Annotated in this window: 102 protein-coding genes, 1 tRNA gene and 1 pseudogene (1 of these 104 only partly in view); 58 read left to right on the top strand and 46 right to left on the bottom strand. The window is 49.5% G+C overall.

Annotation, left to right across the window (positions count from 1 at the left end):
- Positions 1 to 255: the final stretch of a hypothetical protein gene (locus HZA49_00720; protein ID MBI5777964.1), read on the top strand. The gene continues 408 nt to the left of window position 1, outside the view; 255 of the gene's 663 nt are visible here — the last part of the coding sequence; the start codon falls outside the window, past its left edge; the stop codon is at positions 253 to 255.
- Here HZA49_00720 and bioB read toward each other — a convergent pair.
- From bioB to HZA49_00665, 11 genes are all read right to left on the bottom strand, one after another.
- The gene (gene bioB, locus HZA49_00715; protein MBI5777963.1) at positions 212 to 1225 is read right to left on the bottom strand and encodes a biotin synthase BioB; all 1014 of its coding nucleotides are present in this window, start codon (positions 1223 to 1225) and stop codon (positions 212 to 214) included. The genes HZA49_00720 and bioB overlap by 44 nt on opposite strands.
- Positions 1226 to 1338: 113 nt before the next feature.
- Entirely contained in the window at positions 1339 to 2118 is a 780-nt protein-coding gene (locus HZA49_00710; protein ID MBI5777962.1) for a FliA/WhiG family RNA polymerase sigma factor, read from the bottom strand.
- Positions 2111 to 3097 carry a sigma-54-dependent Fis family transcriptional regulator gene (locus HZA49_00705; protein ID MBI5777961.1) on the bottom strand — a complete coding sequence of 329 codons (987 nt, stop codon included), beginning with the start codon at positions 3095 to 3097 and terminating at the stop codon, positions 2111 to 2113. Before HZA49_00705 ends, HZA49_00710 begins: the two co-directional genes overlap by 8 nt.
- A complete protein-coding gene (locus HZA49_00700) occupies positions 3094 to 3357 on the bottom strand; it encodes a MerR family transcriptional regulator (protein ID MBI5777960.1) in 264 nt (87 codons plus the stop codon). Before HZA49_00700 ends, HZA49_00705 begins: the two co-directional genes overlap by 4 nt.
- A gap of 246 nt (positions 3358 to 3603) precedes the next feature.
- A complete protein-coding gene (locus tag HZA49_00695; protein MBI5777959.1) occupies positions 3604 to 4242 on the bottom strand; it encodes a tetratricopeptide repeat protein in 639 nt (212 codons plus the stop codon).
- A gap of 1 nt (position 4243) precedes the next feature.
- Entirely contained in the window at positions 4244 to 4843 is a 600-nt protein-coding gene (gene ruvA / locus HZA49_00690) for a Holliday junction branch migration protein RuvA (GenBank protein MBI5777958.1), read from the bottom strand.
- On the bottom strand, positions 4840 to 5754 hold the full coding sequence (locus HZA49_00685) for a diguanylate cyclase (GenBank protein ID MBI5777957.1): 915 nt from the start codon (positions 5752 to 5754) through the stop codon (positions 4840 to 4842). The genes ruvA and HZA49_00685 overlap by 4 nt, the downstream gene beginning before the upstream one ends.
- 7 nt (positions 5755 to 5761) lie before the next feature.
- On the bottom strand, positions 5762 to 6235 hold the full coding sequence (locus tag HZA49_00680) for an ATP-binding protein (protein MBI5777956.1): 474 nt from the start codon (positions 6233 to 6235) through the stop codon (positions 5762 to 5764).
- Between the two features lie 50 nt (positions 6236 to 6285).
- Positions 6286 to 6504, bottom strand: coding sequence for a hypothetical protein (locus tag HZA49_00675; protein MBI5777955.1), 219 nt, complete (start codon positions 6502 to 6504; stop codon positions 6286 to 6288).
- Between the two features lie 12 nt (positions 6505 to 6516).
- The gene (locus HZA49_00670; protein ID MBI5777954.1) at positions 6517 to 7833 is read right to left on the bottom strand and encodes a pyridoxal phosphate-dependent aminotransferase; all 1317 of its coding nucleotides are present in this window, start codon (positions 7831 to 7833) and stop codon (positions 6517 to 6519) included.
- A 71-nt stretch (positions 7834 to 7904) separates the two neighbouring features.
- Positions 7905 to 8015 carry an NAD-dependent epimerase/dehydratase family protein gene (locus HZA49_00665; protein ID MBI5777953.1) on the bottom strand — a complete coding sequence of 37 codons (111 nt, stop codon included), beginning with the start codon at positions 8013 to 8015 and terminating at the stop codon, positions 7905 to 7907.
- Between the two features lie 95 nt (positions 8016 to 8110).
- Between HZA49_00665 and HZA49_00660 the strand changes: the two genes are divergently transcribed.
- The 10 genes from HZA49_00660 to HZA49_00615 all read left to right on the top strand — a co-directional run bounded on the left by HZA49_00660 (position 8111) and on the right by HZA49_00615 (position 19935).
- Positions 8111 to 8389 carry a hypothetical protein gene (locus tag HZA49_00660; GenBank protein MBI5777952.1) on the top strand — a complete coding sequence of 93 codons (279 nt, stop codon included), beginning with the start codon at positions 8111 to 8113 and terminating at the stop codon, positions 8387 to 8389.
- An 8-nt stretch (positions 8390 to 8397) separates the two neighbouring features.
- Complete coding sequence (locus tag HZA49_00655) at positions 8398 to 9468, top strand: glycosyltransferase (protein ID MBI5777951.1); 1071 nt, start codon at positions 8398 to 8400, stop codon at positions 9466 to 9468.
- 117 nt (positions 9469 to 9585) lie between these two features.
- Positions 9586 to 10680: a hypothetical protein gene (locus tag HZA49_00650; GenBank protein MBI5777950.1), complete on the top strand. Its 1095-nt coding sequence runs from the start codon at positions 9586 to 9588 to the stop codon at positions 10678 to 10680.
- On the top strand, positions 10670 to 12289 hold the full coding sequence (locus HZA49_00645; GenBank protein ID MBI5777949.1) for a tetratricopeptide repeat protein: 1620 nt from the start codon (positions 10670 to 10672) through the stop codon (positions 12287 to 12289). The genes HZA49_00650 and HZA49_00645 overlap by 11 nt, the downstream gene beginning before the upstream one ends.
- Complete coding sequence (locus tag HZA49_00640; protein ID MBI5777948.1) at positions 12279 to 13916, top strand: tetratricopeptide repeat protein; 1638 nt, start codon at positions 12279 to 12281, stop codon at positions 13914 to 13916. The genes HZA49_00645 and HZA49_00640 overlap by 11 nt, the downstream gene beginning before the upstream one ends.
- A gap of 4 nt (positions 13917 to 13920) precedes the next feature.
- Positions 13921 to 14946, top strand: a complete 1026-nt coding sequence (locus HZA49_00635) for a hypothetical protein (protein MBI5777947.1) — start codon at positions 13921 to 13923, stop codon at positions 14944 to 14946.
- A complete protein-coding gene (locus HZA49_00630) occupies positions 14943 to 16016 on the top strand; it encodes a hypothetical protein (GenBank protein MBI5777946.1) in 1074 nt (357 codons plus the stop codon). Before HZA49_00635 ends, HZA49_00630 begins: the two co-directional genes overlap by 4 nt.
- Before the next feature lie 48 nt (positions 16017 to 16064).
- On the top strand, positions 16065 to 17324 hold the full coding sequence (locus tag HZA49_00625) for a ChaN family lipoprotein (protein ID MBI5777945.1): 1260 nt from the start codon (positions 16065 to 16067) through the stop codon (positions 17322 to 17324).
- Between the two features lie 250 nt (positions 17325 to 17574).
- On the top strand, positions 17575 to 19407 hold the full coding sequence (locus tag HZA49_00620; protein MBI5777944.1) for a HEAT repeat domain-containing protein: 1833 nt from the start codon (positions 17575 to 17577) through the stop codon (positions 19405 to 19407).
- 3 nt (positions 19408 to 19410) lie between these two features.
- The gene (locus HZA49_00615; protein MBI5777943.1) at positions 19411 to 19935 is read left to right on the top strand and encodes a PDZ domain-containing protein; all 525 of its coding nucleotides are present in this window, start codon (positions 19411 to 19413) and stop codon (positions 19933 to 19935) included.
- Between the two features lie 215 nt (positions 19936 to 20150).
- Here the strand turns inward: HZA49_00615 and HZA49_00610 are convergent, their stop codons facing one another.
- The 4 genes from HZA49_00610 to HZA49_00595 all read right to left on the bottom strand — a co-directional run bounded on the left by HZA49_00610 (position 20151) and on the right by HZA49_00595 (position 22814).
- Positions 20151 to 20600 carry a nucleotidyltransferase gene (locus HZA49_00610; protein ID MBI5777942.1) on the bottom strand — a complete coding sequence of 150 codons (450 nt, stop codon included), beginning with the start codon at positions 20598 to 20600 and terminating at the stop codon, positions 20151 to 20153.
- A complete protein-coding gene (locus HZA49_00605) occupies positions 20548 to 20751 on the bottom strand; it encodes a hypothetical protein (GenBank protein MBI5777941.1) in 204 nt (67 codons plus the stop codon). Before HZA49_00605 ends, HZA49_00610 begins: the two co-directional genes overlap by 53 nt.
- A 92-nt stretch (positions 20752 to 20843) precedes the next feature.
- Positions 20844 to 21116, bottom strand: a complete 273-nt coding sequence (locus HZA49_00600; GenBank protein MBI5777940.1) for a helix-turn-helix domain-containing protein — start codon at positions 21114 to 21116, stop codon at positions 20844 to 20846.
- A gap of 792 nt (positions 21117 to 21908) precedes the next feature.
- Complete coding sequence (locus HZA49_00595; protein MBI5777939.1) at positions 21909 to 22814, bottom strand: EamA family transporter; 906 nt, start codon at positions 22812 to 22814, stop codon at positions 21909 to 21911.
- A 326-nt stretch (positions 22815 to 23140) separates the two neighbouring features.
- Between HZA49_00595 and HZA49_00590 the strand changes: the two genes are divergently transcribed.
- The 5 genes and pseudogenes from HZA49_00590 to HZA49_00570 all read left to right on the top strand — a co-directional run bounded on the left by HZA49_00590 (position 23141) and on the right by HZA49_00570 (position 28629).
- Positions 23141 to 23866, top strand: coding sequence for an HAD family hydrolase (locus tag HZA49_00590; protein ID MBI5777938.1), 726 nt, complete (start codon positions 23141 to 23143; stop codon positions 23864 to 23866).
- Between the two features lie 503 nt (positions 23867 to 24369).
- Positions 24370 to 24450: pseudogene (locus HZA49_00585) on the top strand (prepilin-type N-terminal cleavage/methylation domain-containing protein).
- A 704-nt stretch (positions 24451 to 25154) separates the two neighbouring features.
- Positions 25155 to 25880 (top strand): DUF2950 family protein, encoded by a 726-nt coding sequence (locus HZA49_00580; GenBank protein MBI5777937.1) that lies wholly within the window; start codon positions 25155 to 25157, stop codon positions 25878 to 25880.
- Between the two features lie 164 nt (positions 25881 to 26044).
- The gene (locus HZA49_00575; GenBank protein MBI5777936.1) at positions 26045 to 28195 is read left to right on the top strand and encodes a DUF1926 domain-containing protein; all 2151 of its coding nucleotides are present in this window, start codon (positions 26045 to 26047) and stop codon (positions 28193 to 28195) included.
- A gap of 2 nt (positions 28196 to 28197) precedes the next feature.
- The gene (locus HZA49_00570; GenBank protein MBI5777935.1) at positions 28198 to 28629 is read left to right on the top strand and encodes a DUF4912 domain-containing protein; all 432 of its coding nucleotides are present in this window, start codon (positions 28198 to 28200) and stop codon (positions 28627 to 28629) included.
- 134 nt (positions 28630 to 28763) lie between these two features.
- Here HZA49_00570 and HZA49_00565 read toward each other — a convergent pair whose 3' ends face one another.
- A complete protein-coding gene (locus HZA49_00565; GenBank protein ID MBI5777934.1) occupies positions 28764 to 29636 on the bottom strand; it encodes a hypothetical protein in 873 nt (290 codons plus the stop codon).
- Positions 29637 to 29716: 80 nt separating this feature from the next.
- Between HZA49_00565 and HZA49_00560 the strand changes: the two genes are divergently transcribed.
- On the top strand, positions 29717 to 31312 hold the full coding sequence (locus HZA49_00560; GenBank protein ID MBI5777933.1) for a hypothetical protein: 1596 nt from the start codon (positions 29717 to 29719) through the stop codon (positions 31310 to 31312).
- A gap of 6 nt (positions 31313 to 31318) precedes the next feature.
- Here the strand turns inward: HZA49_00560 and HZA49_00555 are convergent, their stop codons facing one another.
- Positions 31319 to 34030 (bottom strand): tetratricopeptide repeat protein, encoded by a 2712-nt coding sequence (locus HZA49_00555; GenBank protein ID MBI5777932.1) that lies wholly within the window; start codon positions 34028 to 34030, stop codon positions 31319 to 31321.
- Positions 34031 to 34228: 198 nt separating this feature from the next.
- Here HZA49_00555 and HZA49_00550 point away from each other — a divergent pair, with 198 nt between their 5' ends.
- The 9 genes from HZA49_00550 to HZA49_00510 all read left to right on the top strand — a co-directional run bounded on the left by HZA49_00550 (position 34229) and on the right by HZA49_00510 (position 42157).
- Complete coding sequence (locus tag HZA49_00550; protein MBI5777931.1) at positions 34229 to 35155, top strand: SDR family oxidoreductase; 927 nt, start codon at positions 34229 to 34231, stop codon at positions 35153 to 35155.
- A gap of 8 nt (positions 35156 to 35163) precedes the next feature.
- The gene (locus tag HZA49_00545) at positions 35164 to 35652 is read left to right on the top strand and encodes a hypothetical protein (protein MBI5777930.1); all 489 of its coding nucleotides are present in this window, start codon (positions 35164 to 35166) and stop codon (positions 35650 to 35652) included.
- Positions 35649 to 36206 carry a hypothetical protein gene (locus tag HZA49_00540; protein MBI5777929.1) on the top strand — a complete coding sequence of 186 codons (558 nt, stop codon included), beginning with the start codon at positions 35649 to 35651 and terminating at the stop codon, positions 36204 to 36206. The genes HZA49_00545 and HZA49_00540 overlap by 4 nt, the downstream gene beginning before the upstream one ends.
- A gap of 19 nt (positions 36207 to 36225) precedes the next feature.
- Positions 36226 to 37677 (top strand): HEAT repeat domain-containing protein, encoded by a 1452-nt coding sequence (locus HZA49_00535; GenBank protein ID MBI5777928.1) that lies wholly within the window; start codon positions 36226 to 36228, stop codon positions 37675 to 37677.
- A 113-nt stretch (positions 37678 to 37790) separates the two neighbouring features.
- Positions 37791 to 38177, top strand: a complete 387-nt coding sequence (locus HZA49_00530; GenBank protein ID MBI5777927.1) for a YraN family protein — start codon at positions 37791 to 37793, stop codon at positions 38175 to 38177.
- A gap of 112 nt (positions 38178 to 38289) precedes the next feature.
- The gene (locus HZA49_00525) at positions 38290 to 39084 is read left to right on the top strand and encodes a hypothetical protein (protein ID MBI5777926.1); all 795 of its coding nucleotides are present in this window, start codon (positions 38290 to 38292) and stop codon (positions 39082 to 39084) included.
- 15 nt (positions 39085 to 39099) lie between these two features.
- Positions 39100 to 40446: a sigma-54-dependent Fis family transcriptional regulator gene (locus HZA49_00520; GenBank protein MBI5777925.1), complete on the top strand. Its 1347-nt coding sequence runs from the start codon at positions 39100 to 39102 to the stop codon at positions 40444 to 40446.
- A 576-nt stretch (positions 40447 to 41022) separates the two neighbouring features.
- Positions 41023 to 41190 (top strand): hypothetical protein, encoded by a 168-nt coding sequence (locus HZA49_00515; protein ID MBI5777924.1) that lies wholly within the window; start codon positions 41023 to 41025, stop codon positions 41188 to 41190.
- Between the two features lie 55 nt (positions 41191 to 41245).
- A complete protein-coding gene (locus HZA49_00510) occupies positions 41246 to 42157 on the top strand; it encodes a sensor domain-containing diguanylate cyclase (GenBank protein ID MBI5777923.1) in 912 nt (303 codons plus the stop codon).
- Positions 42158 to 43515: 1358 nt separating this feature from the next.
- Here HZA49_00510 and HZA49_00505 read toward each other — a convergent pair.
- The 14 genes from HZA49_00505 to HZA49_00440 all read right to left on the bottom strand — a co-directional run bounded on the left by HZA49_00505 (position 43516) and on the right by HZA49_00440 (position 56302).
- Positions 43516 to 44595: a tetratricopeptide repeat protein gene (locus HZA49_00505; protein MBI5777922.1), complete on the bottom strand. Its 1080-nt coding sequence runs from the start codon at positions 44593 to 44595 to the stop codon at positions 43516 to 43518.
- A gap of 84 nt (positions 44596 to 44679) precedes the next feature.
- Positions 44680 to 46188, bottom strand: coding sequence for an ABC transporter permease subunit (locus HZA49_00500; GenBank protein MBI5777921.1), 1509 nt, complete (start codon positions 46186 to 46188; stop codon positions 44680 to 44682).
- 1 nt (position 46189) lies between these two features.
- Positions 46190 to 47110 carry an ABC transporter ATP-binding protein gene (locus tag HZA49_00495; GenBank protein ID MBI5777920.1) on the bottom strand — a complete coding sequence of 307 codons (921 nt, stop codon included), beginning with the start codon at positions 47108 to 47110 and terminating at the stop codon, positions 46190 to 46192.
- Between the two features lie 137 nt (positions 47111 to 47247).
- Positions 47248 to 48651 (bottom strand): B12-binding domain-containing radical SAM protein, encoded by a 1404-nt coding sequence (locus tag HZA49_00490; GenBank protein ID MBI5777919.1) that lies wholly within the window; start codon positions 48649 to 48651, stop codon positions 47248 to 47250.
- A complete protein-coding gene (locus HZA49_00485) occupies positions 48641 to 49150 on the bottom strand; it encodes a hypothetical protein (protein MBI5777918.1) in 510 nt (169 codons plus the stop codon). The genes HZA49_00490 and HZA49_00485 overlap by 11 nt, the downstream gene beginning before the upstream one ends.
- A 151-nt stretch (positions 49151 to 49301) precedes the next feature.
- Positions 49302 to 50393, bottom strand: coding sequence for a hypothetical protein (locus HZA49_00480; GenBank protein ID MBI5777917.1), 1092 nt, complete (start codon positions 50391 to 50393; stop codon positions 49302 to 49304).
- 141 nt (positions 50394 to 50534) lie between these two features.
- Positions 50535 to 50951, bottom strand: a complete 417-nt coding sequence (locus tag HZA49_00475) for a hypothetical protein (protein MBI5777916.1) — start codon at positions 50949 to 50951, stop codon at positions 50535 to 50537.
- A gap of 9 nt (positions 50952 to 50960) precedes the next feature.
- The gene (locus HZA49_00470; protein ID MBI5777915.1) at positions 50961 to 51917 is read right to left on the bottom strand and encodes a dienelactone hydrolase family protein; all 957 of its coding nucleotides are present in this window, start codon (positions 51915 to 51917) and stop codon (positions 50961 to 50963) included.
- Positions 51918 to 51927: 10 nt separating this feature from the next.
- Positions 51928 to 52992 (bottom strand): DUF1080 domain-containing protein, encoded by a 1065-nt coding sequence (locus tag HZA49_00465; GenBank protein ID MBI5777914.1) that lies wholly within the window; start codon positions 52990 to 52992, stop codon positions 51928 to 51930.
- A complete protein-coding gene (locus tag HZA49_00460; GenBank protein MBI5777913.1) occupies positions 52989 to 54050 on the bottom strand; it encodes a tetratricopeptide repeat protein in 1062 nt (353 codons plus the stop codon). Before HZA49_00460 ends, HZA49_00465 begins: the two co-directional genes overlap by 4 nt.
- A gap of 32 nt (positions 54051 to 54082) precedes the next feature.
- The gene (locus HZA49_00455; protein MBI5777912.1) at positions 54083 to 54865 is read right to left on the bottom strand and encodes a N(G),N(G)-dimethylarginine dimethylaminohydrolase; all 783 of its coding nucleotides are present in this window, start codon (positions 54863 to 54865) and stop codon (positions 54083 to 54085) included.
- A 23-nt stretch (positions 54866 to 54888) separates the two neighbouring features.
- Positions 54889 to 55461 (bottom strand): cob(I)yrinic acid a,c-diamide adenosyltransferase, encoded by a 573-nt coding sequence (locus tag HZA49_00450; protein ID MBI5777911.1) that lies wholly within the window; start codon positions 55459 to 55461, stop codon positions 54889 to 54891.
- Between the two features lie 120 nt (positions 55462 to 55581).
- A tRNA-Leu gene (locus tag HZA49_00445) sits at positions 55582 to 55664 on the bottom strand.
- Between the two features lie 83 nt (positions 55665 to 55747).
- Positions 55748 to 56302 carry a hypothetical protein gene (locus tag HZA49_00440; protein ID MBI5777910.1) on the bottom strand — a complete coding sequence of 185 codons (555 nt, stop codon included), beginning with the start codon at positions 56300 to 56302 and terminating at the stop codon, positions 55748 to 55750.
- A 169-nt stretch (positions 56303 to 56471) separates the two neighbouring features.
- Between HZA49_00440 and HZA49_00435 the strand changes: the two genes are divergently transcribed.
- From HZA49_00435 to HZA49_00370, 14 genes are all read left to right on the top strand, one after another.
- Positions 56472 to 57806, top strand: a complete 1335-nt coding sequence (locus HZA49_00435) for an acetyl ornithine aminotransferase family protein (protein MBI5777909.1) — start codon at positions 56472 to 56474, stop codon at positions 57804 to 57806.
- Positions 57806 to 58048 (top strand): 4Fe-4S binding protein, encoded by a 243-nt coding sequence (locus tag HZA49_00430; protein MBI5777908.1) that lies wholly within the window; start codon positions 57806 to 57808, stop codon positions 58046 to 58048. Before HZA49_00435 ends, HZA49_00430 begins: the two co-directional genes overlap by 1 nt.
- Positions 58023 to 59129: a 2-oxoacid:acceptor oxidoreductase subunit alpha gene (locus tag HZA49_00425; GenBank protein MBI5777907.1), complete on the top strand. Its 1107-nt coding sequence runs from the start codon at positions 58023 to 58025 to the stop codon at positions 59127 to 59129. The genes HZA49_00430 and HZA49_00425 overlap by 26 nt, the downstream gene beginning before the upstream one ends.
- On the top strand, positions 59116 to 59874 hold the full coding sequence (locus tag HZA49_00420) for a hypothetical protein (protein MBI5777906.1): 759 nt from the start codon (positions 59116 to 59118) through the stop codon (positions 59872 to 59874). The genes HZA49_00425 and HZA49_00420 overlap by 14 nt, the downstream gene beginning before the upstream one ends.
- A gap of 50 nt (positions 59875 to 59924) precedes the next feature.
- Positions 59925 to 60785 (top strand): hypothetical protein, encoded by an 861-nt coding sequence (locus HZA49_00415; protein MBI5777905.1) that lies wholly within the window; start codon positions 59925 to 59927, stop codon positions 60783 to 60785.
- A gap of 3 nt (positions 60786 to 60788) precedes the next feature.
- Entirely contained in the window at positions 60789 to 61421 is a 633-nt protein-coding gene (locus HZA49_00410; GenBank protein MBI5777904.1) for a hypothetical protein, read from the top strand.
- Positions 61422 to 61427: 6 nt separating this feature from the next.
- Entirely contained in the window at positions 61428 to 62240 is an 813-nt protein-coding gene (locus tag HZA49_00405; protein ID MBI5777903.1) for a hypothetical protein, read from the top strand.
- 6 nt (positions 62241 to 62246) lie between these two features.
- Complete coding sequence (locus HZA49_00400; GenBank protein ID MBI5777902.1) at positions 62247 to 62849, top strand: hypothetical protein; 603 nt, start codon at positions 62247 to 62249, stop codon at positions 62847 to 62849.
- A gap of 51 nt (positions 62850 to 62900) precedes the next feature.
- Complete coding sequence (locus HZA49_00395) at positions 62901 to 64097, top strand: hypothetical protein (protein MBI5777901.1); 1197 nt, start codon at positions 62901 to 62903, stop codon at positions 64095 to 64097.
- 227 nt (positions 64098 to 64324) lie between these two features.
- The gene (locus HZA49_00390) at positions 64325 to 64795 is read left to right on the top strand and encodes a hypothetical protein (protein MBI5777900.1); all 471 of its coding nucleotides are present in this window, start codon (positions 64325 to 64327) and stop codon (positions 64793 to 64795) included.
- Positions 64796 to 64797: 2 nt separating this feature from the next.
- Positions 64798 to 65628, top strand: coding sequence for a hypothetical protein (locus HZA49_00385; GenBank protein ID MBI5777899.1), 831 nt, complete (start codon positions 64798 to 64800; stop codon positions 65626 to 65628).
- Entirely contained in the window at positions 65625 to 66416 is a 792-nt protein-coding gene (locus tag HZA49_00380; protein MBI5777898.1) for a hypothetical protein, read from the top strand. Before HZA49_00385 ends, HZA49_00380 begins: the two co-directional genes overlap by 4 nt.
- A gap of 218 nt (positions 66417 to 66634) precedes the next feature.
- Positions 66635 to 67762 (top strand): hypothetical protein, encoded by a 1128-nt coding sequence (locus HZA49_00375; GenBank protein ID MBI5777897.1) that lies wholly within the window; start codon positions 66635 to 66637, stop codon positions 67760 to 67762.
- A 2-nt stretch (positions 67763 to 67764) separates the two neighbouring features.
- On the top strand, positions 67765 to 68409 hold the full coding sequence (locus HZA49_00370; protein MBI5777896.1) for an HAD family hydrolase: 645 nt from the start codon (positions 67765 to 67767) through the stop codon (positions 68407 to 68409).
- Between the two features lie 2 nt (positions 68410 to 68411).
- Here the strand turns inward: HZA49_00370 and HZA49_00365 are convergent, their stop codons facing one another.
- Positions 68412 to 71189, bottom strand: a complete 2778-nt coding sequence (locus tag HZA49_00365) for a tetratricopeptide repeat protein (protein ID MBI5777895.1) — start codon at positions 71187 to 71189, stop codon at positions 68412 to 68414.
- Positions 71190 to 71308: 119 nt separating this feature from the next.
- Here HZA49_00365 and HZA49_00360 point away from each other — a divergent pair, with 119 nt between their 5' ends.
- The gene (locus HZA49_00360) at positions 71309 to 72331 is read left to right on the top strand and encodes a hypothetical protein (GenBank protein MBI5777894.1); all 1023 of its coding nucleotides are present in this window, start codon (positions 71309 to 71311) and stop codon (positions 72329 to 72331) included.
- Between the two features lie 73 nt (positions 72332 to 72404).
- Positions 72405 to 73580, top strand: coding sequence for a terpene cyclase/mutase family protein (locus HZA49_00355; protein ID MBI5777893.1), 1176 nt, complete (start codon positions 72405 to 72407; stop codon positions 73578 to 73580).
- A gap of 49 nt (positions 73581 to 73629) precedes the next feature.
- Here the strand turns inward: HZA49_00355 and HZA49_00350 are convergent, their stop codons facing one another.
- Positions 73630 to 74148, bottom strand: coding sequence for a hypothetical protein (locus HZA49_00350; protein MBI5777892.1), 519 nt, complete (start codon positions 74146 to 74148; stop codon positions 73630 to 73632).
- 256 nt (positions 74149 to 74404) lie between these two features.
- Between HZA49_00350 and HZA49_00345 the strand changes: the two genes are divergently transcribed.
- Positions 74405 to 78571: an Ig-like domain repeat protein gene (locus HZA49_00345; protein ID MBI5777891.1), complete on the top strand. Its 4167-nt coding sequence runs from the start codon at positions 74405 to 74407 to the stop codon at positions 78569 to 78571.
- 57 nt (positions 78572 to 78628) lie between these two features.
- On the top strand, positions 78629 to 79675 hold the full coding sequence (locus tag HZA49_00340; GenBank protein MBI5777890.1) for a hypothetical protein: 1047 nt from the start codon (positions 78629 to 78631) through the stop codon (positions 79673 to 79675).
- A gap of 1494 nt (positions 79676 to 81169) precedes the next feature.
- On the opposite strand, the gene HZA49_00335 is transcribed toward HZA49_00340, so the two are convergent.
- The 7 genes from HZA49_00335 to HZA49_00305 form a co-directional block, all read right to left on the bottom strand.
- Entirely contained in the window at positions 81170 to 86368 is a 5199-nt protein-coding gene (locus HZA49_00335) for a putative Ig domain-containing protein (GenBank protein MBI5777889.1), read from the bottom strand.
- A 173-nt stretch (positions 86369 to 86541) separates the two neighbouring features.
- Positions 86542 to 87903 carry a hypothetical protein gene (locus tag HZA49_00330; protein ID MBI5777888.1) on the bottom strand — a complete coding sequence of 454 codons (1362 nt, stop codon included), beginning with the start codon at positions 87901 to 87903 and terminating at the stop codon, positions 86542 to 86544.
- 57 nt (positions 87904 to 87960) lie between these two features.
- Positions 87961 to 89763, bottom strand: coding sequence for a carboxypeptidase regulatory-like domain-containing protein (locus HZA49_00325; GenBank protein MBI5777887.1), 1803 nt, complete (start codon positions 89761 to 89763; stop codon positions 87961 to 87963).
- A gap of 172 nt (positions 89764 to 89935) precedes the next feature.
- Positions 89936 to 90709 carry a 2-hydroxyglutaryl-CoA dehydratase gene (locus HZA49_00320; protein MBI5777886.1) on the bottom strand — a complete coding sequence of 258 codons (774 nt, stop codon included), beginning with the start codon at positions 90707 to 90709 and terminating at the stop codon, positions 89936 to 89938.
- The gene (locus HZA49_00315) at positions 90706 to 92082 is read right to left on the bottom strand and encodes a 2-hydroxyacyl-CoA dehydratase (GenBank protein MBI5777885.1); all 1377 of its coding nucleotides are present in this window, start codon (positions 92080 to 92082) and stop codon (positions 90706 to 90708) included. The genes HZA49_00320 and HZA49_00315 overlap by 4 nt, the downstream gene beginning before the upstream one ends.
- A gap of 253 nt (positions 92083 to 92335) precedes the next feature.
- Positions 92336 to 93427 carry a 2-hydroxyacyl-CoA dehydratase gene (locus HZA49_00310; protein MBI5777884.1) on the bottom strand — a complete coding sequence of 364 codons (1092 nt, stop codon included), beginning with the start codon at positions 93425 to 93427 and terminating at the stop codon, positions 92336 to 92338.
- 117 nt (positions 93428 to 93544) lie between these two features.
- Positions 93545 to 94345 carry a methyltransferase domain-containing protein gene (locus HZA49_00305; protein ID MBI5777883.1) on the bottom strand — a complete coding sequence of 267 codons (801 nt, stop codon included), beginning with the start codon at positions 94343 to 94345 and terminating at the stop codon, positions 93545 to 93547.
- 257 nt (positions 94346 to 94602) lie between these two features.
- On the opposite strand from HZA49_00305, the gene HZA49_00300 reads away from it, so the two are divergent.
- Entirely contained in the window at positions 94603 to 94986 is a 384-nt protein-coding gene (locus HZA49_00300; protein MBI5777882.1) for a hypothetical protein, read from the top strand.
- 41 nt (positions 94987 to 95027) lie between these two features.
- On the opposite strand, the gene HZA49_00295 is transcribed toward HZA49_00300, so the two are convergent.
- The 5 genes from HZA49_00295 to HZA49_00275 are packed head-to-tail and all read right to left on the bottom strand — an operon-like array spanning position 95028 to position 101423.
- On the bottom strand, positions 95028 to 98006 hold the full coding sequence (locus HZA49_00295) for a protein kinase (protein MBI5777881.1): 2979 nt from the start codon (positions 98004 to 98006) through the stop codon (positions 95028 to 95030).
- 40 nt (positions 98007 to 98046) lie between these two features.
- Complete coding sequence (gene bioD / locus HZA49_00290) at positions 98047 to 98733, bottom strand: dethiobiotin synthase (GenBank protein ID MBI5777880.1); 687 nt, start codon at positions 98731 to 98733, stop codon at positions 98047 to 98049.
- A gap of 17 nt (positions 98734 to 98750) precedes the next feature.
- Positions 98751 to 99998 (bottom strand): hypothetical protein, encoded by a 1248-nt coding sequence (locus HZA49_00285; GenBank protein MBI5777879.1) that lies wholly within the window; start codon positions 99996 to 99998, stop codon positions 98751 to 98753.
- Between the two features lie 25 nt (positions 99999 to 100023).
- On the bottom strand, positions 100024 to 100869 hold the full coding sequence (locus tag HZA49_00280) for a DUF481 domain-containing protein (protein MBI5777878.1): 846 nt from the start codon (positions 100867 to 100869) through the stop codon (positions 100024 to 100026).
- Entirely contained in the window at positions 100869 to 101423 is a 555-nt protein-coding gene (locus tag HZA49_00275) for a 2-oxoacid:acceptor oxidoreductase family protein (protein ID MBI5777877.1), read from the bottom strand. The genes HZA49_00280 and HZA49_00275 overlap by 1 nt, the downstream gene beginning before the upstream one ends.
- A gap of 192 nt (positions 101424 to 101615) precedes the next feature.
- On the opposite strand from HZA49_00275, the gene HZA49_00270 reads away from it, so the two are divergent.
- The 5 genes from HZA49_00270 to HZA49_00250 all read left to right on the top strand — a co-directional run bounded on the left by HZA49_00270 (position 101616) and on the right by HZA49_00250 (position 107477).
- Positions 101616 to 102896, top strand: a complete 1281-nt coding sequence (locus HZA49_00270) for a 3-deoxy-D-manno-octulosonic acid transferase (protein MBI5777876.1) — start codon at positions 101616 to 101618, stop codon at positions 102894 to 102896.
- Between the two features lie 82 nt (positions 102897 to 102978).
- Complete coding sequence (locus tag HZA49_00265) at positions 102979 to 104151, top strand: methionine adenosyltransferase (protein MBI5777875.1); 1173 nt, start codon at positions 102979 to 102981, stop codon at positions 104149 to 104151.
- Positions 104148 to 105407 carry an adenosylhomocysteinase gene (locus tag HZA49_00260; GenBank protein ID MBI5777874.1) on the top strand — a complete coding sequence of 420 codons (1260 nt, stop codon included), beginning with the start codon at positions 104148 to 104150 and terminating at the stop codon, positions 105405 to 105407. The genes HZA49_00265 and HZA49_00260 overlap by 4 nt, the downstream gene beginning before the upstream one ends.
- A 237-nt stretch (positions 105408 to 105644) precedes the next feature.
- On the top strand, positions 105645 to 106205 hold the full coding sequence (locus HZA49_00255; GenBank protein ID MBI5777873.1) for a type II secretion system protein: 561 nt from the start codon (positions 105645 to 105647) through the stop codon (positions 106203 to 106205).
- A gap of 237 nt (positions 106206 to 106442) precedes the next feature.
- Positions 106443 to 107477 carry a hypothetical protein gene (locus HZA49_00250; GenBank protein ID MBI5777872.1) on the top strand — a complete coding sequence of 345 codons (1035 nt, stop codon included), beginning with the start codon at positions 106443 to 106445 and terminating at the stop codon, positions 107475 to 107477.
- Between the two features lie 9 nt (positions 107478 to 107486).
- Here the strand turns inward: HZA49_00250 and HZA49_00245 are convergent, their stop codons facing one another.
- Entirely contained in the window at positions 107487 to 108392 is a 906-nt protein-coding gene (locus tag HZA49_00245) for an isoaspartyl peptidase/L-asparaginase (protein MBI5777871.1), read from the bottom strand.
- A 148-nt stretch (positions 108393 to 108540) separates the two neighbouring features.
- Between HZA49_00245 and HZA49_00240 the strand changes: the two genes are divergently transcribed.
- The 8 genes from HZA49_00240 to atpD all read left to right on the top strand — a co-directional run bounded on the left by HZA49_00240 (position 108541) and on the right by atpD (position 115338).
- The gene (locus tag HZA49_00240; GenBank protein MBI5777870.1) at positions 108541 to 108915 is read left to right on the top strand and encodes a hypothetical protein; all 375 of its coding nucleotides are present in this window, start codon (positions 108541 to 108543) and stop codon (positions 108913 to 108915) included.
- Entirely contained in the window at positions 108905 to 109651 is a 747-nt protein-coding gene (gene atpB, locus HZA49_00235; GenBank protein ID MBI5777869.1) for a F0F1 ATP synthase subunit A, read from the top strand. The genes HZA49_00240 and atpB overlap by 11 nt, the downstream gene beginning before the upstream one ends.
- A gap of 71 nt (positions 109652 to 109722) precedes the next feature.
- Positions 109723 to 110013 (top strand): ATP synthase F0 subunit C, encoded by a 291-nt coding sequence (locus tag HZA49_00230; protein MBI5777868.1) that lies wholly within the window; start codon positions 109723 to 109725, stop codon positions 110011 to 110013.
- A gap of 68 nt (positions 110014 to 110081) precedes the next feature.
- On the top strand, positions 110082 to 110597 hold the full coding sequence (atpF, locus tag HZA49_00225; protein ID MBI5777867.1) for a F0F1 ATP synthase subunit B: 516 nt from the start codon (positions 110082 to 110084) through the stop codon (positions 110595 to 110597).
- Entirely contained in the window at positions 110594 to 111133 is a 540-nt protein-coding gene (gene atpH / locus HZA49_00220) for an ATP synthase F1 subunit delta (protein ID MBI5777866.1), read from the top strand. Before atpF ends, atpH begins: the two co-directional genes overlap by 4 nt.
- Before the next feature lie 103 nt (positions 111134 to 111236).
- Positions 111237 to 112781, top strand: a complete 1545-nt coding sequence (locus HZA49_00215) for a F0F1 ATP synthase subunit alpha (GenBank protein ID MBI5777865.1) — start codon at positions 111237 to 111239, stop codon at positions 112779 to 112781.
- Positions 112782 to 112801: 20 nt separating this feature from the next.
- Entirely contained in the window at positions 112802 to 113737 is a 936-nt protein-coding gene (gene atpG, locus HZA49_00210) for an ATP synthase F1 subunit gamma (protein ID MBI5777864.1), read from the top strand.
- A 203-nt stretch (positions 113738 to 113940) separates the two neighbouring features.
- Positions 113941 to 115338 (top strand): F0F1 ATP synthase subunit beta, encoded by a 1398-nt coding sequence (atpD, locus tag HZA49_00205; protein MBI5777863.1) that lies wholly within the window; start codon positions 113941 to 113943, stop codon positions 115336 to 115338.
- Positions 115339 to 115343 lie beyond the last annotated feature (5 nt).

Below are 115343 nucleotides of genomic sequence, written 5' to 3'. Positions count from 1 at the left end.
TTTTTCGAGAATTTCAAGTCCGCGCAGAGGCAATACCGCAAATACGAGGCGGAAAACACCTATGGCTATCATTTTCTGTTAGGCGGGAAATGGATATCGGAATCGGGAATTCTGATAAGGGGTGAAATGATTTACGAGACTATCAAGCCATTCAGGTTCTTCAACAGCGATTACGGGGTCAACGGCACGCGTAATGTCCGCCGGGTTGATTTCAGCAACATTGGCCTGACGGTAAACGCGGCGCTTTATTTTTAATCCCCAGGTCTGACAGCATCTGCAGGTCATCCGAAACTTCCCGTCCCGGCTGGGTTAAATATCCGCCAATCATCATGCCGGTGGCACCGGCATAGAATATCAGGGCTTGCAGGTCGCGCAGGGTTTTCTCCCGCCCGGCGCAGATTCTGATGTCCGTGTCCGGCAGAATGTAACGGAACAAGGCAATGGTCGTCAGTGCCTCTTTCGGCGAGAGCCGGCGCGCTTTTTCCAATGAGGTGCCTGGGACCGGTAGCAGGAAATTGAGCGGGATGGAATCGACTTTGAGCACTTTCAGGGTCCGGGCCAGGTCAATCCGATCCGTCCAGGTCTCCCCCAACCCGAAGATGCCGCCGCTGCAGACCTTTATCCCGGCTTTCTGGAGCGCCCGGATGGTGGCGATTCGCTCGTCATAGGAATGGGTGGAGCATATTTTCGGGAAAAAACGGCGCGAGGTTTCCAGGTTGTGATGGAATTTCGAGACGCCGGCCTTTTTCAGCCGGGCAATGTCCGGTCCGGCCAGGCGCCCGATGGAAAGGCAGAGATACGGCGCGTTGCGCTTCCTGGGCAGGCGGCCGACCGCCCCGGAAAGGTATTCGACCTCGGCGCCGGATAATTCGTTGCCGCTGGTGACGATGCTGAATCCGTCCGCGCCGGTGCCGGCCGCACTGGAGTAGGCCTTTTTTATCGCCGCCAGACCGACCAGCGGATAGGTTTTTACCCCGGTATGGTGATGGGCCGACTGAGCGCAGAATTTGCAGTCCTCGGAACAGCGGCCGCTCTTGGCGTTGATAATCGAGCAGAGATGGAATTTGCCTTTCAGGAATCGATTCGTGATATTATGCGCCCCGTGCAGCAAATCCCAGAAGGCGACTTGAGACGATGTCAGGTATAATGCCTCCGGGCCGGTCAGCGCCTGGTTGGCCAGGGCCTTGGCGGTAATCAGTTTTAATCTGCGGTTTTCAGGCAACATATGGCTATTGACTATATGTTTTCCGGCTGGCTATCAAGAATTTATGCTATCTTTCCCGGGTGCCCTGGGCCCGGCTTATCCGTTCCAAGCCGGGCGGAAACCAACGCCGCTGATTAGGCGGACATCCATTCGTATTTATGCTGGCGCAATAAAGACTTTAACCGCTTGATCAGATTGGCGAGTATCTGGCTGACCCGCGATTCGGTGATGCCCAGAACCCGGCCGATTTCAGCCATGGTTAGTTCTTCATAATAGTACATTTCCAGCACCAACCGTTCTTTTTTGACGAGGCCGCTTTTGATGTATTCAATGAGCTGCTTGTTGAGCATTGTTTTGTAATCGTCTTCGCTTTTTGCGTCCTCGAACATGTTGGCGGTCGAAACATTCGCATCGTCGTTGTTGTCTTTATAGGCAAAAGACATCATTGAAGTCGGCATGGATTCGCGGACCAGTTTGTTATATTCGTCAATCGGCACCTTAAGGTCCCGGGCGATTTCCATGTCGCTCGGCTTCCGGCAGAGTTTTTTCTGCAGCTGGCGGTGGCTTTTTTCCAGGCGATGCGATTTCATTCTGACCAGGCGGGGAACCCAATCCGCATCCCTGAGCCCGTCTATCATGGAACCGCGGATTCTGGTTACGCAATAGGTTTCAAAGCGCACCCCCCGACTCAGGTTAAACAATTTTATCGCATTGAATAATCCTGAAATCCCCAGGCTGATCAGGTCATCCGTGCCGACAAAGCCTGGCAGATGCAATGACAACCTTTCGGCAATCGTCTTGACGATCGGCATGTAATGCTCCACTAATTTATTGCGCAGGTCTTTCCGGGGGGCCTTTTTGTACCTCTTCCAAAGCGCGGATATCATTTCCGCTTCCACAGGGTTTTTATTCATAAATAACGTCCTTTCCTAATCTCCTCTCGTTATTTATCGCATATAGCTTTATTTTATTCCTTAATGTCCGGTCGGTTATCCCCAAGACGTGGGACGCCTTCTGGACGTTGCCGTCAAAATAAGAAAGCGTGCCTTTTATTGTTTCTTTTTCAATGTCCGAAAGCGGCAGCCCGATAAGGGTATCCATATTGCCCGGCCCGGCGCCGGAACACCGCTCCAGCAACCCGGTGATGTGTTCGGGCATGATGCAGTCATCGGTTAGAAACAGATACGCCCGTTCCATGACGTTAAACAGTTCGCGGACGTTACCGGGCCAGTCATAATTTAACAACAGGTCAACGGCCTTATCGTGGATTCTCTTTGCTGGGCCGGGGTATTTGCCCATATAATCCTGGACCAGTGGAATAATGTCTTCCTTCCGCTCGCGCAGCGGAGGGATGTGAATCGATATGATGTTCAGGCGGTAGTATAAGTCCATCCTGAATTTTTCGTCCTTTAAGATATTGGCGATGTCCTTATTGCAGGTGGAAACGAAACGGACATCTATCTTCTGTGGGAAACTGCTGCCGACCCGCTCAAAGCACTTGTCTTCAACGACCTGGAGCAGTTTTGCCTGGAGCTGGATGTCCAGCTCGTTGATTTCGTCCAGCAGGAATGTGCCGCTGTTGGCGATCTCGAAGCGCCCCAGATGGGTGATTTCCGCGCCGGTAAACGCCCCCTTTTCATGGCCGAACAGCTCGCTTTCGATCAAATGCGGTGAGAGCGCGGCGCAATTGACCTTGACAAAAGGATTGTTTTTGCGGTGGCTCAGGAAATGAATCAGGCGGGCGGTAATCTCTTTGCCGACGCCGGTCTCCCCGGTTACCATTACGGGCAGGTCGGTGCGTGATGCCTTCAGGATGGTTTGATATACCTTTTGCATCACGGCCGAAACGCCGATAACAAAGTGCACGCCGTCTAACTGGAATAACGATTTCATTTTTCTTTATTCAGTATCTTTTTGACTTCCGACAGGGTCCGGTGCCTTTTCAGCAGCTCGATTTTTCTCAGGCGGCTGAAAACATTCTCATCATACAAGCGGTGCCCGCCGGATAAGCGGCTGCTTTCCGAAATCAATCCCATCATGGTATAATTATGAATAGTCTGCCGCGACAATTCCGTTCCCCCCTGTTTCAAATAATGCAGTATCTCCGAAATCCGGTATAGCTTCTTTGGATAATATTTAAATACTTCTTTCATAGCATATATTCCAGAGTATTTTTACAGTATGTAATTTACCGTTTGTAAAGATAATGTCAAGGAAAAAATAAATATTTATTGAAAAAATATCGCCCGGCGCCGGGCCGGGGCCGTCCGCCTGGCAAAACCAGCCAATCGATGGTATGGCGGCGTAAAACAGATGCTATATATAGTAGGCGGGATTTATCGGCGGTTTTGGGTGGTTTTCGTCGGAATTTACGGATTTTCCTGCCCGCCAGGCGGATTTTATTTTTCCGGGGCGATTTCCAGCTGGCTCTCTATTTCCTTGATCAGGCTGCTGACGTTGTCACGCTCTGGTCCGTCCGGAACTAATTGCAGGTAATTCTTGTATTCTTTTACGGCGTTTTGATATTTGCCTTGCGACAGGTAACAGTTGCCCAGTTCATAACAAATGATTGCGTCTATCGAGATGTTTTCCGGCGTGGCCAATTCCCGGGCTTTAAGCAAATTAGCTACTGCGCCATCAATTTGCCTTCCGATCATTTGCAATCGGGCAAAACCCGTATAGGCGGACGGGTTTTTAGGGCTGTATTTTAAGCCTTTCTGGAGGCAGTTATATGACTGGTTATAGTATTTGGATATCGCATCACGATCAGAGTTGAGACTGACCTCCCTTTCATAGAGCACGTAATAAATCAGTCCCAACTGAATATAGGCATCACCAAACTTATCGTCTAACTGAAGGGCTTTCTGGAACGAGACCTCGGCGTTTTCCAGCTTATTCGCTCCTAACCAGTCTAATCCCAAGTTATAGTGCTGAAGCGCTGAAAACCCGATCCGGTCGACGCGGGAATCAGAAGCACAAGAAACGGTGAATAGCAGAAATAAAGAAGCCGTTGTAATAGACCATCGGTGATATTTCATATTAACCCCCCTTGAGCACCTGCTTTACCAATATTTCCGTTGATATTTCGGCCATTGGCTTCTGCAGCGCCTCCCTGACAGACTTCTCCGCGAGATTCCGCTGGTATCCTAATGCCACTAAAGCCAATACCGCTTCGGTGGCGACGGAGCCATTATCATCGGCCTTGGTGACCCCGGTGACATTCCAATCCTTGAAGGAGTCTTTCAATTCGATGATAATCCGTTGGGCGGTTTTAAGTCCCACCCCTTTTATCTTGGATAAGAAATCGGCGTTTTCGGAAACAATTGCGTTTTTTATCTCGCCCACCGAGGAGCCGGAAAGTATTCTTAAGGCCAGCAAGGGGCCGACCCGGGTGACCGAGCACAATAACTGGAAGACCTGCCGCTCCTCGCGGGAAACGAATCCGTACAATTTAAGTTCGCCGGTTGACTGCATGCCGCCCTGCACGATGAGGCTGGTAAAAAGAGTTACTGCCCCTTTCGCCGGCAGCTTTTCATACGTGGAATATGGGATAAATAATTTATAGGCGATGCCGTTGATGTCGATGACGGCCGCAGCCGGGTTCTTTTCCTTAAGCTCGCCGGAAATATATTCTATCATGCCACACAAACCCTGTTACCGCCATATGATTTCGCGCGATACATCGCGTTATCAGCCGTTTTGATCAGTTGTGTCGCCGGCTGAGGCTGGCGAAAATAGGCAACGCCGACACTGGCGGTTATTTCCTTCTTGAATTCGCCCTCTATTTCTTTTCTGATTTTCTCCGCAATCGCGGTCATCGCCGCCTGTTTTTTGCCCAATATCAGGACGATAAATTCATCCCCTCCGTAACGGTAAGCCATGCTTGTTTTGTTAGGCAGCACGGCCAGAATGATTTCCCCCACTTTCTTTAGGACATAATCACCGCCTAGATGCCCTTCTTTATCGTTGAACTCTTTGAATCCGTCCAAATCCATCATGATGCAGCACAGCAATTCATGGATTTTCTGTGATTTTTCAATCATCTTCGGCAGGGAGGTGTTAAAATATCCCCGGTCGTAAAGATTGGTTAATCCGTCCGTAATCGCCAGCTTCTCGAGTTTCTTTTCCATTTCCTTACGCCGTCTGATATCTTTAGCAATCCCGATCGTTCCGGCTACCTTGCCTCGTTCGTCATAAATATATGCCACGCTGGTGGAGATATAAATTACCCGGCCCGATTTATTCTTGAGTCTGGTTTCATAATCAGTAACCTGTCCCTTGCGCTGAAGCAGGTTAATCAGCTTGTAACGGTCGCGCGGGTTGTAATATAAATCGGCCACCGGTTTGCCGGTAACTTCAGTGCGCGCATATCCCAGCAATTTCTCTGCTCCCTTGTTGAACTCTACAATTCGGCCCCGGCTGTCGCCGCAGACAATCACGTCAGGCGAGAAATTAAGGATGTTTTCCAAATAGCGCAAGCGCTCGGCTGGTTTTGTGGTCGTGCTCCAAGCGTTAGGCGTAAAGGAAGTATTGATATTGGCCTCTGGCATATATTTGTTATTTACCGGGCTTCCCAATCGGCGGTTTTATAAACTTGATGAGGTGCAATTCATTCTCAAAACCTTTTTTGTAAACATAATTAACCTCGTCCATCAGCGTGGTTATCAGATAGAGGGCGATTTGGTAGTGTTTTTCTTTTAACAGCACGGCTCGCCGTTCCGTTTCAGACAAATGGTCAACCTCAAAGTAATGAATATTGTCCTGGATGACCACCTTAAACCGCACGTCATTCAAGTCGAGGTTGATATTGATATTGCCGGATTGCTTAATCGCCGCGGCATGCTGGGTAATGGCGCTTATGGCCTCGTCAACTGCCAGGGTTACCAGCCTCATATCACTCAGGGGCAATCCGTTCTGTCGCCACATCTTGCTGACAATCTTGCGTATCGCAACCAGATATTTCGGGTGGCAGGGAAACGTCAGTGTCTGTTGTTTCAGGTTTCGCCCTTTAGTGGGCTTATTTTTTCTCATATGAAATCCTTTTACTAATCTTCGTCTTGATGCCCTCTTTACGCCAGCGTCTAATTAAGGATGCCGCTGCCGTTTATTTCCTTAAGAATCATAATCAGCCCGGTAGTGTCAAGGATATCCATATCCAGCATAATCAGGCCGATCAGGCGGTGCCGGAGCCGTTTTTCCTTTAGCTCCTTCTGTTTCTTCAGGGCGGATTTAACCTGCAGTTTTGTGGCCAGCCCCAGCCGCACCGCGACTTCACCAAACAATTCTTTTTTCTGCACCATAATCATAAGGAGCTACTTTTCTTCTCCTATTCTTTTATTCATAAACTCAGTGATGACTCTCGGTATATTCAGCGGCTTAATCGGATCCCTAACCATGGAAACGCGAAAACAATTATTGTCGCCAAATGGGTCGCCCGGCGCCACTAAAATTCCGGTGGTCTTCACCAGGTCGTCGGCAAACTCCGTGGCATTTGCCCAGACACCCTTGGGGATTATCTCCAGCCATATATACAAGGGTAGCTCAGGATGTCCGTATTTAAACCGGAGAAACTTCCTTTCCGCTCCTTTTAACCCCCTGATAAATTTATTGCACCAGAGTTGGAATTTAGCAATATTTCTTTTAATGTCAACCAAAACCCTATCATAGTCATTAAAATAAGGCAGCATTGCATGTTGGGTTAATGTATTCGCCCCCAGGTACTTGGCAAATAAAATTCTTATGACCTCCAGGGTTTCGCGATGTAGTTTTTCATTCTCTTTTGGGACATGCGCAACCATCCAGCCGCCGTGGAATCCGGTCCCCAGCGTTTTATCAATACCGCCTAATAAAAGCAGCGGTATCTTATACTTCTCGGCAACCTTAACATAATCTATCCGATGAGCCGGACTGATGAATTCACTGTATATATTATCCACAATCAAAAAGATGTCGTGTTTTTTATCCTGCCGGCGGGCGATTAGTTTCGCAATGCCTTCCACGGTTTGCTGGGTAAGCACCACACCGGTGGGATTATCAGCCGGGATTAAAGCAATGGCCCTGGTTTCCTTGTTTATTTTCCTGCTAATCCCATCTATATCCGGTTGGCCTTTCATTTTACCGTAGGTGTAGCGCTCGGTTAGTTCGACCTTCAATCCTTGTTCCAACATAATACCGCTCCAGGGCGGATAAACAGGCCGGACTAAAATAACATTGGGCCAATCAGCCCGTCGGGCCATACGCTGACATCCAGCCGGCGAGTTCACCGTCTGGGACAACATCCGCCCAATAAATAATATCGCTTCCGTCACTCCGTTGACGACAAAAACCTCGGTTTCCGGTACGCCGTAATAAGCCGCGATTCTCTTTATTAAATTCGGGTCCCCTTCTGAAAAAGTATAGCACATCCGCTGTGATTCTATCGCCCGATGAATTGCCTCTTGCACCAGGGCCGGCACAATAATCTCCTTTTCCAGGTGGGTATCGCCGATATTCAGGAATACCACTCCGTGTTTAATCCCGTTGTGGCTAAATTCCGCGTTTTCCCGTTTTAACTTACGGCCCGATAATATTGCCGGATTACCGCGCAGGGTCCAGAATTTGGACGCCTCTATCATCGGATTAAATTCCATAATTCAACTCTCTCTAATTGTTTCCCGCCAAGACTTTAAAATATTCAAGCGTCTTCTTTAGTTTCTTAACCTTATCCTGCTCTTACTACTCGTACATATCTTTCTTTATAAAAGTATTCACAGAGGCGCGAGCCGATAAATCCCGCACCACCGGTGATTAAGACGGCATCTTTAATAGTCATCTTTAGTATAATATAATTATCGCACTATAGTCAACAAATTACCTTGACAAATATAGGCATTCTGGCATCATATGCTAAAGACGGAGGCATAACTTATGAGCCGACTCTATAAATTTATAGACAAGGCCGTGTTAATGGCCGTGGCGAATCTTTATCTTAAACATAACAAGATTATCCTGTCCGGTTCAAAGATAAACGGCACCCCGGTGTCCCACCACGTATTTAACGCTATTTATGCGCGTATCAAATATAACGCCAATCTGCAGAATAAGAAATCCGGCCAGAGCCGGATTATCCTCAACGTAGCCGGTAAACTTAAGGTCTTTAAGGTTAATCTTACCGGCAATGGAGTTCTTAAACTGATAACTGGTTAACTTATAGTATGCCCAAAATCCTCATATTTACCGCCTCCTATGGCGGTGGACATAACAGTGTGGCCAAAGCGCTGTCAGAATACTTCCACTCGCATTATCCCAAGACAACCGTAGAGGTGGTGGACTTTATGGAACGCTTTGTGGCCGGCGATAAGATTATGCGCATGCTCTATAAACAGAGCACCAAGCGTCTGCCTGCGGCCTACGGATTGTTCTTTAATGTCACCGACAAACTCTTTACCAAACCGCTGGGTAAGAAAATTCTCACTCCCCCGCTTGATAAGGTCAGAAGGTTCCTTAAAGAATCCAGGCCTGATATAGTTGTGTCGGTTTATCCCACTGCCGGCATTGTTTCCTCTATGCTGAGCCGGGAATTGGGCTTCCGAACCGCCACCATCATCACCGACTTCGGCGCCCACAGCCAGTGGATTAGCCCGAAAACAGATCTGTATTTCGTGCCGACCGATAATCTTAAGAAATTCCTGGCCTCCAAAGGCATCAAACCAGGCAGAATCAAGGTCACCGGCATTCCCATACGCCAGGCATTCTCAGGCATCGGCGCGCCGGCCAAAAGACATCCCTTTACTGTCCTGCTGATGAGCGGCGAATACGGCATCGGCAAAATCAGGAAACTCTGCCAACAACTCGCCAAACTTCCGATACGCTTAATCATGGTGTGCGGCAATAATAAACGCCTCTTCCGCAAGGTCTCGGAACTCAAGAAGAAAAACCGCGCCCGGAATCTAACCATCTATGGTTTCACCGACCAGGTCCATAAACTGATGGTTTCCAGCGACCTTTTGATCGGCAAGGCCGGAGGCATCACGGTTTCAGAAGCCATGGCTCTGGGCCTGCCCATTATTATCTACCGCCCTATTCCGGGCCAGGAAATCTTCAATCTGGACTATTTGGTCAATCAGGGCGCGGCCTTATATGCCCGCAACCGGGCTGATGCCGTGGCCAAGGTCAGATTCCTTTCTGAAAACTCGGCCCGGCTCAGAGAGATGAAAACCAGGTCGCGTAAAATAGGCCGGCCCGACGCCACAGCCAGGATATGCAAGCATTTGATTAATCTGTAAATCAGTGGCGGAAATTACTTGACTTTCCTCAAACCTTTTGCTTAAGAATAATCTTATAAGAATCAAGATTTGCATCATAGAGTTCTTCCAAAACAAAACTTGCATAAGGAGGCATATATGAACACCACCGTGACCGCGCTAGCGAAAGCCAGACTTATTGTCCCGCTTCTCGGAATTATTTTTCTTTTTGTTATCATTAATTACGCCTTATCCGAGGTGGTGATTCTCAAGGACGGCAACAAGTATATCGGTAAGATAACCGACGAAGGTGACACGCTGAGAATTGCCACGCCGGACGGCGAGATGACCGTCAAGAAAGACCGGATCAAAGCCATCTACAAGGATGCCGCGGCGATTCTCAAGGAAACGACCGACACCCTGGTCGAAGCCAAGAGTCTCATCGACGGCGCCAATAAGATTGACGACCCCAAGGAACGTAATGCCTCGCTTGACAAGTCGCTCGAAATGCTTAATAAAGCGCAGAATATCTGCATGGATGTGGTGGATGTCTTTGCGGGCGAGGACGGCAAGGCCATTGGCAACCAGCTCAAGGACATCAACAGCACCATGAAACAGGCGCGGTCGCTCAAGGTTATGGATAAAGAGCTTCCGCCGCCTAAAGAGGATAAGAAATCCGTCTCCCGAACGCCTGAACCGTCGCAACCTGATAGTTCCGAGGTCGATAAGTCCGAATCTGAGCCCAGGAGCGCCGACCCGGAGAAGATTGAAGCCGCCAAGGAGGTTTATAACCTGGGTGTGGAGGCGTTAAAGGACAAGAAATATGAAAACGCCAGGGATTTGTTTCTTAAGTCAATTTCTTATTACGAGGACTATGCCGAGGCATACGCCAAATTAGGCGATGCCTATACCGCGCTTAAGGAAGAGGAACTTGGTTACGAAAACTACAGGAAATTCCTGGAAATAACTGACCGTAGCGTATCACTATCTGATGAGCTGGCAAAACTCCGCGAAGAGGTTGTCAAGAAAACCGAGAAATTTAAACCCATCGAAGACAAGATTAACAATCTTGCCAGGGAAACGGTTGCCAAGCTGATGGATTTGGGCAAAAAATGCCTTGATGAGGAGGATTATATTTTGGCTGAAGATATTTTCTCGCTTGTTCTCAAGATAGAAAAGGATAACAAGGAGGCGCAGGAAAACCTGGAGAAGGCCAGAGAAAAGCTGGAAAAAGAACAAGATAATGAAAAATAAGATACTATTATTCGGTAGCCTGCTGGCTATTCTCACTTACGCCGCCGTTGTCTTTGCGGAAGACAACAATGAATTAGCCGACGTTTATTATCAATCCGGGCTGGCGCTTTTTAAGCAGAATAAGCACGATGAAGCGATCGAGAAGTTCAACAAAGCGCTGTCATATAAGCAGGATTTTCCCCAGGCATTATTCAAGCTGGGCGAATGCTGCGAGAAGGTAAGCGAAACCAAGAAAGCGGTTGATAACTACCGGCTCTCCCTGAAGTATCTCAAACAACAAAAAACCCTTTCCAAAGAGGAAAACGAATTACTCGTCCAGGTATGCCGTTGCATCGATAAGTTAGATATCAATAGTAATGAATTCGGGAAAATGAAAAACGATTACATTTCAGGATTATTAACGGTCGCCAACGATTGCTTCAATAAGAGATGTCAGCGTTTTAGTTTACGCCTGGTGCAGAGTGTGCTGGAAATTGACGAGTCCAATAAAACCGCCCAGGCATTACTGGCCAAAATAGATAAAAAGATAATTACTTCTCTGTCAGCGGGCCGGCTAAACGTTGGACCTCCACGAGAATTATTTAATGGTAAAGACCTGAAAAATTGGAAAAAAGGATCTGAGAAAAGAGTAGACTCAAGTTTTTGTGAGGTAGAAAATAGCAGGATTATAGTTGACCCTGTCGATTCAAATAATGGTATTTGGTTGGTGGTTGATGCGGAGCCGCCTGATGAATATACTCTTACCATAAAATTTAAGGTGCTAAAATACTATCTTGAACCATCCCAGTCATTCATTGCCGCCATTTATGGCCATACTATCAGAAACACGTATGTGGGTGGATCCTATAATTTAACTCAGGCGCTTACCGGGGAAAATGAGGTGAAATTTATCAAATATAAAGATAAATACGAATTACTGTTAAATGGCAAGTCTATAATAGCCAATAAGGAAGAAATGAAAATAGAATTCAGTTCAATAGATGCATTAAAAATCGGTATGATTGTTAGAGGGGCTAAGATTTCTATCAGCAAAGTTACCGTCCAGGAATTCAAGAAACCAACTCCGGATACGCCAGAAGGCATCCAGAGCAAAAAATTGTCTTCCCCGGACAAAAAAGAGCCGGCGAAGGAATTATTTAACGGGAAGGATTTTTCCAACTGGACGATAGGTAATAGCGATTCTTCCGTGCGCGACTGCTGGACCATCAGGCAGGGTAAAATAAACGTTAATACCAAATACCCTAAGGTGCGAACCGTTTTGTTTTGGAACGGCAAGCCACCAGCGAATTATAAACTGACTATTGATGTTTCCATAGAGGGGCCTGTTGCAAAAGATAAAGACAGTCGAATGGGGATTATTTACGGTTCGCTTAACAAGTCGGGTCAGGACGACCTGGCCTTTGATGTGAGCAGTATTTATCTGGGCGAAATGCCCAAATCACATAAACTGGAGATTATCCGAACGGACAATCTCTACAAAATTATCCGCGACGGCAGCACTTTCCGGGAATTTGAGCAGGAAAAAAAACCGCCGGTCATCGGCATCTTGGCCCAGAATATCAGAATGTCCATCTCGAGCATTAAGCTGGAGGAACTCGATGAAAAATAAGATATTATTATTCGGTATCCTGCTGGTTATTCTCACTTACGCCGCCGTTATCTTTGTTGAAGACAACAATGAATTAGCCGATGTCTATTATCAATCCGGGCTGGCGCTTTTTAAGCAGAATAAGCACGATGAAGCGGTCGAGAAGTTTAACAAAGCGCTGTCATATAAGCGGGATTTTTCCCAGGCATTATTTAAACTGGGCGAATGCCACGAAAAACTTGCGGACAGCAGAAGCGCTCTCAATAACTACCGCTTATGCTTGAGATGTCTCAAACAGCAGAAAACGCTTTCCCGGGAGGAAAACGAGTTGTTGGCTCAGGTAAATCGCTGTATAGATAAGCTTGATACCAATGGCGCTGACTTCAAAAAGATAAAAAATGATTATATTACTGGCCTATTGGCGTTGGCCAGTGATTGCTTTAACAAGAAACAGCAGCGGCTTACCTTCCGTCTGGCTCAGAATGTGTTGGAAGTGGACGAAGCCAACAAGTCCGCCAAGGAATTAACGGCAAAAATAGACAAGAAGATTATAGCTTCGCTGTTGCCGGAGCAGATTGATGCCGGGCCGCCTAAGGAGCTTTTCAACGGTAAGGATATAAAAAATTGGGGGCAAGGCACGAGTGACTATATAGAGGATGTATTATGGAGAGTAGCAGGCGGCAGGATTATCGGCGACCCCAAAGACCCTACCATGAGAATTGCCTTGCTGGGCACGGATAGAATTCCCAATGAATACCTCCTGACTATAAAATTTAGTATCCAGAAATACTATGTTGACAAGCCGAGGGCTTTGGTTACTATCATTAACGGCAGGACTAGCAATGAAAAGTATTCGTCAACCCCAATCAGGTCTTCGTGGTTAGTCAGCGGTGAAAACGAAATAAAGCTTATCAGATACGCCGAAGGGCTAAAGCTGATAGTAAACGGGAAAACCGCTCCGCTTAATGAGGAAAACTATCGATTAGAACTGCTTCAAATTCAGACGCCACTGGTGGGCATAACCGTCAGCGGAGCGGTGATTTCCATCAAGAATATCACTGTTCAGGAAGTAAAAAAGCCGGCCCAATCAAAAACCCCGGACCCATCAGAAGGCGTTCAGGGTAAAAAACCCGCTACCCCGCCCTCCGCGAAAAAAAGTTCAATAAAAGAAATATTTAACGGCAAAAGCCTGGTTAACTGGGTGTCGACCAGCAACGACCCTTCTGAAACCGAATGCTGGATTGTCAAGGCCGGTAAAATCGTCCTCAATACCAAGAAGCCGGAGACCAAGGCGAGCTTGCTCTGGAACGACCCGCCGACCAAAAATTACAAACTCACCGTGGCGTTTACCATAGGCGGCGCGCCTCTAAAGGACAAGTTCAGCGCGATCGGATTTCTTTACGGCAAGGCAGGCGGCTCCTGCGACGGGATCACCTTCTACTCAGGGCAGGTCATACCGGCGTCATCGAAAATAGAGGTTATTAAAAACGGCAATTCCTATAAATTATTGATAAACGATGAACCGTTTAACGAGTTCAGCGGGACCATAAAGCCTCCGGCAATCGGTTTTTTCGCCCAGAATATTATACTGTCTATTTCCAGCATCAAAATTGAGGAATTGAAAAAAGACACTAAAGATGACGAATAATAAAATGTTAGTGTTCGGTATTCTGCTGGCGCTTTTTGCGCACGCCGCCGGCGCCTTCGCTGATGATAACAGCGATTTAGCCAATGTCTATTACCAGTCAGGCCTGGCGCTTCTCAAGCAAAGTAAATACGATGAGGCGGCTGAAAAATTCAACAAAGCCCTTTCCTACTGGCGAGACTTTGCTCCGGCGCTCTGCAAACTGGGCGAATGCTGCGAGAAAACCGGCGATACCAGGTCAGCCATAAAGAACTACCGGCTGGGCATTAGAGGCCTGGAGGATAATCTCGAACCTACTAACGCGGAAAAGGAAATTCTGCAGGCCGCCCGCCGCAATCTGGCCAAAATTGACGAGGCCGGCAACGAGGCGGGAAAAATCAAGGATAAATACATCTCCGGGCTTTCAGGCATTGCCAATGATTGCATCGCCCGGAAGTATCTGTTTTTGGGCTCAATGATTTACAAGCAAATACTTAAGGTTGACCCGAATAATAAGGCCGCCTTAGATGGACTGGAGAAGGTTAACAGCGGCGCCCAGAAAAGAACGACGTCCGGAAAGGCTTATACCTTATTTAACGGCAGCGACTTAAAAGGCCTGGTTATACCCAGTGTCTGGTTGAAGCTCTGGACCGTTGACAAATCCTGCCTGGTTTTTAATGCCAAGTCATCCGGCGAGCCGAGTCTGATCCAGTGGACAAAGCCGCCGCCTAAAAATTATGCATTCTCCGTGGAAATGTTCCTGGAAAAAAGGATTACCGCCAATAATTACGAAATCAGTTTTGCCTACGGTGAGAGCAGGACTTCCGGGGCGGTCAGCGTCGTAACCAATCAAAGGGCTCAATGCACCTTTAACCGGCTCGGCACCTGGGCAAAAGTGAGATTTATCGTCAAGGACGCGCAATTTAAGGTTGAAGAAGGCGGCAAAATCACCCGCTCCGGCAAGATGGACCCTTATAACACCCCGGTCATCGGCATCTATGCCCAGGGTTATATCGCCAGATTCCGCAACCTGACTATTGAAACGCCTGAATGATGGACCGCAAAATATTACCGGCTGTCCTGGCACTTTTATTCGCAATCTGTAACACCGTTATTCCGGCCGACAACAATGAATTATCCGAGGTCTATTACCAATCATGGTTATCGCTGTCTAAACAGGGTAAGAACGACGAGGCCGCGGAGAAGTTCACTAAGGCGCTTTCCTACCGCAAGGACTTTCCGGCCGCCCGCTTTCGCCTGGGCGATTGTTATGAGAAACTTAAAAACGATAAGCGAGCCGTGCGCAATTACCGGCTGGCTATGAAATCGCTCTCGGAAAACCCGGCCCGGACCAGGGATGAGGATGAATTACTCGGCTCTGTTTCCCGCTCGCTGGAAAGAGTTGACCTGAATGGAACCCGGTTTGCCAGGATAAAAAACAACCATATTTCGGGATTATTGGCATTAGGCGGCGAATGCCTCAATAAGAAATACCAGCGATTCACCTATACGATTACCGAAAGCATTTTCAAGATTGACCCGGCGAACAAACCGGCCCGGGAGCTCTCCGCAAAGATAGACCAGTCCGTGGTCGATAGCCGGAAGGAAAAAGAGCGCAAGAAAAACGCCCTGGTCCGCCCGCAGTACCTCTTTAACGGCAAAGACCTCAGCAACTGGGAGGTCGGCCCGCCGGACTGCTGGAAAATAACCCAAGGGCAGCTCGTGGCCCAGCCCGAAACATCCAAAGCCGCTTCCATAAAATGGAAAGGCACGCCGCCCGAGGAGTTTTCGCTTACCCTTAAATTCTTTATAGATGCCAAAAACTCCAAGACCATCAACCTGGAACTTAGTTTTACCAAGGGCATGACCGACCTCGGCAAATACCAGTTTGCCGGCGTCTACACCATCCCTAAGGCAATGTTGCGTCCGGGCGCGAACCAGATAAAAATGAGCCGGGATGAGAAGTTCTGCACTTTTAACATCAACGGAAAGTCGGTGAGCGAAGGACTTACCTGGATGAATGGCATTAAAGAAGCTCCGGCCATCGGGTTTTCGGTTAAAGGCGGTCGGATTCAGTTTGAGAGCATCGTGCTTGGCCCACTGGAAAGACCTGAGGCAAAGTAGCAAATATTAAATAAATATCATGTTCACTGCTATAAAGGAGATGAATGAATGAAAAAGAAGATGTGGTTATTTGGATTAGCCGCCGTTAGCGCACTGGTAATTCAGAATATTTGGGCCGCGCCGCCGGTCATACCCCCGCCGCCATCGTCACCCATAGAGTTAAGGGACCTCAAAGAAATGCCGACTGAGAAACTGATTGGCAATATCTACAGCGTGGCGAAAAAGAAGTTCGTCTCCTTTGACGAGATGATCGCCGAGGCCATCAAGAGCAACATTATTTATGTAGGCGAGACGCACGACAACGTCCTGCACCACCAGATGCAGGAAAAGGTGTTGCGCGCGGTCGTTGACAAAAACGGCCAGACCCGCAAAATCGCCCTCGCCATGGAGATGTTCCAGCGCCCCTACCAGTCATTCCTGGATGACTACACGGCCGGAAAGATAAGCGAGCCGGAACTGCTCCGCAAGACCGAGTATTACACCCGCTGGAGCTTTGACTGGTCCATGTATCAGCCCATGGTCAACCTGGCCCGGACTAATGGTTTCAAGGTGGTGGCCATGAACGCGCCGGCTGAAATAAGCCGTAAGGTGGCACGCAACGGTCTGAAGTCGCTCACCGCCGAGGAGCGTAAACTCCTGCCGGAAAAGATTGATACCGCGGACAAGAATCACCGCGATTACATCACCGAACGATTCAAGGCGCACAGCGGCATGGGCATGAACTTTGAGAACTTCTACGAATCCCAGTGCATCTGGGAGGACACCATGGCCGATTCCGTAGCCGGTTTCTTCCGCGCGCTGGGTCCAGACGCGGCCAACGGGCATGAAGTGGTCGTGGTGGGTGGCGGTCATATCATCTACCGATTCGGCATACCGGCCCGGGCCAAATGGCGCACCGGGCTGAATTACTCCTCCATCCTGTGTGTTGAGACCAGCCCAGGCGGCGTAATGGATGTGCTGGAGGGCTATGGCAACAATCCGGCTGATTACCTGTGTTTTACCAAAATCCTGAAGATAGACGAAGTGCGGCCGCTGATGGGCGTGCAATTAGCGGAGCCCAAGGCGGACACCAAAGGCCTGACCGTGGTGGAAGCGGTAGCCGGCGGCCCGGCGGCCAAGGCCGGACTGCAGAAGGACGACGTGATTATCATGGTGGACAATCAGCTGATAGCTGATATGGTTGACCTGAAATGCGCATTGGGTAATAAGAAGGCCGGCGACAAGGTGGAAATCACGGTCCAACGGGGCAAGGACACCAAAAAGCTCACCCTGGTCTTGGAACTCCGCAGAGAAACGGAGCACCGATAGGAGCGCACGGAAAACTCCGCAGAGACCGCGATAGCGCCAGCGACAGCGAAATTCCTAAGGCCAGGGAGGGGAAATAGACCACAGATTACGCAGATTTTAATACGCTAATCAGTGTAATCGGTGAAATCTGTGGTTATATTGTATTTTATGAATCGCACTATATTAATCGTAATCGGGCTTAGGGGCTATAGGAACGCAGTGACGTATAGCCTCTTATCCCGTAGTCCCACAGGGACGGAGGGGTTACCTTATGAATAGAACCATTTTGGTTCTCATCGGAATATTCTGTGCCCTCGTTTCCGCCGCCGGGATTATGCAACACAACCAAATCCAGAGCATCAAACTGCCAATTATGATTCTGAGCCGGACTGAAGGCCGGGGCTTTCCGGGCCTGGAACAACAGAAGACCGTCTATTTGCCTAATGACTACGGATTCCTGTTAAATTATCTCGGACAAACCGAGCCCGAATTCTATCTCTACAACCGCCCGTCCTGGACCATCACCGTCACCGGCGACTTCAGGCAATTCATCGCCGGCCTGAAACAATTCCCGGACGGCGCCAAGGTCGACCAGATTCACAAATGCCAGGTTTCATTTGAATATGGCATGCCGGGTTACGAAGGAGAATGGCTGGATGAAATAATAAAAGAAAAGAAATTCCGGATGACGGATTATGAAGACAATAACTTCATGATTGAATGTTGCGAATTCCAGGAAACGCTCTTCATGACCACCGGCCGGCCGGCCGAAGGAATCCCGGAGCCCGCAACAGAAAAGGTAACGTCGGAACAGGTAATCGAACTGGCGGACAAGCTATACAATGGCAGTCCCGATGAAGTTTATGTTACCGTTAAGGCGCTTAGGGAATTGAAAAGCCGGGAAGCCATAAAACAGGTCATCGGGTTCCTGTCCCATCCGGCCAGCGAAACGCGCGGCGCCGCGGCTGATATCCTCGGCTTCTGGCAGGCTGAAAAGGCAATCCCGCCGCTCATCCGGCTGCTTTCAGACCCGGATGCCGAGGTGCGCAATTCTTCGGTTTACGCGCTTAAGTTGTTAAGAGCCAGGGAAGCCATACCCGCAATAACCGGATTGTTATCAGATTCAGACGCCCAGGTGCGTTGCACGGCAGTTGACACGCTGGATGAATTATATGCTACCCGTGAAAACGCGCCGGCCATAATCAAATTGTTAGCCGACCCTGACGAAGAGGTGCGCTTCTCAGCTATTTGGGCGCTTAATAAGTCCGAAGAGGCGATTCCGGACATAAAAAGACTGTTATCGGACCCTAAAGACAAGGTGCGTAAAGCGGCTGAAGAAGTCCTGCGCGACTTCGGCGTGATAGAAGCGGAAATTGAAGAGAACCTGCAAACAAAGGTCTTTCAGCTTAATTACATTCTGCTGGCTGACGTAGACGACAAGCAGGATAACCCTGATTTCCAATCCCTCAGGCCGAAAATGGTCCGGGATTTTATTGACCGGCTCAATGCCATAAAATCAAAGGAAGGAACCATCACGCTTGAGTCTGACCGGTACAAAAACAGAATAATCATCTGCGATACTCCTCAGGTTTTGGAAGAAGTGCAGAAAATAATATATGCCGAGGACAAACCGCCCATCCAATACCAGATAAAAACGGCCGCGATAATCCTGGGCGCCCCGGAAACCCCGATAAAGATACAGGCCGAATGCGACAATAAAAAACTGGATGAGGCGCTGGCTACCCTCGAAAGCAAATACAAAGCCCGGGTGGCCCTGCTGCCCAGCTTACTCCTGGTTGACGGCCAACCGGGAACATGTTCTCTCGGCGAGGTCGAAAAGGATGGCACGGAAAAAAGACGCCGGGCGTCATTCCTGGTCCAGCCGGCTGAAAAATCGACCATATTCCTGTCTGTTAAAATCTCAGATACCTGGGACTCCGCCCGAAAGACCAGTATGCAGGTCAAGACACGACTGATGAACAATACAATACTCGTCCTGCAGCCCGACAATACCAAAACCACTGTCAACCAAGAGGGAATATTTTTGACTGACACCTTTTGGCTGGTAGAAGTCACCAACTTCAAAAATAAAGAAGGTAAATAGAATATGACCCGCGCCCTATTAATCGTAATCGGCATCCTGGCCGCCCTGCTTACCGCCGCCGGGATTATGCACTGGTATAGTAACCTAAACTGGCATCCAGAATTCTTCCAAGATTCAGAGTCTAATTCGTCTATCGAGGAAAAAATAATCCGTCAAATCTTATCCGATGGCATTTCCTCTTATCAACAAGAAAAAGAATGCTGCGAAGAAATAGAAAATGCAATCGGTATCCAACTATCTCTCGTTAAATCATACGCTTTGCGTTCTATAGTGAGCGGTAAAAATGCTCATGGTTTTTTTATCAGCCGAGTGAAAGAGGGTAGCCCGGCTGAACGGGCTGGACTGCAAAAAGGAGATGTTGTTAATGATTGGAATAAAGAACCAATAAAATCCGCACAACAATTAGCCGGATTAATTAGAGCCGCAAAAAAGGGTGACAAAATAATAATCAAATATCATAGGCCTAAGAAAGATTCCAGCCGGAATCCGTGGAATAAGTTAGAAACTACTCTTATCATTAATAATTAAGACGAATCTTCACCACAAAGACACAAAGAGGAAACAACCCCCTTTATCCCCCTTTCGTAAGGGGGAATTTATTGGCCACTTCCCCTTAGAAAAGGGGGCCGGGGGTTGTGCCTTCGTATTCACTTCACGGTCACTGCGGTGGTCACGCTGCGCTTAGTGCAGTGGTTAATCTGATGGGGACTCTATGATTTGCGCCGCGGAAAGGTTTTCGGCAGTTAGCGGTCTTTGGACAGGTTGTCTAAATCCATTTTATCCTGCGGGCGGTTCAGGGCCTTCTTGTTCTTGAGCAATTCCTTCAGTCCGATGAAATAAATCTTCTGCTTGCCGTATCGGCCGGTCGCCCGGTTCTTCCAGACCTGGCCGAATTCGCACCCTTCGATGGAAGTGATGATATCCACCCGGACCGGTTCGTAGCCCAGCTGGACAATCTGGCCCGGCTTAGCCAACTCTGTTTCATCCATCGGCAGGCGCTTAAATCCGAAATCCTTCAGAGCCCGGATAACCTTACGGGCGTTGGCGCTGGACGGCTCGACCAGGATATCCATATCCTTGGTGTAGCGCGGGCGGCTGTAAAAAGCCACGGCAAAAGCTCCGACCACGCAGTAGCGGACCTTATGCCGGTTTAACAACTTTAATAACTCTTCGTAATCCTTTTCGATATGCATGTTGGCCTTTCTGGCTGAACTGAGCCAGGCTCTCGCGCAGGAACTGGACCGTTGAAAGCCGCTCTTCCGGCGACATGGACTGGTAATATTGGCGGTCAAACTTCTCAGCCTGGCGGAAAGAATGGGCTACCCTTATCCACATCTTTTTCATTGACATATTATACCATTTAGCTCCGGCCCTGTCAAGAAATAACCCCGGCGTGCCGTGGGAGGAGATAGAAAAGGCCCAGGAGAATAAATAAACTAATTATGCCGGCCCTTTAATCCTTCAATTCCCTGCTGCTTATATATCTGGCGCCATTTCCAGACGGTTTGTTGGCTGACCTTGAATTCATGGGCAATCCAGGAAACGGTCCGGCCCAATAATGAAAAATACACTATCTGTGCCCGATGGCGACGGCGATGCCCCTTAAGTTTCCTTGCTTTACGGTCGCAGTATAAGGAAGCATTTAAGAAACGCCGGACCTGCTCAATCTCCTCGGGGTTAACACTGATAAAAGACGGTTTTCGTGCCATAGATGAATACTAAACTTTTCAGTGTAAAAATCAATATTTCGGCATAATCAAAATGTGAAAAGTTTAGGTTTCAACAGGTATTTTCATGATACCCTAATTTTAACATATTGATAATATTAGGGTTACACTATGGTCAATCCTTAGCCGGTGGGGGGTAGGGTATCCCCCCTACTGGAATAACCCAGGATAGTGTCGCTTCTTAGGGTTAATAGCGCCTCCGTAGGAATTAGATGGTAACCATTTAAATATTTGATAGCAACCCTGTAAATATTGGACAGTAACCAGCTAATGATTTGATGGCCACCCCGTAAATATTGGATGGTGACCATGTAGAGGTTTGATGGTAACGACGTAAAAATTAAATGGTAGCGATATAAATGTTAGATGGTGAAGATGTAGAAGTTTGATGGCCACTCCGTAAGAATTGGATGGTGACAATGTAGAAGTTTGATGGTAACGATGTAAAAATTAGGTGGTAACGATATAAATGTTAGATGCTGACGATATAAAGATTGGATAGTAACGATGTAAGGAATGGAATGTATGCACTCTGGGGCCAAGATTGAAAAAGCGTAATCTGGGGACACATACGAATTTCTAACAACCCCGAAATAATCGGGACTCCGTTGTGACTCCGCAGGATTTAACTGATTTAGCGGAAAATCAGTTTAATCCCGTTGTTAAAGTCCTAATCTGGTTCCCCCCTATCGCAGATTCCGGCCTACAAGGCAACCACTAATGCACACGAATAAACACGAATCCATTTGTGTCAATTCGTGTCTATTTGTGGTTTCAATTCCTCCGCTCCCGCCGGCCCAGTATCGCGCCGGACACGACCAATCCCAGGGCGATGAGCAGACCAAAACTCAGCGGCAGTCCGGTGCCTAATGACAGCCAGATGGTGCTGAGGATCGGAGCTAAGTAGGAGAGCGTCCCGATTTTGCGCGGGTCAGCCCTTTTCATCGCATAGTTCCAGAGATAGAATGATAATCCCAGCGGCCCAAGCCCGATAATAACCAGATACAGGATATCCACCCGGCCCAATCTGATGACCTCACCGGAAATCATTGAGCCGCTGAGCGAGAATATGCCGCTGATGATGCAGACCGGTCCCATGGTCCAGGCCGAGGTGTTGGCAAACCGTTTCATGTAGAGCGAATAGGAAGACCAGGTCAGGGCGGCGCCCAGGGCCATCAGATAGCCCCAATACAAGGCGGTTGAAATGCCATTGGCTTGGTTGTAGATGGCGATGACTGCCCCGCTAAAGCCCAGCAGCCCGCCCAGGATATGAACCGGCCTTAAATGCACCTGGCGGTCGAATATCGGAGCCAGCAGGATTATCAGGAGCGGCCAGAGGTAGTTAATCAGGTTGCACTCAATGGCCGGCGAGGAGCGCAGGGCGATGAATAACAGGAATTGGTAGAGGAAGACCGCTGCGGCACCGACCAGTATAAATTTGGTATTCCAGTGCCAGGCGCGAATCTTGGGCAGTGATATCAGCCCGCCCAAGAGGAGGGTTGAGCCGGCCAGGAAGAATGGCGGCACGGCCGGGAGTTTGACGGTCAGCAATGCCATGACGCTCCACATCAGTATGGCGGCCAGCGCGGCTAACCCCGTTAGAAGCGTTCCTGAAGGTTGGTGAACCCCGTTAGAAAGATATGTGTCTGGATAATAAAACCTTTTAATGAATATAAACATAATTGATAGAACTTTCTAACGGGGTAAACATAACAACGGTTTAGGATTATTACTTTTGTTCGCTGACGCGGTCACTACTGTGTTCGCTTCTAACGGGGCCAGGAATGGTTTCAACTCGGAATTAGTCATACGAATTACTTCCTGTCATTCCGTGCTTGCCGCCTCTGGCGGGCCTCGCCTCTGGGCGGGACACGGAACTCAGCAGAGACCGCGAAGCGAATCCAGACCGCTTGGGGATTACTGGATTCCCGCTTTCGCGGGAATGACATTTTTGGAACATCATGATTAACATTGTATATTATTTGTTGATATGTTATAAAATAAATATGCCACTTATTTTAGCTGATATAAAGGCGATTGTTTTTGATTTGGGCAATACGCTGGTGGAATTCGGCCCGCGGCAGATTAAATCATTCAACGACGCCCGGGAGCAGGCGCTAATCCGGATGTTCGGGTCTTGCGACCTGGAGCGCATGGCCGCTATCCGGGACCGGCAGTTTGCCGCCCCTTATCAAAACGGCTTCAAAGAGAACGATTTACGAAGCATCGCGATTGAGTTAATCCGGGAACTCTACAACACCACGGCTTCAGAGGAACAGATAACCACCCTGACCGATGCCAGATATAATACATTTTTGCAGGTGGTGGAACTGCCCGGTAATGTCCGGCCATTGCTCGATGACCTGTTCCAATATTACCGCCTGGGCCTGGTTTCCAACTATCCCTGCGGCAGATGTATTAGGGATTCTCTGACCAAGATTGGACTGACGGATAGATTCGAGACGATAGTGGTTTCCGGCGAGGTCGGTTATGTCAAGCCGCATCCGCTTCCCTTTGCCACGATGCTTAAGCGCCTGAACCTGGCCGCCAAGCAATGCATCTATGTGGGCGATACCTGGCTGGATGATATCCAGGGGGCAAAGCGCATCGGCATGCAGGCGATTCAGACCAGGCAATATGAGCCGTATAGAATTGTCCCGCCGTCTGAAGGCGATTATCAGCCCGATGCCGTAATCGGCCATATTGACGAGTTACGACGCTTATTGATATAAATATCTTGACAGATTGCTAAATTATAGGTGGTGTCCAAATTTGTCCTATTAGTGACAAAAATTGTCACTTTGTACCATATTTTAGTCATAGAGACTGCTTAACCTTATACTGTCCGCCATAAGCTGTAAAATAATATTGCTATATCAATATGATAATAAAAACCTTATAAAAATATCACTATTAATTGACAAATCGGCTGGTTTTGGCATAATAATTGCACATAAATGATAAACAAAACAGATGCACTATGTATCTGTGGCTTCTATAATTAGGAGAGGAGGTGAGAGAACCTAACTTATTAGAGATTGTCAGCCCGTATGGGCGTTACAATCTCTTATCCCGACGAAAGGTGTCGGGACATAGAAGGCATAGAGAGTAGTGATATCTATGTTGTTGCTGGACCCGACCCGTACGGGCGGGACCACTAACATTATAAACAATGGTCCCGAATACTTCGGGGCCAGAAGAGTCAGTAATTACTGACTCTAAAGGAGTAAAAACTATGCGTAAACAAGGTTTTACCTTGATTGAACTGATGATAGTTATTGCTATCATCGCGATTATCGCGGCTATCGCGATTCCGAACCTGCTCAGCGGCCGTATGTCGGCCAATGAGAATTCTGCGGTAGCAGCCCTAAAATTGATAACCTCATCGGAAGCGGTCTGGCTGCAACAGGACGCTGACGGTAATGGCATAAAGGATTACTGGACCCGCGATGTCTCCTGTATGCATCGTATGTATCGCGCGGATGGCTCAACCAAAGTGGCCTTTATCCCCATAGATTTGGCCAAGGCCGACAATGCTGAAGTGGTTGATGATGTGTTTGGTGCCACCGGCCCGCTTATGGAGGACTGGTCATCGGCAACTCCGACAGCCATTGTTAGCACCGTGAAATCCGGCTTCTGGTTCCAGGCGTTGACAAATGGTTCAGTTGCCGTAGATCTTTATAACGTGAATAATGTCGGAGTAGGAGGAGCAGCATTAGTATCTTGTAACAACAGCCGATTTGGTTTTATGGCGGCTCCGGATGCCTATGGCACAAGCGGAATTAACTCGTTTATCGTGAACCAGGAAGGCACCATCTATGCCAATGATACCGGTGGACAAGCCAATAGATGGCTAACCACAGCAGCTGGCGGCTTAAACTGGCCCAGCGTAAATCCAACTGGTACAGCTGGACCCGGCGGCAGGAACTGGCGCGTGGCTGACTAAAACTACCCGGTACGTATTTGAAAAAGGGCGTCCCGACGGCAAATCGGGGCGCCCTTTACACCAAATGGAGATTTATGTATAACAAATCTCAAACCGGTTTGGTTCAGGATAAGCACGGATTTACCCTCATAGAACTGATGATTGTTATCGCCATTATCGCCGTGATTGCGGCGATTGCAATTCCCAATCTCCTGACCGGCCGTATTTCTGCCAATGAGAATTCTGCTGTCGCATCATTGCGGCTGCTGACCAATGCCGAATCAATGTGGTCGCAGCAGGACGCCGACGGAAATGCCATTAAGGATTTTTGGACATATGACGTCTCCTGCATACACCGGATGTTCCGCGCAGATAACGTCAATAAAGTCGCCTTTATTCCGATTGATGTAGCCAAGGCTGATGCGGTTCCGGCCGATTTAACCGGAGGGATTCTGCCGTTTGGAGGCATTCAGGTGGAAGTCTGGACCTCTGTTTTGACCGGAACAAAATCCGGCTATTGGTTCCGGGCTATGACCCTTGATGCGCCGGGCGGTACCGCCTATAGAGTCAATACCGTTGGAACCAATACTATTCCGGCCTGCAATAATAACCGGTACGGTTTCATGGCTGCGCCCGATGTTTATGGGACCAGCGGAGTCAACTCGCTTATTGTCAATGAGGCGGGCACGGTTTTTGCCACTGATACCGGGTTGACTACCGGTCCGTGGAAAACCACGGCAACCGGCGGACTGGACTGGCCGGGAGTAAATCCCGCCGGAGTAGACGGCCCGGCCGGCCGAAGATGGCGCGTGGCTGATTAGATGCTCTTATCCACTCATTTCTTGTAGTATAGGAAAGTGTAAAACTTGCCACGAAGACACCAAGGCACGAAGAAAACAATCTATCAATATATTTTAGTGTCTTTGTGCCTTTGTGGCAGATTTTTCTTGCTCCCACGCTTCTCTTATGTTATTATAATTATTCTATGCCTGTGAACTTTATCTTCTGCGTCCACAACCACCAGCCGGTGGGTAATTTTGACGAGGTGATGGAATCCGCCTACAAACAGGCCTACGCGCCGTTTATTGACGTGATGGACCGGTTCCCCCAAATCAGGTTTTGCATCCACTATACCGGTCCCCTGCTGCAATACCTTGAGCGAACCCATCCCAGGTTCATCAGCCGCCTACAGAAAATGGTTTCGGAGGATCGAGTGGAGATTATCGGGGGCGGTTTCTATGAGCCAATCCTGACCATGCTGACGGACCGCGACAAAATCGGCCAGATTACCGCCTTTAGCGATTATCTGGCCAAACTCTTTGGCAAACGCCCGCGCGGTATCTGGCTGGCTGAACGGGCCTGGGAACAGTCGTTGACTAAGCCTCTGGCTCAGGCCGGCGTGGAATTCACCATCCTGGACGATTTCCATTTCAGGACTGCCGGATTCTTATCCAAAGAACTCACCGGCTACTTTATTACCGAAGACCAGGGACATACGCTGGGAATCTTCCCGATCCCGGAAAAACTGCGCTACTCCATTCCGTTTAAAGAACCGCAGGAGAGCATAAACTACCTGGCGCAGTTTAACCATAATAATAAATCCGCAAACGCGGTTATCTGCTATGCGGACGACGGCGAAAAATTCGGGCTCTGGCCCAAGACCTACGAGCACTGCTACGGTAATAATTGGTTGGAACGCTTTCTGCAGTCATTAAACGCCAATCCCTGGATTAATATCACCACCTTTTCAGAGGTGATTGACAAGGCAAGGCCGGTCGGCAAGGCCTACATCCCGGCCGGCTCATACCGCGAGATGACCGAATGGGTTCTGTCAAACGAGGCCTCAATGGTCTATGAAGATTATAAACAACATCTGCCGCCTTCGGAATTCGCCCTGAATCCGGGCGGATTCTGGCGCAACTTCTTCGTCAAGTATCCGGAAATCAACCTGATGTATTCAAAAATGATGCAGGTGAGCCAGGTGCTGGCATCGCTATCGGATAAGAAACCGGATAAAAAGTCGCAGGCCGCGCTGCCACCGGCGCAACTGGAACTCTACCGGGGCCAGGGCAATGACGCCTTTTGGCACGGCGTATTCGGCGGGTTCTATCTCCCCCACCTCAGGCACGCGATGTATAACCACCTGATTGCGGCTGAAGAGCTACTGCGTCAGATTGCGCCTGCCAAACCGAACGGCAAAGCACAGAACCACGATAACGTCTTACTTGAGATCGCCGACCTAGACTATGACGGCTATCCGGAAATCCGCTATTCCAACGAGTTCCTTAACTGCTATTTCAAGCCGGCCCAGGGCGGCGCGCTCTACGAACTTGATGTCATCCCCAAGAGATTTAATCCGCTCGCCACCATCAGGCGCCGGCAGGAATCATACCATAAGAAAATCCTTGAAGCCCAGGCACAGAACTCGGTTACCAATGTCGCTACCATCCACGACCTGGTTATCAGTAAGACCAAGGGGCTGGAAAACCTGCTCTATTACGACAACTACCCGAGGCAGAGCTGCCTGGACCATTTTATCGCTAAAGACACTTCGCTGGATGGTTTTGCCCGCTGCCACTATGCGGAACAAGGCGATTTCCTGTCAGGTGAGTATAAAACCTCAATCCCATTAAAGAAAGCCGCAATAAAGTTCGCGCGTGACGGATTCGTCCGACAAGCCGGCAAATCATATCCAGTACAGGTAAGTAAAAATATCTCCTTTGCTTTCGACGACCCTAAATCCCTGCAGATGGACTATGAAATAACCAATACCGGCCCGGAACCGATTGAGGCCGTGTTTGCCGTGGAGTTTAATCTTTCGATGTTAGCCGGCAATGCCCATGACCGGTTCTACTATAGCAGCCGTAATAAAAACCTCGGGCCGCTCATCAGCCAGGGCGAGGCCGCTAATGAGAAAATATTCGGCATCCAGGATTTATTCCAGAAAATAGACATCTCATTTGACTTGACTAAACCGTCCCGGATATGGTATTTCCCGATCCAGACCGTTTCTCAGTCCGAAGGCGGCTTTGAACTGGTTTACCAGTCATCCGTAATATTGCCTGGCTGGGAAATCCATCTTAAACCTCAGGAGAAGTGGCAGGTCCGGATTGCCAAGAGAGTCAAATTCATCTAAGTATGGAAAAACATATTGAGCCGGACCAGGCGTCAATCTATCTGGACTACGGCCCGCCGCTGCCGGACACCTATAATCAGGCGGTGCTGGTCGCCTTAATTCGCGACCCGGAATGCATCTTTGCCTACTGGGAACTCTCTACCCAGATGGTGCCGGAAATATTCAGGCTGCGCGACCTAAAGCCCGCCGCGGTCAAATGGCTTCTCAGGACGCATAACCTGTTCCGGAAAGAATTCTCTGATATCGAGTTACCGAGGCCGGAGCACCTTGGCAATGTTCAGGGTAATTATTATCTGATCGTGCTGCCTGATATGGAATATCAACTGGAATTAGGCCTGATAAGCGGCCAGAATTTTATCTCGCTGGTTAAATCTAATATCATCAGGACGCCCAGAAAAGGTCGGTCCTCCGAAGTGTCGTCCTCCCCTGCTTAGTAAATCGCCTATTCCCTGAGCCAGTTGGTATCTTTAATCGTTATCTCAAACGGCCCCTTTTTAAGCGCTGGGCGAACAGTCACCTCGCCCTTGACATTGTCTGGTATTCTCCCGGAATACGCGCAGGTGCCGCCTCAGCCGAACTGGAACTTGCCCTGCCAGAGCGTATCGCCTGATTGGGAGATGACCTGGAAGGACGGCTCGCTATTATAAATCGTAAATGAATTGCCGGCATTATCCTTCAGATTAAAGGTCATTGATACCTGGTTGCCTGGTCCGCTTTTGACATCAACTGAAGCCATAAATGGCGGCCCGATTGCCAAGTGGGCGGGAGTCCCGTCCTTAACTACTACACGGCTACTGCGCGGGTAGCTACTGGCGGTCCATTTGGTATTTTTCTCATCCTGGCCGCTGGCCTCGTATGACGAAACCGTATAGTCACCCACCGGCGTTTTAATTGTCCCGTCGGCAGTGGTTAACCTGATACTCTCCCCTTTTCCATACAGTGTCAATACTGATTCGCCTTTATACGGCAGGACAATCGAGCCGGTGGCGCCTTTGTATTGGGACGGGTCAAACGGTTTGGCCGAATACGAACGGCTGGCTGATGCAGCCATGACAAAACCATAAATGATAAGCCCGCCAATCAAAAGTAACGGAATCAGTCCCATCAGTAATCCGCTGATGGCCCAGCCCTTGCCTCGCAACATACCCTTGCTTTTCCTAATCATGATTAGTGAGATTATTCCCATGATTATGCTGACCAGCGCCAGTAAAAGCCCCAAGAGCGCAGTAATTCCGACGATTGCCATAAGTATAAAATAATTGTCCATTGATCTCCGGGCTGGTATGATTAAAGCCGGTGCGACAAACGATAGAGCCAGAAGCACAATCCCGATTAACCCCAATATAAAAGTAACCTTGGCCAGGCGTGAATTCTTGGGGTTTGACTTGTTATTAGGCGGATTGATTGGCGCCTGCAGGCCGGTATTTTCATCTAACACCATATAGTTGACTTATTACCATCCTGATTTGTTGCCGTCAATAATTAATTGCAATATTGCTCTAAGTATACTATAATAATGATATGGCTACTGATACCAAACCAGAATCATCCAAGCAGCCCGAATCGCATTCCGGGGCAGTCAAAGAGCCGGCGGTCCAGGCCAAGCCGCCTCAGTATGAGCAGGCCATAAAACATACGGACAACAAGACCCTTAATTACCTGGGCGTCCGCCTGCTCTACCGCACCAAATGGTTCCGGTTTATCCTGGCCGGTATTTCCGGACTGCTCCTGATAATTTCCTTCCCGCCCCTGAGTTTTGGCCTGTTGGGCTGGGTGGCGCTGGTGCCTCTGCTGATTGCCATCTATACCTCGCCCAACCAGCGCACGGCCGGCATCTGCGGCCTGATTACCGGCGTGGTGTTTTATACCGTCTCGCTTTCGTTCTTAGTCGCCATATTTGATTTCGGCATATTAGTCGCCAATATCCTTTCTCTCTACCTGGCGGTCTTCAGCGTCTCGGTTTGGCTGGCCGCCTCGAAAATCGGACTGCGCCGTTCTTTCCCATTAATCCCGTTCTTCTGGACCGGCATAGAATTTTTCCGCTCCGAGAGTTATTCGCTCAAGTTCTCCTGGCTGAGCCTGGGCTATTCCCAGTCGCCCTACCTGACCCTGATTCAGGTCTGCGACCTCATCGGCGTCTACGGCCTGACCTTCCTGATTGTCACGGTCAACGCCCTGCTGGCCTGGTTCTTCCTGAAATACATCCGCAAACTCAAATGGAGTTTCCTGCATCCGGCTCTTGCGGTCCTGATACTGGCCGTCATTCTGGTCTACGGGATAACCCGGGAGTCGTATTTGCCCAAGCAATATCGGCCTGCGGCGCAAAAGGAGATTCCGGTAGTAGTCGTCCAGGAAGGAATCAGCCGCGACTCGCTTGACACCTATATCACCAGCACCGCTCAGGCGCTGGACGGCAAGCAAGAAGCTTTAGTGGCCTGGCCCGAAGCGTTGGTAAATGACATCCTTGATGACCCAATCAAACGGGGCAAATTAGAGTCATTTATCAGGGAAAAGAAAATCTATCTGGTCTTCGGCACCATTGAACGGGCCGAGGAGCAGGTCCGGGTGCACAATTACGCGGCCTTGATGGGACCGGACGGCCAGGTCATCGGCAAGTATGCCAAGCGCGTGCCGGTGCCGCTGCTGGAAACCGTGGTCATTCCGGGCGACAAATGGGGCGCCTTTGACACACCGCTCGGTAAAATCGGCATCTTCATCTGCTATGAATCCGGATTTACCCGGATCTCCCGCTGGCTGGTCGTGGCGCACGATGTCGAGGTATTCGTGGCGCCGACCCTGGAGGTCAGCGGCTGGGCCGGACTGTCCCACAAGATTCACGCCACCATCGCGCCGTTCCGGGCCATAGAGACCCGGCGCGCCATTGTCCGGCCGACCGCCCTGGGCATCTCGCAGATTATCCACCCATCCGGTAAGATTGAAGCGGAAATCGGATATCTCGCCTCCGGCATCATCCGCAGTGAGGTCCCCCGGGAAACAAAGCTGACCTGGTATGTCCAATACGGATACTTCTTCCCCAAGTTCTGCCTCTGGATTTATAGCGGGTTTATCCTGGTCTGGATTGCCTTATCGCTGATCAATTACTTTAGAGAAGAGTAACCACTTCTATTTCAGGCGTGATTCCCATTCCTTGATTGACTGTTTTATCTGATCTGCTTCGGGATGATTAGGCGCCAGTTTTAGAATGATTTGCCCGTCTGCTATCGCTTCCTTAAACATGCCTTTTCCAGCATAAGCAATACTGCGGTTATGATATGCATTGGCATATTTAGGGTTGAGGCGGATTACCTCAGTCCAATCAGCAATTGCCTCGTTAAAATTCCCTTTTTCATAATAGATATTGCCGCGGTAAAGGTAAGCATCAGCAAATTTCGGGTCACGCCGGATTGTCTCAGTATAATTTGTTATCGCCTTATCTTTTTCACCATTTTTATAATATGCGGAAGCGACATTGAAATATATCCATGAATATCTATAGCCGAGTCGGATGGCCTCAGTCCAATCCGCAATTGTCTTGCCTAATTCTCCCATATCTTTATAAGCATCACCCCGTTTATAGTAGGCCTCCGCATATCGGGGGTCAAGCTGGATGGCTTCGGTCCAATCCGTAATTGCCTTGTCTATTTCTCCTTTTCTTCTATAAGCAAAACCGCGTTTATAGTAACCAAGCACATATTTAGGGCTAAGCCGGATTGCCTCGGTCCAGTCAGCAATGGCTTTGTCTGATTCCCCCTTATCATCATAAACATTACCGCGGTTGTCGTACACCTCGAAGCACTTCGGGTCAAGCCGGATGGCTTCTGTATAATCGGATATTGCCTTGTCCAATTCTCCTTTCTCCTTATAGGTATTACCGCGATTGGTGTATGCCTCAGCGCATTTCGGGTCAATCCGGATTACCTCGGTCCAATCGGCGATGGCCTTGGTTGTCTCTTTCTTTTGATAATAAACCAAACCGCGGTTGTTGTATGCCTCTGAATCTTTTGGGTCAAGCCGGATAGCCTTGGTAAAATCAGCGATGGCCAGGTCCAATTCATTTTTAATGGCATAGGCAGAACCGCGCTTACTGTATGCCAAACTATAATTTGGATGCAGCTTTATTACCTTAGTGTAACTCTCTATGGCTTCGTCATATTTCCCTTGTGCGCCCTCAATACAGCCTCGGGCAAAGTGTCCCATGTAACTTTCCGGGTCATATTTGAGAACCATCTCAAGGTCAGAAAGGGCTTTCTTGGGCATATCCCAGAAGGTCATGATCATGGCTCGTTCATAATAGGCATAGGCCAATTCAGGCGAGAATTCTATGGCCTTGCTAAAGCACTCAACGGCCTTAGAATAGTCAAATTTATCCTTATAGACTAGGCCCAGTAATTGATACGCCTCAGCAAAGGTTGGGTCTATCTTAAGCGCCTCCCCGGCTATCTCTATTTTCTTGTCTGCGGTTGGGGCCCGTTCGGCCCGGTCCAGCACCATCTTTGCCTCAGCCCGGCGTCTAACCCGCTCATCCTTTTCTATAAATAACGCCTTTTGACTTTCCACCTCGGCCAGACACTTCTGCCTCAATTCATTAATCTTCTCGTCCTCGGTAGTTATTTCCCTTATCTTCTCGCAGGCAATCAAGGCCTGGTCATATTTCTTTTCTCCAAATAATCTGTATGCCTCAGCCCGGTAAACCTCCACCCGCTCCTTGGCTTGTCCTGACGATATGGCCAGCTCGATGATTACCGCCAGCAGTAATACAGCCGCACCGGCCACGCTGATAGTTATGGTCTTGTTCTTCTGCACCCGGCGCCAGAGTTTGGTCGCGGCGGATATCCGCCGGGCCTGTATCGGCTCGCCTTCAATATAACGCCTTAGGTCCTCGGCCAGTTCGGCCATGCCCTGGTACCGGCGTGACTTGTCCTTGTCCAGGCATTTTATGCATATCGTCTCCAGGTCTTTGTGAACTACGATAATGGAGCTGGGTGTGGGTGGGTCGTGGTTGACCACTTTATTTAACACCTCGTATAATTCCATACCCTGGAACGGCACTTGGCCGGTCAGGGTATGATACAACGTGGCGCCCAGTGAAAATACATCGCTCCGCTGGTCTACCAAGTCCTTCTTGCCCATGGCCTGCTCCGGCGCCATGTAGTCCGGCGTGCCTAAGGCCGTACCGCTCATGGTCAATGACCGGTCCAGCCCGTTTAATTCCTTGGCCAGCCCGAAATCGGTCAGATAGACGTGCCCGGCATTGTCTATCAGGATATTGCCCGGCTTGATATCCCGATGGATAATATCGTTCTTATGCGCGTATTCCAATGCCAAAGCCACATCGTGGATAATCTGGGCGATGCGCTTGGGCGTTAAGGTCTTATCCCGTGATTTTATCATATCGGCCAGCGATATGCCCTCGATGTAATCCATGGTCAGGTAATAGGTCTTGCCCACCACCCCGGCCTCGTAGACATTGACGATGTTGGCATGCTTGAGCTTGGCCGTGGCCCGGGCCTCGCGCATAAATCTGGCGGTTGATTCCGTATCCTCCAGCATCAGGGTCTTGAGCGCAATCTGGCGCTTGAGCATAGCGTCATAGGCCAGATAGACCGTGCCCATCCCTCCCTGGCCCAGCTTGCTTATCAACCGGTATTTGCCGAATTGCTCTTCTTTTATTTCCGGAGAAACAGCGCCCTGCTCCAGCCAGGGACTGACCAGCGGATGCGCCTCCAGCAGACCCGGATTGGTCTGTCTTATCCGGGCCGTCTCCGGATTCTCCCACCAGACCCGGAATTCCTCGGGTGAATTGAACTTGCTGATTTGTATGGTCTTGTCCAACATATGATAAAACCAAATTACATAAATAAGGCAACCCTGTCAATATCGCATAAGAAATATATTTAACTGAGTAACAACCCCCTTGGTCCCCCTTAACAAAAGGAGAATTTTGTGAAATACTCCCCCTTAGAAAAGGGGGGATAAAAGGGGGTTGTTTAATATTCCTTGACTTGTTTCATTCTGCTGGTATATTCTGTAGCTATGAAGATATTAGTCACCGGCGGGGCCGGATTTATCGGCTCGCATATTGTGGACAAACTGGTCAAGGACGGCGCTCAGGTCCGGGTGCTGGATAATTTTACTGCCGGCAAGATGGACAATATCCGCCATAATCTCAAACAGATAGACCTGTTCCGCGGTGATATCCGCCATATCCCGACTGTCAAAAGAGCGGTTAAGGGTGTGAAATACATCATCCACGAGGCGGCCAAGAAATCGGTCCCGGAGTCGCTCAAATACCCTGAAGAGTTTAATGAGGTAAATGTGGCCGGCACCCTGAATATATTAAATCAGGCGCATAAGGCCAATGTCAAGCGCCTGGTCTTTGCCTCATCCAGTTCCATCTACGGCGAGGTCAAGGTGCTACCGCAAAAGGAGACGCTTATTCCGGCCCCGATATCGCCCTATGGCGCTACCAAGGCCATTGGCGAAACCTATCTCAAGACCTTCAGCCGGATGCGCTATCTGGAAACGGTCTGCCTGAGGTATTTCAATGTCTTCGGCCCGAGACAGGAACCAGATTCGCCCTATGCCGGCGTGATTATTAAGTTCATCAATTCCATGCTCAAGGACAAACGCCCGACCATCTTTGGCGATGGCAGGCAATCCCGCGACTTCACCTATATTGATAACGTAGCTAAGGCCACCATCGGAGCGCTTACCGCAAAAGGCGTGAATGGCTTGTCGCTCAATATCGCATCCAGCCATCCGATAACGGTCCTGCAACTGGTCAAATCCCTGAATCAGATACTGGGCAAGAATCTAAAGCCGATATTCAATCCCATCCGGACCGGCGACATCAAGCACTCGTATGCTGATATCACCCTGGCCCGCAGGTATCTGGGCTACAAAACCATCGTGCCATTTGAGACGGGACTCAGGAAAACCATCGAACACCTCTGGGAATAAAGGATGTCATGACTAAGCGAGATTTTATATCGGTCTTCATCAAGATAGTCGGAACGATTCTTGTCACCTCATCAATAGTATGGATCCCCTTAGTAATTGCTAAGATAAAGATATTGATAATATCTCTAATAATCTTTAGTGTTATACTGATAATCGGATTAGCGCTTATACTATTAGCCAACAAGATTGCCAACAAACTCATACCAGTGAATAAGGAGCTTAAAATTGCCGGCGGCAATATTAAACCTAAGGATGTATTTGTCATAATAATGAAAATTAGCTGGATGTTTAGTATCATCCTTGCTCTTGAATACTTCATTGGATTGCTTCTGTTTTTGGTCATAGAGCGACAGACAACATTAATTATTTCCAACCTATTAGCAATAATTATCGGGATATACTTTCTCTCCGGCGGCAAGCATATCGCCGGATTATTATTTGACCGAAAACCCATACAACCTAACCCGACAGAGAATTCAGAAGGGAGCATTAAATGAATATTACCATCCGGGATGGGCTGTCCATCGCCCTCAAGGTTTTAGGATTTTATTTCATCTATCTGGCTCTCACTTCATTAATCACCATAGTGTCTTATTTAACAATATTGGCGAGTCCGCTTCAGTCAATGGCTGTAGAATCATCAGGCGTTACTAAATTCGCCCTGTTTGCCCCAACCATTATTCCCTTTCTGTTATCCATTGTTACGGTGTATATCCTATTGAGATATAGCGATAAGATATCAGAAAAACTTATCCCTGTTGACAAGGAAATTCAGATATTCAGCACTAACACCTGGCAGAAAGAGGTCTTTATCATCGCCTTAAGAATCTTCGGTGTATATGAAATCGCCAGGAGACTCGCCGCTTTAGTAAAACAACTTGCCTTATCACCAACTTATCAAAAGGCGGTTGAGAAGGATTCCTGGCAGGATATTGTCTATACCATGGTATGTATTGCCATTGGTGTATATCTGCTGGCCGGAGCTAAACATATAGTCAACATAGTATTCAGGGAAAAGAAGACTGAACCGATAACAGGTCCATCTGCGTAATCTGAGGAATCTGTGGTTTATGAACAAAACTATCTTAATCATCATCGGCCTCGGCTGCGCCCTGCTGGCTGCGGCGGGCATAATGCAACATACCCATCACACGGCACATAAGAAAATACATATTTGTTATGATACAGAGGTGGAGCCGATTGTTGCAGACGATAATGCGCCTGGATGGGTTAAGGATTTCTTCGATGAAAGCAACAAAGCCAATAATAACAAAGAATTGGTAAATCAGGGCATACCGCATAATAAGAATGATAATAACTCCGGATCTTCATCATCCACTCCGCTGAATTACGAGGAAATTAAGCAATTGATAAATGCGATAAAAGCGGAATGTGGAAATACCAGTAGTTCATTCGGCCCGCGGGCGATATACCGAATTGATGCTGTTAGAGACGGTCCGGCGATAATGAACCTTCTCAATGATCCAGATGGATCGGTGCGTGAATCTGCCGCTTTTACACTTGGCTTGATGGGTATTAAAGAATCTATCCCTGAATTAAGAAAATTATTATATGATAGTGAACCCAATGTTCGGAAAACAGCGATTGAAACTCTGAACTCGCTCGGTGCGGTAAAAAATACACCAGAAATAATACATCTTCTAAACGATAAAGATTCCTGGACCCGTCGCGCGGCTGTCATTGTTCTCGGTCAATCCGACATGAAAGACGCTATACCAGAGATAACCGAATTGCTAACTGACTCTGATGAATATGTCCGCGTATGTGCCATAGATGCACTGGCGAGCCTTAGTGGCCGGGAGGCAGTTCCTGAAATAATTAAATTGCTTGACGACAAGGTGAAGTATGTACGTTCTCAGGCATCTATAACACTTATCAACTTAGACGATAAAAGTGTTATACCGTCTATGATAGAACTACTGCAAGATAAACCTGAAAGGGCACGGGATGGCGTGGCTTGCGCATTGGGCGCACTCGGCGCCATAGAAGCCATACCCCTATTTATTAAATTACTTGGCCATAGTGAGGTAGATGCTCGTCTCGGTGCTATCGCCGCACTACGCCACATGGGTGCCAAAGAAACGTTCACGTGCTATGTCTGCCATAATTATACAGGCATAAGACCCCTCAACGAACGATGTCAAATGGCCGCCAGAGAAGCCATTCCAGAACTAATCAAACTAATCAATGATGAAGATGAATATATTCAGAGCTTAGTGGCACTGGTACTCGGACAACTTGATGCCAAAGAGGCCATACCTCAACTTTTAGAGCGTCTTGATGAGAAGCATAAATACCATGCCACCTATACGCCGTCCGGAGCGGTGCTTGCCCTGGTGGAACTGGGCGCGAAAAACCAGATACCATTTCATCGTCTTGAATGGTGCATTGACCGCCTTTACGAATTTTATCCGGCAAAACCAGAAGACCTACAGAGGCGGTGCAAAGCGGCACTGAAAGAATTACAACCGCCCGGTTATATAAAAATATGGAAGAAATGAGGTTTAACCTCGGTAACACCTAACATACCCCTATTATGACTACGAAAGAAACTGGGGCTAACCCCTCCGCTTTGCCCCTACGGGACTACTGTCCCAAGGCAGTCCCGTCAGGGATGCTACGGGATAAGAGCCAGTACGTCACTAACGTTTCTATTGGCTCTAAGGGTGAACTCCTGGCCGAGGCATTCCTGAAGAAACAGGGCTATCGGATTGTCGAGCGTAATTTCAGATGCAAGTTCGGCGAGATTGACATTATCGGCTTCAAGAAAGGCGTGCTGTCGTTTATTGAGGTCAAGACCCGCTCGTCAGACCAATTCGGCCTGCCGATTGATTCCGTGGACAAGGCCAAGCAGAAGCGTCTCATCCGCCTGGCTAATTATTACCTCTACAAGAAAAAGGCCCAGCCCGACCTGCCCTGCCGGTTTGATGTGGTGTCCATATTAATGAAGAAAGACAAACCGGAGATTGAATTCATTCCTAATGCCTTTGCCCAGCCGTGAAGCAAGCAATTTCCAGTCTGCCCGGGAAACCTTTATGGCGGATATCAAAACTAACCGATATATTTCCAAGATTTTCCTTGACAGAATAGTATTTTTATGGTATATTACCAATATGTTAGTTAAATCGCCTATCTTAACTAATAGCGCCGAGACCTTCGTGGAATTCAACACCAGATTGGCGCGGTTACACCGAAGAAGAAATACCATCCTGCTTGATTATCCCAATACTATCTCAGATGCCGAGAAACTGTCTATCTACTGCCAGGTTCTGGGGGTTGCGGTGCACGGGATAAAGAATCCGCTCTGCGGTATCTTCAACTGCCTGAAACTCCTGGCCCATACGCGCCGGTCGCCGGAGCAGAAAAAACTCCTGGCGACCATCAAACAAGGACTTCAGATAATACACAAAACCACGGCAGGTTTATTATTACCCTGCCTGTTCGCAAGAACTTATAAGTCAGATGTCAATCTCAATAGGCTAATCCAGAAGGCATTGGAGTTTCTGAAGCACAGCATAAAAGAGAAAAAAGCGCAAGTCATAACCCAATTCGCAGCCGACCTGCCGATAATAAAAGCCGATAAAGACAAGCTGATCGAAGTGGTCTTCAACCTCGTCATAAACGCCATGGAATCTGTTCCCCAAGCCGGCATAATCACCATCACAACCGCCCACCAACCAGGCCAGGTGATTCTGTCTGTCGGCGACAACGGCTGCGGCATCCCGGCCCGGGAACTGCCCTATATCTTCGAGCCGTTTATCTCCGGCCGGAAGCTGAAAAGAACCGGCAACTCGGGCTTAGGCCTGTTTATCGTTTCTTATATAATCGCCCTGCACCACGGGACCATCGGGGTAAAGAGCCGTCCGCGCCAGGGAACAACCTTTACCGTTTCCCTGCCGGTAAAGTAACCATAATACATAGTGATGCAACAGAATATTCTGCTGGTTGAAGACGACCGGATAGTGCGGGACAGCACCGCTGAGCTATTGACCCATGCCGGGTACCGGGTCTCGGCGGTGGACGACGGCCCGATTGCCCTGGAATTGAGCCGCAAGATGCAATTCAGCGGCATTATCCTGGATTTAACCCTGCCGACAATGCACGGGCTGGAGGTATTGGAACGGCTCCAGAAAAACCTCATCTACGCGCCGATAATCATCCTAACCGCGGACAGCAATCACAGGAACGCCATCCGGGCCATCAAATCCGGAGCGACCGACTACATTACCAAGCCGTTTGACGCCGATGAATTACTGGATATACTGAATAAATCCATCAGCCGGTATAACGGCGTTATCGACGAGGTATTCAAGTCCGAACGGATTATCGGCGACTCCCCGGCCATCCGCAAAACCCTGGACCTGATCAGGAAATCGGCTGACTCCGACGCCAACGTCCTGATTTACGGCGAGACCGGGACCGGGAAGGATTTGGCGGCCCGAACCATTCACCTGCAGGGCCGGCGGAAAGACAAGCCCTTTGTCAAAATCGACTGCGCCACCCTGCCCGAGGAAATCATAGAAAGCGAACTATTCGGCCACAATAAGGGGGCGTTTACCGGAGCGGTCGATTCCTACACCGGCCGGTTTACCCGGGCCAACACCGGCACTATCTTCCTTGATGAAATCAGCAACCTGTCCCTGCGGACCCAGGCCAAACTGCTCAATATTATCCAGGACCGGGAAATCACCCCCCTGCGCAGCACGGCTAAAATCAAGATAGATATCCGGATTATTTCCGCCACCAACCGGAAACTGGAGAACGAGATAAAGGACGGCCGGTTCCGGAAAGACCTCTTTTACCGGCTGGGCGTCATCCCGTTAAACATGGCCCCGCTGAGGGAACACCGGGATGATATCGACCCGCTCTGCGGATATTTTATCGGCAAATTCGCCGCCCTGGAGCACAAGCCGGCCCGGGAAATAGAGCCGGCGGCCCTGGAGATACTGGCAAAATACGACTGGCCCGGCAATGTCCGCGAACTGTCCAATCTTATCAACCAGATGCTGGTCATACCGGATAGCACTGTCATCAGGGTCGAGGATTTGCCGGCTAACATATTGGAGTCCCGGAATGTGGCGGCTGACAGCGCCCAGGTCGGCCTGCCGTTCGGGCTCAGGGATTCCACCCGGCTGTCGGAATTCGACCGGATCAAGCAGATCTTAAATAAGACCAACGGCAATAAAACCAAGGCCGCCAAACTCCTCGGAATCTCCCGCGTGACACTCCATAAAAAGATACAGCAAAACCATATCCGGAATCCGTTCTGAACGCAATCAGCCCCCGGATAAATTCACCACTCCGGAGGCCAAACGGCATTGCCGGGCGCATCATGTTGCCATAAGTTATCAACCCCCTCTTTACACTTGTTAACGCTGATTAACGATTTAGCGGCAGTTAAAATTAGGAAATTCACTCCGAAAAAATACCAGATTGATAACCTATCGGTGCCGATAGAGTTATCACAGCGCTGCGGTAGTTGTGAAAAAACTCCCAATCTGGCACAGGATTTGCATAATAGATGTTGGCATAATACCAAAATAGGACCCTGCCCGGAGAGGCGCGCCCGATCGGGTACTCTTGGGTTGGGCAGGTAACGGACTACGGGTAAAGGTAGCCATAACCCCATCATTAAGGGAAAGGACGCGGCAAAGGAGGTAAATAATCCGCTGGTTTCGGTCTATACCCATTTCGGTAAATACCTGGCCTGGAAAAACGGGTGCGCCGGTTGCCGGGTTATGGCTACCGCCGGGGGATGGGGATTGCAAACTTCGTCAAAATGCTGGCTTTCGAACTTACTTTAATCACGGCGGGGTAATTTCACTTATTGGAAAAGGAGGTGCAGAATGGAAAATGATGAAAAGAAACTGCAACTGACCGAGGATACCCTGGTTTATGTCGATAGAAGCCGCTCGAAACTGATTATTGAGATAGACCTGCCTGAGACCAAGCAAATGCCCGGACCCGGCGCGCCGGACCAGGGCAAACTGCTGGTAAATCCGCTGGCTTCTTAAGACAGAGGCCAAACCAGGATGAACTCCAAATCAGAACCTATGGAAGGAGCGGGATATGTTTATTACCAACGACCTGTTTAAGGTTATCGTGGATAATTTCTGTATGGGCGTGTACCTGACCAACCCCGAGGGGAAAATCACCTATTGGAACCAGGGCGCGGAACGGCTGATGGGCTATACCCATTCGGAGGTGCTGGGCAAATACTCCCGGGATATCCTGATAAAAGAACTGCCCCAGAATAGTTATAAGGCGCAATATCCTGTTTTCCGGGCAATCTCCACGGACCTGCCTGTCCGGGAGGAGGCCATTTATTTCCGCAAAGACGGACATCCGATTGCCGTCTATACCTACACCAGCACTCTTAAAGATTGTAACAACCAAACCGTTGGAACGGCTGAGGTCTTTTGGGATAATATCACTAATTTCGAGCATATGAGAAAAATGGAACAACTAAAACGGCTCTCGCTTATGGACCATCTGACCAATGTGGGCAACCGCCGGTACGGCGAGATTAACCTGGGCATCAAGCTGAATTCCCTGCGCAGTTACGGCTATAATTTCGGGGTGCTCTTTATCGACGTTGACGACCTGAAGCATATTAATGACACCCGGGGCCATTCAGCCGGCGACAAGGTGCTTAAGGAAACGGCCTCGGTGCTTTACCGGAATACCCGGGTGACCGACCATTTAAGCCGGTTCGGCGGCGATGAATTCCTGCTCATTTCATCGTCCGAATCGGAAAGCGACCTGCATAACATAAAAACGCATATCCGCCGGGCCGTGGAGGGAATCCCGGTCCAGCTCGGGCCGGATATGGTTCGGATTGGATTATCCATGGGCCTGAGCATGGCTCAGCCGGATGATACCATGAAAACCCTGATCGCCCGGGTTGACAAACTGATGTACGCGGACAAACAATCCCGGGCCCGGTATTCCCCCAGCGCCCATTTTGAATGCTCCTACTGAGACCGATGCCCTGCCGGTTTGACGTAGTCTCAATCCTGATGACCAAGGATAAACCGGAGATTGAACTCATCCCGAATGCATTTTAGTGGCTGTTAAACCTCTGGTCGTTACGACCCGCAGGGAGTCCCGTAGGGACCGCCACTTATCCCGGCGAATGTCGGGACGTGCCTTCCTCTCCCGCCAGATAGTAATACAGGGGTGCGCCACATACTGCTTAAGGGGAGTATGAATAATCCCACCGATATGGCAATCTGTCCTTATGGCCTATATCCCTGTGTGAATATGGGGACTATGAATGTTCTCTACCCATGTTACCTCTAAAGAATACCCCGCTGCTCTAGTGTCTAAACCGGGCATACCTTAAACCATCACCCGGCGTATCTATGCCTATAGTGAGTATCCTATATAAAGAAACAGGGTATATAATGTGTCCTGCCTACCCCGTCTGATAGCTCTCATAGACCATTATCCTATCAGGCATAGTATATACTCTCTGTGTAAAGATGGTATGCTATATACCCCTACTCCCCCGGCCCTATGGCTCCACAGCCATATAGCTCCGGCCGCACAGGGTAATACCTCTGGCCATACGTGGTATTATGGCCAACCACAAGTCCTATTATCCCTTGCCAGACAGGGTATCAGGGGTAGCCGGATGAGGTATTATCCCCTAACCAGGATGGTAGTATCCCCAGCGGCAAGTTCTGATACCCCCTGAGACATGGAGTATCAGCCCCTACGCCTAACCATAATACTCCCAGCCGGTTATGGTAATACACCTAGCGATACACCCTATTATCCCAAGCGTCAGGGGGTAGTACCCCCCACCCCCCCTCCTACCCCCCTCCACCATACCCTCTGGCACCCCTTGACGCAGACCGTAATACCATATGGGGCAGAGTATGGTATGAGCTACGGCCGGGACTATATGGCTATGGATACACCAGGACTACCCTATACCCCTATCAGGCATATACCATACCCTTACCTTACATACCATAGTGTTTCAGAGGCCATACACCATATTTATGCCGTACATACCCTATTATTTAAGAATACATACCCTGATGCTAAATCATACCGGGGAGGTCTTAGTATTGGATATACCCTATTGAATTATAGAACTGGGATAGGTGGATTAGAGGTAAGAGGCAATCAGATTTAATCGTATCCTTGGCCAGGCCAGGGAACATACCCGATAGCGCCATTCAGCGTAGGGATGCGAATCATCTATCCGCCCTATTGGGATTAGAGGGCTGGGAGATGAAGACAAGGGATACTACTACGGAATAATACAGATAGTCCGGGTGTGGATTACTTTGCTTATTAAGGTAAGTGTAAAACCAAAGTATGCCGAATTATCGGGTTATCCGCTTGAACTCCGCATCGTTCCAGAGCCATTTAAAATCCTGGTCTTTTCTGGCGCCGGCCTTGCTCTGCGGCTGTAATGCCACTGCCCGCCTCAGATTGCTCAGCGCATGTTCCTTATCCTGTTTGAGCGAATAGGCGCAGGCTATATTGTACCAACCGGTAAATGAATTGGGATTAAGTTTCAACGCCTTTTCGTATGCCTGCGCGGCCTGGTCATACCGGGCCAGTTTCAGGCAGGCATACCCCTTATCTTCCCAAACATAAAATTCCTGGCTATTAAGCTCGATGGCTTGGTCATATGCCTTTAGCGCCTCGCCATATTGGCCGTGACCGGATAACTGATTCCCATACTGACGCCATTCGTGATTGGTTCTGGCCGTGATTTGCTTGAAATCCGCATCCTCCCAGAGCCATTCAAAGTCCATGTCATTGATGGCCTTATTTTTGTAGTTACTGCTGATACTGATAGCATCTTTCAAGTCGCCCAGCGCTTCGGTTTTCTGATGTTTCTGGGAATAAATGCGGGCGCGATTATATTTTGTCTCGGAGTCCTGGTAACCGAGGTAGTTCGCCGTATAGATGTCTATCGCTTCGTCATAACGTTTTAATTTGCCCAAGGCAAACGCCTTCTGTAACAATGCCTGCTTGTTTTCATAGTAATAGTAATCTTTGCTGATTTTTATCAGCTGGTCGCAGATAGCAATGGCCTCTTCATACCGGCCTAATTTATTGAGGGATTCGATTATGGAAATCTGTATTCCCCGGATACGGTAGGGATCAATGGTATCGTCAGAAGAAAATTTCATGGCCTGGTTCAGCGCCTTTATCGACTCCTCGTATCTGCCCAGGAACTGCAAAGCCGAGCCCTCGAGTTGCCAGGCCGTGGCATTTTCCGGGTCAAGTTTCAGGGCTTTGTCAAAGGCCTGCAGGGCTTCCTCATGTTTTGACGCGCCGCTTAGCTTATAGCCCGTATAAATCCAGTATCCGGCGGTCTTGCCGCTGAATATTATGGCCGTCAGCACGGAAACAACGACAACAATACCTATGGTTATGAATATTTTCTTCATAATATTTAGTAAATTAGCCCCTCACCCTTCCCTCTCCCCTATGGGGAGAGGATAGATGAGGGGGAATTCCATACAATGAATTACTTACTCCTTCATCCGCCGGGCTATCTTCGCCCTGAGCTGATAATGGCGCATGACAAAAACCACCAGCATAACGCCTAACAGGATAGTCAATGCCACAGGCGGGCCAAAATAGTCCGCATCCCGTAAATGCCAATAATCATGCCGATAAACACCCGGTATTTCCATAATATAGGCAATGGGATTGAAATAAAGGAAATACTTTTCGGGCATTCTGCAGACCCCCAGGATAATCGAAGGGATGATGGAGGCGGCGCAGATTATTAAAACCGCCACCAGGGGCCCGGAATATACGAAGATGGTCTTGCAGAATTGGACCAGCAGATAGAATATATAAACAAACGCCACCAGGACCCAGAATGCCAGGTAGATTTCCGGCGCGTATTTCACTGAAATATCATTGGAATTTATGATACCGTATAATCCGGCAAATAAGACACCGCACAAAAGAAGAAGCAATATATGAGGCGGCGACTTGCGGTCCATAAATCCGAACGGCCTTTTCGCCAAGATGCCTCTGACATAATCCTGATAAGTATCCCTGGGCAGGGCCATCAGCAGAACCATCATCACCAGCACCAACCCATTAAAGAGCAGGTAAAAAGAAAAGGCGTTCCAGATGTGAGACGGCTGGGTAAATGTATTCCAGTGCATGCCGGTCAGGAATATTTCCAATCCGGCAAAGAAGCCCAGCGCCTCCAGGGGTTTTAAGTAGGTGCCGTAAGGATTGCGAATCCGCCTGATGACCGCCCGGATTATCCAAAAGGAAAACCAAATGTAAATGGCAATAGTCAGCAATCCTTTATCGATGCTTAATCCAAAGAAATCAGCGCTGGTTAAGGCATGGTCATAGCTGTCAAACCGCGCCAGGAACGAGGTGGGCGTAAGAATGGCGAGGAATTGATTATCAGTTCGCGCGAAACCGGCGATCAGCCCTCCTAAGGCGGAACCCATTATAATGATATTACCGGCCGCGACTATCAGGGATGATTTGGGATTAATGCTTACGGAAAAGAGCAGCCCGATTGAGGCGCATAAGACACAACCGGATATCAAAACAAGATAAAACAAGGTAAAATTATATAAGCCGATGGTCTCATAACTGCGCACCGCGGCAAAGGTAATAAACGGGGTGACAATACCCAGGATAAGCCACATATGAATCGATGAGCCGATGAGTTTGCCGATGGAAATCTGGGCATCGGACATAGGCGCCATAAAAAGCAGGTCATAGGTCTTCCGGGTTTTCTCACTGATGATTGAAAAGGAAGCGGCCAGCAAGGCATATGAGTATCCGAGTATCAGGGCAAACCCGGTATAAAAGCGGAATAATTCCAGGCCGCCATCGTTGTAGTAACCGTAATAATACCGGTTATTGTTCAGCAAGGTTACCAAAGCGACAAAGACGCAGAAGGCCACGGTAAAAACGAGCGTTAATACTGCCATTTTCGGCCTGAGGCGGTAGAGAATATTGCGCTCAAGTTCCGGATTATTAAAGGCGTTTTTAAACATATTAAGATACTTCTTTTATAGCCAGCGACATAAATAGTTCTTCCAGGTTTTGTTTGTATTCATAGAACGAGCTGACCTGGACACCGCTGTCCACTAATTTTTTAAGCAATAAGGGAATTTCATCCCGCAGGCCGAAGAATACTATTTCGAGGAAGCAGTCCTTGATGGTAACCTCCGATACATTCGGCAAGGTTTTGACTAATTCAGCCAGTTTATTCTTGTCGCCCAGGGCTTCCAGGCGCAGGATTATCTTAGGCTGGACTCTCGCGGTGATTTCCTCTATGGAGCCGGATTCCACCATCACGCCTTTTTGCATGATGCCGATGGTCTTGCACAGGTCGGAGAGTTCCAATAATATATGCGAGGAAATCACGATGGTTCGTCCGGTCGATGATATTTTTTTGAGGATATCGCGCAGCTCCACCCGGGCCTTGGGGTCCAGGCCGGCTGAGGGCTCATCCAGAACCAGCAGTTCCGGGTCGTGCAGTATGGTCTTGCCGATGGCCAGGCGCTGTTTCATGCCGCGGGACAGATGGGCAATATAATTATTGCGCTTAGAAACCAAATCCATCATACCAATAACCTCATCAATCCGGCTGGGCTTATTTGGGACGCGGTAGGCATCGGCAAAGTAATTCAGGTATTCCCAGACCTTGAGTTCGTCGTAGAGCGAGAAGAAATCCGGGATGTAGCCGACCATCCGGCGGGTGGCCATCATATCCTGGTCGACCGGGCGGTTATTGATAAGCGCTTGGCCGCTGGTCGGCTCCAGGATGCCGACCATCATGCGCATGGTGGTGGTTTTTCCCGCGCCATTGGGCCCGATCAGCCCGAAGATATCGCCTTTGTTAATGGTCAGGGTGAGATTCTTTACGGCGATGACGTCATCGTATTCCTTGCGCAGTGAATTGAGTTGAATCATGTTACCTTAAATATAACCAGCCAGATGCGTCTTGTCAAGTAGAAAGTAAAATTATGCTGACGAAGAAACCGCCCTATTTATGCCAAACCTGTCTGACGTCAGGCCACCGGTGATTTGCGCCCCGAAATAATCGGGACTCAGCTACGGCTTCGCAACTGCCTGAGATAATTGAAATAAAACCTGTTGTGTTTCATCCAACTCCTGACAATGCCGGTGCCGATGAGTTTTATGAAAGAGCGATAGAAAGAGGTTCCATACGGCCGGGCCGGTATCAGTTTGGCGGCTGTAGCCACCTTTTCAATCACCGTGTTCAGGGCGTCGTTAAAGGCGTTGGTGTATGAATAGAAGTCGCTGAAACACTCTATCAGCCCGCTCTGCAATTCCAGGGCGGTCATGTTCTTCGGGGTAAACAGGGCGTGCAGTCCGTCGTAGAGTTCCCAGTTCTTATGGAGAATCCGATTGGCTTTTTCCAGGGCGGCATAGGTCCGGGTGCCCGGCAGAGGCGTGAGTATGGAATACTGGACATAGTCAATCTTGCTGGACTGGCAGAAATCGGTCGTCATCTTAAAGACGTCCCTGGTGTCGGCGTCGTTGCCCACGATGAACATGCCGTGCACCTCGATGCCGTTGTCGTGGAACACCCGGATGGACCGCTTGATGTCGTCCACGGTCTGGTGCTTGTTCATATCCTTCAAACTCTGCGGATTGATGGATTCAAATCCGATATAAACGGTCTCGCAGCCGGCCTTCCGCAGCTTGGCGATGAATTCCGGGTTCTTGGTGGCCTCGGTCCGCATCTGGGTGGACCAGACCCGGTTAAACCGGCGTTCAATCATCATATCCAGGAGTTGGCCGGTCTTGGCCGTATTGACGGCAAAATGGTCGTCCACGAAGAACATCGACCCGGTTCGGTATCTGGAAATCTCCTCAATCACCTTTTCGGCCTTCTGGGACCGGTAGTCCCGGCCGAACATCTCGGTGACTGAGCAGAAATTGCAGTCAAACGGACAGCCCCGCGAGGTCATTATCGGCCAGACCTTTATCTTATCCGAGTCCTTTATCAGGTTGAAATCCGGCATGGGCAGGCCATCCAATTGCTCTGGCCGGGCCGCCCGGATTATTTTATCCGTGGTCCGTCCGGCCAGCACATCCAGAATGACGTTCTCGGCCTCGCCGACCACCACCCGGTCAAAGTGAGGCGCCACATCTTCCGGAATCATACTGGCGTGGATGCCGCCGATGACGGTGAACGATTCCAGTCCCTGGGCGGCCCGGAGCGCCTTATATTCCCGGGCGATTTCCTTGCCCCGGGTGACCGTGGCGGTCAGGCAGCTCAGGCACAGGATATCAACCGATGCCAGTTCATCCGGGCTGACGGCCCGGCCCGAGATATTCTCGTTAAAGACCGTGGCGTCATATCCGGCGTCCCGGGCGATGGTGGCCAGATAGACCGGGCCCAGCAACGGGGTGCTCATAAATCTGGTAAAGACATTGGACTGCGCCCCGCGCGGCTCGATAAACAGGACTTTTTTATGATACATTCTCTTTTTCCTCCGCGCGTGATTGCGCCGTATTAAAGTAATCTATAATCAATAAACTTATGCCGAAGAGCACCATTGACAGCGGCCATAATTTAAGCGATACCGTGAATACGAAATACAAGGCCAGGAATACGCTGATAAAAAACACCGCCAGATAGGCATAAGTCCGGCCTTTTACAAAGATGCCGGTAACCAAGAAACTCAGGCCGACAATGCCCAGGAATACCGGCCAGAGATAGGACAGGGTCGCCCAGGCCGTGTTATTCAGGCACAGGAAAAAGATGCTTAGCGCAACCATAAACGAACCCAGCCAGATAAGCGCCGGGTCTTGGCGATGACGGCTGAAGAACAGCAGGACAAAGCCACTACCGGTTATCAGAATCAGGCCGGGCCAGAACTGGCTGATGCCCCGGAGCAGGGCGTAATTCTCCAGCACCAGGACCATTCCGGCGATGATAAACAATCCAGCTAAAACGCTGATACTCTTCTTGTTTTTCAAATCTGGCTCCTTAAAGTAGGCGGCAGGACGTGGCTGGTAATACACGTGAACCCAGCCCTTATCACAGGAGCTGGGTGAATGCTGCGGTCAAGAGTAAGATACCTAATCGGCGGCGGCGTGTCAAGTGTTTCTTATTTCTTTTATGGAATCTCTACCGGACGGTAATACTGTCAAAGAAGCTGTTAACCTCAGACTGATACGTCTGCGTATTGTCATCGAGTGTAATGACGCTGACCACGTAGAAATTTCCGTCCAGGACGATAAAGACGTTGGACCAGTAAACCCGGGCGTCATCATCAGACCGGCTGGCCCGACAATCCTGGCGAATCCCGCCCCAGGCGGTCTTGGTCCGGCCCAGTTCCTCAAAATCATAAAAGGCCGTGCTGTCATCGGTTCCTTTTATGCCCTCCATAAAAGGCGGAATCAGGGTCTCGACCTTGGTATTACCGACCCCTTCGCTCAGGATATAAAGCCCCCTGAGATCTTCACCCTTGGTGAAGTCCATAATGGTCGTAGTTGAACCATCCTTCTGCGGTTCGGTTAACTGGTTTATCCAGTCAGTCGGCAGGGTGAATTCCAGCCGGCGTTTGGTTGACGGCTGAGGTGTTTCCCCGACCACTTCGGCCGCCGGCACATTAGTCAGCCTGAATGAATTGAAATAGGCCAGGATTTTTGGCGTGTTCAAATCGGCTTTTTTGTTCGAAATATACATAATCTGGTAAAGCCGGGTTTTGACCAGAACAATATCATCGCGCATATAATAGGTTTCCAGGCCGCTCTTTTGGGTGATAAAAATCCGCCGTCCCGGATAGCCGCCTAACTTGAAATCAACCTCACGTTCCAGGGTATTTCCCGGATTGGATTTTACGCCGCCATCCCGGCCGGCGTCCAGCACGGTCTTCGGGTCCATCCCGTCCCAGATGGAGTTGCTATTAACCATAACCAGGCAGGCATCCTGGCCGTGTTTCTCGGACGTATAGGACAGGGCAATGTCATTCTGGTCTTCGCTGTCCCCTCCGGTCACCGTGAAAGGCGGAAAGCCCGGTGGAAGCGTCACCGTAAAATTGCCCTTTTCCGAAACAAAGGCCTCCGGCCCGGCAATCTTCGGGGCCGCCGGCGGCGGCGTGGTCGTCTTGGTTTCGCGTGAAGGCTTATTCGGGGAAAACCGGTCGCAGGCCGTTGCAACAAATGTAAATACCGCGAGAGCCAGAACCGGCAACCATTTTCTCACTGCGTGTTCCATACTGTATGCTTCCTTTCGTCAGATTATTAATCAGTTGTCTGATAGTTTCGCTTGCCAAACCTTAAATGTCAATCAAATAGCGTTTTATATTGCTTTACTATGCGGTTCTTCCGTCCGCAATGGGGACAGAACATAACGGTTTTACTGTTTATCAGTTAACTGATGTATTCGCAGCGTCTTGATAGCCGAGCGATATTCAAGATACGATAAAATCGGCATAATTACTCCAAGACGGATACTAGTACCTCGCTTAAGATTAAACTTCAGTAAAGCCCACAGTAATTCAGCAGTCGGTTCCACATTTGCCGGGTCAAAGGGTATGATATGTTCCGTCTGAACCCACAAAAGCAAGATGCCATAATATGTATGAAAAGTGACACGATGAATCTCGCCGATATTTCCCTTCTCCGGCAAATGATACCCGACCAGGATAGAGTTTAACGCGAATACGCAAGATTTCTTGTACTTATCCCATAACCAAGCGCCCAAAAAGGCCGGTATCGCAAAACCTGCCGCAACGCCAAGAATGATTAATGCGTATAATAACTTATCGTTCATCTTAATTCCTTATTCCCGTTTATGTCTCTTAAAGAACTCCCAGATAACTGTGTTGGCATCTATATCGCGGCAGGTCTTGCCGACCAATTTCTCGGACAGGTATTGGTACCCGTTGGGCCAGGTATGGCCGCCGCCCTGTATCTTATAAAAAACCACCTCGGTATCCTCTGCCTCGCCGGAATAAATCTCTTTATGGACCCGCGTGCCGTCATTCGGGTCTAAGTCCGCTTCTTCAGTCGAGACCGGTTCCGGCTGGCACTGGTTATGGGTGACCCAGAACTTGACCGCATCAAGCACTGGGATTGAACTCCCGAAATCGCGCTTACTAAATGGAATACGTATCGGACCTCCGTTATAGAGCACCAGTGGGTCGTCCGTGCCATGAATGACCATAACCGATATGGGCCGGGACGGTTTCTTATACACGGACACAGGATCCACCATAGAACCGCCTACGGCGGCAATGGCTGCAATCTTATCGGTCATCTCGCAGGCCAGCCGGAAAGACATCTTGGCGCCGTTGGAGATACCGGTCACATAGACCCGCTTGCGGTCAATCCCGAATTCCTTGTCCAGCCGGCCAATCAAAGCCGAGATGAATCCGACATCGTCCACACCCTCTTTATGGGCGCGGGAGATGGCCTGGGGCCGTCCGTCATTCCAGTGTTTCTCTATGCCGTCCGGATAGACCGCGATAAAACCTTCCTTGTCGACCAGCGTATTCAATCCACCCAGGGTGTGGTTAATCATCTTCTCTCCGGTCCCGCCACCGCCGTGCAGGACAATCACCAGCGGCCGAGCCCGGGATTTATCATAGGAAGCAGGCAGATGAACCCAATAGGTGCGCGTCAGGCCATTGACGGTTATTGATTCGGCCTGACTGTTGACCGGAACAACGTTCTTGCGGCAACCTGCGCCCCACACCATAGCCAGACATAACAATATCAGGAATATTTTACGAAGCATTTTGATTCGCCTATTCCTCGCTGGAATACATGATGTCCTTGAAATAGCCGGAGCAGTTATTGCCGACCAGGGCCACCAAGCCACGCAGATTAGTTTTGTCGGATTCTTCCATCTCCAGGCACAAATCGCCATTCAGGTAACAGCGTACGGCGTCGCCATAGACCTCAACGGTTAATTCGTTCCAGCCGACCAGGTCAATGCCGGGCGGCAGTTCTTTCTCCTTAATTTTCCGGTAGGGTTTATCTCCCTCGTGCCGGACCAGGGCCAGTTTCTGGTCAAAGATGCCGAAGGCGTAATTGTTCGACAGGCTCTGATAGCCGAACGCCAGCATCAGGAAATTCTGGCTGCCATAGACTTTTTCCATCTTGAACTTTGACGTGAAGACGTAGTCGCTTTCCAGTTTGATCTTATACGACAACCCGGATAAAATCTCCGGTTTGTCACACTCAAACCTGATGGCCTCATTTTCCACCTGCCAGTCCTCAGATGCGCCCTTCCAGCCGTCCAAATCAGTCCCGTTAAAGAGCGAGGCCATCTGTTCCTTACCCAGTTCGCCGATGGCCTTGCTGAGTTCCAGGCGCTTATTAATAAAAAGGGCGTTAGTGGCGTCAATCTTGAGCGCCCGCTCGGTTACTAACAGGGCGAATTGCAAGTCGTCCTTTTCATACTTCACCACCAGCGACCATAACGACTGCAGGAATTGGTCACGGAATTTTACTAATTCCTGGCGGTTCTTGTCATATTCGGCCAGATAGGAATTAATCTTATTCTGGACGGATTTGAATTTATCCGGACTGCCCTTTTGTTCGATTAGCGCCAGGGCCTTGCGGAAATTGGCCACGGCCTCATCGCTTTCATTGATATCACGGTACAGCTCGCCCAGCGCCAGGTAGGCGTCAACCTGTTCCGGCGCTTCATTGATGGCCTTATTGAAATTGTCCAGCGCCTCCTTGTAGGCCTTTTTCCTGGCCAGCTCCTGGGCCTTCTTGAGATAAATAGACGCCGTATCCTCGTCCGGATAGAGCCCGACCGAACCGGCTAACAAGACCAATCCCAACAAAAGGTATTTCATCATTGTCTGATATATTGCATTTTCCGGACCAGGATTTTGGCGCGTTGCATCCAGATGCCGGTTCCGCCCTGGAAGAAGTTCTCCCGGTCTGCCGTATATTCAAAAACCAGCCGGTCATTAAGATGGCATTTAAGCCCGGTATAAGAAACACCCAGCACCAGCTTATTCCAATCCGACAAATTTGAACTCTCGGGCAGATTCTCGAATTTTAGATCCAGCGCACCGTCTGGTTTAAGCTCGGCCAGGGATAGTCCCTCCTTCTTGATTATCAAAACAGCTATCGAGCCGTCCTTATTATTTTTATTTCCTAATACTACCCCGATACCGCCAGTTTCCTTATAGAAAGCGTCTATCTTGAACTCCATGAGCAATTTATACTCGCCGCTGAAGTTTGGCTGGGGCCGGAAATTAACCTCGGCTTCAGGCGTATCGCAGACCAGGATACCATCTGTAACATTCCAATTGGAGGCGCGCTGCGGATTCCAGCCGTCAAGGTTCTGTCCGTTAAATAACAACTGCCAGGATGGCAACTGACGCGCTTGTCCTAATTCCTGCCGGAGCTTGGCGGCTTCGGCATTGGTCGGATCCATGGCCGCAATTGAGTTGAGTATGGATTCGGCCAGCGGCAGGTCTTTCTTGACCAAGCGCTTGGCCAGCGCCAGGGATTGCTCGATATATTTCTTTTCCAGCCCGGCCAATTCCTGCCGTCCCTTATCCAGGTTATTGAGCCGGTTAGTGGCATCTTTCTGAAGCGATTGTTGGGCGCTGGATGGCTTTGACATTGCCTTGACTGCCCGGATGCATTCTTCGAAGTTTCGGCGCGCCCGGCGCTTATCCCCGGTTTTGGCGTAGGCGTTGCCCAGGCCGAAATAGGCTTCAGGCAGGTTGGGATATTCCTTTAGGGCCTTTCTGTATAGTTCAATGGCCTTGGCTGAATCGTTTTTCTGTAAGGACTCATCGCCCTTTTTGAGCATGGCCCGGGCGACATCTTCATCGCCGATGAGCGATACGATTGAAATGGCCGCCAAACAAACCGCACAGATAATATATCTGGGTTTCATATATCAAATTTTATATGCGACACGCCTTGTTGTCAAGAGTTATTGATTACCGATAATATAACCGATAAGCAGGTCAGACTGCCACCGCCAGCGCGGAATTCGGACATATCCAATTCTTTTATCTTGAAACCAGCGTTTTTAATCATCTGCCTGGTCTTAGTATAGCCCTTCGGTATCAAGATGGTCCCGTTAACTGATAAACAATTGGCACTGTAGGATTCTGACTTGGGGATGATTATCTTCTTATATCCGGCAAACGGCTTGGCGTCCAACTGCCCTTGCACCAGGGTTATGCAGTTATTCCCTAAATAGGTGCATCCTGTCTTGAGATGAATCATGCCTTTGACCCGAACCGGGATAACTTCACATCCATATTTCGCTGCGATAGTTCTGACCTGTTTGATGGCTGATATATTGGTGCGTTCGGACAGTCCGATATAAATCCGGTGGCCGATTCGCAGGACATCCCCGCCTTCAATCGTGCCAGGCGGTTTAATCCGGTATATCTTCTTGTGGCGGGATAGGGTTTTCTCCACCGCGCGCTCTTCTCCGATTCTTGACTTAACTCCCATCCGTGAGATAATGGTCGTATCCCCTATCACAATAGCCGGGTCTTCCACAAAGCAGCAGTCCGGGAACCGATCATCGGCTTCTATATTAATCATTTTTAATCCCAATGCCTTCAACGTCTTGCAGTATGCCTGATGCTGTTTCTGTGCCAGGCGGACATCTATTGGCGCGGTTGACATGGCTGGCTTAATACACTTGTCATAGGTCTTGGCAACGTTGCGGACAATAGCGTATTGGGAAATCATTATATAATCTGTGTAATCCGCGGTTAAAAATCAATTCCCCGAACCGATTTCATACCCTGGTGGAACTGGTGTTTGATTTCCAGTATCTCGCTGACCAGGTCGGCCTCGCGGGTCAACTGGATGGGCGCATTGCGGCCGGTCAGGATTAGATGCAGGTCCGGCGGCCGGCTGTTAATAAGTTTCAGGACGCTGTCCACGCTGAGCAGGCCGTAATCAATGGCATAGATGATTTCATCGAGGATAATCAGGTTGTATTTGCCGGACATAATCTTTTCCTGGGCCAGGGCAAAGGCGCGTTGGGCGGCTTCCTTGTCCTCAACCGACGGATTCTTGATATCCACGTGGCATTCGAAGTTACAGTCCGTGCAATCGTGGGCTTTCTTGGTATGGACGCAATCCTTGCCGGCCTGGATGATCTCGAAGTCCGGATGGAGTTTCTTGGCCGAGGTAATCTCGCCGTAGATATGGGAGCTCTTTAAGAACTGAATCATCAGGACCTTGAGGCCCTGGCCTGCGGCCCGGAGCGCCTGGCCCAGGGCTGAGGTGGTTTTGCCCTTGCCATGGCCGGTGATGACAATAACTAAGCCTTTGGACATAAGAAGTTAAACCACAGATTAACACGGATGTTCACAGGTAATCCGTGCTTATGGTCTCTCCATCCCTCAGAGACTACGGGATAAGCAACTCTAAGCCCCTAAAGGGGCAAAAGTTGCTAATGCCGGAGGAGGGAGTTGAACCCTCACCCCCCTAAGGGGACCAGATTTTGAATCTAGCGCGTCTGCCATTCCGCCACACCGGCTTAATAAACCGACCACAGATTACTCAGATGGCACAGATTTCAGAAAACAATAAATTATCTGTGTAATCAGTGAAATCTGTGGTTTACCGTCCCATCCTCCTTGCCCTTGGCTTTTGGATTAGCTCGGACATAACGACCGCCTGCTGTATCTCGGTCAGTCCCCGGTTCTTCAACCCGGTGGCAAAGACCTCCCAACTCGGTTCCGCGCTGGCCGTGACGGTCTCGGCTGGCGTCGGGACCGGCTCTTCAACCGCCGCGCTGACCAGCTGCGGTTTTTCAACTGGCTGTTGGATTCCCTTTTGTTTTCGGGTGATACTTTTTATTACCGTATCCCGCTTCTGCGTCATGGTCGGGATATTAAATACTTCCTTAAGAATATCCTCGATTCTGGGCTTTTGGCCGGACTCGCTGGCTGACTCTGATTCCAGGACTATTTCGCTGTCCGGCTCTTCGGTTTCCGGCGCGCTTGGCTGCCGGGGTTCCCGGGAATATGTCGGTTCCAAGCGCAAGGTCTTGACCTGGCTTTGCTCTGCCTCTTTGCGGCGCTTCTGGGCTTCGATTATTTTCTTTATTACCGAGGCGCCTCCGATGACAAGGATAATCACCACATAGGCGCCTAATTGTATCAAGTCATCCATAAACCATTCTGCTCCTGGATTACCTTGTAACAAACACCTTTCATAAAGTCAATTATTAAGCCGAGAAATTCTTTACATAACCGCGGTTTTTAGGTTATCTGGATTTATGACAGTACGGTGGAGGAAGTTACAGTATTGTGATTGAGTTCACGTAGAAAGGAATGAGAACATGCTGCACCAAAACGCAAACCGCCCCCTAATCAAAATCGCCCCACCCGGGCCTGAAGCCAGGAAGGTATTGGCCAAGGACGCCAAGTATATCTCGCCTTCATACACGCGCGGATATCCGTTTGTTGCCGAACGCGGCTACGGAATGATGGTCGAGGACCCGGACGGCAACCGTTATATGGATATGAACGCCGGTGTGGCAGTCAATGCAACCGGTCATTGCCATCCGGAGGTGGTTCGGGTTATTCAGGAGCAAGCCGAGCAGTTAATCCACATGATCGGCACGGATTTTTATTACCGCTGGCAATCAGACGTAGCCGAGGCGGTGTGCCGGATTACGCCCGGTAAATTTGCCAAGAAAGCGTTCCTGGCCTGCACCGGTGCCGAGGCAGTTGAGGCGGCGATTAAACTGGCCCGCTATCATACGCGCCGTCCAAGGATGATTGCCTATATCGGCTCTTTCCACGGACGGACCATGGGCGCCCTGTCTCTGACCGCCAGCAAAGCATCACAGCGGCGGCATTTTTCCCCGATGCTTTCTGAAGTCACCCATATCCCCTATCCGTATTGCTATCGTTGTCTCTTTAATCTGACGTATCCCAAATGTAACCTGGCCTGCCTGTCATATTTAGAGGATGTTATTTTTGCTAAGGTCGCGCCGCCTGAAGATGTGGCGGCGGTTGTTATTGAGCCCATCCAGGGCGAGGGCGGCTACGTGGTTCCGCCGAACGGATATTTCCAGAAACTCAGGGCCATTGCCACCAAGCACGGCATTATGCTGGTAGTTGATGAGATTCAATCCGGATTAGGCCGAACCGGAAAGATGTTCGCTATCGAACATTGGAAGGTGGAGCCGGACATGGTCTGCATTGCCAAGGGAATCGCGTCAGGCCTGCCGTTAAGCGTTATGGTCGCCAAGTCCAGCATTATGACCTGGCCAACCGGCGCGCACGCCAATACCTTTGGCGGCAATCCGGTCTGCTGCGCGGCCGCGCTCAAAACCATAGAGATGCTTGAGGAATCATTAATGGAAAACGCCCGCATTACCGGCGACTATCTGATTAAACGGCTTAAAGCGCTCCAGAATAGATATGATTTTATCGGCGATGTCAGAGGCATGGGCTTGATGGTCGGAATAGAAATAGTAAAGAACCGCAAGACCAAGGCCAAAGACCCGGCCAGACGGATCAGGATTGTCAACGAGTGCTTTAAGAAAGGCATTCTCCTGGTCGGTTGTGGAGAGAATAACATCCGTTTCTCGCCGTCATTGATTATCACTAAGAACGATATTGACGTGGCTATTGAGATAATCGGCAAAGTGTTACGCAAGGTGTAATGAAAAAAGAGTTTACAGTCCAAATAATAGATGACCGCTGCAAGGGTTGCGCTATCTGCGTTGAGATATGCCCGAAGAAGGTCCTGGCCATGTCCCAGGAGCCAATGGCCAGCGGCTATCTGCTGGCCCAGGTCATTGACCAGAAGAAATGCATCGGTTGCTTGGAATGCGAACTGCATTGCCCGGATCTGGCCATAGAAGTAAAGAGTTTAAAAGATGCCACAATTTCTCCAAGGAAATGAGGCCTGTGCCTTGGGCGCTATCAAGGCCGGCTGTCGGTTTTATGCCGGATATCCGATTACGCCCTCAAGCGAGATAATGGAGCAGATGGCCCGCGAATTGCCCAAGGTAGGCGGCGTCTTTGTCCAGATGGAGGATGAAATCGGCTCTATGGGTGCGGTCATCGGCGCAACCTGGGCCGGCGCCAAGGCCATGACCGCTACTTCCGGACCGGGACTGACACTGATGCTGGAAAATATCGGGTACGCCATAATGACCGAGACGCCCTGCGTAATTGTGGATGTCCAGCGCGCCGGTCCGTCCACCGGGCAGGCCACCAAGCCGGCTTCCGGCGATGTGATGCAGGTCCGCTGGGGCGCATCCGGCGACTACGAAATCATTGCCCTATCGCCCTGGTCTGCCACCGAGATGTATGAAATGACCATCCAGGCATTTAACCTGGCCGAGACATACCGCGTCCCGGTATTCCTGCTGGCTGATGAAGCCGTCGGACACATAAGAGAATCTGCCGTGATATCTCCCGATATTCCGGTTGTAAATCGCGTGGACCATACCGATCTCCCGACCTTTGGCAATTCCAAAGACAACAGCGTCACGCCGATGCCGATGTTCGGCCAGGGCCGGAAGCTTTCCGTCACCGGCTCGACCCACGATGAATGGGGCTATCGCAAGACCCAGTCGCCTGAAGCCCAGGCAACATCAGTCGCCAGATTCTGCAATAAGATAAAGCAAAATACGGATAAAATCATCTCATATGAAAGTTATCATATAGAAGACGCCGAGACCATAGTGATTGCCTATGGATTTACGGCCCGGAGCGCTTTAAAGGCGGTTCAGACGGCCCGCGCTGATGGACATAAAGTGGGACTTATCCGCCTTAAAACCATTTGGCCTTTTCCGGAAGGGATATTTAGGGAACTTCCCAAAACCGTTAAAAAGATTGTTGTTCCGGAGATGAATCAGGGACAAATTGTCCGCGAAATACAACGATTCACTGCTCTACCGGTGGAACAATACAACAAGACCAACGGCACGGTTATTACCGCCAGTGAAATAGCAGACAAACTAAATGAAATTAGATAAATACATCAGGCCAGAGGTATTTCCGACACCATTCTGCCAGGGATGCGGGCACGGCATCCTAATGCAGGCCATCCTAAGGGCCCTAGATGAATTATCTTTGGATATAGATAAGATGGTGTTCGTTTCCGGGATTGGCTGCGCGGCCTGGATTCCTAGCCCGCATTTTGCGGCTGATACCCTGCATACCTTGCACGGTCGCCCGATTGCTTATGCCACCGGTATTAAGTTATTTAATCCGGCGTTAAAGGTCGTGGTTATCAGCGGAGACGGCGACCTGGCGGCTATCGGCGGCAATCATCTGATTCATGCGGCCCGGCGCAACATAGAATTAACCGTTATCTGCGCTAATAATTCCATCTACGGAATGACCGGCGGCCAGGTGGCGCCGACCACGCCTTGCGGAGCAAAGACGGCCACCACGCCGCAAGGCGCATCAGAACCGCCGTTTGACCTGTGTAAACTCGTCTGGGGCGCGGGAGCCACCTATATCGCCCGTTCCACGGTATTTCATGTAAAGGAACTGGTAAAATATATTAAAAAGGCGTTAACTCACAAAGGATTCTCTTTCATTGATACGGTTTCGCCTTGCTATACCCAATATGGCCGCCGGAACCAGAATGTCTGCGGCACATCACCGGCAAATATGGTTTTGGACCTGAAGAACATTTCGGTCCGGGCCAAACAGCCGGATGAACTTTTCACCTTCAGCGAAAAAGATAAAATACTAACAGGCGAGTTTAAATAATTGTGCTTAATTACTTGACAGTTTAGAGTAGAAAGAGAAAATGCTCCACAATGATTTATAATCTGATAAGTTCTATGCAGAACCAATTCTGCTTCATTTCTCTCTCATTTAATTTCCCTGACTGGTATGAAGTCCAAAAGACCAATGTCCTGATTTTCCTGGTGATATTTTCCGCCATGATTCTATATTTCATCTATCACGCCAGAAAAGGCAGGTCATTCTTTGTCAGAAAGATTTCCGGCCTTGAGGCAGTGGAAGAAGCTGTTGGCCGGGCAACCGAGATGGGTAAACCGATTCTTTATGTGCCTGGTCTAAGCACCCTGGATGATGTTGCCACAATTGCGGCAATTAATATTCTTGGTAAGGTAGCCGAAAAGACCGCGGAGTATGATACTAAACTGATCGTTCCCTGCCGCGACCCATTAGTAATGACCATCCAACAGGAAGTAGTTAAAAATGCATATATTAATAAAGGCAGACCGGACGCATTCAGGCCGGACAATATATTTTTTGTAACGGATAGTCAGTTTGGATATGTAGCTGCGGTATCCGGTATTATGGTCCGAGAAAAACCGGCCACTAATTTTTATATGGGTATGTTCTGGGCAGAGTCGTTGCTGCTGGCTGAAACCGGCGCGGCAACCGGGGCAATACAAATTGCCGGAACCGATGCCGTGGCACAACTCCCCTTCTTTTTCGTTGCCTGTGATTACACCCTAATAGGTGAGGAATTGTATGCGGCCAGCGCATACCTATCACGAGAACCATTATTGTTGGGTTCGCTTAAGGGACAAGATTATAGTAAGTTTATCCTGATGCTAATAATTATTGCCGGAGTCGTCTGCGCAACACTGAATGCAACAATGCAAACTGATATATTCTGCTGGTTTATTAATCTGTTTAAGATATAGGTTATGTATAAACGTAAATTACCGTTAATTCTTACGTTCGTGGGTGGTATGGCAATGATAATGTGGTTTTTCATACCGCGCTCCAATCCGTTGGCTCAAACATTCTTTACTGAATTGACAACAAGGTGGCTACCAATTATCGGATCTTTCTTCCTGTTAATCGGATTAGCAAGTTTATTCAGATTGCATTATTTTAAGATATCCCACCAAAGAGAAGGTTGGGGCTACAGCGTCATAACCTTTGCCGGAATTGCATTTATGTGTATAGTCGGCTTTGGCTGGGGTGTTCAAGGAGTCCCTCTTGCCAAGGCATACGAATCAGTATTTATCCCGCTGGATTCAACAATGTTCTCAATCCTGGCGTTTTATATGGCATCAGCCGCTTTCAGGGCATTCCGGGCCAGAACTGCCGTGGCGACCATTCTCCTGGTTACGGCATTTATTGTAATGCTGGGCCGGGTATCCTTTGGTTCATTGGTGTGGGATGGATTGCCTTCCTTCACAGAATGGATTATGGTAGTCCCTAATATGGCGCAGAAAAGAGGAATCCTTCTGGGAGTATGCCTGGGTATGATGGCAACATCATTGAAAATAATATTCGGTATCGAAAGGTCTTATTTAGGAAGCAAGGAGTAAGAATTAATGGAATTCTGGAAAATGCTGTCAAAACTTGATAGACGTATTATCTTCGCCCTTGTATTTCTGGCGGTGCTCCTGCCGTTGATATTTAAGATAGGACTGCCTATAAAAGGTATCCAGCCACCGGTTAAAGCCATTTATGACCATATAGAAAAGTTACCTGAAGGTTCAACTGTCCTTATTTCCATCAGCTATAGCCCATCTACTATGCCTGAACTATATCCGATGACCCTGGCGGTAATCAGGCACTGCTTCAGGCATAATATCAAAGTGGTTTGTGTTTCACTTGTTATTACAGGTGTTGGTATAGGTGAAATGGCGTTACAGGAGGCAGCCAAAGAATATAATAAACAAGAAGGAACAGATTATGTGAACCTGGGATTCCAGGCGGGACCGGTCACCCTGGGAATGGGACAGGATATTCACAAAACATTCCCGGCTGATTATAAAGGAACTAAAATAGAGGAACTACCGGTGATGAAAAATGTGCGGACATACAAAGATATTGGGCTTATTGTTGATTATACTGCTTCAGGAACCGGCTATATCGGAACGGCAGTTACGATGTATAATGCCGATTTGGCAGTCGGAGTCACTGCAGTAGGCGCAGCCGACCTCTACCCGTATCTCCAGACCAAGCAGATTATCGGACTGATGGGGGGGTTGCGAAGTGCGGCTGAATACGAACTCCTGATTAATAAACCGGATAAGGGTTGTATCAGAATGGATTCTCAGTCCATCGCCCACTTATTAATTTTGGTTTTAATAGTTGTAGGTAATATTGCCTACTTTATGACGCGAAGTAAAAAGGCGTAAAACAATATGTCATCAGATATCTATGTTTGGATAGCGGCTCTTTTGACCTTAGCCATATATTCATTCTTATATAAAGACAATCCTCTTTACAAGGCAGCCGAACATCTTTTCGTTGGAGTTTCGGTAGGTTACTCTATAGTAATAAGTTATTACCAGATAGTATTGCCAAGATTAATAAACCCCATTTTTCATGAAGGCGATTGGGTGTTAATTTTTCCGGCGCTTATTGGATGCCTGATGTTTTCCAGATTCTTTCAGAAATATGACTGGCTCAGCCGGATCACTATTGCTTTTGTTCTGGGGATTTCCACTGGCATTAACCTACCATTAATAATCCAGGCCAGTATGCTAAAACAACTACAAGGTACTATGTTGCCGATGACCGATATTAACAGCATCCTTATTGTAGTCGGTGTGCTTTGCGTTATGATTTATTTCTTCTTCTCGAGTGAACATAAGGGGATTGTTAGTTCGGTTAGCAAAATAGGCATTTTGTTTATAATGGTCGGTTTCGGGGCCTCGTTTGGCTACACAGTTATGGCCCGTATCTCGCTACTAATCGGGCGACTGGAATTCCTTTTTCAGGACTGGATACCACTAATAAAGTAATAAGATATTTCCTTGACCACATTCACTATGTCTGTTATAAAATCCGGCATTATGAACCCAAAGTTGTTAATTGCAGGGTTAACGGTTTTAGTAATTGTTTGTTCTTTACCGGTTTTAGCTCAGGACAGACAATCCTTAACCCCGCCAGAAGAATTTACCGCCTTTGATACGCCTAATGATGCAAGCGGTAGTATTGGCTTGACCTGGAAGGTATCAGAAAATGACCGCGAAGGCGTAAAATATATCATTTCCACCAGCCCATCACCGGATGGTCCCTGGACACAGTCGGACCCAATTCTTTCCACCACCTCATACAAATCGGATTTTCCGCAATACTTTGGTTTAAGCGAAAACAATAAACTGTGGCATTTCTATGAAGTTCCAGCCACGACTACTACATATTTCAATCTGACAATAACAGACAATTCTAATACCATAGAGTTCCCAGCGGTTGTTTCGGCTACTCCCAAAGGCAACTGGTTTGATACGTCAAAGGTCAACATACTGATTTGCGTCATATTCTTCTCGGGCCTTATAATGTTCTTTATCAGGGCGGCCCGTAATAACCCCAATCTTTTTATCAGGCGCATCCCGGGTTTGGATGCTATAGAAGAAACCATCGGACGGGCAACTGAAATGGGCAAGCCGATTCTCTATCTGAACGGACTGCACGGCATGGACTCGCTTTCCACAATTGCCTCGACCAGCATTTTAGGTAAAGTTGCCCGTAAGGTGGCTAACTACGATTCGCAGATAATGGTCCCCTGCTATGACCCCATCGTAATGTCGGTCTGCCAGGAAGTAGTAAAAGAAGCGTATGTAGAAGCCGGCCGACCTGATGCCTTTAAGCAAGATAATATCTTCTTTGTTACCAATGACCAGTTCGCCTATGCGGCGGCGGTAGAAGGAATGATGATGCGACATAAACCGGCGGCTAATATTTATATGGGGTATTACTATGCCGAGGCATTACTTCTGGCTGAAACCGGAGCTGCTACCGGAGCTATGCAGATTGCCGGGACCGATTCTATTACACAATTACCTTTCTTTATCACCACCTGCGATTATACCTTAATGGGCGAGGAGCTATATGCTTCTTCCGCCTATTTGTCAAGAGAACCGCTCCAATTAGGATCGCTGAAAGGACAGGATGTAAGCAAGGGCCTCATTATCTTGATATTACTCGTCGGCTCCGGCTTAAGCACTTCCGGAATTGCTTTTTTAACTAATCTGTTTAGAACGTTTTAACTATGCTCAGACGACAGTTGCCGTTAGCTATCGCATTTATAATGGGGATGCTCTTTATTGTCCAGTATTTTGTCCCCCATCAATGGTCGCAATACTTCCTTCTCTGGGTTAACAAATGGATAATGATTATCGGGGGTATTTCGTTGCTTTTAGGTATCTGGAGTTTACTGCATTTCCATTCTGTGCAGATTCGTCGCGGGGTTCCAGGCTGGGGGTTTAGCGTAATAATGTTTACAGCATTTATAATCAGCGTCGCGTCCGGATTTTTACCGTCGGTGATTGGCTGGTTCAGCCCTGGGACAGCGCCATCAGAAGCGCCGAAATGGTATTTAATCAGCGGAATAGGAGAAGGTGGGCTTCTGGACTGGGTTTTCAAACACGGTATCACGCCGCTTTCAGCCACGATGTTTTCAATTATCGGATTCTTTATCGCCTCAGCCGCTTTCAGGACTTTCAGGGCGCGCAGCATAGAGGCCACTCTGCTATTGGTGGCCGCCGTGATTATTATGTTAGGTCAAACGCCTTTAGGCCAAATGCTCTGGCAGGGTATTCCGGATATTATGGTCTGGCTCTTTACTGTGCCGACTACTGCGGCAAAACGGGCGCTTCTTTTCGGTATTGCTATGGGCTCCATAGCTTTTTCATTAAGGATTATCTTCGGCATTGAACGGTCTTACTTAGGCGGCGGCAAGGATTAATTATGACTAAAGAAATGAATTTCAATATGACGCGCTGGCTAATTTTCATCCTGGTTGCCTTAGCCATTATTATTCCTGTTATTATAAAGGAAAATATAAAACTTCCCGACACCTCGTCAAAGGTGGTAAAAAGCATCTATGACCATATAGAGAAACTACCGGCCGGCTCGCCCATAATCCTCTCGCTTGATTTTGACCCTTCATCCGATGAAGAATTAAGACCGATAGCTACCGCAGTATTGCGCCACGGATTCAGACAAAATCTGAGGGTTGTCGGGATGACTATCTGGGGCCCGTCCGCCTACGGCACTATGAGCGACATCTTCATTAAGACCTCCAAAGAATTTAACAAACAGGAAGGGATTGATTTTGCCATAATGCCCTATAAGCCAGGCGTAAGTTCTGTTATATTAAATATAAGCCAGGATATTTCTTTCACTTACCCGGAAGACCACAAAGGCAACAAGACTAAAGATTTACCGGTTCTTAAAGGGGTCAAATCACTCAGGGATATAAAATATGCGATGTGCATTTCAGCCGGCAATGCGGTTGATACGTGGATTATCTTCGGCAAGGAAAAAGGTAAGATGCCTTTAGGCGCCGGATGCACCGGCGTCATGGCCACAGATTATTATCCCTACCTGCAATCAGGGCAACTCCTGGGATTGGTGGGCGGATTAGGGGCCGCCTCACAATACGAGGCATTAATCCAGCATAGAGGAACAGCCACGGAAAGCATGAAACCTCAGACCGTAGTTCATTCTTTAATTATTCTATTGATAATTATCGGAAATGCAGCTTATTTCCTGTCGCGCAGAAAACCAAAAGTATGATAGAAACAATCTTCACATTGCAGGTCATTGAGGTCTGGCTGGCTGTCGGGTTCACCCTGATGATGTACAGTTTCCTTTACAAAGACAACCCCCTATTTAAATTGGGCGAATACATCTATGTTGGATTAAGCGCCGGATACGGATTATGCTACGCCTGGTACGTCGTGGTCTGGCCCGACTTAATCCTGCCGTTAAAACGGGTAACGCTGCACACACTCAATTACAAACTGGATACGCAGTTGGAGCCATACGAAACCTTCTGGCTGATTATTCCGCTGGTCTTGGGCGTCTTTATGCTGACGCGATTTTCATCTAAGATTGGCTGGCTGTCCCGCTATTCCTTTGCATTTATTATCGGCGCCGGCTCTGGAATGATTATACCCAATGCCATATCGGCCACGATATTCAAACAGATAATCCCGACGCTTCAACCGCTCTGGGGAAAGGATATTACTTTACTCCAGACTGCCAACACAATAATAATCCTCATCGGCGTCTTAGCCGTCCTGATTTATTTCTTCTTCTCGGTAGAGCACAAAGGGGTTATCAAGGGTGTCGCCCGGACCGGTATATATTACATGATGATTGCTTTCGGCGCGGCCTTCGGCTACACCGTAATGGCCCGTGAATCGCTGGCTATCGGACGGCTGACCAAGCTGGTCAACTGGTCCAAAACCGGCGATTATTACTACGCCCCTATCGTGCTCTTCTTTGTCGTAGCTATTATCATTACTCTCTGGGAACTGCTGCGTAAGCGCACCCCTGCCAACCCGGAAAGCCAGAGCTAATAAATTCCTTGACCCCGTTAGAAGTATTTGATTTAATATTTATCGATGGATTCATTTTAATAATGGTTTACGTGCGGAGGATGATTTTAATAACACGGTCATCCCGATTCGACGGGACGACCTATTTCTAACGGGGTTAACATAAGTATAATTTCTTATAAATATACATACAACCTTTTTATCTTTCGCGGGTAAAAACTGATTGACAGGAGAAATATATGAAGAAAATTATTGTTATCAGCGCAGTTGCAATTATTCTACTCGGAGTCATTGCTGTCTTTACTTCCTATCAATACTACCCGCAATTCCAGGGCAAGCAAACCTCATCGCAACCGGGACAGCTACAACCTCACGAACAAAGTGCTGCACCAAAGCCGATTGAACCGGCTACCGCTACTGCCACAGCTTTGGTTGGTAAAGAGGAACCGATGAACCTGGAATTCCAGATGACCAATGCGGTTATTCTCCCTCAGTTCAAATCAGCCTTTATCACGAATATCCTGACAAATCAGGAACAAATGTGTCAGGAAGGTAATTTCCTGCACTCCCAAAATTACGGCCGCTGGACTGTAGTCAACATCACAGAAAAGGAAACAATTATCCGCCAGTATTACGATAACGGTTCTGTCGCACGGGAACACACACTTAAATTAATGCCGAAGCCGGAAAAACCCGTCACCGCGACTCCGGAAGCGTCTCTGGTCAAGGTATATAAACCAGGAGAAAAGGAATCCGGCCCATTTAAAATAGAAGGCGTGGACATCACATCACCTAAAGAAATGGACAAGGTTCTCAATGAAACCTCGCCTAACGAAATATTGGACATTATCCGCGTTATCCCGGACAGCGTGATAGAAACCGTTCTGAACGTGATGCCACAGGAGTATCTAAAACAAAAGATAGAGGAGTATTTTGGATTGGCTGTTACCGAAGAAACCTATAGAGACCGTAAGCCAGCCGATGTGGTCAATATACTCAGGAAAGCCGCTTATGACTTCAAGCCAAAAGGCGAGAATATGCTGTCATTCTCCATCCAGGTTAATCAGTCCGATAACAGCCCGATTTCGCCGACCAACATGTTTACTGCCGATGCCAAAGTGATATTTGCCTGCTTTGAAAATAGGGGCCCGCTGGCGAAATTAGACAAGGCTATTATAAAGTGGTCCAATACATATACAATGAAGATTGTCTACTGGAATGCCCTGCCGTTGACGCCGGATGCGCCCCGGAACTACATCTATCTGAAGCCGCCGGGTAAATGGGACCAGGGCAAATATCTGGTCACCATTTATCTGAAAACCCACGATGCTGATCCGGTTGCTTATGGAGAGTTTGAGGTTAAATAATATTGAGTGACACGCAGATAAAGGGTGTCATCTTCGACTTGGACGGCACCCTTGTTGACTCATACGAAGCGATTTATCTTGGATTCCAATATGCCTATCACCAGATGGGTCTTAAGCCGCTATCTTGCGACGAAGTTAAAAATCAGGTTGGGTATAGTTTGCAACACATCTTCACGGAGCTCCTTGGAAAAGAGAAAGTCCCGCAGGCCGTAGTACTATTCCGCCGGAAATATGAAGAGGTGTTCAAAACCCATACCCGCCTCTTGCCTGATGTCAAAGAAGTTCTGATTGAACTCCATACTCGCGGAATAAAATTATCGGTTGCCACTAATAAATTAGGCAGATTTTCCAGGGCTATCTTGGAACATCTGCAGGTCGGCCATCTTTTCAGCGCTATTATCGGTGAAGGCGATGTCTCACGCAATAAACCAGATCCGGAAATGGTTTGTCTGGCAATAGAAAAAATGGGCGTACTTAAGCAAAATGCCGTTCTGGTGGGCGACTCTTGCATAGATATCCAGACCGCGCATAACGCCGATATCAGGGTATATGCGGTTCCCAGCGGCACTACCAGCAAGGAAGATTTAGCCAAAGCCTGCCCGACCGTAGTCATTGCTCGGCTCAGCAACTTTCCGGATTATATTTAAGACTATCTATCCTCTTTTGGGATCAATTTCTTCCATTCCTTGACCAACTCACGCATATCTTTATGTTGCGCTGATGTATCCAATTGCAGGAATTTTTCCCCGTCTGAAACTGCATTTTTGTAATCTTTTTTATCGTCATAAACCATAGCCCGGTCATAATAATATATTGCCATCTTGTCATTCAATTCTATTGCTTTATTGTAATCTCGAATCGCCCGGTCAAAATCTTTTATTTTAAAATAGCACCGACCGCGATAGTCATAAGCGGTTGCCAGGTCGGCTTTGTCCGTCGTGATTTCAGTGGCTTTGGTAAAATCGCTGATTGCCATATCAAACTGTTTTTTCAGGTAATAAACAGTTCCGCGGTAGTAATAGATTGAAGCATCATTAGGGGCAAGCTCTAGTACCTTGCTGAAATCAGCTAATGCCTGTGTAAGATTCCCCCTATCCCTGTAAACCGAGGCACGGCAAAAATAAGCCCGTTCATTTCTAGGATTAAGTTTTATGGCGCTATTACAATCAGCTAAGGCAGATTCAATATGGCCTTTCTTGTAATGAACTATCGCCCGCCAGGAATAGGCCGTATCAATGTTTTGGTCCATCCCTATTGCCATGTCGAAATCAGCCAGCGCTAAGTCGGGCATATTTATACGCTCATAGACAATGCCGCGGTTATGATAGTAAAGAGCGTTACCCGGATTAAGCTGAAGGGCCGTATTAAAATCTGACAGCGCCGTATTGTAGTCGCCCTTTTCTCCTAAAGCAATGCCGCGGAAACTGTATAAATCCGGATTTTTCGGTTCGATCTTTATCGCCGTGCTAAAATCAGCCAGTGCCAGGTCTAATTCCTTTTTCCTTAGGAAGGTATTGCCGCGTTCCACATAGGACTCGAGATAGTTAGGGTCAAGTCTAATCGCCATGCTAAAATCATCAAGCGCTTTATCGTATTGCTTTTTAATCCTATAGGTAATGCCACGGTCATGGTAAAACATGCCCTGCCTGGGTTCAAGCTTTAGTGCCTGGGCAAAATCCGCCAGGGCCAAATCCGGTTCATTATTTTCCCGGTGCGTAAAGCCTCGCTCATGAAAAAGGTCAGCATCTGTATCATTGTATTCGATGGCCTTATCGAAATCGGCCAAGGCCCGGGAAAAATCTTTCATCATATAGTAAAAAAAACCCCGCGCCCGGTAGGTCATATCGTCCCGGGGATTAATCTCTATGGCTTTTCCCCAATCGGCCAGGGCTTTATCTCTCTGCATTCGGTGCAGATAAACCATCGCTCGTCGATTATAACCTTCTATGCCCTTTGGATTTAATTTTATTGCCCGGTTGAAATCATTGAAGGCCTCATCATATTGCTGCTGCCCAAAAGCCACAATCCCGTGGGCGACGTATCCGATATCGCTGTCCGGGGCGAGTTCAATTACCTTTTTATAATCCGAAATGGCATCCTTCGGCTTCTTTAAAATCTTTTCCACTATACAACCCCGCCGGTAATAGGAAAAAGACGATATCGGATTCAGCTCGATCGCCTTAGTAAACGCCTCATATGCCTTCTCGGCCCTTTTTTTATCATAATAGGATTCTCCTATAATCTCGTATGCCTGCCCAAAACGGGGGTCAATCTCTAAGGCATTTTGAGCGATGGTAATTCGTTCATCTGGGCTGAGGTTGCCTAATTTTATCTGATTCAAGATCATTTCAGCCTTATTTCTGGACTGTGCTTGAGCCCAGAAAAGAATCATAACAATAGCCACGGCTATAACCAGAGCCGCGGCCAGCCCCACGGCTGCAACTGCAATCTTATTCTTCCGCGCTTTTCTGATAAATCTGGTAAGCAACCCGGTTGGACGCGCCGTAATAACCTCCCCGTCCAGGAAACGCTTGATATCATCTGCCAATTCCCTGGCACTTTGGTAACGTTGCGATGGTTCCTTTTCCAGGCACTTCATGCAGATGGTTTCAAGGTCACGATTAAGATTGGGCATAATCTTGGCTGGCCGGGCCGGGTCTTTATTCAGCACATTACTTAATTCATCGTAAAAATCAGCCGCCTTAAAAGGCGATTGGCCAGTCAAGGCATAATAAAATGTGGTACCCAGAGAAAATATGTCGCTGCGCCCATCAAGTTTTTTCTTATCGCTTTTAGCCTGTTCCGGCGACATGAATTCCGGCGTGCCGATAATCGTGCCGGTAACAGTCAGCGAACGGTCCAGTTTATTGATTTCCTTGGCCAGCCCGAAATCAGTCAGATAAGCCCTTCCCTCCTGGTCTATCAGTATATTTGACGGTTTTATATCGCGGTGGATAATTCCCTGGCTGTGTGCATAGTCCAAAGCCAGAGCAATCTCCCGTATGGCCTCGGCAATCTCACGGGGTGTTAGTTTAGAATGACCTTCTTCGGTGAAATCATCCAGAGCGCTGCCGCTAATCAGGTCCATCGTAAAGTAGTGGAGACCCTCAACAGTTCCGACCTCATGGATTTGCGTAATATTCGGATGTTTGAGTTTAGCTGCGGCCTGCGCCTCGCCGATGAATCGTTTGAGCGACTCCTCGTCCTGCGGTAGCAGAATCTTGAGCGCCACCTTGCGGTTCAGGGTTAAATCCGTAGCCAGATAGATTACCCCCATCCCGCCCTGACCTATCTTTCCTTCAATCTGATAATTGCCGAATTTACCGGTCAGGTACTCCGGCAGGATCCTTTGCGGTGACGGACTGCTCAGGGCATTGGCGCCCGAAACAACATTAATTCCATCTCCAGCCAATGGTTTTTGCTCCATGTTAAAATTATATATACAATACTGGTGGATGTCAAACACTAATTATTTCTTTTATTACTTGACATACATTATATCTATACTATATCCTCCACGTGTTTTATTGCACTAATGGAGTATGTATGCCGAACACGGATGTTATTGTTGCCTGTGCCTCTTGTGGGACACAGTATAATGTCTCCAGTATGGCGCCGGGCGCTAAATTTAAGTGCCAGAAATGCAGTACAATAAATATCGTGCCGGCCGGCGAAGAACCTATTAAGTATCAGTCACCGCCGCCTCCCAGACCTCAGGCCAGACCACAAGTAAAACTACCGGTTAAGGCTGGACCAAAACCGACACCCGCCCCTTCAAGAATCTCCGGTTCAAGAGTCCCCGCATCCAAGGCATCCGTGCCGCTCAAAAGAGGCAAAATACCAACCAGAAAGTCTGAGGAAAACGAAGAGGCTGAAATGGGCGCTATAAAAGGCGGTATTATGGCCAAGGAAAACCGGAAGTACATCTATATCGGCGGCGCGGTTCTGTTGGTAATTCTGGCAGTTGTCTATGTGATGCACAGCAACAGCGTGGCCGCGAGAGATAAGCAAACAGTCGAGGATGTAGCCAAGAAAAGCAAGGAAATAATTGAGCTCCTGGGCGCCAAGGATTATGCCACGGCGCTGGAAAAGATCGGGGCATTTATTAAAGAATTTAGGGAATGCGAGATACCTGAGGTAAAAAAGAACGTGGAGAATACCGAAAAGTCTATTAAAGGGATTGAACAGAAGATAGAACTGGAAAAAGAAGGCAAGGGAAAGTTAGCCAACCTGATGGAAAAAAAGAGCAATACCCCGCCGGATCAGTATGAAGACCTGATTAAGGAGCTCACCGGTTTCAGGAATAATTACGCCGAGTTCAGCCAACTCTTCAGTAAGGCGGATTCGGAATTGAAGGATATTGAAACTAAAGTTGCCGCCAAGCAGGAAGAGGAAGACACTAAGGCATACAATGATTTAATGGCCGAGATCAAACCCATGGTTAACGACGGTAAGATTGATGCGGCTATTACTTACCTCAAGAAATACTGGGACGATACCCCCAAAATCAGCAAGCGGCTCCAGGGCGCGCTCAAAAAGAAACTCTCCGAACTCAAGGCGATGAAATAATTCTCACAGTCTGATTTACACTTGACAGTCTTAAAGGCATTTGCTAAACTCAAATAATGGAGGTAACAAACCCATGAAATGCCTTAGATCGCCTAAAAACCGTTCATATATGTCCTGCCTCATCATCGCCTTTGCCACTCTATTTATACCCATGGTATTCCCGCAAGAAACGGACGACAACAAAAAGGCAACCCCGCCGCCCAGGTCGGTTAACAAAAAGAGAAATATTCAGACCGATGAAATGGTTACCCGGGGACTTGGCTGGCTGGCCCGGCATCAGACTCCGGACGGCGCCTGGAGCGCCAAATTATTCAGAAACCAATGCGAGGATTCCCAATGCACCGGCACCGGCGATGAGTATTATGACATCGGCCTCACTGGCCTGGCCTTACTGGCTTTTACCGGCGCCGGATATACGCCGGATGATAAAGAAATCCATAATGGCATCAGTTTCGGCGGCGTTACTCGCAAGGCCGCCGATAATCTTATTGATACTCAGCTCTCGGACGGCGCCTTCGGCGGCATCAAACCGGGCTATAAATTCATGTATAATCAGGCCATTGCTACCTATGCCCTGGCTGATATTTATTATCTAACCGAAGATAACATCTACAAGGAACCGCTGGAAAAAGCCGTCAAATGTATAATCGAGGCCCAGAACCCGGGCAAAGGCTGGCGCTATCAGCCCAAGGACGGTGAAAGTGACTCGTCAGTCACCGGCTGGGTATTTATGGCCCTGAAGACCGCGGAATCCGCTGGTATTGCCGTCCCACCCTCGGCTTTTAGCGGCATCAAATCTTTCTTTAACAAGATAACTGAACCCAAGTATGGCAAGGTCGGCTATACTTCACTCGGCAGTGTGGCCATATTTGGTTACGAAGACCCGAGGGAAATCGTTATCCAGCCCTCTCTTACGGCCATAGGCGTATTAGTTCGCCTGTTCTTAGAAAAAGGCGCTACCACTACCACGATAGAAAAAGGCGTCAAAATAGTTACGGCCTCTCAGCCCAAGTGGGCATCGAAAACGGGCACAATTGATTACTATTACTGGTTTTATGGTTCCTCCTGTTTATATAAGTATGATGGCCCCCAAGGCCCTTGCTGGGGTCAATGGAATAAAACAACCACGGAAGTGCTGGCAAAAAACCAGAAGACGAAAAAGAACACCTGCGCCTGCGGCAGCTGGGATGCGCTGGAGCGCCGAAGTCGGACGGGTCTATACTACGGCGATAAATCTCCTAACCCTTGAAACCAAAAACCGGCTCGGTAAAAAATGATATCAGCCCCTGGTCATAAGCCTAAACATCGTCAACGCGCTTAATATCCAAAGACATGCCGACAAGATACCCGGCGCAGATACCAACAACGGAACCAAACAACAATGTAATAAGATTACCCCAGAAAAAACCCATCATTGCCTTGAGTATAAAGGAGATAAAATAACCGAAGCCAAAAAGAAATGAACCTGTTGAAGACCCGCCGCCGGTAATATTCAGCACTAATCCCATAAAGGCGCCCACCACAAAATCAATAATAATAAGCGGACCATGAATAAGGCCCACTACGCCCAAGGCAACGCCTCCCAGAAGCGCGTCTTTCCACCGTCTCGCTTTCTGAATTATGGGTCGGTTGGTATACCGTTCTTGAGCTGACTGGTATTTCTGCTCAAATTCAGTTCTCACCTGGGCCGGCAGGCCGTTCCAGGCATGAATACTCTTAGCCAGCTCATCAGGCGATTGGATCACGTTGCCGCACCGGCCGCAGGTATTACCGGTCGGTAGGTTCGGATAGGCGCACTTCTTGCATAACAACAGCATGCTTATAGTATGTCATTATTTACATAATTTTACAAATCTAATCGCAAATTCAGCCTCCATCGTTGTCTAATATATTGGGAAAACTAATGGCTTTGATTTATGATAAAAATATCAGATTTTGCTTGTTTTTACTTAGAGAAAGGTTACATTATCATTAGATTCATAGATGCAGCAACTCTGATGTTCTCGAGTATTTGGCAATGCCGTGCAGTTTTTAGGGTGTCTCAAACATTCATATATATGGAGCGAAAGCAATATGATTGCCAAGCGGTACCTGATTAGAGGGTGGCGCCTGGGGCTGCTGGCCTTCCTGGCCTCTGCCCTGTCTTTAGGCTTTAATGGTAATGGCTGTAATCTTACCGACGAGACAGACAGTGGCAGCAGCAGCGTGCTAATCATCAAGGCAAATTCACATAACACCGTCAAGGATAACCACTCCACGCCCGGCCAAGAAATAGATGTCCCGGCCCAGGCCGTTGATAATGATACTGAAATTGACTTTATACCATTCCGCCATAGTGATGACCTGCCAGAGGCCCTACCCGACGGCTGTGAATTCCTGGGTGGCGCTAATCTCAAGCCCAAACATAATGACAAAGCGGATTTTAATAACGGCAAGGAAGCTGATTGCTACGTCATCCTGCCGGACAATGTCCGGGCCGAAGAACTCTCCAATACCGACATTAAACTGATGGAGTTTATTGATGGCCACTGGGTGATTGTCCTGCCGGATAAGAAAGGCAAGGTGCATGAGGATGGTCCCAAGGCCGGATATATCGGACCGGACGAGGAAAATCCGGCCAAACTCACCGGCATCAGGCCTTTCTGCTGGGTTAGGGTCAAAACAGACAAAACCGCACCCGGTACTCCCGACGGTCTCGTAGCCACCGCCACAAGTTCCTGTGAAATCAGATTAACCTGGAATACAGCTGCTGACAATGTCGCGGTGAACGGCTATCGGGTTTATCGTAATGATTGCGATGATTATCTGGAGGCAGTAGCTGATACGTCCTATACCGACACCGGATTGGCGCCCAGCACGGCTTATTGCTATTTTGTTAGGGCCTATGATGCGGCCGGGAATTTCTCAAATCCGAGTGTTACTGCCACGGCCACCACCCTGACTCTGCCAGATACAACCCCGCCAAGTGTGCCGATAGGGTTGGCTGCTACTGCCGTCAGTCCCAGCCAGATAAATCTCTCATGGAATGCTTCCACCGACAATGTCGGCGTTACCGGATATAAGCTCTACCGTAATGGCGCTCTCATCTCTACCATTTCATCTATTTACTCTTACAGCGACACCGGCCTAGCTGCCTCAACCGGTTATAGGTATACCGTGGCGGCCTATGATGCGGCTGGAAATGTTTCCGCATTCAGTAACATGGCCACCGCAACCACATTGGCTCCACCTGATATCACCGCGCCGACTACCCCGGTCAGCCTTACTGCCGTTGCGGTTTCCCCAAACCAGATAAATCTGGCCTGGAACCCCTCTAAGGATAATGTTGGCGTGGTCGGCTATAAGATATATCGGAACGCAACCTGTATTACATCTGTTGCTGCAGCTTCATATATTAATGTCAGATTAGCGCCATCTACCACCTATAGTTATACCGTCGCGGCCTATGATGCGGCTGGAAATATTTCCGCATTCAGTAACATTGCAGCCGCAACCACATTGGCTCCACCTGATATCACCGCGCCGACTGTCCCGGTCAGCCTTACTGCCGTTGCGGTCTCCCACAACCAGATAAACCTGGCTTGGAAATCCTCTACTGATAATGTCGGCGTGGCTGGCTACAAAGTCTACCGCAACGGCGCTTTACTCCTTCAGCTTAGCGCCACCTCCTATAGCAACACCGGCCTGGCCGCCTCAACCACCTATAGTTATAGCGTGGCGGCCTACGATGCCGCCGGCAATACCTCAGCTCAATGCAGTCCGGTTAGCGCAAACACCTGGCCGCCTCCGGACACTGCTCCGCCCAGCGTACCGGCCGGATTGGTTGCCGCACCCATATCCGTCTCCCATATTAATCTCTTCTGGAAGGTCTCGACTGATAATGTCGGCGTGGCCGGTTATAGGATTTACCGTAACGGAGCATTTATCGCTTCTGTCCTCTCTATAACCTATAGCGATGCCGGCCTGGCCGCCTCAACAACTTATAGTTATACCGTAGCGGCCTATGACGCGGCCGGAAATGTTTCCGCACATAGTAACCTGGCCAGCGCCATCACCTTGACCCCGCCTGATACCACTCCGCCTTCTGTCCCGACCGGCCTTAATGCCTTAGCCGTGTCAACCTCGCAGATAAATCTGACCTGGAGCGCCTCGACTGATAATCTCGCTATGGGCGGCTATAAGGTCTACCGCAACGGAACCTATATTATCTCTGTGGGCGCGGCTTCATATAGCGATGCCGGATTATTCCCATCCACCACCTATAGTTATGCCGTAGCGGCCTATGATGCGGCTGGAAATATTTCAGCACATAGTAACCTGGCCAGCGCCACCACCTTGACCCCGCCTGATACCTCAGCGCCCAGCATACCGACCGGGCTTATCGCAACAACCGTAAGTTCTAATCAGATAGATATTATTTGGAACGCCCCAACAGATAATGTTGCTGTGGTTGGCTATAAGGTTTATCGTAACGGCGCTCTATGCTCTACGCTCTATGCTACTAACTACTCAGACACCGGATTAACTTCTGCCACGACTTACAACTATACCGTGGCGGCCTATGATGCGACCGGGAATACCTCGGCATACAGCAATATGGCTGTAGCGACCACCTTACCGGCGCCCGGCGCCCAGGTCCCGTTCCAGATAGTTCTCAGTCCGACCGCCACCGGCTGGGAAATAGACGGCGTGGGAAAGCCCTGTCTCCTGAAAGAGAACGGAATCTACAAAATGTGGTATCGGGGAAACAATTACTGGTGGGCCGGTTCTTACTACCAGAACGACGGCTCCATCGGATATGCCGAAAGCGCGGACGGCACGAACTGGTCCAACCGCCAGCGCGTCCACGTCAACGGCACCGTGCTGAACGACTATCGCCTGGCCACCGACCCCTGGGTAATGAAGGAAAACGGGTCTTACCGGATGTGGCAAGCGGATTATTATACCTGGATCGGCGGCGACTGGTCTTACTATATTACCCATCTGACCAGCGCCGATGGCATTAACTGGGCCAATGAGAAAACCGTGCTGACCGGAAGCGGCAACCTTTCAAATTATGACGACTACTGCACCAGCCAGCCGTCACTGGTCAAAGAAGCAAACGGCGCCTACTCAATGTGGTATGGCGTCAACCAGCGCCCCCGGGTCGGAGTCGGCGGGCCGTCTAATATCACCCGGGCCTCAAGTATTGATGGCATCACCTGGACCAATAAACAACTCGCCTTGGCCCGCGTCCCGGGCACTTCGGAAGAGAATGTCTTGACCCCGGATGTCATCAAGGAATCGGACGGGACTTATACCATGTATTATACCGCTGCTTCCGGCCCGGACAGCGTCATCTACCGGGCGACCAGCGCGGACGGAATAAACTGGACCGGCCGGGAGCAGATACTAAACAAGACCCAGTTGAGAAGCGATATATTGGGGATAAGCAGTCCCCATTATTTCAAGGACACGGATGGAACCGAATATCTCTATTTTAGCTTGTCCCTGCCTGCAACGGAAAAAGCCGGCTACAAGGAATACATCGGCCGGGTCCAGCTTGGATATATAATAGCATCTGTGTCACCCGCTCCGGCCGCAAACCCGGGACCGATTGCCTGGTGGAAGTTTGATGAGACCTCAGGCGCAACGGCTATGGACAGTACGGGCAACGGTCATCACGGCACGGTCTCTGGCGCCACCTGGTCGAACGGATGCCTCTCTTTTGATGGACTGGATGATTATGTCCGTGTCCCGAATTCCCCTTTGCTAAATCCACAGGGGAGCTTTTCAGTAGACGCCTGGATTTTCCCGACGACTGATCGATATGGTCATATCCTGACAAAATGGGGTGATACCGGTGATTGGTCCGGCCAGCGCGCATATGCCTTAAGTACTTCTTCCGGCAGATTGGTATTCGGCATATCGGACGATGCCCATCAACAGGATAGCCAATTCCATGTATTTACCACGCAGAATGGTATTTTAGCCCTTAATAGCTGGAACCATATGACCGCGGTTTATGACAAGTCCACCGGCACCAGAAAGATTTATATCAATGGAACAAAGATTGATGAACGGACAGATGCCCCGGTTAACCTGACTGCGAGCATGGCTGACATTGCCATCGGTGGGCATCTGGCGTCTTCCACCATATTAAGGTCAACCTTCTTCCAAGGCCGTATTGATGAAGTCAAAATCTATAACTATGCCCGCAGCGCCGCCGAGATTCAGGCAGATTATAGTGCCAACCGCTAAATAGCGCGCACCCGCAATTACCTTGACATATCTTCATTGTTTTATAGAATAATATATATGGGTATAAAAAAGACAGTGTGCTTGTTTATATTCTCCCTCCTGATATTAGCTCCTATTGCTCCACCGTTATTAGGCCAGGATTCGGACCTGACCTTCCTTTCCACGCTCAAGGCCCGGTCCATGGGCATGGGCGGCGCCTATATGGGCGTGTCCTATAAAACAGAATCCATGCTCTGGAATCCGGCCGGCATCCAGATGCCGCCGCACCCTGACCAGCCGGGCCGGGTCCATACCAATCTCCTGGCCGCGCCGTTTGTCGCCACCGGTTTAGGCGGCATGATCCTCGGAGGCATGATAGAAGGAGACGGCGTGGATGAATTGGGCAATGAATACCCCACCCCGATGACGGACCAGGCTATGGAAGGTTTCGGGGTCGCCCTGCCCTTCTTTTTCAAGAGCGGCAGCCTGAGAAATGACGCCGGCACGCTGGTCTTTGCCGCTAATGTGGTGGAGGATGTCCTGCCCTACGAAACCCTGGACAAGAACAAGCGCGCCAGCCGGGATATGGATGTGTTCGATAACCTGGGATACCAACTCGGGATGAGGGCCAGGATAACACCCCAATTCTCAGTCGGCGCCACGGCCGGATTATACCATTTATATGAAAATGGCGGGCATACCTCGGCCGGCACGCTCACCATGGGAACGATGTATTCGCCAATGGAAAGACTCTCGCTGGGCTTAAGCTACTTTGATTTTACCCCGGGCGCCAAGGATGTCCTGCTGCCGATGGAACGCATCGTCGACCGGAGCACCAATCTCGGGCTGTCATTCCGGCCGGATGATGACACGGAAGTCGCTTTTGACGTGCGCAATCTCTTGAATGATGAAGCCGAGGCGTATGGCGAGCGGCACATCGGCGTGGAACGGAAATTGGTCCGATGGCTGACCCTGCGGGCCGGATACTACAAACAGAACAACACCGGCGCGGATGTCACCTCATTCGGATTCCAATACAAGAACGTAAATTATACCATAGTCAGGAACAACGAAACCGACATCAGATACCATTTTATCCAGATAACGGCCGCCTTGAAATTCTAGTTATACCCGCTCCCGCCGCGGCGAGAGTCCAGTTAGGAGCATACGCCGACTAATTCAGCCGCATCCCTAACCGGACTCCCGGAGTTTATCCCGCTCTTGGCAAGGGTCGCAGCGGATTTGGTGCAACACACCCCTACCCCTCCCCGAAATAATCGGGACTCCGTTGCGACTCCGCTTTTTAGAGGGGATTTAATCTGCGCCATCTTTGTAAGTACCCGGTGCGCATTTAGTCACTGGCGGACAAGATGAGTATGTAGCCAACTCAACCCTGTTACTCAAATATATAGATGTTCTTCCGGGGTATTCCAGGCCATGCTTAACCCCCACACCAATGTATTGGTGTGGGGGTTAGAGGATACTTATGGTCTATGCTCTTAGTAACAGGAGTATACGCATTCTAATCCACACGCATAAGCTCTTGTTAGAACGAGCCCCATTACTCTAATGCACTGCCCTATATTCTCCGAGATACGCCCCATATCTCTGAGTAATCCCTCGGGCATATATTGGGAAAGCACCTCTCTGCTCCCCATAATAATATAACCATACCTCTGTCCACTGACAAGTAGTTTCTAAAAGAAATAGCATATATTCCCTGTTACTATATCCTATGCGGAATTTCCATTTATGGTATGTATCTAAACCCTAGTGCTACTGCCTCCCGTAGGGACTCCCCCGGCTCTATGGCTCTACAGCCATATACCTCTGACCGCACAGGGTAATACCTCCGGCCTGACATCCTGATACCTCAGGCCTGGCGGACTATTAGAACCAGCCGGTTATCTTATTACCCCTAATCAGACAGGGTATCAGGGGCAGACGGATGAGGTATTATCCCCTAACCCAGACAGTAGTATCCCCAGCGGTAAGTCCTGACACCCTCTGAGCCATCGGGTATTAGCCCCTATGCCTAACCATAATACTCCCAACCGGTTATGGTAATACCCACACCGCTATACCCTATTATCCAAAGCGGCAGGGGGGTAGTACCCCCCACCCCCCCTCCCCCCTACCCTCTATCACCCCGAGACGCCACCAGTCATACCATATGGGGCAGGGTCTGGTAGGACATACGGTCGGGTCTATACGGCTGTAGAGACATTAGACGTAGTATATACCCCCATCCAGCATACCATATGCCTTTATCTTGCATATCCTGCTAACAAGAGAGACATACTCTGTGCCTTTATCTAACATACCCTATTATTTAGGAATACATACCCTGATGCTAAATCATACCGGGTCGGTATTAGTATTGGATGTACCCTCTTGAATTATAGAACTGGGATAGGTGGATTAGAGGTAATAGATAGGCAGACACTCTCTCGTATCCGGTAAGGCAAGTGGATATACTCTATAGTGCCATTTAGCGTAGGGATGAGAATTATCTATCTGCCCTATTCGGATTGGAGATATGGGAGATGAAAACAGGATATACTATCAGTAAAGACTATCTATATGCAGACTTATTAAAGGTATCTTTATCTCTAAATATTATGGTGACTGCTGATTAATGGTCATGGAAGTCGCAGTCGGCACCAAAGACGTATTTACATCAGTTACTGTATTGCTTGTTTCAGGAACTGATGTAGTAGTCATTGTGTATGCTGAGATTAAGACCGTTGCATTGGTATCTCGAGCTAATAGTGGAAGCGATCCGTCACTACTAATCTTTAAGACCCATATATCACCCCAACCACCACCTAATCCAAATGATAGTGTGCTACCAGTAGCAACATATCCACCATCTGAAGTCTGATCAAACGCGCCCCAACTTACCATAGCGTCATCATTTGTGCCTCCATACGCCTTTTGCCAGATAATCGCACCGTTGCTATCAGTTTTCACAAGCCAGATGTCATAATCCGGTCCACCGCCAAAACCAGTACCAAGTCCAAATGATCGTGAGCTTCCAGCCATAATATATCCGCCATCCGATGTCTGCCGAATTGAATCTAACATATCCTGATCCAAACCGCGATAATATCGTTGCCAGGCAATCGTTCCATCACTATTTAATTTTAACGCACAAAAATCATACATCCAGCCATCAGCCTCCATACCCAAGATATATCCGCCATCAGATGTTGGGACTATTGAACGTCCAAATGTAAGAGTACCACTGTATCGTCTTTGCCAGATAATTGACCCGCTACTATTCAATCTTAACACCCAAGCATCGCTGAAGTTTATACATCCAGAAACAATGTATCCCCCATCTAAAGTCTGCTCTATTGATTCGAATGTTTCCCTTTCATTGGTACCATAACTCCTTTGCCAGGCAATTGACCCATTGCTGTTAAGTTTCATAATCCAAGCGTCACTATTGCTAATAGGCATTTCACCCACTACAATATAACCGCCATCAGAAGTCTGTCTAATTGCACGAGGCCGCCTATCCTCGCTGGCTCCGTATGCTTTCTGCCAGGCAAGTGTTCCGTCACTGTTTAGTTTTGCGACCCACGAATCCATATAATAATTAGTACCAACTTTAACCTGGCCAGCAAGTATATAACCACCATCTGAAGCCTGCCTAATAAGATTATAATTTCCTCCAGGAGCGCCTGTATATATTTTTTGCCATTCGACAGTGGAATTGCCGCCTAATTTCATAGCAAACAGGTTGTTAGAGCTTGCATTATTTGCATATCCAGCCAATATATATCCGTTATCAGATGTCTGTTGTATCGTAACACCAGACTCCGCAAAAGTGGTGCCGTATGATTTAGCCCAACATGTTGCCGTGATTGGAAGGTCGTTGGAACTAGCGGGTATATTTTTGTCAAAGGTATTTCCGGTGCCCAATTGCCCAAAAGCATTATCGCCCCAGGCCCAGAGCGTATTATTACTATCAATGCCGGCAGTAAATCTCCATCCGGCTGAAGTCTTGGTCCAAGTTATTATTCCCGTACCGGTAATCAGTGTCGGGTCGGTTCTACTTACCAAATCGCCTAATCCCAACTGTCCTTCAGAATTATCGCCCCAGGAATAGAGTGTTCCGTCAGTCTTCAGGGCAACGGTGTGTTTGTAGCCGACCGAGATATCAGCCCAGCCGCTGGCGGTGATAAACGCCGGCTCAGTCCGGCTTATCAAATCACCGGTGCCCAGTTCACCTTCGTCATTATTACCCCAGGCATAGATATCTCCGCTGGTATTGATGGCCACGGTATGCTTGTATCCGCCGGCCACATCAATCCAGCCGGTAGTGGTAATCAACGTTGGTTCGGTCTGGGTTATCAGACTACCGGTGCCTAACTGGCCGCCGGAATTGTCACCCCAGGCATAGAGCGAACCATCTGCCATAATGGCCATGGAATGGTCATAACCGGCCGCGATGGAACTGACCGGGGTGGTGGTAACTATCTGAGGCGTGGTTCTATTGGTGTAATCGCCCAGTCCCAATTGGCCCTTGGCATTATCACCCCAGGCATAAAGCTCGCCGCTGCTATTGAGCGCCAGGGTATGCGACTGGCCGCCGGCGGTTATCCTGGTCCAATTACCATCAGAACCAATCTGGATAAATACTAATGTTCCGGTAATAGCGCCCAGACCCAACTGACCTTCTGAATTATCCCCGGCGCCCCAGAGTGTATGATTATTCTTCCGGGCAATGGTGAATCCGCTGCCGCAGGCCACCTCGGCCCAAAACGTTCCGGTGCCAACTTGTGTTGGAACAGTCCGGCTGACTGTGTCATTCAAACCCAATTGGCCGTCCGCATTATCACCCCAGGCCCAGAGCGAGCCGTCGTTCTTGATACCCATTGAGTGCGTCTCGCCGCCCACAATCATGGCCCAATTAGTATTTGTAGCCGTGGTAAATGTCCGATTAATTCCATAGGATGTGCCGACGCTGTTGTCAGCCACCATCCGGTAGTAATAAATGCTGTTATGCTCCAGTCCGGTAATCACCTGAGCCACATTAAGAATGGTTGTTCCACTGCCCAATGCCTGGACCGTGGTCGTGGCTCCATATGTCGTGCTGATACCCCATTCAAAATATGCCGTAGTCGCTAATTCATTGGGATTGACCGTGCCGTTTAAGGTGGCCATATTGATATCAACGCCGGTGGCCGGCTCGGTGGTAACGGTCGGAGAGGCCGGGACATTATTGACGGTAATAGTTATTGCCTCGTCGTCATACAGGCCGTAAGGGTCAGTTGTCCTGAATGTGACATTATAGGTATTTGCCTGGAGATAGGTCGGAGTCCAGGTAAATACCCCGCTGGTGGCATTAATAGTTGCCCCGGCCGGCATATTAAACGCGTTATAGCTCAGGACGTCATCGGTATCGATGTCGGTTCCCGAGATAGTGAATGATAACAACACGCCTTCATCCGTGGTTTTATCGCCCACCGGATTCAGGGTGCAGGCGCGGTTTACGTTATTGACGGTGATGGCAACTACTTCCTGGCCGGACAGGCCCGGGGTATCGGTGGCCCGGAAGGTGACGTTATAACTGTTGGCCTGGAGATAGGTCGGGGTCCAGGCAAATTCGCCGGTGGTGGCGGTGAATACCGAGCCGGACGGCAGATTGCTGGCCGAATAGGTGATGGCATCGCCATCCGGGTCGATGCCAGAGATAGTGAAGGCCAACAAGACGTTTTCATTCACGCTCTGGCTACCGATGTAATTCAGGGTCGGCGCCCGGTTGGTATTATTAACGGTAACGGTGATGGCCTCCTCATCATATAAACCGCCGGCATCAGTTGCCTTGAAGTTGATATCAGGATAGACGCCGGCCTGGTCATAGGCCGGGGTCCAGGAGAATGCGCCGCTGGAGGGATTAACAGCCGCGCCGCTGGGCAGTCCGGTAGCGGTATATGTCAGGGCATCGCCTCCGGCATCCGTGGCCGATACGGTGAAATTCAATGCCGAGCCCTCATTGGCGGTCTTGTTGCCGATAGACGCCAGGACCGGCGCCACATTGACATCGGTGACTGAAATGCTGATGGTTTCTTCGGCGTACAACCCGCCGGTATCATTGGCCCGGAATTTGACCGTGCTGTAGGTCCCGGCCTGGAGATAGGTCGGGGTCCAGGAGAATACGCCGGTGGCGGAAACCAGGGCCGAGCCAGCGGGCAGGCCGACACCTGTATAGGTCACCGCCCCGCCGTCCGGGTCTGAGCCGGATATGGTAAAGGTCAATAACTCGCCTTCATTGACGCTCTTATTCCCAACCGGATTCAGGGTAGGCGTCCGGTTGGTATTGTTTACCGTAATCGTAATCGGCTCGGTGGTATATAATCCGCCGGTATCGGTAACGGTAAACGCCACATTGGGATAGACACCGGATTGGTCATAGCTCGGGGTCCAGTCAAACGCGCCCGAGGTGGCGGTAAATACCGCCCCGCTGGGCAGATTTCCGGCCGTATAGGTAATCGCATCGGTGTCCGGGTCTGAGCCGGAAATGGTAAACGACAATAACGACGCCTCGCTGATTGTTTTATTTCCGATGGCGGCCAGCGTCGGAGTCCGATTGACATTATTGACCGTAATGGTAATCGGCTCGGTGGCATACAGCCCGCCCGGGTCGGTGGTCCGGAATGTGACATTATAACTGCCGGATTGGATGTAAGACGGCGTCCAGGAGAACGCGCCGCTGGACGGGTTAAGACTCGCCCCGGACGGCAGGCTGATGGCCGAGTAGGCCAGAGTTTCCACATCCGGGTCTGAGCCGGAAACAGTAAATGACAACACGGCTGCCTCGTTTACGCTCTTGTTGCCGATGGCGTTTAAGGTCGGCGCCCGGTTGACATTGGTTACCGCGATGCTGATTGCCTCTTCATTATATAAGCCGCCGGTATCGGTGACCCGGAACCGGACATTGGTATAATTGCCGGATTGGCTGTAAGACGGCGTCCAGGCGAATGTGGCGCTGGTACTGGTGAAGGCAGCGCCGCTGGGCAGGCCGGTGGCCGTATAAGTAATCGCGTCTCCATCAGGGTCTGAGCCGGCAATAGTGAAGGTCAATAACGCCGTTTCCGATATGGCCTTATTGCCGATACCGGATAAGGTTGGCGTGCGGTTGGTATTATTGACGGTAATGGTTATGGCTTTCTCATCGTATAGCCCGATCGGGTCGGTGGCCCTGAAGGTGACGCCGGTATAAACGCCGGACTGGGTATAGTCTGGTGTCCAGGTGAATGTGCCATTGGAGGAATTCAGGTTTGCACCAGAAGGCATCCCTACGGCGGTATAGGTCAGGACGTCATTGCCGGCATCGCTGCCGGAAACCGCAAATATCAGCAATGAGCCCTCGCTCACGGTTTTATTAGTGATAGCCGCCACCACCGGTGTGACATTGACATCCGTGACCGTGACAGTAATGGTTTCCTCGTCGCTCAGGCTCACGCCGTTAGTCACCCGGAATAAGACATTATAGTTTCCGGCCTGGGTGTAGGTGGGCGTCCAGGCGAATACCTTTGATACCGGATAAAAAGCCGACCCGGCGGGCAATCCGCTGGCCACAAAGGTCAGAGGCAGGCTGGCCGGGTCGCTGGCCGAGATGGCAAAGGTCAGTAGCGAGCCCTCGGCAGTGGTTCTATTGCCTATCGCGGCTAATACCGGCGCGCTGTTCGGCGTTCCGCTGCTCCCGGCCGTGGTCCCGGCCGCCCCGCCGCAGCCAACCAGCGCTATACCTGATAGCACGACTGCCAGCCAGAGCGGATTTAGTATGGGCCTTCTCTTAGCCATAAATATGTTTTTATGTAAAAGTAAGCTATTGGTATCTGATTATTCACTCTGCGGGCATCACAAGTTAGTTGATGGTAATATACCCAGGATACTCATGAAATCAAGTAAAATCTGATATTTTCTTGCGTATGGCTCAGCAAGATATCTGTCTAAGCATACCCAATGCCCCGGCCCTATTTCTTTTCTCCATAGCGTAGAAAAGGAGTAATAAGCAAATCTTCATATCTATTATCCTGCTTTTCGCCATTGTCGTCTTTAAGATTATACCACACGCTATAGAGTATCGGTTTTTTGTCTTTATCTAACCTGTAGATAAACGGCTTGTTACTGAACGGGTCTAATGGAACCTCCGGAATAATCCCCGGCGCCAGGGCCGAGAGCGTCTCAGGATACGCCCCGCGCCTGATTTTGTATATCTGCAAGGCGGTGAGGATATACAGCCCTTTTCGGATAGTTGGCGCTTGTAGATAAGCACTGTTACCAGTCATTAAACTATGGAGCATCATACGGCTAACCGGATTATCTAACTGTTTTACCGTATTCTCAAATTTATCCCCTTCATTCTTTGCACGTGGATACGGCAACGCTCCTATTCTTTTTATCTCTGCACCGAGAGTAATACAATCGCTCCATGCTCCAACAATATCAGTTCTGTTTATCCAGCCCTTGGCGAATAAAAGTTTTATCTTGTTCCATATACTATCTTTAGGGTGTAAACTGAATAAATCCTTACAGAAGATAAACCCACTATCTTTTGACCAATCTTTTAATCCAGATGTTACCAGTGCTATTTCTCCATCCCATGAATCATCCATCGTTGGATGGGAATCAATCAGGAACTTAAGATAGCCCATCAATTCAGTGAATTGTTCTTCGGTAAGTTTATCCGAGACAAGGAAACGCTGTATTTCCTCATGGCCCTTATCAGCAATGCCAATACTTATCATTGCGGGTATTAAAGAACCATAGTGTAAATAATCGTCGCCAAATTGAATAATGTCGCATAATTCCTTTATTGCCTCTGATATCTGGCCAGTATTACATAATTCACGGGACTGTAAAACCATAAGATTACCAATAATCATGGGCTTTATTAGATTTGGTATCTTACTTTTAAATCCGTCACGGAGATTTATCGGGGACTTATACGTTTCAGAACGTGTGCCCTTCCTGACAATCTCAATAAGATGTATATTACTCTCGTAGAATGCCTGCCCCACGGGACTAATAGGTTGAGATGGATTATAAATAGCAGCAGATACTTCCATCCATCCATTATCAGACGTATAATCTAATTTTGTCTCCGCCTCTTGGTAGAACTCCGCGGCATTGCCCTTGACAACCGGTCCAAATAATGGCTGGCGCTTATATTCCTTCTTCTCCCATTCGGTTATACGCTTTTCCAGGTCCGCCGAGAGTCCCTTCATCCGGCTGGTGGCCTGGAGATACTTGACATAGTGGTAGCCGATAAAGAGCAGGAATAACGCAACAAGGGACAGGATAAAGATGAGAACTATCTTCTTCCGTTTGGTCATAGCGTAATGATAGCTCTTTTATCCGGATTGTCAAGTGTTTTGTTCAGGCGTGCGTTCCTATTTCAATACCACGCTCACCACCTCACCCGGCTTGGTAAACTTAACCGGCTCTTTCTTGTCGTGGTAGTGGACAAAATATTCGCCCTTGGGGATATCGGTTATCTCAAACGAGCCATCGGCCTTGGTAGTTGTCTGCGGCAGGTGATAGGTCTTGCCCCGTCCTTCGCCTTTTGCCAGGATTATCTTTGCGCCCGGGACCGGCTGGCCATTGGCGTCCAGATACCTGCCCTTGAGGGTGCAGACATATTCAAGTTGGATAGGCTCTATGATAGCAGGTCTCTTATTCTGTTCAAACTTAATTTCCCATTTGACATAGCCTCTCTTGTCAACCCGAATAGTTAGAGGGAATTCATTTCCTAACAGGGTGTTAAATGAAAATACGCCATTAGTATCGGTTAACGTATCCAAACTGCTGGCGCCAAACGGACGACCATCCCATTCATAGACATTAACCTTTACACCGGCCAATGGGTTACCAGTCTGGGCATCTAGGACCGTTCCGTTGATTTTGCCTGTGCCAGGATTTAGGGAAATTTCTAATTTATCCTTCAATCCGCCGACAGGAATATCTACCGAAAAACCATCTTTCGGAACAATATAGCCATCAGCGTTTAGGCGCAATAACCATCTGCCGGGCCTGAATCCATCAATGATAAACTCGCCTGATGGTGAAGTAATAGTATCACTATTAATCTCCCACGGATTGCCGTACGTCTTATCAAAGGCCTTACCATCAGGCAGAGCGGTTATCCTGAACTCCCTGACCGGCTGAGAGGTATTGGCATCAATGATTCTGCCTTTGAGGGCAATCGCAGGGTCAACCTTGATTGTTACGCTGGCCTCGTCTTTCAATAGGTAATGAGGAGAAAACGGCGGCCAAGGAAGGATATGGCCGACGGCGTGTAACTGGTCCGGCGGCACCACCAGAATCCAGTATTCCCTGTCTTCCAATCCGTCAAAGGTTGCCTTGCCGATGAGGTTGGTATATTTGGCATCAGTAGGCCGGAAAGTGAATCCACTTGGCACTCTGGGTTCAAGATAAACCGCATAGCCGGGAACCAGCGAGTCATCAACCCGATTCTGGACCAGCACGGTCAGGGTTCCGCCTAACTGAAGGGTAAAATCAATTGCGGCCGGTTTATCGGATTTCTTAATATCAATTTCTTTCTCGCAGGGCGTAGAATATTCATCCCAAGCCGCCAAAGCATATTTACCGTCCGGCAGTCCCTTGATAATATATCTGCCCTGCTTATCGGTTTTGACCAGACGGATATATTCATCGTAAGAAATGTCTCTTTGATATAACCCGACATCCACATTGCGGGCAGGTGTGCCATCAGTGCCGGTGACAACGCCGGTTACGGATGCGCCGCTATCAAGAGCGATAATACCAATATCTATGGTATTATCCGGCCTTAGGCGGTTGGGTTCAATGTATTTCTCCACCTGCAAGTAATCAGGATGACGCACTATTACCAATCCGTTTACGGGCGATTCAAGTGTGATATTGAATTCACCATTCTTATCTGTATATTCCTGGATAGTAGAGAAGTAACTGGGAGTCGGGTATTGTTCGGCCAGCCGTTTCCATGGAATGACCTTAGGGGGACCATCACTACAGGTTTGGTATCCGCCGCCATTATAGGCATAGACCGGAACATCAGGCACCGGTTGGTTTTTTGGCCCGACCACCCGGCCGCACACGGTCCATTTGAACGAATCACTTGTATTATTAGAACAACCAATGAGGATTGCGGCAATTATTGTCAGGCAGACAGCGACAATATTTTTGGTAGGCATAGGCATATTACTAACAGTTTCAGGAATGATTGTCAACCCCGCACATAACAAATATTTCCAGTTTACCAGAAATAGAACTACCCTTTTATATAACTGCAGTCACGATAATTATACTAAATTTATGTGCGGGGTCAATACCTATCGTGCTTTTCCCTGGCCTTACCTTATGGATTTATTCCGGCTCTGCGGCGATGAGAGCCGCGCCCAGCGCGCCGGTGAACTGCGGATGCGCCGGGGTAACGACCTTTTTGCCGCAGGACCATTCCAGCGCCGAGGCCATCCCGGACACCAAGGCCACCCCGCCGGTAAATACCACCGGTTTATGGAAATCCCGGCCGGTTAATGCCATCACTCTGGTGGCCAGCGCCCGCTGGACCCCCTTAATGATATCGTTCCGGGATATCTTCCGGGCCAGGAGCCCGATAATCTCGGACTCGGCAAAGACCACACACATACTGCTGATATGGGCCGGTTTTCCAGATTTGCCGACACCCAACCGCCTGATGTCCCTTTCTAATAGCCGGGCCACCATCTCCAGAAACCGGCCGGTCCCGGCCGCGCACCGGTCATTCATGGCAAAATCTACCACCTGCCCTCTTTCCCCCAAGTTAATCAGTTTGCTGTCCTGGCCGCCGATTTCAATGATGGTCCGGGCGGTCGGCATCAGGTGCGTGACACCTCGGGCGTGGCAGGTAATCTCGGTGACATTCTTATCGGCAAACCTTATCAGATGGCTTCCGTAACCGGTAGCAATGACCTTTTTGATGCCCATACCGCGGCGCTTGGCGAAGGCAACGCCCTTCTTGAACAGGTCTCTGGCTACCTTGTCCTTATCAAGTTTAGAGTCAATAATATCCTTGTATATTATCTTCCGTTTGGGCGCATCAAGGAGTATGAGTTTGGTGGTGCGCGAGCCGATATCAATACCACAGGTAATCGTATTCATCTGGCAATTCCTTTCTGGCGTCTTGATTCAAGTATCTCAAAGAATGCCCGGATTCTGGTCTTTAATGCGGGCAGAATCGGGTCAATATACGACGGCACGGTGATATCCAGGACCGGGATATCCATCCGGGCCTGGACGGACTGGGCGATGATTTGGCTTTCCGAGGCGCAATGCGAGGCGCCCGGAATCCGGCAGATGAGCACGCCCTCAGCCCGGTATTTCCGCGCCTGCTCCAACACCCGATTAGCCCGGTATTTGGCCGAGCCAATCATCGGGTCGCTCAAGACCATATATGCCAACGCCTCCATGGGCGGGATATCCTCCGGGATATGTTCAAAGGCATGACTGAACAGGTATTCGGTGCCGGCCGCGCAGCCGCCTAATTCCTCAATGAGATTCAGCATCTTCAGGTCAGCCACCGGATTAACGATAGTCAGGCGATAGGGATTGCCCTTGAGTATGCCCTGCCCTGTTTTGACACGCTGTTCCACGGTCTTTAGGAAAGACCCCAGCACCTGAATGGATTCGTCCAGGTCAGAGCAGAAATGGATGGCGATGGCCTCGCAGATGAGCAATTCCAGAGCCGGGGCCGGCACCGGAACAGACCCATAAGACAGGTCGCGCAGCCGCCTGATGATTCCTCTCAACCGGTTTACCTTTTTGATACTGCGGCTAATCATCTTATCGGTAATCTTTGTATGGACAGCGTCTTCAATCCCCTTCCTGACTAATTTTAGCTGCCGGACTGTAAAGGATAAGAGAGACTCCGGGAACCGTTCCTGATTGGGTAGTCGGCCTCCCTCAATATTATGATACCAGAGCTGCAAATCCTTGCGATACGGCAGTTCCCACCAGAGGAACTTATGCCCCAGGCCGGCGATACGCTGCATTATGGCTGAGAAATCGTCACAGCAGCTGCCTACCGCGGCAATACACAGGTCGGGTATGGGAAAATGTTCTTGGTTGACAAAGGCCGCGAATGTGGCCCGGACCGGGCAGGCATCATCGCCGATGCCGTGTTCATCGGCTATCTTGAACAAACGGTCGCTCAGCTCCATCATACAGGGGGTCCACCAGGCGCCGTCCGGATAGAACCCGATGGCCTTATCGGTTGCGGCGATTAATACCGGAATCGTGCCCAGGTCCTTCATCACGCCGAATAGTTTGCGGCCAGCCCGGCGCCAGCGCTCCAAGCGCTCTTCCTCGCTTAACAGAAAACTCCAGAGCCGAAGCGATGCCAGGGAATTATCAAACCGCAGATGGGCCAGGCGCTTGTCTCCGGCGCGGAAGTGGGCGGATATTTTCGAGACGTATTTATGCTGTCTGATAAAGGACTGAGGGATGCTATTGTAGAGGACGTCCCATTTCCGCATTGAGACCAGGGCCGGCTTCGGGTCGCCCCTGCGGGACCCACTGGGTCTCGGTGAGACTCCCCGTTGGTCGCGATATATTTTCATAGGTAACATATTAGCCGAATACAGAGAAGAGAACACGAATCACACAAATTATACGAATCCCACGAATAAGTAATTTTATTCCCTTGTATTATTCGTGTCATTCGCTCTATTCGTCCTATTCGTGTTTAGTATTTATTTGCGTTTACTTCATTCGGTTAAATAATTATTTTCACGGTGATTTAATCATCTCAATAAACGCCGAGATTCTCTTGTTAAACTGGCCGGCCTGGGCCGGGCTGTAATTATTCTCAACCTGCACCATCGGATGTTTGACCATTTCCCGGAAGCGCCGGAACTCGTATTTCCAGAGGTCGCAGAACTTCAGGGTCTTGTAGATGATGCCGTCTATTTTATACTTGCTGTAACATTCGTTGATGTAGCGGTAGAACTGGCTGTTAGGCCGGCGCCAGATGCAGGGCGGACGCTGGAAGTAACCCGACGCCAAATTGTCAATCAGGTTGCCGTTTGTCGCAATACTGACGTCCAATGCCCGCTGGCCGGTGCAGGTAGTATCAATGGCGATATTAATTTCAGGATATTCCGACAGAATATTATCCAGAAAATTATCGCCATACGCGACTGGACTGCCGACCAACATCAAGTTGAGCCGTCTGGACAACGTTGCTTTTTCCGGCAGGTGTTGCTCCACCTTATCAAGATACTTCAGGAAATCATCTATTGGAGATACGAAGAATAGGTGCATCAACAGCCGGCGGGTGTGATAGTCCATGCGCCGGCCTAAATCCCGCATCCGGGCGCGCGCCTGGTTATACCTAATGATGATTTCCTTTAACGGCCGGACAGGTTTGCCGGATGGTATTAAGGTTGCCAATTCCTCGGACAGCCATTTGATTTCCCGCCTGTAGGCATTTTGGCAGGAGCGGTCTTGCCAGGTCTTGGGCACAAAGAGGAAATAGGTCGGGACATTGAAGGTCAGGTGCCACTTTTCGCCCTGGCGTTTCATCTGGTCGCAGGTGCTCGGGATAACCAGATAATCCACGGCGCTTTGCGGCAGGCGTTTTAGTCCCTGGGCGCCCAGGCAGTCCTTGCAGAATGAACAGCCCTCATTATGGATGAACCGCTCGCCTTCGTTCTCGGAATCCACATTGCCCAGACCGGCCAGCCGGACCGGCCAAAAGCCGTAGGCCTCAATCAGTTCCGGCGGCACATAGAGACAGGTATAACCCACGGTCTTATGTCGGCTCAATTTAGCCAAGACGCTGCGGTAATATCCATTAATAAGGGCTGTTACATCTTTCATATCTGCTGAGGTTATCCCCCTTTAGCAAAGGGGGATTAAGGGGGATTTAAATCTCCCCTAACCCCTCTTTTTCAAAGAGGGGAAAAACTATAGAGTGCAAATTTAGCATTAAACACTTCATGGTTTCAGAGCGATGAACCGGCCCCGGCCCATCTTTCCCTGGTGCGCCTGTTGGGCCATAAAGGACATCTCCTGGCCCATCCCCTGGAACATATTCATATCGTCTCCGATAATCTTGAGCGCATCGTAGGTCAATTGGTCGGTCAGCATCTTGATATAGAAATCGCAGTATTGGGCGAATTCAGAAGTCAGGTCCTCGGCTTCAATCACCTGCAAGCCATTCTGCGTCATCAGTTTCGCGTAACCCTTTAAACTCTCCATATAAGGGAACTTCATAAAGCGGTTGATTCTTTCCGCCTCGGCATCGCTCAGGCCGGCCGGGCCCTCAATCCAGTCGGTAAAGGCAATCTTGCCGCCGGGCTTGAGCACCCGCGCTGCCTCGGATATCAACTTGGCCTTGTCAGCCACGTAACACCAGGCATCCTCGCCCCAAACAAAGTCAAAGGTCTTGTCCGGATACGGCACCTGCGTAACATCGGCCAGTTTGAACTCTAATTTATCATCAAGCTTTTCCTGCTTAGCCCGTTCGATGGCCTTTTGATGGACGGTCTTGGTGGCGTCAACGCCGCACATCCGGCATCCGTAATTCTTCACCAGGAAGCGCATCCCGGCGCCCAGGCAGGAACACAGGTCCAGCCCGGTCATTTCCTTTCTGATACCGGCCTTGTCAGCCAGGATTTTGGACGACTTGAATCCGGCAACGTGAATCTGCTCGCCCATAATCAATTCCCAGAGCAGCCCTTCCGGGCCGTCGTATACCGCATTCACGTCCTGGAGGGCGATATTCAATCTTCTCATAATAACTCCTTTAAATAAATATGGATGTTTTAGGGTTAGGTATATTCCAAGGATTTAGCACAGCCGCCGGCTATGCGTGGGAAGATGTGCGCCCTCAGCCAAATTCCAGACAGTGCTTTAAGGGAACCAGCGATTCTGTTGGTAAGTAATTAAACATCTATGTAGCGGGAGTATATCATATATAAATGTGTTATGGTCAAGAAAATAAGATAGGATTTACTTGACAGATGATTTAATAATCTATATCTAATCACAGTATGATAGAAAATCAGCATAATCAACCACCCAGCGTGGCGCCGGAACGGCCCGGGGTAATATTCTGGTATAAATTCTACTGCGTGGCCATGATAGTCCTCAACTTCTTAATCCTTGTTATGGGCGTCATCTTTATCATTTTCCATAAATCAATCGAGCAAAATGACCCGGATGGAATGTTAATGGCCGGGATTGTATATTCCCTGATTGGATTCGTTTTCATGATTCCGTTTATTGTTGCCTTATTCCTGCCCCGTAAATCATGGGTCTGGATATACCATCTGGTCATGATCTGCCTGGGGATGCTCAGTTGCTGCTGCCTGCCGGCCAGTATTCCGCTGTTGATATTCTGGATCAAGCCCGAGGTTAAGGCTTATTTCAAGTAGGCGAACACCTGCATAATCCGGGCCTGAGATGTGATGCCGCATTATTTCCTCCGCGGGGTTTGCTTATCGTCAGTCATCGCATTCCGCAGTCCCTCAATTCGGGCATTAAGCTCCTGGATTTTTGAGTTGACCAGTTCCTGCATAGACGGATTCAGTTCCCCGGCCTTGCCCCAATCAACCACGGATTCCTGGCACTTCTGGATGGCGGTTTGATATTTTCCATTGGATGCCAGCTGGAGCGCCCAGTTGCTCCGATCCATGGCCCGATACTGGTAACTGGTGGAATCCGCCCGGCCTAAATTTATTGCTCTGGTGATAGCCGATTCAGACAACCGGTAATGTTCGGTGCCGTCCTGATTGCGGCCCGTCTCGTAGATGGCCCAGCAGGAATACAAACTGCTCAGGCCCTGCCAGATTATTGAGGATAATCCGGAACCTTCTATTTCCAGCGCTTTCTTGTAGTCCTGTTCTGATTTCTTGTATTCTTCTATCGGACTGCGTTTGGTTTCATATTTATACAATCCCATGACCGACCAGGCGTTGGCCCGTTTCTCCCAGGATTCGGCTTGGTCGCCCCCTATCTTTATGGCCTGGGTGGCGTCCTCTACGGCCTTTAGGTATTCCGGCATTGAATCCGGCTGCCGGCCCTTCTTATAATTACCGAAATTTATCCAAACCGTGGCCCGGTTCAAGAGCGCCTCGGTATCGGTCGGGTTCAGCCCCAACACCGCGCCCAGGTCGGCCGCGGCCTGCAAATATGCCTCGGTCGGGTCTTTGCCGGTGTCTTTCATATACCACATGCCCCAGCAATAATTGGCATAGAAGGAATTCAGTGTGGAGCGTTCTTTATAACCGGCCGGATTAGACGGGGCAATCTCAATCGCCTTAGTCAAATCGTCCCTGGCCTTGTCAAAGTATTTGGCCGGGTCCAGACCCCGGTGGCAGTTGGACCAGCCGATCTTGCTATAGATACTGCCCCGCTGCAGCAAGGCCGAGTAATTGTCGGGCTGGATTCTGAGGATTCTGGCCAGGTCATTAATGGCCGAGGTCTGATACATATCGGACTGGGAAAAAGAATACAGCTTCAGGCTGACCTGAACCCGCTTTTCATAAAAGGCCTTATTACCCTTATCGACTTCAATCGCCTGGTTCAGGAGTTTTAACCCTTCAGTAGTCTTATCTTCCATGTCATATATGGAGGCCAGGAAAATAACCGCATCATCAAAGGCCGGGTCCTTTTTCAGGACGGACTTGAATCCGGCCGCGGCCTGATCAACCTGGCCCAGGTTAAAAGCGATGATAGCCTGGGCGGTGACCCGGACCGGTGAATCCGGTGGCAATTCTTGCACTGACAGGGCCAAGTCTTCAGATGCGGCGGCCAGCACCTTTTTTGCCGCTTCGTTTTCCAGCTCTTTAACCGAGGCCGATGTTTTCAGGTTGGCGGATTCCTCGACTGACATCTTCAATCTTTTCTCGGCCTGCTGCCTCTGCCACTCGGCCTTCAGATTATCCATGATTTTGGCATACTCAATGTATCCCAGCAGTCCGCGTTCGTAAAGAGACGGGCCATACTTGGGAGCCAGCGCCAGGGCCTTATTCTGCTCATCCATCGCCCGGTTGTTGTTGCCGACAATTCGGTAGAGCTTGCCCAGCGAGTAATGAACCAAATGATTATTGACGGCATCCCGGCCGGCCCTTTGATAGGCGGCCGAGTTCAGTATCCGCTGCGGGATACGGTTGAGGTTTTCGACGGTCTCCCCTTCGCGCCGGCGCTGGAGCGCCTCTTCGTGCGCGCCGGACAGGTCGGACAGGACCGCATCGGTCAGCAGCCGGGCGTAATCAACCGCCTGCCGCATCTGCAACTGCGCCTCTTTCTTTTCCTGTTCAACCTGGATATTCTTGTAGGAATAAAACAGCCAGATAATAACAGCCAGCAACAGGACAAACACCGCGCTGATGATGCCGATGGCCGCAACCTTGTTCTTCTTGGCCTTGAGCCAGATTTTGGTCAGGGTGGCCAGGCGCCGGGCATGGATCGGCTCCCCTTCCATATACCGGCTCAGGTCATCAGCCAATTCCGAGGCGGTTTGGTATCGGCGTAATTTATTCTTGTCCAGACACTTAAGGCAGATAGTTTCCAAGTCTTTATGAACCATGATGATAGAACTGGGCGTGGGCGGGTCAGAGTTAACCACCTTGTTAAGCACGTCGTATAACTCCGCGCCTTGGAACGGCAGCTGTCCGGTCAGGGTATGATACAGCGTGGCGCCTAAAGAGAATATATCGCTTCTTTGGTCAATCCGCGCCTTCTGGCCCATGGCCTGTTCCGGTGACATATAGTCCGGAGTGCCCACCGCCGTTCCGCTCAGGGTCAGCGAGCGGTCCAGCCCGCTCAATTCCTTGGCCAATCCAAAATCCGTCAGATAGACCTGCCCGCCCTTGCCGAGCAGGATATTACCGGGTTTGATGTCCCGGTGAATGATATTATTACTGTGCGCATACTCCAATGCCAAGGCCACATCATGGATAATTTGGGCGATGCGCTTGGGCATTAACGACAAATCGGCATCTCTTATCATATCAGCCAGCGAAACGCCCTCGATATAATCCATGGTCAGGTAATAGGTCTTGCCGACCACGCCGGCTTCATAGACATTGACGATGTTGGGATGGCGGAGCTTGGCCGTGGCCCGGGCCTCACGCATAAACCGGGCCGTGGAATCTACATCCTCCAGAATCAGGGTTTTGAGGGCAATCTGGCGGTTGAGCATGGCGTCCCAGGCCAGATGCACCGTGCCCATGCCGCCCTGGCCTAATTTCCTGAACAGGCGATATTTACCGAATTGCGTTTCCACTGTAGGCTGGGACGTTGATTGCTCCAGCCATATCCGGACTGAGGAATGCCCCTCCAGAATACCAGGTTGGGCTTGGCGTATCTTCACGATTTCCGGGCTGTCCCACCATGCCCTGAATTCCTCTGCAGTACCAAATGATTTTACGCTTATGGTTTTATCGTTCATAAACTCGATTACTTAACAATCACCGATAATCCGGGCAGGCCTAGAGCCCGGCGCACTTGATATGCGTCAGGCGCTCCCTTATAAATTCAATGTTTATCTCCCCGACCCCGGAAATTTGCTCAATCATCAGCGGGCTTTGACAGGCGGTAAGTTTCTCAAGACGTCTCCTGGATTTATTGCCGGGCAGGCCATAGTTTACGATGAATCCGCTGATCGGAATCTTGCGGGTTTTTAGCGCTTCAATGGTCAATAAAGTATGATTGGCCGTGCCTAATGTCGGACGAATGATAATAATAGCAGGTATACGCAGCTCCTTTATCAGGTCAGCCACCAGATAGTTCTTATTAAGCGGGACCAACGCCCCACCCACGCCTTCTATTAGGATGCCATCTTTATGGATGGTTTTAAGTTTCTTATAGGCGGAGAATATCTTATTAATCTTGATTGACCTCCCCGCTAGTTTTGCGGCAATGGTCGGAGCAATTGGTGGTTTAAAGTAAATTGGATTGACCCAATCCAGCGGGTCTTTCAGTCCTGTATGCTTCAAGAGATACAGCGCATCATCTCTGCCGCCGGTGGAAACCGGTTTCATCACACCCACGTCAAGCCCGGCCTGGCGGAACATATTGCAGAGTCGGGCCGTGATATAGGTTTTGCCCACGCCGGTATCTGTGCCGGTGATAAAGAATGAACAAAGCGTAGCGTGAGCATAACGAAATAAATGCATGTTTTTTCTGCTATTTACTATTCCAGATAAGGAAAATGGTTAATCTGGGGGTTTTGGTTCTTTATCTGTTCCTGCTTATCAGGCAGGACGGACTGGAGCTGTTTTTGGTATTTGAGCTGGAGTTCGGCAAAACGCAGGTCGATGGATTCCTGCCTCTGTTTGTTCTCGGGCGTCTTGAAGTAATCAGAGCGCAATTTCCACCAGTTCCGCTGTGCGTCCCGGTCCGCGCGGTCATATCGTTGGAGGTAGTAATCCATAAACTCCTTGCCGCATTCGGCCTCGGTGCCGGCCTTAAGCGCGCTGTATTCGTTGGCATACATATCGGAAAGATATTTTACACCCAGTTTTTCGGTGTCGTTGAGTTTGAGTTCGTTGCCCCATCTCTGCATGACAAAAGCGGAGCATTCTTCGTGGGTCTTGCTTTTGGCGTCAATGCGCGAATTCAGATGCACACCATACGAATTCCCGTCTATCATTTCCGTGGTAATGTTCGGCAATTTCCGGTTCTGCTCATCGGTAAACAGCGCGGCGAATTCCTTGCTGCGTTCGGACCTGAACTTCTGATATAGAATTACCCTTTCCAGTTGCGAGAGGCTGGAATCGTCCAGCTTTTTACCCTCTTCAGCCGTGCGGAGCATGGACTCATCCACGGCCTTGAGCTGCGCCTCGGTCAGGGGCACGCCCGATTCCTCAAACATAGCCGCGCCCAGTTCGCAGAACCACTGCCGGATTTCCGGGAAGGCATAGGCCTTGTACAGGCCCTCGCTCCGGCCCCACATATTAAAGTTCAGGTTATGCTTGGCCATCAGTTTCATAATATCAGCCATAAGCTCCTGAAAGGTGGTCTGGAGCGCCTGGTCATTTCTGATCTTATCGTCATTTTCAGCCGCATCCATCGCCAGGATGGCCTTGGCATAGCGGCGCATATTTTCCTTGGCGGTATTTTTCTGATCAGCCTCGGTATTCGTGGGCGCAGCGTTCGGCGTGCCCGAGACCGGCAGTTGCGCTTTTAATTCGGCTAACTGCCGCTGCAGGGAAACAACCTGAGCCTGAAGCTGAGCCCGGATATTCTCGCCTTCAGATAACCTGTTCTGAAGTTCCTGCTCCCGGGCGGTCAAAACAACAGAAATTTTCTTTACGGCCGCCACTTCAGTAGTCGGCTTGTTATCAGCCGCATTATTTTCCATATGTGAAAGATAAATAATGCCGCCGCCCACCAATCCACCGACAATCAGGCCGATTGTTACTATCAAAACATTTTTCATACGCTTCCCCCTGATTAATCCCGTGTTAAAACTTAAACCCGACGGTTGTTAGTATGGTGGCCTTATGTTTCGGGGTAGTGGCGCTGGCCGGAGCGCTGTCGTATTCGTTTATCATCCCGAAACTGCTGTAAAGGTGCTTGCCGATGTAAATTTTTACCGAACCGTCCGAGCGGGCTCGGAAATTCTTCAAATCATTCGTGTTTGGAAGATATTCGTAGCGATGGCGCAATTCCAGCCCGGTAGTGATTTTCCAGTAGAAAGTATTACTGGACTGGTAGGAATAAGTCCGTTTCCTGAGAGTAAGGTTCCCGTATTCCTCAGCATTATAACTGGCGCCAATATCAATGGATTCTTTGAACGTATCTGTCTTGACAAAATGATAGCCCAAGCCGCCGCTGGAGCGGCTACCCATGTCCAGGTTGGTAATCTGATTGGCGTCAAAGACCTGCTGAAGATATCCGTAGAAATTAGCAGTCAGTTTACGGTCGGCCTTTAATTCAGCCCGCTTCTGGAATGCGGTAAGTGGCCCATTAGTCTTGCCACGCAGATAAAGGAGTCCAAAGTATAGTTTAAAGGTATTGCAATCACCGTAGATATCTGATTTAAGCGTGGTGTTTGAAGTATCAAGTCGCCCGATGGTATTACTGAAAGTGCCCTCGATTGTCCCTGACCATTTAATGGGAGGAGGTGGTGGCGGTTCTGCTTTCTTTGGCGGCACAGGCGCCGGTGGCGCCGGCTTTGGCGCTTCCTGTTTGGGTGGCGTAGGTGCGGGTGATGGGGTCGGTATTGGAGCTGGTGTCGGCTCAGACCATAAAGTAAAAGCTGAAAAAACGCTGACCGATACAACCAACAATAAAATAAACAGTCTCATCACTTTATCGCAAACCCGATTTCCAGGGCTTTTTGATTGAGCGCAAAATCATTCGCGGATACTATCTCTTTCAGGGCTTGTTCCAGATCATCCCTGGCAATGACGGCAGTTCGCCCGGCAAACGCCGCCATGAGTATGATATTCGCCATCATAATATTGCCCAATTTATCCTTGGCCAGTTGCGAGGCCGGTACCGTAATAATTTGCGAACTCGGAATTCCGAGCCCGGGGTTAATATTCACAAGCGTGCTGTCATATATCAGATATGGCGGAGGAGATTTATGCTTCATCTCATAGCTTTCGTACGCCTTCTGATGCATTGCGATAAATACATCAGGTTTCTCCACTACCGGGTAATCCAAATCTCCGGTTGGTGAATCGGAAATCACCACCTCGGAGGTAGTAACGCTGCCGCGGCTTTCCGGGCCGTAATGGGCAATACTGGAGGCGAACTTGCGCCTGATTAAACCGGCCCGGGCAATCAGATTGGCTGAATAAACCACGCCCTGCCCGCCGATGCCGCCGATGAGTATTTCAACCCGCTCTTGCTTCATAAATGTCATACTTTACCACTGGCGCCGAAGCGCCATGGCGCCCTTATGGCGCCAAAAGCCATTCACCCCGCACATAAATATTCGAAGTAAACTCAGTTCGGTAGTAATTATATATGTGCGGAGCAGGGGACACCAAGAAAAATGAGACAAATCATTTGTGTTCCCGGCCACTTTGTGCTAAATATTATCACTATGTTCGTCCTTGACTTCGTTTACATTATTTATATCATCATCGCGAGCCCGTATTATCTCTTCAAGTTTGCCACTTCCCACTACCATCGCCAGGGACTGCCGGAACGATTCGGATTCATCGGGAAGAGAGAAGGCACAAAAAAGTGCATCTGGCTGCACGGCGCCTCAGTCGGCGAGATAAACGCCTCCGAAATTCTTATCAGGAAGATACAGAAACTTTACCCGGATTATGAGCTGGTCATCTCCACCACCACTCCATCGGCCCAGAAGCTGGTCAAGAAGAGATACCCGGGAATAGTGAGTTTCCTCTTCCCGATAGATTTAGGCATTATTATCCGGAGGGTCTTAAACCGCATAAAACCGTCTCTTATCATTCTGATAGAGCAGGAACTTTGGTTCAATCTTATCCGTCTGGCTGATTACAAAAATATCCCGGTCATTCTGCTCAACGGCCGGATGACCAAACATTCCACCAGAAGATACCGCCTGATAAAACCGCTGATCAGGCGAATCTGGAACAAGGTGTCATATTTCTGCGTCCAGAATGAAGAATATCGGGAGCGATTAAGGCATTTGGGCATCCATTCAAACAAGTTAAAAATTACCGGCAATATGAAGTATGACCTGTTAGACAGCGCTACTGCCTCAGCGCCGGGTAGATCCTACAAGCAGGTCTTCGGCATAAACGACGATGATCTGGTTATTATCGCCGGCAGCACCCACCCGCCTGAGGAGGAAATCATGCTTGATATCTATTCCGACCTGCGGAAAAAGTTTACTAATCTCCGGCTAATTATCGCGCCGAGACATCCGTTCCGTTTTGAAGATGTGGCTAAGCTTGTCAGCACAAAAGGTTTTGAAATCTCAAGGAGAAGCAATCCACCGGCCACGATGAATAAATCAGCGATTATGCTTCTCGACACGCTGGGAGAATTAAACAAGGTGTATCAAATTGCTGATATCGTCTTTGTCGGTGGCAGTATGATTCCGCACGGCGGACAGAGCATTCTGGAACCGGCCGCGGCCGGCAAGCCCATAGTATTCGGCCCGGATATGTCCAATTTCCAGGACATAGCCAACCAACTCATAAAAGAAAATGCGGCTATGTCAGTATCGAATAAATCTGGGCTGCATCAGGCATTACTCTCCTTGCTGGCCGAACCCGAAAGACGAAACCGGATTGGCACTAAAGCCAGGGAGGTAATAAGCCGATATCAAGGGGCAACGACCCAAAATATGGAATTTATTAGAAAATTAGTTGACCACGCTGTTAAGATTTAATATAAGAGAGCATTAATACTTAACAATTATTTGTAATGTCCCAAGATTGTGGAAAGAGGGAGTAACAGGAGGTTAATAAGACATGACAAGACGCATCAACAGAGAATTCACCTCGGAATCAGTCTGTATGGGGCATCCGGACAAGATCTGCGACCAGATTTCCGATGCTATCCTGGACGAGATTATCGGCAAAGACCCGACGGCCCGGGTGGCCTGCGAAACCATGGTTAAAACCGGCATGGCCATTGTGGCCGGCGAAATCACCACCAAAACATATGTGGAAATACCTGATGTGGTCCGAAGGACCATCAAGGAAATCGGATACACCGATGCCAAGATGGGCTTTGACTATGAGACCTGCGCGGTCCTGACCTGCATCCAGAAGCAGTCGCCTGATATTGCCATGGGCGTTGATGAGAATACCAAGCATCATAAGAAATTAGGCGCCGGCGACCAGGGCATGATGTTCGGGTATGCCTGCCGGGAAACGCCGGAACTGATGCCGATGCCCCTGATGTTATCCCGAAAACTGGTTAACCGGGCTGCTTTAGTCAGGCAAAAGAAAATACTCCCCTATCTCAGGCCGGACGGCAAGTCACAGATAACCATCGATTATGAAAATGACCATCCGGTCCGGATCAACACGATAATACTTTCGCTGCAGCATAACCCGGAAATCAGCCATGCCAAAATAAAGAAAGATCTGTTAAAACATATTATTCTTCCAACCATACCCAAACACCTGCTTGACAGCAAGACCAGAATGCTTATCAACCCAACCGGCAGGTTTGTCTATGGCGGTCCGTATGCGGATTGCGGGCTGACCGGCCGGAAAATCATAGTCGATACCTACGGCGGCATGGGCACGCATGGCGGCGGATGTTTCTCCGGCAAGGACCCGACCAAGGTGGACCGCAGTGCGGCCTATATGGCCAGATATGTTGCTAAAAATATCGTGGCTTCAGGATTGGCCAATCGTTGCCAGGTCCAGTTCGCCTACTCCATCGGCGTGGCTGAACCGGTTACCGTGGATGTCGAAACATTCGGTACAGCTAAAATAAAAGAAGCTCAGATAATTAAACTAGTCAGAGACAACTTTGACCTAACTCCGGGCGGAATTATCCATCATCTGCACCTGCGTCGGCCTATCTATAAACATACGGCCCGCTACGGGCATTTCGGGGTAACCGGACCCGGTTATACCTGGGAACTAACCGATAAAGTGAAACTATTAAGAAAGGCACTTAAGAAATGAAGTATGACCTCAAAGATATCAAGTTAGCCACCATCGGACAGAACAGGATAGACTGGGCGGAAAAACAGATGCCCGTGGTTACCCAGATACGCGAGCGATTCAGCCGGGAAAAACCCCTGCGCGGCAAGCGCATCGCGGCCTGCCTGCACGTGACATCAGAAACCGCCAACCTGGTCCGGACTTTAAAGGCCGGCGGCGCCGAGGTGGCCTTGTGCGCTTCTAATCCCCTTTCCACCCAGGATGATATTCCGGCCGCCCTGGTCAAGAATCACCACATCTCGGTCTTTGCTATCAGAGGCGTCAACCGGCAGAAATATTACCAGCATATCAAGTCGTCGCTTGATTTCAATCCACATATTACGATTGACGACGGAGCTGACCTGGTTAATTTAATACATTCTAACCAGAAAGAAAAAATCGACAATATTATCGCTGGTATGGAGGAGACCACCACCGGGATTATCCGGCTACGGGCAATGGAACGGGATAACGCCCTGCTCTATCCCATGTTTGCGGTCAATGACGCTCAGACCAAGTATCTTTTTGATAACCGCTACGGCACGGGCCAATCAACCATGGACGGCATCTTACGGGCCACTAATATCCTTTATGCCGGCAAGATTATCGTGGTGTGCGGCTATGGCTGGTGCGGCCGGGGCTTTGCCATGCGCACCAAGGGACTCGGGGCGCGGGTCATCATTACCGAGGTCAACCCACTAAAGGCCATCGAGGCCTTAATGGACGGATTTGAGGTAATGCCCATGAAAAACGCCTGTAAGATAGGCGATGTCTTCTGCACCCTAACCGGAAATACCTCTGTCGTCCGGGAGGAACACTTCCGGATAATGAAAGACGGCGCCATCGTCGCCAATTCCGGACATTTCAACGTTGAGATTGACATTCCGTCCCTGGAAAAAATAAGCAAGTCCGTAAAAAAGAATATCAGGCCCAATGTGGATGAATATGTGATAAGCAATAAGAAATCCATCTTCCTCCTGGCCCAAGGCCGGCTGGTCAACTTGGCCTGCGCCGAGGGGCATCCAGCCACCGTAATGGATATGAGTTTTGCCACCCAGGCGCTGACCGCAGAATATGCCGTGAAGAACGCTGGCAAACTACAAGCCAAGGTCTATGAGGTGCCGGTTGAAATAGAGCGCTGGATTGCCAAATTGAAACTCGGCAGTATGGGCGTGAAGATTGACACCCTGACCGCCAAGCAGCAAAAATATCTGATTAGCTGGTGCGAAGGAACCTAATAAATCACGGCATCTTGATGTAATATCAGGATGCTGGATAAGTGACGGTATTTCCATTTGGGCTAACAGCCAGTACAGAATTTATCAGATTTTACTTGATTTTATAATATACAATAGTTATATTACAGGTGTCTCCGGAATCCCGTAAAAGACGGACCAAGAGTTGCGAAAGAAATAGTATCCCGATATTCATCGGGATAATGGCGCCTCAGGCGCCATAAAAGGAGGTGAGAAGATATGAAGACTGAACGGAAGCGGACAGAAAGTGGTTTCACCTTGGTGGAACTTCTGGTCGTAATTGCCATCATAGCCGTCCTGGCGACCATCATCCTACCCGGCATGGGTAATATCAGATACAAGGCCAACGTGCTGAAGTGCTCCAAGAACCTTTCGGGACTGTATAACGGCCTGGTAATGTATGAGGCCGAATACAAGACCTACCCGACTGAAACAGGAATAGAACTTTGGAACATATTAAGGGACGTATCAAAATATGATGGAGAGAATGCGCCTCTGCGGCGGCAGCACGGACTCTATGTTTGCCCGGTGCTAGGTGGCAGTCCGGACACAGGAGACGGTATGAATATCTGTCATTATCGCGGTCCCATTGTGTCATTGAGTTACGCCAAGAAAGATTCAGACCCCATTGGTGGCGACGTAGACACAAACCATACCAAGAAAACCCCTATGAGTATAAATGTCCTGTATTACGGGGGCAAGGTTTCAGAAGTTAACGAACAGAAAAATAGTGATGAATGGACGGAGGCGAATACGGAGCTTTCTGCTGGGTCTGAATAACAATAAGATTCGTAATACTTTCGCGACTTTCTGCCCAGTTCCGGCGCGCCGGAGTTGGGCTCCTGAGATATATTAGAGCCAATTAGAACAAGGTGAGTTACTGGCTCTGATTAGTCGCTGTTAGCCCGCATGGGCGTTATCAGCGACTTATCCCGACTATTCGTCGGGGTCACGATGAGCCCCCGCCGTTGGCGGGGATAAACTCCGCGACATCGGGGAGTGGATTCTGGACAGACGATGAGAAAAATATCTTTCGCACGGATTATATTGGGCATTGTCTTGCTATCGCTGCTTGGCAGCGTTTCCAATGGGTATACCAAACTCAAGAAGCGCTGGGAGGTTGACTTTGAATATCGGCCGCTGAAGATATTCACTAATGTTGACCCGTTGGGCGCCCGCAAGAATTACTACTACTTCACTTATACCCTAACCAATAAGTCCGATGAGACAGCCCCGCTTAACCTGGACATCTGCCTGAAAATAGACTTGACCCATCCTGATCTGGTTGCCGCCGGCAATAAATCAAGAGTAAAATACTACCAGGATTCATTGCAACCTCTCGTGGGAGAGAATATTATCTTCACCGAAGAGAAACTCCTGGGACTATCAATAGGAATCAGAAAAGACCGGGTAAAGGAACTAAAGGAAAAGCTGTTATACCTGAATTGCCAGGAACTGCGCGCCAAGAAGGACCTGTTCGCAAATGAAACCGTAACCGGAATTGCAATATTTGAAGAGGTTGACCCGCAAGCCCGGCTTTACGAAATAATGGTTGGCGGATTGGTTGACGTAGTCAAGCGCCGTTATCCCGGCGAGGCCCAGCCGGACGCGGTCAAGGACTCGCATATCGAAAAAGACCTCCAGGAGGCCCGGAGCGGCAAGACCCCGACCTATGAATATGAAAACCGCATCAGGAAGATTACCTATCTCTGCGAAGGCGATGAGTTCAATAAACAATCCCGCCCGCTGGTCGAACAAGTAATCGCGCCCAAGTGGATAATCCGAAACTACGGCCCGATGGGTGAAAAAACGGTCCTTAATACCCTGATTGAGGCACTGGCGGACGAGAACCCGGCCGTCCGTTGGAGCAGTTTCTATCTCCTGCGCCGCCTGACCGGATTCGCCTTTAACTATGATTCGGAAAAAGAAGCTAAGGACGAGGAAAATCAGAAATCCCTTAAACTCTGGCAGGAATGGTGGTACCGCAACAAGGAAAAACTCGCCTACAACACGATCATGAATCAGTTCCAGATAATTGAGCCGGCAAAATAACCCCCTATCCTAATTTAAAAAACCCGTGGCCATCTGATGCGTTGCCACAATGCCGTAACCGGTCAGATTAACCGCTACGATGCCGACCGGCACCCGCTGGTAGCATTTCTTTATTGATTTGCTCGGGTCCTTAAACAGAGTCAGACCCCATTCACAGGCCTCTTGAGGGCTCATCCCGTTTTCCATCCGGTCATAGACCTGCTTGGACAGGAGCCGTCTGATAATCTCTTCCCCGATGCCGGTGGCCACTACTGCCCCGTTTTTCCCGACATAGATGCCGCATCCAACCAAGGGCGAATCGCCAATCCGGCCCTTAATCATGTAAGAGATTCCGCCGGTTGAGACGGCTCCGGCAAAGTTACCGCATCCGTCCGAAACAACCAAGCCGACCGTATCGCAGCCTCGGGACTTGTTGCCCAAGGCCTTAAACCCGTGTTTTGTCTGATATAATAAATTCTTGTGAACTAATCTGGCCTTGGCAGCCCTGAAACGAGCCAATGTCTTGGGCGTCGCCGGATTATAAACCGGAATCTTATGTAGCCGGGCAAATTCAACTGCTCCATCGCCGCACATCAGTAGATGCGGCGTGTGGGAAACCAGCTCAGCCACCAGCACCGGATTTCGGACCATCTGGATGCAGGCCACGGCGCCGCAAACGCCGTCCGAATCCATCACCGCCGCGTCCATCTCAATAGTCCGGCCATCCATCCGAAGATTGGAACCGGTGCCGGCATTGAATCGCGGGTCGTTCTCCAATATCACGGTCCCGGCAATGGCTGCCTTTAACGGAGATTTGGTCTTCTTTAACACCTTGAGCGCTTCCCGGACTGCCTTCTGCGTTCCGTCACTGTAGGCATTTGGCGAGCCCACCCCGGCATGCGCTGCGATTATCGGTTTGTGCGTTAGACGTTTCATATTTCTCTTTACTTAACTAATAAAACTTTATACTTATATCGTCTTCTGTGGGATAAAACTCAATCTGATTGGCAGCGAAAAAACCCCATAATAAATTGACAGCCTGCGCAGATTTTATAGAATATCGTGACTCTCGGTAAAAATAAAGATGAATAGGAACATCCTTCTGCTATCACTGGTGATTTCACTGCTGGCTGGCGGCAGTGCTTTATACATCGCCGGAAAACCCGGCTGGGTCGCAAGCTGGTCTCTGGGAACCCTGCTCGGCATCTATCCTTTCTTCTTCTTTTATATCACCCGAAACCTATACTACGGCAAGTCGGGTAAAATCAACGGTATCTTGCTCTGGGCAATCCTCATCATGAAGTTCATCGCCACCGCGCTGGTTATCCTGCTTCTCGGCAACCTCAGATTTATCGTATCTGCGCCGTTTATAATCGGATTCCTGATTATGGCGCCGATTATCCTGACAATAGTTTTGATAAATAACTTAACGAATAAGCAGGCATCATATGGCAAGTGAAATGCATCCGCCGACTCTCTTAGGACCACTTTATAAGGCGCTGGTTGAAAAGGGATGGATGCCCTCATTCCTGAAAGACGAACACGGCGAGACCTATTTCCAGCTGATTGTCCTGAGCTGGGTGGTCATGGGTTTCCTAGTGCTGATGTCATTCATCTGGTCCGGCCGCTTGAAGCGCGTCCCAGGCCGGATGCAGGGCATAATGGAAACCGTGGTGGACTCGCTCGGCAATATGCTCGATTCGCTTATCGGCCACGGCGGGCGCAACTATCTGGGACTTCTCGGCACCGCATTCTTGTTCATATTCTGCCTTAACTTCATGGGCCTGATCCCCGGACTGATTTCCCCGACCGCTAACTGGAATTGCACCGTCTCCATGGCCATCGTGATGATTTTCATGGTCCAGGTATATGGCCTAAAGGAACACGGTTTCCTGGGTTATATCAAACATTATATGGGTTCGCCCAAGGAGCTGGCCACCTGGTTGATTGCCCCATTAATACTAGTGGTGGAGATATTAAGCGAAATAATCCGGGTCATGTCCCTGTCCCTACGGCTCTACGTCAATATCTACGGCGAGGATATGATCATTATCTCACTGGTTAATATGGGCGTGCCCATGATTGGCCTGCAGCTGATAATGTTCTGTTTTGCCGTATTCACCTCGTTTTTACAGGCGTTTATCTTTACGGCCTTATCGGCAATATATATTAAACTAATAACCGCGCATGAATAATAAACGAATGAGAGGGGGTGAGCATAGTGGATTATAACGTGGGTTTGGTAGCATTAGCCATCGGGTTAGGAATGGCAATCGCCGCAGCTATTGGCGCATTAAGCCAATCGCGCGCTATCTGGCGCGCTGTAGAGGCCATTGCCAGACAGCCCGAAGCCGGCGGCAGGATTTTTACATCGATGATTATCGGTTTGGCACTGATTGAAACCCTGGTGCTGTTCACATTCCTGGTGACCGGCATCATCCTAAAGGGCGATTTAACCAAGATGGTCCAGGCCAACTACGGAAAAGCCAACGTGGAAGCCCAGAAACTGCAGGATAACTACGAATCTGAAAAAGCCAAAACAGGCGGCGGACATTAATATCTAAATATGCCCAGTCCCCCACTAAACCGGGGGACTGGGCCTTTCATGGAAGATAAGGAATAATTATGGAAGCGATAAAGAATTTATTCTCAGCCCTGGGCGGGCAGGTCCAAGTCATCATCCTTTTGTCAGTAAATTTCATCATATTGATTCTCATCCTCAATAAATTCCTGTTCAAGCGCGTGCTCACCCATCTGGACAACCGCAAGAAGGAAATTGAGGACACTTTCGGTAAAATAGAGCAGGACAAGAAACATATTACCCAGATGACCGATGAATACCAGGCCAAACTCAGCCAGATAGAAAAAGAGGCCTACCAGAAAATCCAATCGGCCGTTAAGGAAGGCCTGACCGCCAAGACCGACATTATCTCCGAGGCCCACCTTCAGGCCGATAATGTCCTGCGCAAGGCCAAGGACGAAATCGGACTGGAAAAGAACAAGGCCATGAAAGAGATGCGCCAGGAAATAATCACGCTGGCCATCAGCGCGGCGGAAAAGATTATCAGCAAGGAACTGGACGAGAAAACCAATTCCAGGGTGGTATCCGAATTCCTGGAAGAGATAGATAGAAATAAATGACCAGTAAAACCATTGCTTCACGGTACGCCCGGGCATTATTGAATACTGCCCTTCCTGGAAAAGTGGATAAAATCCGCCAGGACCTCCAGGCCACCCTGGCCATATACCAGTCCGGCACCGAACTGCCCGGGATTCTCCGGCACCCGATGATACCCCAAAACTCCAAGAAAGAAATCCTGGCCCAGATTCTCAAGGGCCAGGTAGATGAATTGCTCATCCATTTCCTTGAGGCGTTGATAACCAAGCGCCGCATCGGTATCCTGCCTGATATCGTTGAGATGTATAATCTTCTGGCCGACGAATCGCTCGGCATCGTCAAGGCCCGGGTCCGGACGCCGTTTCCTATCTCCGAACCGCAACAGGCCATAATTAAAGATAAACTCGCCCGCCTTACCGGGAAACGGGTGATTATGGATATTGAAATAAAACCAGCGCTGCTGGGCGGATTGGCCGTTAAAATAGGCGACCGGGTAATGGACGGTAGCGTTCAGACCAGATTAAGGGACTTGAAAGAGAAGTTATTGCAGAAAGCATAACAAGTCCCCTCTTATTAAGAGGGGATTTAGGGGTGTGTTATAATATATTTTACACACCCCCTGCCCCCTCTTTTTAGAGGGGAGTTTATAAGGAGAAATTATTATGAGCCAAAACATTCGGCCCGCAGAAATCAGTTCCATTATTCAGAAGGAAATCGGCAAGTATGATGCCAAACTAAAAATGGAGACGGTCGGCACGGTCCTCCAGGTGGGCGACGGCATCGCCCGGGTCTGGGGACTGGACAAGGTTATGTCCGCCGAACTGGTGGAATTCATACCCACCAAAGCAGATGGTAAATCCGCCGAGCCGATTTTCGGCATGGCGCTCAACCTGGAAGAAGACCATGTCGGCTGCGTGGTGCTGGGCGATGACACCAAGATTAAAGAAGGCGACGAGGTCCGGACCACCGGACGGATTACCCAGGTGCCGGTCGGGCCGGCGCTGGTCGGCCGGGTAGTCAATGCCCTGGGCCAACCACTGGACAACAAAGGCCCGATTGCCACCACCGAATACCGGCCCATCGAAGGCCGTTCGCCTAATGTCATCCAGCGCCAGCCCGTCAAGGAGCCGCTCCAGACCGGATGGCTATCCATCGACTCCATGATACCTATCGGCCGGGGTCAGCGTGAACTTATCATCGGCGACCGCCAGACCGGCAAGACCGCTATCACCATTGATGCCATCATCAACCAAAAAGAGGAAAATGTCATCTGCATCTATGTGGCTATCGGGCAAAAGGCATCCACCATCGCCAGCATTGTAGATACACTGGAAAAATACGGAGCCATGAAATACACCATCGTGGTCGCGGCCGCGGCCTCTGACCCGGCGCCGCTGCTCTATATCGCGCCCTACGCCGGCTGCGCCATCGGCGAATATTTCCGGGATAATAAACAGCACGTCCTGGTCATCTACGATGATTTATCCAAGCACGCCGCTGCCTACCGGCAATTATCCCTCCTGTTAAGGCGGCCGCCGGGCCGCGAGGCGTTCCCGGGCGATATCTTCAACCTCCATTCCCGCTTGTTGGAACGGGCCGCTAAATTATCCGATGAACTGGGCGGCGGGTCGCTGACTGCCCTGCCCATCGTGGAAACCCAGGCTGGCGACATCGCCGGCTATATCCCGACCAATATTATTTCCATCACCGACGGCCAGATTTACCTGGAACCGGACATGTTCTATGCCGGTATCCGGCCGGCTATTAACGTGGGCAACTCGGTCTCCCGGGTGGGCGGCTCGGCCCAGGTATCGGCGATGAGACAGGTAGCCGGACGCCTGCGCCTGGACCTGGCCCAATACCGAGAATTGGCTGCCTTTGCCCAGTTTGCCTCGGAACTGGATAAGACCACCCAGGCCCAGCTGACCCGCGGCGAGCGGCTGGTCGAGCTCCTGAAACAGCCCCAATTCAAACCCATGCCGGTGACCGAACAAATTATCCTGATCTGGCTGGGCACCAACGGCCATCTGGATACCATGGCCACTGAAAAGGTCCGGTCTTTCGTGGAAGGAATTATCAAATTCATCCACGAACAGCATCCGGGTATTGCCGAGAATATCAAAAAGACCAGGAAACTGGATATGCAGACAATCGAACATTTAAATAAAGCAGTGGAGGAATACCAAAACGTTGAGCGTAAAGCGTAGAGCGTATAGCGTATACTATTATGTTAAGCGGTCGTAAGATTAAGAGAAAAATCCGAAGCGTCCAGAACATCAAGAAGATAACCCGGGCCATGGAAATGGTCTCAGCCGCCAAGTTCAAGCGGGTCTGGACCAAACTCACGGCTATCCGCCCATACTCGTCTAAACTCAAGAGTATGACCGAAAACCTCCTGGCTAATCTCAAGGATATCGGGTTCAAGCACCCGTTTATTTATAGTGAGCGAAGCGAATCTATGAAGCAAACCGGCAATGAGGCATCGCCCGCAGTCACAGCCAAAAAAGGCAAGATGTGCGTTATCGCAGTCTCGTCCAGCAAGGGTCTGTGCGGCGGCTATAATGCCAATATGACCAAGGCGCTGGCTAACTTTATTACTTCGATAGAAACAACCAAAACAATAGAAATCGTGCCAATCGGCAAGAAGATTCAGGACTTTGCCCGGAAACGGGATATTAAAATGCGGGACATTAAGGCCCCGGGCGACATAAATATCGGGCTGGCCAAGGAGATAATCACGCCGATAATAAATGACTACGAAAACGGCTTATTGAGCGAGGTCTGGCTGGTCTATAGCGAGTTTGTCAATCCGATGATTAACCGGCCCAAGGTCCAGAGATTCCTGCCGTTTGTTACAGAGACAGATAACCCTCCACGCTCCACGCTCAACGCTCCACGCTCAACGGAAGACTATCTCTTCGAGCCCGAACCAACTGAATTATTAAACCTGATTATCCCGCGCTATCTGGAGGTGGTGTTTTACCGGATGCTGCTCGAGGCGTATTCCAGCGAGCACTCAGCCCGGATGATAGCCATGCGCAACGCCTCCAAGAACGCCTCCGAAGTAATAGATGAATTAACCCTGACATTTAACAAAGCCCGCCAGGCCAATATCACCCGTGAACTGCTGGATATTGTCGGCGGCGCGGAGGGGATGAAGTAGCGGGGACGTGGAGCGTATAGCGGAGAAATTTAATATGCCCTTAAAAGAGAACACGCACTAAGCGAAGCGTGACCACGAAGTGAATAAGACGAATACGGCGAATATCACGAATAAAACAATAGGAATTCGTGTGATTCGTTCTATTCGTGCGATTCGTGTTTATCCAAAGACCTTATATTTCTGTAGTGAAAGGAATTATTACTATGAATGACAATCAAGGAAAGGTTCTACAAGTTATTGGACCGGTCGTAGACGTGGCATTCCCGGAGGGAAAACTGCCGGCCATCTACAATGCCCTGAAACTGACCAGCCAAACCCCGCCCCTGAATCTGGTGCTGGAGACAGCCCAACATCTGGGCAACAATACGGTCCGGACTATTGCCCTGGCCTCGACCGACGGCGTCATCAGAGGCATGCCGGTAGTTGATACTGGCGCGGTCATCACTGTCCCGGTCGGCCGGCCCACCCTGGGCAGGTTGCTCAACCTGCTGGGCGAGCCCATCGACACCATCGGCGAGATTAAAACCAAGGACTACTACCCGATTCACCGCCACAGCCCGGCATTATCCGAACAAGCCACCACTACACAGATATTCGAGACCGGACTGAAGGTCATCGATTTACTGGCGCCGTATTCCAAAGGCGGCAAGGTCGGCTTATTCGGCGGCGCCGGCGTCGGCAAGACCGTGGTGATTATGGAACTCATCCGGAATATCGCCACCGAACACGGCGGCTTTTCGGTATTCGGCGGCGTGGGCGAACGCACCCGCGAAGGCAACGACCTCTGGCTGGAGATGCAACGTTCCGGCGTATTGGCCAAGACCGTCATGGTCTTCGGCCAGATGAACGAACCGCCCGGCGCGCGCCTGCGCGTGGCCTTAACCGCCCTGACCATGGCTGAATACTTCCGCGACCAGGAAGGCCAGGACGTGCTCTTGTTTGTTGATAACATATTCAGGTTCACCCAGGCCGGCTCTGAGGTCTCGGCCCTGCTGGGCAGGATGCCCTCGGCAGTCGGATACCAGCCCACCCTGGCCAGCGAGATGGCCGAGTTGCAGGAACGCATTACATCAACCAAGCGCGGCTCGATTACCTCGATTCAGGCCATCTATGTGCCGGCCGATGACCTGACCGACCCGGCCCCGGCTACCACATTCGCCCATCTTGACGCCACGACCGTGCTCTCCCGACAGATTGCGGAATTAGGCATCTATCCGGCGGTTGACCCGCTCGACTCCAGCTCGCGCATATTGGATGAAAATATTATCGGCAAGGAACACTATGGCGTGGCCCGCGAGGTCCAGAAAATCCTCCAGCGCTATAAAGACCTGCAGGACATCATTGCCATATTGGGCATGGAAGAACTCTCGGACGAAGACAAGGCCGTGGTGGCCCGGGCGCGCAGAATCCAGCGCTTCCTGTCCCAGCCGTTCCACGTGGCCGAGCAGTTTACCGGCACCGCCGGTAAGTATGTGCCTTTGAAGGATACCATCAGGAGTTTCCAGGAAATCCTGTCCGGCAAGCATGATAAACTGCCCGAGCAGGCGTTCTATATGGTCGGCAATATTGATGAAGCGGTGGAGAAAGCTAAGCAGATGTAGGTAAG

The organism is Planctomycetota bacterium (assembly GCA_016235865.1).
In the GTDB taxonomy this organism is placed as follows: domain Bacteria; phylum Planctomycetota; class MHYJ01; order JACQXL01; family JACQXL01; genus JACRIK01.
The sequence above is the reverse complement of the archived record's forward strand: the minus strand, read 5'-3'. Positions and strand labels throughout refer to the sequence as shown.

What these genes read in the sequence shown, in the direction of transcription:
- bioB (MBI5777963.1), bottom strand. Translation starts at nt 1,225, where the DNA reads ATGTTGCCTGAAAACCGCAGATTAAAACTGATTACCGCCAAGGCCCTG.
- HZA49_00710 (MBI5777962.1), bottom strand. Translation starts at nt 2,118, where the DNA reads ATGAATAAAAACCCTGTGGAAGCGGAAATGATATCCGCGCTTTGGAAG.
- HZA49_00705 (MBI5777961.1), bottom strand. Translation starts at nt 3,097, where the DNA reads ATGAAATCGTTATTCCAGTTAGACGGCGTGCACTTTGTTATCGGCGTT.
- HZA49_00700 (MBI5777960.1), bottom strand. Translation starts at nt 3,357, where the DNA reads ATGAAAGAAGTATTTAAATATTATCCAAAGAAGCTATACCGGATTTCG.
- HZA49_00695 (MBI5777959.1), bottom strand. Translation starts at nt 4,242, where the DNA reads ATGAAATATCACCGATGGTCTATTACAACGGCTTCTTTATTTCTGCTA.
- ruvA (MBI5777958.1), bottom strand. Translation starts at nt 4,843, where the DNA reads ATGATAGAATATATTTCCGGCGAGCTTAAGGAAAAGAACCCGGCTGCG.
- HZA49_00685 (MBI5777957.1), bottom strand. Translation starts at nt 5,754, where the DNA reads ATGCCAGAGGCCAATATCAATACTTCCTTTACGCCTAACGCTTGGAGC.
- HZA49_00680 (MBI5777956.1), bottom strand. Translation starts at nt 6,235, where the DNA reads ATGAGAAAAAATAAGCCCACTAAAGGGCGAAACCTGAAACAACAGACA.
- HZA49_00675 (MBI5777955.1), bottom strand. Translation starts at nt 6,504, where the DNA reads ATGGTGCAGAAAAAAGAATTGTTTGGTGAAGTCGCGGTGCGGCTGGGG.
- HZA49_00670 (MBI5777954.1), bottom strand. Translation starts at nt 7,833, where the DNA reads ATGGAATTTAATCCGATGATAGAGGCGTCCAAATTCTGGACCCTGCGC.
- HZA49_00665 (MBI5777953.1), bottom strand. Translation starts at nt 8,015, where the DNA reads ATGACTATTAAAGATGCCGTCTTAATCACCGGTGGTGCGGGATTTATC.
- HZA49_00660 (MBI5777952.1), top strand. Translation starts at nt 8,111, where the DNA reads ATGAGCCGACTCTATAAATTTATAGACAAGGCCGTGTTAATGGCCGTG.
- HZA49_00655 (MBI5777951.1), top strand. Translation starts at nt 8,398, where the DNA reads ATGCCCAAAATCCTCATATTTACCGCCTCCTATGGCGGTGGACATAAC.
- HZA49_00650 (MBI5777950.1), top strand. Translation starts at nt 9,586, where the DNA reads ATGAACACCACCGTGACCGCGCTAGCGAAAGCCAGACTTATTGTCCCG.
- HZA49_00645 (MBI5777949.1), top strand. Translation starts at nt 10,670, where the DNA reads ATGAAAAATAAGATACTATTATTCGGTAGCCTGCTGGCTATTCTCACT.
- HZA49_00640 (MBI5777948.1), top strand. Translation starts at nt 12,279, where the DNA reads ATGAAAAATAAGATATTATTATTCGGTATCCTGCTGGTTATTCTCACT.
- HZA49_00635 (MBI5777947.1), top strand. Translation starts at nt 13,921, where the DNA reads ATGTTAGTGTTCGGTATTCTGCTGGCGCTTTTTGCGCACGCCGCCGGC.
- HZA49_00630 (MBI5777946.1), top strand. Translation starts at nt 14,943, where the DNA reads ATGATGGACCGCAAAATATTACCGGCTGTCCTGGCACTTTTATTCGCA.
- HZA49_00625 (MBI5777945.1), top strand. Translation starts at nt 16,065, where the DNA reads ATGAAAAAGAAGATGTGGTTATTTGGATTAGCCGCCGTTAGCGCACTG.
- HZA49_00620 (MBI5777944.1), top strand. Translation starts at nt 17,575, where the DNA reads ATGAATAGAACCATTTTGGTTCTCATCGGAATATTCTGTGCCCTCGTT.
- HZA49_00615 (MBI5777943.1), top strand. Translation starts at nt 19,411, where the DNA reads ATGACCCGCGCCCTATTAATCGTAATCGGCATCCTGGCCGCCCTGCTT.
- HZA49_00610 (MBI5777942.1), bottom strand. Translation starts at nt 20,600, where the DNA reads ATGCATATCGAAAAGGATTACGAAGAGTTATTAAAGTTGTTAAACCGG.
- HZA49_00605 (MBI5777941.1), bottom strand. Translation starts at nt 20,751, where the DNA reads ATGAAAAAGATGTGGATAAGGGTAGCCCATTCTTTCCGCCAGGCTGAG.
- HZA49_00600 (MBI5777940.1), bottom strand. Translation starts at nt 21,116, where the DNA reads ATGGCACGAAAACCGTCTTTTATCAGTGTTAACCCCGAGGAGATTGAG.
- HZA49_00595 (MBI5777939.1), bottom strand. Translation starts at nt 22,814, where the DNA reads ATGTTTATATTCATTAAAAGGTTTTATTATCCAGACACATATCTTTCT.
- HZA49_00590 (MBI5777938.1), top strand. Translation starts at nt 23,141, where the DNA reads ATGCCACTTATTTTAGCTGATATAAAGGCGATTGTTTTTGATTTGGGC.
- HZA49_00580 (MBI5777937.1), top strand. Translation starts at nt 25,155, where the DNA reads ATGTATAACAAATCTCAAACCGGTTTGGTTCAGGATAAGCACGGATTT.
- HZA49_00575 (MBI5777936.1), top strand. Translation starts at nt 26,045, where the DNA reads ATGCCTGTGAACTTTATCTTCTGCGTCCACAACCACCAGCCGGTGGGT.
- HZA49_00570 (MBI5777935.1), top strand. Translation starts at nt 28,198, where the DNA reads ATGGAAAAACATATTGAGCCGGACCAGGCGTCAATCTATCTGGACTAC.
- HZA49_00565 (MBI5777934.1), bottom strand. Translation starts at nt 29,636, where the DNA reads ATGGTGTTAGATGAAAATACCGGCCTGCAGGCGCCAATCAATCCGCCT.
- HZA49_00560 (MBI5777933.1), top strand. Translation starts at nt 29,717, where the DNA reads ATGGCTACTGATACCAAACCAGAATCATCCAAGCAGCCCGAATCGCAT.
- HZA49_00555 (MBI5777932.1), bottom strand. Translation starts at nt 34,030, where the DNA reads ATGTTGGACAAGACCATACAAATCAGCAAGTTCAATTCACCCGAGGAA.
- HZA49_00550 (MBI5777931.1), top strand. Translation starts at nt 34,229, where the DNA reads ATGAAGATATTAGTCACCGGCGGGGCCGGATTTATCGGCTCGCATATT.
- HZA49_00545 (MBI5777930.1), top strand. Translation starts at nt 35,164, where the DNA reads ATGACTAAGCGAGATTTTATATCGGTCTTCATCAAGATAGTCGGAACG.
- HZA49_00540 (MBI5777929.1), top strand. Translation starts at nt 35,649, where the DNA reads ATGAATATTACCATCCGGGATGGGCTGTCCATCGCCCTCAAGGTTTTA.
- HZA49_00535 (MBI5777928.1), top strand. Translation starts at nt 36,226, where the DNA reads ATGAACAAAACTATCTTAATCATCATCGGCCTCGGCTGCGCCCTGCTG.
- HZA49_00530 (MBI5777927.1), top strand. Translation starts at nt 37,791, where the DNA reads ATGCTACGGGATAAGAGCCAGTACGTCACTAACGTTTCTATTGGCTCT.
- HZA49_00525 (MBI5777926.1), top strand. Translation starts at nt 38,290, where the DNA reads ATGTTAGTTAAATCGCCTATCTTAACTAATAGCGCCGAGACCTTCGTG.
- HZA49_00520 (MBI5777925.1), top strand. Translation starts at nt 39,100, where the DNA reads ATGCAACAGAATATTCTGCTGGTTGAAGACGACCGGATAGTGCGGGAC.
- HZA49_00515 (MBI5777924.1), top strand. Translation starts at nt 41,023, where the DNA reads ATGGAAAATGATGAAAAGAAACTGCAACTGACCGAGGATACCCTGGTT.
- HZA49_00510 (MBI5777923.1), top strand. Translation starts at nt 41,246, where the DNA reads ATGTTTATTACCAACGACCTGTTTAAGGTTATCGTGGATAATTTCTGT.
- HZA49_00505 (MBI5777922.1), bottom strand. Translation starts at nt 44,595, where the DNA reads ATGAAGAAAATATTCATAACCATAGGTATTGTTGTCGTTGTTTCCGTG.
- HZA49_00500 (MBI5777921.1), bottom strand. Translation starts at nt 46,188, where the DNA reads ATGTTTAAAAACGCCTTTAATAATCCGGAACTTGAGCGCAATATTCTC.
- HZA49_00495 (MBI5777920.1), bottom strand. Translation starts at nt 47,110, where the DNA reads ATGATTCAACTCAATTCACTGCGCAAGGAATACGATGACGTCATCGCC.
- HZA49_00490 (MBI5777919.1), bottom strand. Translation starts at nt 48,651, where the DNA reads ATGTATCATAAAAAAGTCCTGTTTATCGAGCCGCGCGGGGCGCAGTCC.
- HZA49_00480 (MBI5777917.1), bottom strand. Translation starts at nt 50,393, where the DNA reads ATGGAACACGCAGTGAGAAAATGGTTGCCGGTTCTGGCTCTCGCGGTA.
- HZA49_00475 (MBI5777916.1), bottom strand. Translation starts at nt 50,951, where the DNA reads ATGAACGATAAGTTATTATACGCATTAATCATTCTTGGCGTTGCGGCA.
- HZA49_00470 (MBI5777915.1), bottom strand. Translation starts at nt 51,917, where the DNA reads ATGCTTCGTAAAATATTCCTGATATTGTTATGTCTGGCTATGGTGTGG.
- HZA49_00465 (MBI5777914.1), bottom strand. Translation starts at nt 52,992, where the DNA reads ATGATGAAATACCTTTTGTTGGGATTGGTCTTGTTAGCCGGTTCGGTC.
- HZA49_00460 (MBI5777913.1), bottom strand. Translation starts at nt 54,050, where the DNA reads ATGAAACCCAGATATATTATCTGTGCGGTTTGTTTGGCGGCCATTTCA.
- HZA49_00455 (MBI5777912.1), bottom strand. Translation starts at nt 54,865, where the DNA reads ATGATTTCCCAATACGCTATTGTCCGCAACGTTGCCAAGACCTATGAC.
- HZA49_00450 (MBI5777911.1), bottom strand. Translation starts at nt 55,461, where the DNA reads ATGTCCAAAGGCTTAGTTATTGTCATCACCGGCCATGGCAAGGGCAAA.
- HZA49_00440 (MBI5777910.1), bottom strand. Translation starts at nt 56,302, where the DNA reads ATGGATGACTTGATACAATTAGGCGCCTATGTGGTGATTATCCTTGTC.
- HZA49_00435 (MBI5777909.1), top strand. Translation starts at nt 56,472, where the DNA reads ATGCTGCACCAAAACGCAAACCGCCCCCTAATCAAAATCGCCCCACCC.
- HZA49_00430 (MBI5777908.1), top strand. Translation starts at nt 57,806, where the DNA reads ATGAAAAAAGAGTTTACAGTCCAAATAATAGATGACCGCTGCAAGGGT.
- HZA49_00425 (MBI5777907.1), top strand. Translation starts at nt 58,023, where the DNA reads ATGCCACAATTTCTCCAAGGAAATGAGGCCTGTGCCTTGGGCGCTATC.
- HZA49_00420 (MBI5777906.1), top strand. Translation starts at nt 59,116, where the DNA reads ATGAAATTAGATAAATACATCAGGCCAGAGGTATTTCCGACACCATTC.
- HZA49_00415 (MBI5777905.1), top strand. Translation starts at nt 59,925, where the DNA reads ATGATTTATAATCTGATAAGTTCTATGCAGAACCAATTCTGCTTCATT.
- HZA49_00410 (MBI5777904.1), top strand. Translation starts at nt 60,789, where the DNA reads ATGTATAAACGTAAATTACCGTTAATTCTTACGTTCGTGGGTGGTATG.
- HZA49_00405 (MBI5777903.1), top strand. Translation starts at nt 61,428, where the DNA reads ATGGAATTCTGGAAAATGCTGTCAAAACTTGATAGACGTATTATCTTC.
- HZA49_00400 (MBI5777902.1), top strand. Translation starts at nt 62,247, where the DNA reads ATGTCATCAGATATCTATGTTTGGATAGCGGCTCTTTTGACCTTAGCC.
- HZA49_00395 (MBI5777901.1), top strand. Translation starts at nt 62,901, where the DNA reads ATGAACCCAAAGTTGTTAATTGCAGGGTTAACGGTTTTAGTAATTGTT.
- HZA49_00390 (MBI5777900.1), top strand. Translation starts at nt 64,325, where the DNA reads ATGTTTACAGCATTTATAATCAGCGTCGCGTCCGGATTTTTACCGTCG.
- HZA49_00385 (MBI5777899.1), top strand. Translation starts at nt 64,798, where the DNA reads ATGACTAAAGAAATGAATTTCAATATGACGCGCTGGCTAATTTTCATC.
- HZA49_00380 (MBI5777898.1), top strand. Translation starts at nt 65,625, where the DNA reads ATGATAGAAACAATCTTCACATTGCAGGTCATTGAGGTCTGGCTGGCT.
- HZA49_00375 (MBI5777897.1), top strand. Translation starts at nt 66,635, where the DNA reads ATGAAGAAAATTATTGTTATCAGCGCAGTTGCAATTATTCTACTCGGA.
- HZA49_00365 (MBI5777895.1), bottom strand. Translation starts at nt 71,189, where the DNA reads ATGGAGCAAAAACCATTGGCTGGAGATGGAATTAATGTTGTTTCGGGC.
- HZA49_00360 (MBI5777894.1), top strand. Translation starts at nt 71,309, where the DNA reads ATGCCGAACACGGATGTTATTGTTGCCTGTGCCTCTTGTGGGACACAG.
- HZA49_00355 (MBI5777893.1), top strand. Translation starts at nt 72,405, where the DNA reads ATGAAATGCCTTAGATCGCCTAAAAACCGTTCATATATGTCCTGCCTC.
- HZA49_00350 (MBI5777892.1), bottom strand. Translation starts at nt 74,148, where the DNA reads ATGCTGTTGTTATGCAAGAAGTGCGCCTATCCGAACCTACCGACCGGT.
- HZA49_00345 (MBI5777891.1), top strand. Translation starts at nt 74,405, where the DNA reads ATGATTGCCAAGCGGTACCTGATTAGAGGGTGGCGCCTGGGGCTGCTG.
- HZA49_00340 (MBI5777890.1), top strand. Translation starts at nt 78,629, where the DNA reads ATGGGTATAAAAAAGACAGTGTGCTTGTTTATATTCTCCCTCCTGATA.
- HZA49_00335 (MBI5777889.1), bottom strand. Translation starts at nt 86,368, where the DNA reads ATGGCTAAGAGAAGGCCCATACTAAATCCGCTCTGGCTGGCAGTCGTG.
- HZA49_00330 (MBI5777888.1), bottom strand. Translation starts at nt 87,903, where the DNA reads ATGACCAAACGGAAGAAGATAGTTCTCATCTTTATCCTGTCCCTTGTT.
- HZA49_00325 (MBI5777887.1), bottom strand. Translation starts at nt 89,763, where the DNA reads ATGCCTACCAAAAATATTGTCGCTGTCTGCCTGACAATAATTGCCGCA.
- HZA49_00320 (MBI5777886.1), bottom strand. Translation starts at nt 90,709, where the DNA reads ATGAATACGATTACCTGTGGTATTGATATCGGCTCGCGCACCACCAAA.
- HZA49_00315 (MBI5777885.1), bottom strand. Translation starts at nt 92,082, where the DNA reads ATGCGGAAATGGGACGTCCTCTACAATAGCATCCCTCAGTCCTTTATC.
- HZA49_00310 (MBI5777884.1), bottom strand. Translation starts at nt 93,427, where the DNA reads ATGAAAGATGTAACAGCCCTTATTAATGGATATTACCGCAGCGTCTTG.
- HZA49_00305 (MBI5777883.1), bottom strand. Translation starts at nt 94,345, where the DNA reads ATGAGAAGATTGAATATCGCCCTCCAGGACGTGAATGCGGTATACGAC.
- HZA49_00300 (MBI5777882.1), top strand. Translation starts at nt 94,603, where the DNA reads ATGATAGAAAATCAGCATAATCAACCACCCAGCGTGGCGCCGGAACGG.
- HZA49_00295 (MBI5777881.1), bottom strand. Translation starts at nt 98,006, where the DNA reads ATGAACGATAAAACCATAAGCGTAAAATCATTTGGTACTGCAGAGGAA.
- bioD (MBI5777880.1), bottom strand. Translation starts at nt 98,733, where the DNA reads ATGCATTTATTTCGTTATGCTCACGCTACGCTTTGTTCATTCTTTATC.
- HZA49_00285 (MBI5777879.1), bottom strand. Translation starts at nt 99,998, where the DNA reads ATGAAAAATGTTTTGATAGTAACAATCGGCCTGATTGTCGGTGGATTG.
- HZA49_00280 (MBI5777878.1), bottom strand. Translation starts at nt 100,869, where the DNA reads ATGAGACTGTTTATTTTATTGTTGGTTGTATCGGTCAGCGTTTTTTCA.
- HZA49_00275 (MBI5777877.1), bottom strand. Translation starts at nt 101,423, where the DNA reads ATGAAGCAAGAGCGGGTTGAAATACTCATCGGCGGCATCGGCGGGCAG.
- HZA49_00270 (MBI5777876.1), top strand. Translation starts at nt 101,616, where the DNA reads ATGTTCGTCCTTGACTTCGTTTACATTATTTATATCATCATCGCGAGC.
- HZA49_00265 (MBI5777875.1), top strand. Translation starts at nt 102,979, where the DNA reads ATGACAAGACGCATCAACAGAGAATTCACCTCGGAATCAGTCTGTATG.
- HZA49_00260 (MBI5777874.1), top strand. Translation starts at nt 104,148, where the DNA reads ATGAAGTATGACCTCAAAGATATCAAGTTAGCCACCATCGGACAGAAC.
- HZA49_00255 (MBI5777873.1), top strand. Translation starts at nt 105,645, where the DNA reads ATGAAGACTGAACGGAAGCGGACAGAAAGTGGTTTCACCTTGGTGGAA.
- HZA49_00250 (MBI5777872.1), top strand. Translation starts at nt 106,443, where the DNA reads ATGAGAAAAATATCTTTCGCACGGATTATATTGGGCATTGTCTTGCTA.
- HZA49_00245 (MBI5777871.1), bottom strand. Translation starts at nt 108,392, where the DNA reads ATGAAACGTCTAACGCACAAACCGATAATCGCAGCGCATGCCGGGGTG.
- HZA49_00240 (MBI5777870.1), top strand. Translation starts at nt 108,541, where the DNA reads ATGAATAGGAACATCCTTCTGCTATCACTGGTGATTTCACTGCTGGCT.
- atpB (MBI5777869.1), top strand. Translation starts at nt 108,905, where the DNA reads ATGGCAAGTGAAATGCATCCGCCGACTCTCTTAGGACCACTTTATAAG.
- HZA49_00230 (MBI5777868.1), top strand. Translation starts at nt 109,723, where the DNA reads ATGGCAATCGCCGCAGCTATTGGCGCATTAAGCCAATCGCGCGCTATC.
- atpF (MBI5777867.1), top strand. Translation starts at nt 110,082, where the DNA reads ATGGAAGCGATAAAGAATTTATTCTCAGCCCTGGGCGGGCAGGTCCAA.
- atpH (MBI5777866.1), top strand. Translation starts at nt 110,594, where the DNA reads ATGACCAGTAAAACCATTGCTTCACGGTACGCCCGGGCATTATTGAAT.
- HZA49_00215 (MBI5777865.1), top strand. Translation starts at nt 111,237, where the DNA reads ATGAGCCAAAACATTCGGCCCGCAGAAATCAGTTCCATTATTCAGAAG.
- atpG (MBI5777864.1), top strand. Translation starts at nt 112,802, where the DNA reads ATGTTAAGCGGTCGTAAGATTAAGAGAAAAATCCGAAGCGTCCAGAAC.
- atpD (MBI5777863.1), top strand. Translation starts at nt 113,941, where the DNA reads ATGAATGACAATCAAGGAAAGGTTCTACAAGTTATTGGACCGGTCGTA.